This is a genomic window from Rhodococcus sp. 06-221-2 (genome assembly GCF_002258365.1).
In the GTDB taxonomy this organism is placed as follows: Bacteria; Actinomycetota; Actinomycetes; order Mycobacteriales; family Mycobacteriaceae; genus Rhodococcoides; species Rhodococcoides fascians.
On sequence record NZ_NOYJ01000030.1, the window covers coordinates 519,045 to 620,993 of the forward strand.

Below are 101,949 nucleotides of genomic sequence, written 5' to 3' on the forward strand. Positions count from 1 at the left end.
ATAGGCAGTGCGCACGAAAGCGCGAGATGGCCCGCACCGGGCGACGGTCAACAGCTCGTTCGTCAGACCGTTGTTGTGATCCACGTCGCACCTTCGGGGCTTTCAATCTGGCACAACCCCGAACCCTGCGTCTATTGCGCAATTCCACATTTCATCGTTGCACTTTGGGCAATGCTCGACGCCGATCGAGAGCGCGGTCGCCTCAGAGGGATTCGGGTCCGTTGCGCCAGCGCTCACGGGCCATGTCCACGAGGCTGAGCAGGACGCGATCGGTTGCTATTGCAGCCGTTCGCCATACGAGGCCGACCGCGAAATGAATTGAGGGCTCGTGAAGTGGCCGAAGCGTGAACGCCACATCGTCGAAAACGCGGCTGGTGCCGCCCATTGCAAGATCGAGACTGAGAGTGACGTCGTCGGAGTGTCTGATGTGGTTGGCGATGCTCATCATGTCGGTGTCCTCGAGGTGTCGAATAGAGCCAACCTCGCGACGTAAACGCTCGGACAGGCCATTGACGGCCGCGGGCTGAGAGCGCGGCGACGCGATCGCGACGGTCCTGTCACGGAGATGTTCGAGCATGAGGTGTTCATTGGCTGCCAACGGGTCGTCCGACTTCATGGCCACAGAGAACGACAACCTCGCCGTCTCGAGCACAGATACCTCCGGGATGACTACCGGGAGATAGACCATTGCGAGGTCGAGCTCACCTTGCTCGACCGACGAAACCAGCTTGGCCGAGGGGTGCGAGACCACGTCGACTGCGCGCGGCGCGGCCACACGCTTTACCAACTCGAGAAACTCGTCGAAGTAGGCGGGCGGCAGATGGAAGGAGCCTCCGACTCGAACGACCCGAGCACGGTCGGTCGCCGTCGACTGACCGATCAGCGTGATGTCCGCAATGTCGGCGAGGACTGCTCGCGCTCTCGGAGCAAGTGCGACGCCTGCTGGGGTCAGCACGACTTCGTGGTGTTTGCGCACGAAAAGGTCGACTCCCAGCTCCCGTTCCAGCTCCTTCACCGCCCGGCTGACGGGCGAGGGCGTGAGGTGAAGTCGTGCTGCCGCGTGGCCGAAGTGCAGCTCCCGCGCCACTGCATCGAAGCAGCGCAGATGATGGATGTCCATGCGGCAAGTGTGCACCCACGTTGCGCAGCGGAGCATGTTGACGTGCGAAAGATGGCTCTGGCCATCGCCATCGAGACACTCCAGAGTGAAGGGCGTCACATTCTTTTCGAGCGCCTGGAGCATGTATGCCGAGATCGTCGACCGCCAGCGAACTACCTCTGGATGGGGTTCGAGTTCTCGATATGTGCTCGGGTGTGGGTGCCTCTGTCTCGCGGTTCCTCGGCGAGTTGGGGGCAGACGTGATCAAAGTGCATGACCTTTCGACGGTGAACAACCGGAAGACCACCGAGGAGCCTGCTGGCTTGTTCGCTCGCGACAGCGGTAAGCGGTCCGTCGCGCTCGATCTCACGGTCGAGCCCGACCAGAAAGCGTTCTGGAACCTCGCAGGGACCTGCCAGATCATCATCGAGGACTCCTGCCCTACCGACCATCACCGGCAATCCGTCCCCCCTTCACAGCTTCATGATCGCCTCCCACAAGCAGTAGTTGCTTCGGTGACGGGATTCGGCCAAACCGGTCCGTATCGCGATTGGATCCCCTCGGACGCGGTACTGACCGCCATGTCCAGCGAGTTGTCCAGGTCGGGCCTCCCGGGGAGGCAGCCGCTCCTGCCGCCTTCGCATATTGCCGTGGAGTCAGCAGCGTCTCAGGCTGCGTGGGCGGTCCTCGTCGCCTACCTGAGCCGTGTTGAGACAGGTGCCGGGGGCCGTGTGGATGTCTCGCTGTTCGAGACCCTGGTTCAGACATTGGACCCGGGTTGGGGGATGGGTGGGTCGGCAACCGGGGGGATCCCCGCCGCAGACGGCCCCCGCGATCGCCCCGATGCCCGACATCTGTACCCGGTATTTGCGTGCGCCGACGGTTTTGTACGCATCTGCATGCTTGCTCCACGCCAATGGATGGGCATGTTCGAGTGGCTTGGCCGGCCCGACGAGCTGAGTGCCCCGGAGCTGAAGTCCATGCCGCGGCGCTTCGCGGCGGCCCCGATCATCTACCCCGTGATTCAACAACTGTTCGCCACTCTCCAACGTTCGGAGATCGTGACCGCTGCACAGACCTACGGCGTCCCAGCAGCCGCAATTCTCGATGCAAGCGAAGTCCTGTCATGCGACCAATTTATAGAGCGTGATGCTTTCGTGCGCACCACAACCCCCAACGGTGAGGCTGTAATCCCTAACGGGATGGTCGTCATCGACGGACATCGTGCTGGAGTCCGACGCCCTGCACCCGGCCTGGACGAGCATCACGACGAGATCTTGGCGGAGGCCGACGCGCTCAGCGAGCTAGCCGATATCGAAGCCACTCGGATCCCGCTTTCCACCGCGAGACAGTCCAAGCATCGTCCCCTCTCGGGTCTTCGTGTGCTCGATCTGGGTGTAATCGTCATGGGTGCCGAATTGGGCCGGCTGTTCGCCGATCTGGGAGCCGACGTCATCAAAGTGGAGAACAGCGCTTTCCCGGACGGGGCGCGCCAGAGCCAAGGGGCGGGCCCGATCACGGCTGGATTTGCGTGGGGGCATCGCAACAAGCGAAGCCTCGGCTTGAATCTGCGCTCCCCCGAGGGAATCCAGCTCTTCAAGCAGCTCGCGCGGAAGTCCGACGTGATTTTCTCGAACTTCAAGCCCGGAACGATGGAGTCTCTAGGACTTGGATGGGACGTACTCAGCGCTGTCAACCCACGATTGATCGTCGCCGACAGTTCCGCATACGGCCCGACGGGGCCGTGGAGCAGACGAATGGGATACGGCCCACTTGTCCGGTCCGAGACCGGACTCACGTCTTTGTGGCGCTACCCCGAATCCGCAGACGACTTCAGCGACGCCGCTACGATCTATCCCGACCACGCCGCAGCTCGCGTTGCTGCAAGTGCCGTGCTGGCGCTTCTGCTACGCCGGAAGCGCTCAGGGCGAGGAGGAACCGTCAGCGTTGCGCAGGCGGAAGTGATCTTGAATCACCTGGGTCCGGAGTACGCGCTGGAATCGATGCGTCCGGGCTCTCTCACCGCAACGGCTGGTCAGCTCCGGGGTGACGCGCCGCGCGGGGTCTTCCCCTCCCTGGGCGATGACGACTGGATCGTGATCGACGTCACCGGAACCGACGCGTTCCGTCGGTTGACCCGGGTCATCGGGCGTGCTCAGTGGGCAAGCGACCCCCGGTTCGAAACCGCGGCCGGCCGCGACGCGAACCGTGATCACATCACCGAGGTCGTTGCCGCCTGGACTCGGACCTTAACGCCCGGAGCGGCGGCCGATCTTCTTCAGTCCGCGGGCGTTGCTGCCGGAATGATGCTCAGAGTCCCTGAACTGCTCGACGACCCCCATCTTATCGACCGGGCCTTCTTTCGGTCGATGCATCACCCGTTGCTGTCGCAGGCGTTGCCCACTGAGAACCTGCCTGCGATCTTCACCGCCGTGGCCGACGCCCCGCAACGACCAGCGCCCCTCGCCGGCGAACATACGTACGAGGTGCTCGGTTCCGTGCTCGAGCTCGACCGCTCGTCGATCGACGACCTCGTATCCCGAGGAGTGGTCGAGACGACGCCGCTGCACCCAGCTCCTCCGCAAGACCAACTCATCGCCAGTTCTCACCCGCACGACGAGAGGCTCGACCCTTCATGACCATGACAACTTCACCCCGTGAACAGACCGTTGTCGATCTGCGACCTCTGTTCGACGCGCAGCGCTCCGCGCACCTTCGCGAGGGACCGCCACCTGTCGAGGTGCGGATCGATCGGCTCAACCGGTTACTAGCCGCAGTGCTCGGTTCCTCCGACGAGCTCGCAGAGGCAATGTCGTCCGACTTCGGTCACCGCCCTGAAGCGTTCAGCCTCAGCGCCGACATTGTTGGCGCTATCGATCACATCACCCACCTGAAGGAAAACGTCGAGACCTGGATGAAACCGGTCTCGATTGCGGGATCGACCGAAGCAGGGATCCCCACCGAGATCGATACGGTGCCGCTGGGCGTCGTGGGTGTTGTCGGCCCATGGAACTTTCCTGTCAGCCTCGTGGTGCATCCCGCGGCTGAAGCCATCGCTGCCGGAAACCGCGTAATGATCAAGTTCTCCGATGTCGGCCCTCGGGCGGGTGCCGTGCTGTCCGAGGCTGTCGCGAAATACTTCGATTCCTCCGAGCTCGTCGTCGTCAACGGGGGCTTGGAAGTCGCAGCAGCCTTCTCGTCCCTTCCCTTCAATCATCTATTTTTCACCGGCTCGCCCGCAGTCGGCCGGATCTTGCAGCGCGCCGCGGCCGAGAACCTCACACCGGTCACCCTCGAACTGGGGGGCAAAAATCCTGCCGTCATCGCTGAGGATGCGAACATCGAAGAAGCCGCCCGACGCATCGCTGGATCTCGAATGTCCAACGGCGGTCAAGTCTGCCTGTGCCCCGACTACGTCTTTGTCCAGGAGAGTCAGGTGGATGAGCTCGTTACTGCGCTGACGTCCAATTTCGTCTCGGCGTACCCGGATTACTCCACCAACGCCAGCGTCACCTCGATCGTCAACGACCGCAACTTTCGACGGGTGAACGGTCTCGTCGCCGACGCCGTCGCGAAGGGTGCCCGGGCGATCGAGGCCGTACCGGAGGACCAGCGCGCGCTGCTCCCGGACCCTGGTGCTCGTCGAATTGCACCGACCATCTTGCTCGACGTGACCGACGAGATGGATGTGGCGCGCGAGGAAGTTTTCGGACCAGTCTTGACCGTGTTGACGTACTCGTCCATCGAAGACGTCATCGACTACATCGCATCGCGGCCGTCTCCGCTCGTCGCATATTGGTACGGCGACCGTACTCAGTCCTTCGGAGAATTTCGAAGAAGGACCATTTCTGGTGGCATCAGTCTCAACGACTTCGCCGTACACGCAATGCTGCCGGACGTTCCGTTCGGCGGGGTAGGACAAAGCGGCATGGGGAGCTACCACGGAAAGGCCGGCTTCGACACGTTCAGCCACCACCGGGCTGTTGCCTCGTCAGAGATTCCCGGCGGTGTCGTCGGAATGATCGGACCGTCCTCCATGACGGAGGAATCGGCAGCGAACATCCGAAGTCGCATTGCCCAAGCTCATTCCGATGTCCTGCGAGAGATCGGCCGATGAACTGTCTGAAGACCGAGGCCGCACTGAGTTTCGACACCGAGTCGGCTTTTCGGATCGATGAAGTTGAACTCAGCCTCCCGCAAGACGACGAGATTCTCGTCGAGATGAAAGCTGTGGGCATATGTCACACCGACCTCGTGGCGCGCGCCATGAGCCCAGTTGGCACCCCGGCCGTCCTCGGTCACGAAGGAGCGGGCGTGGTAAAGGCGGTGGGAGCGGATGTACACGACGTACACGTCGGTGACTCCGTACTGATCAGTTTCGCGTCATGCGGGCACTGCGAACCGTGCGCGACGGGGAGCCCCGCCTATTGCATGAAATTTGCCGAGGGCAATGTCTCCGGACGGCGCCTGAACGGATCCGCAACCCTACGACATGGCACAGAAATCGTGTTCGGCTCGTTCTTCGGACAGTCGAGTTTCGCCCGTCATGCCGTCACCGCACGCCGTAACGCGGTCGTCGTCGCGCCGGGATCGAACTTGGTGGAGATGGCGTCGTTCGGGTGCGGCGTCCAGACGGGTGCCGGTGCGATGCTCGACATTCTCAGGCCCGGTCCGACGTCACGCGTGATCGTGTACGGCCTGGGAGGCGTTGGTATGGCGGCCGTCATGGCCGCCTCCTATCTCGGTGCCCGACAAATCGTGGGCGTCGACATGTCGCCTTCACGACTGGATACCGCGCTCGAGGTCGGTGCGACCCACGTGCTCGACGGCGGTGATTCCGAGATCGCGAAGGCTGTTGACGAGCTGACAGACGGCGGACCGACCCACGCCTTCGACACGACTGGAAACCCCGCGGTCATCCGCGGCGCAGCCCGGTCGTTACGCCGAGGAGGCACACTCGTCGTCGTCGGGACCGGGCCGGCCGATGCCAGCGTAGACGTGCAGGATCTCATCGCCGGTGGCAAGACTGTGCGTGGCTGCATCGAAGGCGATGCCAACCCCCAAGTGATGATTCCCAGGCTGGTTCGCCTTCATCAGGAAGGCCACTTACCGATGCATCACATCGTGGATACCTTCGACTTCGAGAACATCAACGACGCGGTTTCGAGCGCCAGAAGTGGAGCTTCGATCAAGCCGGTGCTGACGTTTTGAAGAGCCAGTGACGAAGCGTGCAGTCGTCGACGACTTATTTTCACATTCCAGGAAAACTTTCGATCACCAACGTGAAGGACAAGTCTGATGAACCGAGAGCAAACTCTCGACGTTGCTATCGTAGGTGCAGGATTCGCCGGCCTGTACATGCTTTACAAAGCACGTGAACAGGGAATGAACGCCAAAGTCTTCGAACGCGGCGACGGAGTCGGTGGCACGTGGTATTGGAACCGGTATCCCGGCGCGAGGTGCGATGTCGAAAGTTTCTACTACTCCTACTCTTTCTCTCCCGAGTTGGATCAGGAATGGAACTGGACCGAGCGCTACCCTACTCAACCCGAGATCCTTGCCTACCTGAACCATGTTGCAGATCGATTCGATTTGCGCGAAGACATCTGCCTCGAAACCGAGATCGTCTCCGCACATTACGACGACAGTTCGACGTTGTGGAATCTGACATCGGCCCGGGGCCACGAATTCACAACCAAATTCTTCGTGATGGCGTCGGGCAACCTGTCGACCGCCCAGATCCCCAGTTTTCCCGGACTGAACGACTTCACAGGCGAGACATACCACACGGGGAACTGGCCGGAAAACGATGTCGACTTCCGAGGAAAATCTGTCGCAATAATCGGAACCGGCTCATCCGGAATACAGGTCATACCCGAGATCGCACAACAAGCCGAGCACGTCACAGTTCTCCAGCGGACTCCGTCGTTCAGCATGCCCGCTCGCAACACTCCCTTGACCGACGGCGAGATATCCGAAGTCAAAAAAAATTACGCCTCGCTTCGCTTGACCAGCAGGAATTCGGCAGCCGGAGCACCCTATCCTCCGAGCACGGACAGCGCGTTCGACGTGAGCGACGAGGAGAGGACTGCTCGATTCGAGCAGTACTGGTCGATGGGAGGTGCACGAATAATGAACGCATTCGCGGACCTGATGACGTCACAGAAAGCCAATGACACGGTAGCGGAATTCGTTCGCAGCAAGATATCGGAGTCGGTGGCGGACAAGGATCGAGCAAAGATTCTCACACCGGAAGGATTTGCGCTGGGCTCGAAGAGAGTGTGCGTCGACACCAACTATTACGAGACCTTCAACCGGGACAACGTCGACATCATCGACGTTTCTGCCTCACCGATCGAAAGAATCACCGCTGACGGTATCGCGACGGCAAGAGCCCGAGTCGAGGTCGACGCCATCGTTTTTGCCACTGGGTACGACGCAATGACCGGTGCCCTTCTTGCCGTCGACATCCGCGGGAAGGGCGGCACGTCCCTCCGGGATCAATGGAGCGAAGGCCCCAAGACGTATCTGGGAGTAGCAGTCAGCGGATTCCCGAACATGTTCATCGTCACCGGCCCGCAGAGCCCGTCGGTGCTCGGCAACGTGGTTGTCTCGATCGAGCAGCACGTGGAATTCATTGCGGACCACATCAAGTTCATGGACGACAAGGGATACATTACGTCGCAGCCGGAATTCGACGCCCAAGAAGAATGGGTACGTCACGTGGCAGAAGTCGGCGAGACGACACTTTTCTCGACTGGGGCATCGTGGTACGTAGGCGCGAACATACCGGGAAAGCCCCGTGTTTTCATGCCCTATATCGGTGGCGTCGGAAATTTCAGGGCCATGTGCGATGAGATTGCCGCAGAGGGCTACCGAGGATTTTCCTTCTCCTAGCGCACAGCGCTGGGCACCGTGCCTGCATTCTTTCTACCGGCCTACTACTTCCGGCTAATGTTGGAGGGAAGTCGACGATGGCGTGTTGCTTGTTCGTCAAGACCCTTTTCACCTTACTGAACACGCGAATGAACCGTAAGGGACAACCGTCGTTCAACGACATCGTGATCGGCGCCGAGCGTCGTCGCGCACGGAAAGCGTCCGAAGCCTGAGAAGAACCACCCAGCCGGACAACTCGGTCCGAGCTGATTCGAGCCGACGAGGAGTCGAAGCCCGTGAACAGAAAACACGACGGCGAACGCATGGGCCGCTGAGACTTGCAGTCGGCGCTCTGGGCGGTGTGGCCACCATCGCTGCGACAAACTCCGACGCGGTCGCATCGGACGGCGGTATGAGTGGTCACCACCACCCCAGCAGATCGTCGATGGACGTGGCGGCCCATACCTCCAGCGCCGGTCCATCGGCGGGCACGTGGGCGCTGCTGGCGATAGCATGCGTGGCCGGTGCGGCGTTGTGGATGGCGCGAAAGCGCCTGTCCACGCGATTCTCTCAGGTCTCGGTCGACGCAGCACTGGTGGTCGCAGCGGTGTCGGCGGTTGTCGTTGCGCTCCTGCCGTCGGTTCGCAGCGCTGCCGAGATATCGCACCTTGCCATGATGACGCAATTGATGATCCTCGTCATGATCGCTCCGGCACTGGCATCCGGCTTTCTCCGGCGATGGATCAAATTGTCCACGAGGGTTGTTCGACTCGCGGCTGTACCTGCCGCCCTCGGCTACGTGTTCGTCATGTACCTCTGGCACCTGCCGATCGTCACCGTTGCCGGAACGTCGGCCGCCGTGTTGTCCGCGGCAGCGCTGCTGGTCGGTCTGTGTCTGGGTGCTCGATTCTGTCCGACGAACGCCCCGATATCGAGAAAACCCGGCGGCTGACTATCTATGTCGCCGGCATCCCGGCCGGCCTTCTCGGACTTGCCCTCATCATCGCCACGGAGCCCATCATGGCGGGGCACATGCACGGAACCAGCGGTCTGGGGGCGATCGTCGACCAACGAGCCGGCGGAGTTGTCATGATGCTGGTCGAGGCAGTGTTCTTGATTCCAGTCCTGTTGTCTGAGAACACAACTCGAATATCTGCGAGCGATCGCGTCGCGTGATCACTCAGCGTCGGGAACGGTGGGTCCGCCGACGAAACCATCTTTCAGCGTGACCGCATGCCGCCGCTGTATCCGCCAGTAACCAGCAGTGAACACGAACTCGTCCTCGTAACGACCTACCGCGGCGACCCGGTTCTGCCCTCCATCCACGCGGAAGACGAACCAGTCGGAGGACGCTGTCGCCGTTCCCTCGTCGAGGTCGACATCGATGAGGGAATTGGTGGTGATCTGCTTCATCACCCATCCGGCGTGCGAGGCACGGATGTACTTCTCCAGGCCTTCGGTTCCCTCTGCACGCAGCCCCTCGGGACCGGTGAACTGCCCGTCTGTGGCGAAGACACCCGCCCATTCGCTGTAACGTCGCGCCGAGACGAACTGACTGTAGCGCGCCATGACTCGTTGTATTTCCTGCACCGCCACGAGCGTCTGGAGCTGCGAAGGCAGGGTCTGTGCATCCGTGGAATGAGAGTCGGTGCCCGTCACGATTTCACCCCTCCGGCAGTTCCCGCAGATCGCGGAGCGAAGGCAGCGATGAGTTGACGCTCGTCCGGGCTGGACGTCGGCTCGCCGAACTCGGTGCGATCCCGGATCGCCTTCAGGTTGTCGATGACGTCCTGAGCTCCGTAGGAAGATGGATCGCTGGGGTACCACCCGCGCGTCACGGCGGTGAACACCTCCGCGATCCGTCCGTAGCCGATCGAATAGACGGAGCCGGTCCCCGTCCATTTGTCACTGCTCAACGCGACTACGAGCGGTGCCACCTCGTCTGTCGTCAGTGGCGGAGGTCCCTCCACCGAATCGGTGGTCGCATTCTGACCCGTCGTCGATCCGGAAAGGCCGACGATTGCCCCGTGTGCGGCTTGCGACCTTGGTGTACGCGCCATCGGCATGACCGTGTTGGCGATGACGCCGAATTCGTGGCCTTCCAATGCCACGGCGCGAGCCAGCCCCAAGACCCCAGCTTTTGCGGTCGCGTAGTTACTCAGACCGGTGCCGCCGAAGGCTGCGGTATTCGAGCTCACGAAGATCACCCGGCCGAAGTTTCGTTCCTTCATATGACCGAATGCGGCTTGAGTGACAAAGTAAGAACCGACCAGGTGGGTGTCGAGGACTGCGCGTAGGTCGTCCTCGGACATAACTGCGAACGGCGATGGCCGACGATTACCTGCGTTGTTGACCAGAATGTCGACCGATCCGAACGTGTCCAGAGCTTGCTGAACCACGGCGCGCGCACCGTCGACCGTGGCAACCGACTCGTAGGAGGCCACGGCGCGGCCGCCCGATCTCCGAATCTCCTCCACGACCTCGTCTGCCGGCGCGCGGTCAGCGCCCTCATCGGTCGTGCTCGCCCCCAGGTCGTTGACGACCACGGCCGCGCCGCGCTCAGCGAGGGCAAGTGCATATGCTCTGCCGAGGCCGTTACCGGCACCAGTCACCACTGCTGTCCGATGGTTCATCACGATGTCGGTCACTGACCCGCCTTTCATCGTTGCTCGTCTCTCAGAGGTGGGGCCGTGAACGCGACGCGCAACCTCCAGGGCACCGCAGAGCAACAGTCAAATTATAATTAAGTATGCTTAACTGTTTAAATCTTGACAGAGGTCGCCGCCTGAGTCAACAGTCGGCGGCGGCAGGACCACCCACGTCCACTGCATAATTTTGAGAGTCGGCCACCCGGCCAATGGCGAATTCCATGGTACGCGGTTCTACCTGGTTCCAGTAAATCAGTGTACTGTTTACAGTAACTTCTACCGCTTGCCAGCCTCCGTCGTAGTACAAGCCAGGAAGAAACCCGATGACTACAGACAAGAGGAATCGTATGCGGAGAATCGTGACGGCGTCCGACACCGAGGGCAAGTCCTACGTCGTGAGTGACGGAATGCCCCCTCGTGCGTTTCATTTCACAACAGCGGATGGACAGCATTCGCGTGAACGCGTTGACAATGTTCCAGATCTTGGACCATCCTCAGGCTTGGTGGCAGAGCTTTGGAGCAACACACCCGGAGCTACAGTCGACGGTTCGATCGATCCGGTTTCGGGCGACGAGCCGTTCAAGCCAAACGTGAAACCTGGTCAGGTCGTGTTGAGACAGGTCAGCTACGGCCCCGGGTATCGAAGCCCGATGCACCGCACGAGTTCTCTGGATTTCAACGTCGTGGTTGCGGGGAGTGTGACGTTGATCCTCAGCTCCGGACCGGGAATTGCCATGGAGCCGGGCGATTCTGTCGTGATTCCAGCGACCGAACATGCGTGGCTCGCCGGGCCGGACGGATGCACGGTCAGTGTGGTGAATGTCGGAATGGTGTCGGAATTCGCCAGCAATTGGGACTGACGAGAACGAAAAAGACCACCGGGGCCCGTCGTGAACCGACACGACGGGCCCCGACGCATCGATCAGCGAGGATCGACGAAGATGTCGAGGGAGATGGGCTCGACCCCGCCGTAGATACTCAGGTCCGAGACCCCCGCTTCCGTGAGAACGTCCACGTCGATCAGCGTCTGTCCCGACAGTTCGCCCTTCTTGCGTCCGAGAACGGCGACGGCAGCGTCGGCCATGATCTGGGGTGAGCGTGAGTGCGCGACGCCTTCCTTTCCTCCCAGCAGGTTCTCGACAGCTGCGGTGGCGATGGTGCTTTCGGGCCACAGGCAATTGCAGGAGATCTGCTCGTCGGCGTACTCGGCCGCGACGCCCAATGCCGCCAGGGTCATGCCGTACTTCGCCAACATGTACCCCGGGTGCTTACCGAGCCATTCTGTCGACATATTGAGGGGCGGAGACAACGTCAGCACGTGTGGATTCTCAGACTCGAGCAACTGAGGCAGACATGCTCGGGTGAGAGCGAACGTGCCTCTGACGTTCACCTGCTGCATGAGATCGAACCGCTTCAACGGTAGCTCGGTCGTCCTCGACAGGTTCAGAACACTGGCGTTGTTCACGACCATGTCGATGCCGCCGAACGTCTGCGCTGCGGTTGCCGCGGCACGCTCGATGTCCTCCTCGTTACGAACATCGCCCACAACCGCAACGGCATGTCCGCCGGCCGCGACGATCTCGTCGACCGCGGTGTGAACAGTGCCGGGAAGCCTGGGGTCGGGAGTGTCGGTCTTGGCGAGCAAAACCAGGTTTCCGCCTCGTTTGCCGATTTCGAGTGCGATCGCGAGGCCGATTCCGCGACTGCCGCCCGACATCACTGCCGTTCTCCCTGCAAAGCTATTTGTCGTCATACTGGCTGCTTTCGGTCCGTTGACTCATCGGTCGTCGTCGAGAACTGTGCCGGTCGACGTTCCAAGAATGCGGCTACGCCTTCTCGTCCGTCGTACCCACCTGCTGCCTTACGAATTGCGCGCGCCTCCGCGCCGAGGTGGTCCACGAACGACGAAGTGAGACCTTCGTGGACGAGAGCTCGGGTGGCGCGAACAGCAGATGCGGAACTCGCTGCGATCAGTGCCGCCAACTCCGCGACCACGTCCGCACTGGCGCCGTCGTCGACGACTCGGCTCACCGCGCCGAGCGTATGAGCCTCGTCCGCACCCAGTGCACGTCGAGTCAAGAACAGATCCAGGGCAACCGATCGACCTACTGCGCGAGGGAGGGACCACGACATTCCGCCGTCGGGGGTCAGGCCGACTGCCCCGTATGCCGTGCGGAACTTCGCGGATCTTTCCGCGATCAAGATGTCGCCGAACAATGCAAGGCTCATTCCGGCACCCGCGGACCACCCCTGCACCCCGACGATGATCGGTACACCCAATGAAGCCAGTGCCTCGAGGCACTCGTGGAGCCGAATCGCCAGAGTCCCGACGTGGTCGTCGGGTGACGTCGCCGAGGCAAATCCCGCCAGATCTCCGCCGAGGCAGAAGTTCTTCCCCCGGGCGGTAATCGTGATGCAGGACGTCGAAGGACCGATGTCCCGAACAGCATCCGCCAACTCGTCGACGAAGTCGAAGTCGATGGTGTTGCCACCGTTCGGGTCGACGAGTTCGATGGTAGAGATGCTGCCTGTCGGCCCGTCGGTCACATCGAGTCGAACCTTGGTGGTCATCTATTTCGGTCCCATCCGAATAGCTCCGTCGAGGCGGATGGTTTCGCCGTTCAGCATGGGGTTGTCGATGATGTGCGAGACCAGCGCCGCGTACTCGGCCGCTTTTCCGAGCCGCGACGGGTGTGGCACCTGCTGCCCGAGCGACTTCTGTGCTTCCTCGGGAAGTGTTGCCATCATGGGAGTTTCGAAGATTCCCGGTGCGATGGTCACGACCCGGATCTGGTGGCGTGCGAGCTCGCGAGCGACCGGGAGCGTTAGCGCGGCAACGGCGCCCTTGGACGCGGCGTACGCGGGCTGCCCGATCTGCCCGTCGAATGCTGCGACGGAGGCGGTGTCGACGATGACGCCGCGCTCCTCGCCGATGGGGTCTGCTTCGAGCATCTTCTGTGCGCCGAGGCGGATGAGATTGAACGTTCCGAAGAGGTTGATGCGCACCACACGTTCGAAGTCTTCGAGCGGCAGCGGCCCGCTTCGGCCCAGCACTTTGCCGGGGGTTGCGACGCCGGCGCAGTTGACGACCACCCGCACCGGTCCCAGCAAACCAGCCACCTCGAGGGCTTCGGCGACCTCGTCGCCGGAGGTGACGTCGGTCGGCACGAAACGAGCCGTGTCGCCGATGCGCAGAGCCGCGGCGGCGCCGTCGGAGCTGGGGAGGTCGAGGAGCACAACTCGCGCCCCGCGCTGCGCCAGTGCGATGGCGGTGGCGTTACCCAGTCCGGATGCACCGCCCGTGATCACTGCTACTGCACCGTTGATTTCCATGTCGGGTCCTTACGTCGCGTGTGGGAGCATGTCGCGTGTGGGAGCGCTCAGTTCGGCTGTGATGTCCAGCGCGCTGGAGCGGCCTTATTTGCGACGTTCGGCAACGAGCTCCAGGTGACGCGCGTACATCTCGGCCGCCTTGCGCTGTTCGCTGATCTCGGGCTGCGGAAGCACCACCGCACCACCGATGCGACTCGGTAGCGCAACCGTGGCGGTGCCGAAGGTGGTCTTCTCGCCACGCTGGTTCGTCATCTGCATCTCGATGTCGACCACACCACCTTCGAGGGTCTGACGTTTCTGGGTGATCGCACCCGAGATGAACTGGGTGTCGCCCTGATAGTTGAACTTGCGCATCGAGTCCTCCTGCCGGAGCACGAAAGCATCATCGCCGGCCCAGTCGGTCAGGTAGTGGTGCAGCCATGTCTGTCTCATGACTCCGTAGTCGTAGGCGCGTGGATTGCCGATCGCCTTGGCCCACTCCGAGTCCCAATGCAGACGCTGAGCGACGTCCGGGACACCTTGGTCGTTCTTGACGAAGAAGGCCGGGATCCGTTGCCGGTTCTCGTACGCCAAGCGACTCGACTTCAAGCCGTAGGGTGCGAAGCCGTAGCCACCCGCATGAAAGGCGACGATCTCGGTGGTCGTGAGAGGTCCCTTGACCATCGGGGGCAGATCATCGCCCACGGAGACGTCCTCCCAGTACCGCGGATCGGCACCGCGCGGACCTTCTTGGGCGTAGATCTCCTCGATGCGCCGCATGTCCTCGTCGGTGTACGAAGCGGGCTCGATCGTGGAGTTCTTGCCACGCTCCCGAGCCTTCTTTCGTTCGCTGAGGACCCGCACGACTCGCTGGATCGCGACGATCTCGCCACGCTGGTTGAGGCGAACGCTACGACGAACCTGGATAACCGACGTTCCGGAGAATTCGGAGTTCTTGACCTCGATCGATTCCTCGCCCGCATAGGCCACGATTCGGTCGCCAGGAAGAATCGGCCGGAACCAATCGTTGCTCCCGCCCGACACGAAGACGTGAATACCGGTGAACAGGCCCTTCGCGGCGCGCTTGATCTCGTCCGGCATCGGATCACCCAGCATCGGCGCCCCCATGATCTGGGACATGATGTTCGGTGCCACCTGCGAGCCCCAGCGTGTCGACTCCCCGTAGTGCTCGTCGGTGTAGAGCGGGTTGCTGTCCCCCACGCCCCACGCGAAGTTGCGAATGCTGTCGTAGGACGCCGTCGTGACGTGCTCTTGGTTCTTGATCGGCGTGTCGACCCCCAGGAGGAGCCGGGCGCGCTCCACGTCCCCCTCTGTGAATACCGCCTCGGTGGCCTTCTCGAACTCGGTGGTGACGTCTGTCATGGTGAGGCCTTCCTCAGTTGAACGGCCGGCGGCGTCCGCGCCGCCGGTACATGGTGATCTCGGTAGGTCAGCCCGGAGCCACGGCACTGGCGGCGCGAACCGGCACCGCGCTTGCGGCGTCGTACTCGACGCGCAGTCGGTCGACGAGGACCGAGACGGGGGCGACGTCCTCGATCAGATCGACGCCCTGGCCTGCGGACCAGACGTCCTTCCAGGGACGTACGCCGTCCTTGCTGCGCGCTGCGAGTTCTCCGTCCAGGTCCACTCCCAGAGCGGCGGCCGACGGGCGAAGCCATCGGGCAGGCCCACCACCACCGAACGGGGTGAAGACGAGATCGTCGGACGTGGCCTCGACCAGCATGCGCTTGTATTCCGGCGGCGCCATCGACTCGTCGGACGCGATGAAGCGCGTGCCCACATAGGAAAGGTCGGCCCCGAGCACCTCCGCGGCGCGGATCGCAGCTCCGTGTGCCACTGCGCCGGCCATGACGATGGTGCCGTCGAAGATCGCGCGCAGGCGCGGCACCAAGATCAGGTGGCTGACCGTGCCGGCGTGCCCACCACCCCCGGAACCGATACACACCAGCCCGTCGACGCCGGCGGCGATCGCCTTCTCGGCGTGACGCCAGGTTGTGACGTCATGAAACACCTGCCCGCCCCACTCGTGGACGCGCTTGGTCAACTCGGTCGGATCGCCGGCCGCAGAGACGACGATCTCGACGCCGTGACGGGCACAGATCTCGAGATTGGCGGGGATGTCGTCTGGAGACACCCGTCCGGTCAGGTTCACTGCCAGCGGTCCGTGAACCACTCCCGGACGCGCAGCCTCATCGGCTGCGAGTCCTGCGCGGATGTCGCCGAGCCACTGGTCGAATCTTTCCGACGAGCGAGCATTCTGGCGAGGCAGCACTCCCATGAGCCCTGCCTTGCACGCCTCCCGCACCAGGTCCGGACCGGACACGAGAAACATCGGCGCGCACACGGCAGGTACGGCCAATCGGTCACGCCACGCGTTTGTCACCGGCTGCCCTTCGAGTCATCTGACGACGCCTGATCGCCACTTTGGTCTATACAGTACCCTCTTTAGGAGAGAGACGCACCCGCGTCCAGGAAAGACGGGGCCTGGGATGAAGGTCGGCATACATATAGATGTACGCAATCCCGCGGGTTGGCGAGCACCGTGGGACCGCGTCTACGGGTTCAACCTCGAGCTGTGCCAAGAGGCGGAGCGTCTAGGCCTGGAATCGGTCTGGCTCTCCGAGCACCACCTGTTCGACGACGGCCACCTCCCCCAGCCGTTGACGTTCGCCGCCGCGGTCGCGGCCCGGACATCGTCGATCCGCATCGGGACGGCGATCATGCTCGCCCCGCTGCGGGTCGCTGGTCATCTGGCAGAAGAGGCGGCGGTGGTCGACCAGCTGAGCAGCGGCCGTCTCGAGCTCGGCCTCGGCGCGGGCTACCGCGCCCCGGAGTTCGACCTCTACGGCGTCGACATCGACCAGCGTTTCACCGACACCAATGCGCGGGTCACCGAACTACGCGCCATCTGGGCCGAGGGTGCGGTCACGCCGCCGGCAGCTCAGGAGAGGCTGCCGATCTGGCTGGGCTACAGGGGCCCCAAAGGAGCGCGTCGCGCCGGTCTGCTCAACGAGGGCCTGCTGTCGCTCGATCCTGGTCTGTTGCCCATCTACCGAGCCGGGCTGCGCGAGGGCGGGCACACCGAAGAGGATGCACGCATGGCAGGTCCCATGAACCTATTCGTCAGCGACGACCCCGAACGTGACTGGGCGATCGTGCGAAAGCACCACCATCACCAGTGGGACTCTTATCGCCGTATGTCTGCCCAGGAGACCGGCGTTCCGGTGCGACCTTTCGACGGCGAGAGGGCCCGCGCTCGGGGGCTGACGCCTGGACTGGGCAACATTCTGGTGGCCACTCCGGAGGATGCTGCGGCCCAGATTCTCGAACGGCTCGCAGGGTGCCCTGTCGTGCGAATATTCCCGTGGGCATCGCCCGGGGCCCTCCCCGAGCAGCTGGCCATGCAGCATGTGCGCACACTGGCACAGAGTCTTGCGCCCCTGCTGGCGGACGCCTGACCCAGTGAAAGTCAGCGGTAGTAAGCAGACATCGCTTCGAGGTGCTTGGCCAGGCGGTGTTGCGCCACCGCCAGGTCGCCGTCGATGAGCGCCTCGACGATCCGGCTGTGCGTGTGGTGCAGGACGCCCGCGGTCTCCGGATCGTTGGGAATGTTCTGCTTGGCTCGCTGCTGGGTGAGCCTGACCAACACGTCGACGAACAACCGCAGCGCGGAATTGCCTGAGAGCTCGGCGAGCAGAACGTGCAGATCACTGTTGTGAGCGCCGACGCCTTCCGTCTTCATGACGCGTCCTTCGTCGGCGATGGCCTCTCTCAGACGAGCGATCTTCGCCTCGTCGAGATTCTCGCTGAGCTGGCGCAGGCACGTGAATTCCAGCGCCGTCCGCACTGCGAACAGATCCTGCTGTCGGACCGAGGCGAAGTCGAGGTACAGCGCAGCCGATGCCAACACCGACTCGATGTTCGGCTCAGTGACGATCAGACCGCCGCTGGGCCCACGACGCATCCGAGCGACGTTGTGGCTCTCGACAATGCGGATACCCTCGCGAAGCACAGCCCGGCTCACCCCGTGCTGAGCGATGAGGTCGGATTCCGACCCGAGGTTCGCGCCGACGGGCCACTTCTTGGCCATGACCTCGGCCTCGATCCTGGTAGCCACACGATCGGCCAGCTTCGTCGAGCCACCGGTCTTGGCGACAGCGGCCTCCGGCATCCGCTCATCGATTCCCGATCCAGGGCGGGAGTCGTTCGGAACATCTGACTCGACCTCCTCGGAGCTTGAGGCCACGAACTCTCGTTGAGTACTCATAATGCTATGCATCATATCCGAGTAATGCCGCGATTCACGCAGCGAACGATGTAGGTTCTCTAATACGGTATACTTTATCAGCTCGCCTCACACGTCCGCAGCCGGCCTCCGGGAGGTTTTCATGATCCTGCAGCGCTCTGTCCGAGACCTCACCCTCACCACCCCTCTCTCCGCGGTCGACGATCTGCGCCGACGGCTGGAGGGCACCCGCTGGCCCGACGACGTCGCGGAGTCGGGCTGGGCGGCGGGCATGCCGATCAGCGCCCAGCGTGAGCTGGTAGATCGTTGGATGAACTTCGACTGGTCGGCGAGGGAGACAGAGCTGAACCGGGACGATCACCATCTCGTGACGGTCGGTGGAAATCAGATCCACGCCGTGAGGCACCGGGGCACGGGACCGGCCCCTCTGCCACTGGTGATCACCCATGGGTGGCCGAGCACGTTCCACGAGTGGCACAGGGTCATCGGCCCGCTGACAGACCCGGAAGCCCATGGCGGCGACCCTGCCGATGCGTTCGACGTCGTCACGCCGTCCCTGCCGGGCTACGGGTACTCGCCGGCTCCTTCGAAGCCCGGGACGACCCCGCGCGACATCGCCGCACTGTGGGTCGAGGTCATGGCCGCTTTCGGCTACGACCGATTCGGAGCCCAGGGCTGCGACTGGGGGTCCTTCGTGACCTCCTTCCTGGGACTGGATTATCCCGACCGCCTGATCGGGGTGCACATGGGAATGGTCAGCCTCGGCGCCCCCCGAGACCCCGGAGTCTCGCCGAGCGCCGAAGAGAAGGAATACGCCGCGCGCTTTCGCGCGTGGCGGGCGGTGGAGCACGGGTACGTGGCCATCCAGTCGTCCAAACCGCAGACGTTGGCGACGGCGCTCACCGACTCACCTGCCGGAATGGCGGCCTGGATCGTCGAGAAGTGGTCCACATGGTCGGATCGCCACGCAGACGGCAGTTCGATGGTGCCGTGGGACGACATCCTGACGACACTGTCGATCTACTGGCACACCCGCACCATCGGCAGCGCGAACCGCCTCTACTACGAAGCCGCCGTGAAGCCGCAGGGTCTTACGGCCGGCGAGCGCGTCGAGGTGCCGTCCGGATTCTTGCTCGAGACGGGTTCGCACCAGCGTGTGACGGGGCGGCAGCGCGGCACGGCCGCCGCGGATAGGTTCGGTGCACCTCCCCGTTCACGCGTCGAGCAGGCATTCAACGTCGCGCGGTGGACGGAAGCGCCGACCGGGGGACACTTCCCCGCCCTCGAGACGCCCGACCTATACGTCGACGAGGTTCGCGAATTCTTTCGACCCCTCAGATGACTATGCCCATCATCCAGTCAACAGCACGAAGGAACCACCGTGACCAGTGAAACAGGGGTCGACATCACGCGAGACGGCGTCGTCCTGCGTGTGCACCTCAACCATCCCGCCTCCGGCAACGCGCTGAGTCAGGCCGGCATCGACGCCTTCGTGGCGGCGCTCGACGAGGCGACCCGGTCCAACACCGTCAGGGTCATCGCGTTGACCGCCGAGGGGCGACACTTCTGCACGGGAATGAACCTCGTGGAGGCCAACACCACCAACCAGGAGCGGCCACGAACCGGGCACCTGCGCCGGCGCACGAACCTCGGCGCCAACCGTCTGGTGAAGACGTTGATCGAGGTGCCCCTCCCCGTCGTGACGGGAGTGCGCGGGTGGGCCGCGGGCATCGGCAACATGCTCGCGCTCTCATCGGACTACGTGGTGGCGTCGGAGACGGCCAAGCTGTGGGCACCCTTCGTGGGGCGTGGCTTCACCCCCGACAGCGGCACGTCCTACCTGTTGCCCCGCCTGGTCGGCACGCAACGGGCCAAAGAGATGGTGCTGCTCTCGCGCCCACTCCCGGCCGAACGAGCCGAGCGTTGGGGACTGGTCAACGACATCGTGGCGGACGACGCTGTCGAGGAGAGAGTCGAAGAAGTGGTGCAGGAGTTCGCCCGCGCTGCGACCGTGTCCGTCGGACTGGCCAAGCAGATGCTCAACCGCAGTCACGAGATGACCCTCGAACAAGCTCTCGACCGCGAGGCCACGGCGCTGGAGATCTCGCTGCGTACCGCTGATTTCAAGGAGGGCATGTCTTCGCTGCGCGAAAAGCGGGACCCCGAGTACCGCGGTACGTGAACGGCCTCGAGGCGCTGAAGTCCAAAAAAAGGGGGCGATGTCGATGACGTCGCCCCCTTTTGACGGACTGGCCGCCGGTCCTTGTATCGGGGTCAGCGCCTCGAGTACCAATACCGCTCGACGGCCCGCTGGAATGGCGTTCCGGGCCGAAGGCTGATGAGGTGCAGAAGGCGGTACCAGTTCTCGATGCTGATCCAGTTCTCAGCCGTGTGGCCACTCTTGGTGGCAGCTTGCCGAGCAGCCGACGCAAACGCCATCGATCGCATGTTTTTGCTCATGTAAGTGCTCCTTCGAAGTCGCGAGCTCATCGCGCGTTCGTCTTTGTATCGGTCGGGCGTACGTTGATCGCGGTGCGGCCCGCGAGATGTGCGGGAATAACGGCTTCGCCGTTCTCGTCGGCGACGACAGATGCCGTCACGTCACCCGTGACTTCGTAGGGAATCCCGGGCGTGAGGCGAGCAAGAGTCAGCCGGGTGTGGGCCTCGTCGTCGACCGGATGCAGGACGAGATCCAGCGCCTGGCCGTCAGTCTCGGCCCGGGCCACCATCGCGTCAGCGAACGGGACATCTTTCAGGATGGGGCCCGTCGCCCACGTCTCGGGGAGACCACGATCTATGAGATCCAGCCACCCACCCTTGCGCCCGAATACTCCCATAGCGACGTTGGCCTTCGACATGACGGAGGCTCCAGTGAATTCGAGGCTTTCACGCGTCCGCACGGGGTTGGCGACTTCGAGCAGCTCGTTCCAGGCCACCGAAGCGCGCTCCTCGTCACCGGCCTCGCGCGCAGCATGCATCACTGAGCCGTACATGCCTACCTTGCTGGCTCCGGCATTGCCGTAGTCGAGTCCTTTCGGCATGTCCCGGAAGACCGTGCCGCTCACTTTGCCGTCGTCGTCGGTCAGCCAGACCCCTGCCTTCAACAAAGCCCAGCCGCGGTCGGCCAGGTCGGGGATGAGCGGACGAAACTCGACACTTGTCGTGGGTAGGGCCCCATTCCCGTAGCCGGTCCGACTCGACTTGAAGTGCATCACGAGTCCGTCCGGGCGGTGCAGCTCCTCATCAGCAGTGCGGGTGAATCTGCCCTGCAGTGAGGGCCAGTAGTCGCTGCCCGTCATTCGGTCTTGGATCTTGAACGCATTGGCACCCACGCTGTTGCAGTAGGGGTAGAGCCAGTTCGGCTCACAGACGATCATGCCCCACTCGGAGGCGTCGATATCGCGCGCCATAGCGTCGCAGATGGACGGCAGACTGTACTCATAAGTCCTCTTGCGATCCCAGTGGAACTTGACCGAACCGGGCTCGGCGTAGCGCATGTCACCCGTGGCTGACTGGTAGGTGCTGAGCTGCAGTCCGAAGAACCCGGACAACATGACGTTCTGCTTGCGCACCGGGTCGGGATTGGACTCGAGGTTGCCCCAGAGATTCTCCAGCCACCAATAGCTCCAGACCTTGCGCTGCTGAAATTTCTCGATCAGGCGACGTTGCGCTTCACTGAGGTAGCCGTGAAAGGCTGGCATCCGCGAGTACTGCAGCGCCGACAGTGCCCAGCCGAGCCAGTTGAGCTGATACCTGATGGCCGTCGGCTGGAACTGCTCCATGATGTCGTAGTTGTCCCAGTTGTCGGCGTCCTGCAATGCGATCCCGAGCAAGTGTCGAGCGAAGAGCAACTCGTCCTTGGACAGTTCTTGGCCCACGAAGGGTTCTGGACGGTCGTCCCCCCGCAGCGGCGGCTCGAAGTGCTCCAAGTACTGATTGGTCTCCAGCGCCGTGGCCTTCTGCTTCTCGAAATCCTTCTTCAGACGGATCGCCATTCCAGCAACCGCTCCGCCCACCGCGAGGGGAACGGCATAGCGAACGAAACCGGCCTGTCCGCGCCCTTCAGCGCGACGGGCAGAGAGTGCGGCAGACCCCAGCCAAGCCAGCGGGGTCACCAGATGATTGCCCGAGCCGATCCACAGCACGAGCCCAAGTGCCGAGCTGCCTGCAGCGGCCGCTCCGCGAACGGGCTCCTTGTTCAACAAGTCACCACCGCCGGGAACCATGAGTCCAAGTCCGGCGGCGCGCATCCTGGGCGACTTTCCGGCCGCCGCCAGCACAAGCCCTACGGCCTCCATCGCACCGAGAATGGCAAATGCGCGGGCCTGGCGCTTGCGAGTCAGCGGCCCACTGCGGAAATCGCGGGGCGGGATGGTGATGCTGGTGGAATGAACGACGTCTCGGTGGGTACCCCCGTCGAAGGGCGGCACGCTCTCCTCGCCGATAGCCTTCGGACGGTCGATCAGCCTGGCCGCCAGCGGCACGATGGCAAGTCCGGCAACGACTGCACGACTCGCGCCGCCCCTCTGCTTATTGCGCTTCTTCTTCATGGCATGCTCCTACATCGAGATTCTGTGGTTCGGAAGAGTAAAGAGATTCAGCTTCGAGTCGCGCTCGTGTGCGCGCGACGCTTGCGTTCGTTCTGGCTTGCGAGCTCGCTCACTGACACCTTGCGGTTGCCGGCGAGCCTCGAGAACGCCATTCGGATCAAGGTCCCGATGAAGATGCAGCACGCCATCTCGTCACCCCCTTTCTATGTCGAACTCGGAGCGACTGAAAGCAGTCGCGAAGTGAAGCGGCACCAAGAAGAGGAAGCCCACAGTCATCATCAGCACCCCGGCTCCTGGTCGGCCATGGCGCGCTGAGGCCACCGGACGTCACGTGACCTAGGGGGGCCGGAGAGCGGTCGGTCCGGCCAACGCCGCACCAGCACGGACACAAGGACCGTTAACGACAAGAGTCGAAGGCTGATCTCGGGACCGCGAGCCATGCCTTGGTCCATCGCCACCGTGTCGTGATGCATGCTCATCGGATCGTGACCGCCAGCCGAAGACTTCGCCAGCTTCCAGAGGATCCACCCAGCCCCCGCAGCTGCAAGGAACTCGGCCGCGCCCAGGGCTGCAAGCACCACAAGCCGACGTTGTTTGTCACACCGGATTTTGCGTCGGTGAGCGAGGTGGTCATGATCTCCTCCTCGAGGATTCGGGTTTACGGTGTCCAGTTGTCACCGCAGGCGAAAACTCGATGCGACCAACCGACGTGATCACGATCACCTTTTTCGCCCAGGTTGTAAATCGCGTAAGCAAGCATCTCAACGTGCTCGAAAGGGCATTGCGCGGTGCGAAGCAATCTCGTGCGCGTCAATGACCGCGAAGCGACGCGTGATCCGTCCAGATGTTTCTGGAGGGACCAACGCGTGAGCGCCTCCTCCGGATTGAGAGTGCGCGTGCGCTTGTAGTTGAGTTGCTCCTGGTGGAGTTGCTCGCGTGGTCGGGTGTGAGGTCATCTGCAGTAGCTGTGGGTGGCGTTTGCGGTTGTAGAACGCGACCCACTGTGCGGTGGCCAACGACAGTTCTGCTGCGCCGAGGTAGCGAGGGCCGTTGTCGGCGAAATCGTTCTAGTAGTCAGAGTTCACCGATTCGGCGGGGGCATTGTCGTAACTATCGCCCACCGTTCCAATCGACGCTGCGATGTGCCCTGCGCCGAACGTTGCCCGAACGCGATTGCCGTATACAACGATTGGACGTGGATTATCGTCGGATGGGAGGCCGCATCGCAGATGACCACGGGACTCGCCGATACAGCCATCACTAACGCTATCGATTCCCGAAAACGTTATGCACCAATTAATTTAAAGGATCCGATCCACCACAGTGACGCCGAGCGAACACATCGACGACGAACGCCGTGAACGTCCACCCCCACATGTCGCGGCGATAAGTGGGGGTGGGCAACTCACAGCCGGTTCGCTGCAACCGCGGTGAACCGGCGCTTCAAAGATCCCCCGCCCGTGCGTGGGCCGCGCCGGCAACGTGGTGCGGAGCCACATTCTTTTGTGTACCGTGCCACTCCATTTCCGCATCAGGCGTTCGACGATACATCGACCTACATCAATACATCTGCGGCGCAGCATAATTTAGGCCTTCCGCGAACCGAGCACCCGTGCGAGCGGTTGCCGTGCCCGGAGCATGCACGTGGCATCGATGACAAGTGCATCGGACATCGGGCATCGGAATGCATTCGAGCGCACGACACCCATGCGACATGGTCGTACGACGTGGACGGGGCGATGCTCATGTAGTGCTCGGAAAGCACCGTGTACATCGAGTCGATACCCCAGACAAGAGCGATCGGCACCCACCCGGTTTCCCCGGTGAGTGCCGATGAAATCCACAATTGTCGGTGGTGCCGGTCGATTTCGGCCGCGAAAAAGTTGACGCCGACTTCAGGATCCCGTTGGCCCGTTCGAACTCTGGGTCACCCTGACGCAACTTCCTGATAACCTCGGGGTCGGTGTCTCGACAATGCCGCCCGGCCCGTCGATGGGCACCTTCCGAAACCACTGGCGAACGGTCTCAGCGGCACCCCCACCGAGCGCATCTGCCGTCTTGCGCATCGCCGCCAACTCCGTGTAGAGCTCCGCGCCACCACATCGACGGCATCCTTCTCGAACTCCGCCGAGCACCGCTTCGATCCTGCTCCATGAGGTTTCACTGTTCCCTGAGACAAACCCTCCGAAAACACTGGGACGGATCAGCGAGGGAGCATCATCACAACTCACAACGGGCCGTCTAGCTCCAGCGTCCGCTCCTGCCACCGCCAGGTCTCACCGTGCCGCACCAGCCGGTCCCGATAGCAGCCGGTGGCACGAATTGCCGGCGGCTGCGCACGCCCCGACGCCAAGGTGAGGTAGTAGACCGCGACCGCCGAGACGTCGTCGACCTCCTCCACCCACAGGTTGGTGACGATGTGACGGGAGGTGCCGATCGGCTTCGCCCACCCGGCGGATAGCCTCCCGACGATCGTCTCGCGGCCTTCGGCCCGGCGCAGCTCGGCACCGTCCAGGTTGAACGTGAAGTGTCCGTCCTCGGCCCAGGCCTCCAACACGATGTCAGCGCGTTGGTGATCCATACCGTAAACTGCGCGGGAGATGAACTGACTGATGGATGCGTACTCGTCCATGGGGACTCTTGTTCTGTCGTGGGATGAACGGGATGGTCAGCGGGGCGGGGGTCGGCTCAGACTTTGGTCGCGCCGTGATCGATAGGGATCTGGGCGGCCGTGATGGTTCGCGACTCGTCGGAAGCCAGGAAGACGACCAGGTTGGCGATGTCCTCGGGCGACGACTGCCGCGGCTCCTTCAATATCTGCTGCATCAACGGTCCGTAGTCGGGATGCGCCCCGAAGACGGCCTGACCGTCCGGACCGATGACTCCCATTTCGGTCGTGACACCCCATGGATGAATCGTGTTGACGCGGATGTTGTACTCGGCGAGCTCGATCGCGGCCGTCTTGGCAAGGCCGACGACACCGGACTTCGCCGCGCTGTAGGGCGCCTGCGCAGGCAGGGACTTCAGGCCTGCGACCGAGCTCGTGATGATGATCGAACCGCCGCGGCCGCCTTCGATCATCGCGGGGACCGCTGCTCGCATCGTCTTGAAAACCCCGGTCAGGTTGACCGCGACGACGTCGTCCCAGGTTTGCGGATCGATCTCCCAGAAGCGACCCCAGGTCACGAAGCCCGCATTCGCGACGACCGCATCGATCCCGCCCAGCTTCTCGACCCCCTCGCTGACGACACTTTCCAGTCCCGCCAGGTCTCGCACATCCACGACGCGGTGAACGACCCGACGACCCAGCGCCTCGACCGCGGCCACCGTCTCCTGGAGATCCTCAGGCGTTGCGGCGTTGTAGTCCATCGCGGCCGGCGCTGCGCACACGTCGACTGCGATGATGTCTGCACCCTCCGATGCCAGCTTGACGGCGTGGGCTCGGCCTTGGCCTCGTGCCGCTCCGGTGATGAAGACGACCTTGTCCTTCATGCGATCTGTCATGCGATTCCCTTCGTTCTTTTGCGGTTGATGCTGATGCCCAACGCCGGGATCCGGCGCCGGCCAGGGCGGTCTTTCGCGCCGAGACGGCGTGGCCGACACAGCACGAGTACGGCCAGGACGAGACCGCCGCTGACCAGATAGGCGGCCTCGAGCGACACGACGTCCGCCAGGAAGCCGTTGAGCGCTGCGGCGAGTGGGCGCAGACCGAGGAACGACATCAGCCACAAGGCCATGACGCGTCCGCGCAGCTCTGCGGGACACCGCTGCTGGACGATGCTGGTGAGGCTCGCGATCGCGGCACTCATGCCGATTCCGGCGAGCGTGAACAGTGCCATGGTCACGACCAGTGGGTTATCGATCGCCGACAACGCAGTGACGACGCCTATGAGGGCCAGGCCGGCCGAGGCGACGAGCGGCTCGCCCCATCGCCGTTGGGCCCGGCCTACGAGCGCGAAGGCCAGGGCTGCACCGATCCCGAAGGCCGATACGATCCACCCGGCACCCTCCGGCCCCATGCCTCGTGCGGTTGCCGTCACCGGCCCGAGCGTCAACGGGGGGTCGGCGGCGACTCCGACGGCCGCCACACCGATCAGCGCAGCCACCATGGGTCCGTCTGCGCGCACGGCACGTACCGCGGCCCGCACCGAGTAGTCCGTGCCGCGCTGTTTGGTGGGTGTCAGCCGGCCGAGCCGAGCAGCCGCGACGAAGGCAGCGAACCCGAGACCGGCTGCCGCTGCCCCGGCCAGTGCCCAGGCCGCACCCAGGCTGGTGAGCGCGACGGCTCCGAGAGCCGGGCCGGCTGCCCGGGCCGCAGTCATGGGAAAGGTGTTGAGCGTGACCGCAAGACCGATCTCGTCGTCCCGGACCATCAGCGGAACCAACGACTGCAGGGCAGGGCTGCCGAGGACCGTGCCGACACCGGCGATCGCCGAGCAGATCACGACGGGTGCGGCGCTGGACATCGACGACACCCCTCCCTGCAACCAGATGACCAGCGCCAGCGCGGCGGAGCCGCTCGCCTGCACGAGCCGTCCGATGATGATCTGCCGGGCCGGGTTGCCCCTGTCTGCCAGCGCGCCCGCCCACGGCGACAGCACCAACTGAGGTCCGAACTGCACGGCCGTCACGATTCCGACGACGAGGGCCGATCCGCTGATCTGGAACACGACGACGGCGGCCACCAGGTTGTGCACCCAGACACCGCAGGTCGCGACGATCTTGCCCACGAAGAAGCCACCGAACACCGGGTCGAGAAGCAGTGCGCGCGCTGTTCGCGGCGGTGACTTCCCAGCAAGTTGTGCGAATGCCTCTGAGGGCACTGATCTTTCCTCTCCGGGCGAGAAATCGCCCGATGGCGAATCGCTGATTAGGCCGAATTGATTTACCGGCGAGTGTGCCAACGAGTACAGTATCCTTTATACACACGCGGCGGTGACACTGTCATCGCGGTCAGAACGCGACGTTCCTAGGTTTCAGGGGTGCAACAGGTGTCCATGGTGTTCGAGTCGGAGCAGGAACAGCTGCGTGACGTCGTGAAGGATCTCGTCCGAGTCACGAGCCCCACGTCGCGCGTCCGAGAGGTTGCCGAATTCGAGACGGGTCACGACGCCGAGCTGTGGCGTCGACTCGCCCGCGACGTCGGGATCGCTGGACTCGTCATCCCCGAGCATCTCGGCGGAAGTGGCGTCTCGTTCGCCGAGCAGGCCGTGGTCCTGGAGTCACTGGGGGCAGGGCTTGCCGGATCCGCCTTCCTCTCCAGTGCGGTCATTGCCACCCATGCCCTGCTCGCGGCCGACGACGAAGCCACCTCCGGCCCGCTGCTGGAAGCATTGGCGGGCGGCGAGCGGCTCGCCACTCTGGCCTACGTCGAGCCCACCTGTTCCTGGCACCTCGACGACGTATCCATGTCGGCCCACGCCGACGGCCCCACCACCTACCGCCTCACGGGCACCAAGGCGTTCGTCCTGAACGGGGCCTCAGCCGACTCCCTGCTCGTGGTCGCGCGCACCGAGGAAGGTCCTACCCTGTTCCACCTCGACGAGACCGACGGCGTAGGGCGTGCCCCGATGATGGTGCTGGACGCGACGTGGCCGATGGATACGGTCACGTTCGACGGTGCAGCAGCAACTCGCGTCGGTGCTGCCGGTGCTGCGGCCGACTTCCTGGCACCAGTCCTGGACATCGCTCGCACCGCTGTGGCCCTCGATGCCGTGGGCGGCTTGCAGCAGTGCTTGGACATGAGCGTGGAGCATGCCCGCACCCGCGAGCAGTTCGGTAGACCTATCGGCACCTTCCAGGCCGTCAAGCATGCCTGCGCCGACATGCTGATTCATACCGAGACGGCGCGGTCGACGGCGTACGACGCAACCGCGGCCGCCGTGCGCGACCTCGCCGCTCTGCCTGTCGCAGCCGCGACTGCGAAGGCCGCATCGGCCGACTCGTACCGCGACGTCGCCGCCGAAACCGTGCAGGTGCACGGCGGTATCGGGTTCACCTGGGAGCACGACGCACACCTCTACTTCCGTCGCGCCCAGTCATCGGCACTGTTCCTCGGCACGGCCGATGCGCATCGTGCCTTGCTGGCCGACCGACTCGCCTTCTGACCTACCCACCCCGAGGACGCCATCATGACCAGTACCACTTCTCTGGACGATTTCACCGCGACGGCGCGGAGCTGGTTGGACGCGCGACTGCCGAAGCGCGATCGGTCGCGCCGCGCGTGGGGCGAGGGAGACGACGACGTCTCTGTCTTCCACGATCTCAACCGTGAAGAGGAGAGTCAGCTCATCACCGAGGCCTCGACGTACGAGCAGGAGAAGTTCGACGCCGGCTTCGGCGGCATCACGCTTCCGGCAGAGTTCGGCGGCCGAGGCTTGTCGCACGAGCACGAACGCGCCTTCCGCTCCGTCGAGTCCGCCTACCGGACTCCGCCCACGCACGAGCTGCTCACAGTCACGATGGTGCTGGTCGGCAACACGATCGAACGTCTGGGGACGTCGGAGCAGAAGCAACGGTTCCTCTCCTCGCTGATGAGCGCCCGCGAGCTGTGCTGCCAGCTGTTCTCGGAGCCGGGCGCCGGCTCCGACTTGGCCTCGGTCTCCACCCGGGCTGTCCGCGACGGTGACGAGTGGGTCATCGACGGGCAGAAGGTCTGGAGCTCCGGAGCCCAGTACGCGCAGTGGGGCATCTGCCTCGCCCGCACGAACACGGACGCACCCAAGCACCACGGCATGACGATGTTCCTCGTTCCGCTCGATGCGGAGGGGATCGACGTGCGACAGATCCGTCAGATGAGTGGCGGCTCGACGTTCAACGAGGTGTTCCTCGACGGGGTCCGGATCAACGACTCGTTGCGCATCGGCGATGTGGACGGCGGGTGGAAGGTCGCGCTGACAGTCCTCGGATTCGAGCGCGGCGGTGGGGAGAACCGCGGCGGCACCTACTTCGAGGTGTTGGCCCTGGCGCGCTGGCTCGAGAGGACGAAGGACCCGATCGTCCGTCAGCGACTGGCCACGCTGTACATCCAGCGCCGCCAATTGGCCGTGACCGCCCGACGCGCGCGGAAAGGGGGTTCCCGCGCGCCACACGGGTCCCTCATCAAACTGCTGTACACACAGCACCAGCGGACGATCTCGGAGACTGCTGCAGACCTGCTGGGTCCACGACTGATGGCGGACACAGGTGAGTGGGGCACGTTCGCCTGGACGACGTTCGTGACGGGCGCACCGGGCAACCGCATCGCCGGGGGGACCGACGAGACCCAGCGCAACATCCTGGGCGAACGCGTCCTGGGTCTTCCCAGAGAGCCCAGCTGACCGACGGAGCACCACCGGGCGCTCCGCACACCCCCTGAACAAACCACCTAGATGGGTATACTCAATAACATGACCGAGCCGACTGACCTGCCCCGACGCATGCGCGACGTGACGGCGATCGATCCGAGCGCCCGCGCTCTGCAGATAGCCGACCGGTGGCACTCGTGGGGTGACATCGCTGCCGGAGGTGAGGTCCTTCAGACCGTGCTCGGCTCGATGGGTGCCTCGGTACCCGGAGCGGGCGTCGCGGTCGTCATGCGCAACGGTGCCTCGACCGTCGCGGCCACGGTCTCGATCGTCGCATCGAACCAGGCGATCCTCACCCTGAGCGATCTGGTCCCGAACGAGCGCCTCGCAGACACGATTCGCGCCGTGCGCGCGGTCGCGATCGTTGCCAACCCACAGGACTGGACCGAGGCCACGTTGGCGTCCGCGCGCGACATCGGGGCCGCCGCCATCAGTGTGGAGGGAGACGACCCGTCGACCTTCGCGGTGATTCAGGAAGCCGGGTACGCCGCCGGAGACCTGGTCGGCCGTCTGCACCCCGGCGTGGCACTGGAGATGATGACCAGTGGCACCACCGGCCCGCCCAAGCGGATCCCCCTGACCTACGCGTCGCTGTCGGCGGCGCTGGACGCCAGCCGTCACTACGCCTCGTCAGCCGAGGAACCGTTGAGCCTGCGCAAGAGCGTTGCGGTCGTGGCTCTGCCCATGGTGCACATGGGCGGGGTCTGGACGACGCTTCTGAACTTCGCGGAGGGCCGTGCCGTCGCGATGCTGCCCAAGTTCCAGATCGACGGATGGATCGAGCTGATTCGCGAGCATCGGCCCATCGTGGCCAACGTGCCGCCGGCCGCGCTCACGATGCTGCTCGACCGCGAGACGGAGAAAGCCGATCTGGCGAGCCTCAAGGCTCTGACCGTCGGCACGGCTCCGGTCAGCCCCGAGCTGGCCGAACGATTCGAGGCCACCTACGAAATCTCCGTCCTGACCGTGTACGGAGCGACGGAGTTCGCCGGGGGTGTCGCGGGCTGGAGCCTGGCCGATCGTCGCAAGCATGCCCAGACCAAGCGAGGCAGCGTGGGTCGGTCCCACTCCAACGTCGAGATGCGCGTCGTCGATCGCGACTCGTTCGCCCCACTCCCGTTCGGAGACGTGGGCCTCCTGGAGCTGCGCTCCGAGCAGCTCGCGATCGACTCGGCGGATCCCGACGGCTGGGTCCGCACGGACGACCTCGCGACTGTCGACGCCGACGGCTTCCTGTGGATCAAGGGCCGCGCGGACGACGCCATCATCCGGGGCGGCTTCAAGGTCTCGGCCGGGCAGGTCGCCGAGACTCTACGGACCCACCCGCAGATTCGTGACGCTGCCGTGGTCGGCATGCCCGACGATCGGCTCGGAGAGATCCCGCACGCGGCCGTCGAGCTGGAGAACGATGCCGATATCGACGGCAACGCGATCCGGGGGTGGTTGCGTGACCACCTCAGCGCCTATCAGATTCCGGCTCAGGTGTTGGTCGTGGAGAGTCTGCCCCGCAGCGCATCGCTGAAAGTCGACTCCGTCGGTGTCCGCGCGCTGTTGGCGGAGGCGACCGGCTGATCCGGAACCTCGCCGGCCACGCGGGTCGGACCTTCACGCAGCGGTGTCCTGGATGTGACACCGCTGCGGCCAGGCGCTCACGCGAGTGGCTGGGGCACCGAACCGTTTGACCCGTTGGCGGTGGCCTGGCCGGCGGAGCGTGAGTCACCACGAGGGGTGGTCAGCGAGGCACCGCCGTCCGACTGCACGACTTGACCTGTGATCCAGCCGGCCCGCATCAGGTTGACGATCGAGTCGGCGATGTCGTGCGAGGTACCGATGCGGCCCAGCGGAGTGACCTGTTCGATCTTCTCGACGTACCCCGGGATCTGCAGGTTCTTGGCCAGCATCTGCGTTTCGGTCGGGCCGGGCCCGATCGCGTTGACCCGGATGTCGTGCTCGCCCAGCTCACGAGCGGCCACGCGGGCCAGGTGGTTCACGCCTGCCTTGACGGACGAGTAGGCCGACAGGTACCGATCGGCAAGGATGCCGTTGTTGCTGGAGATCAGTACGAACGAGCCACCTGTCCCCTCCTCGATGGCTGTCCGTGCCACGGCCTGGATCGAGAGCATGACTCCACGCATACCGACGGCGAAGACCCTGTCCCAGGCCTCGACGTCGTGGTCGATGATCAACGACCGGTGCGGCACGGCCGCGGCTGCCACGAGCAGGGTGGGTCGACCGAATCGCTCGACGGTCTCGGCGATCGCGGCGCCGACCGCAGTGGCGTCGCTGACGTCGACCTTGATATCGGGAGAACCTCCGAGGTCCCACGAGACGGGGACGGCCCCGCTCTCCCGAAGAAGCTCCACGGAAGCGGCTCCGATTCCGGAGGCACCACCGGTCACGACGGCGACTCGACCTTGCAGATCCATGACACTCCTGGCGTTCGATCCGAATAAGTATACTGTTATGAGTATCAGCAAAAGATGCCCGTGACAAGGCATCCGCGGTGCGCAGCGCTCGGAAGGAGCCGAACCATGCAGATCGGGTCGATCAGGATCGATGGAGTTCGAGACGGTGAGATCCGCATGGATCCGACCTTCGTCTACCCGACTCGCACGATGGACGACTGGCAGCCGTACCTCCATCACCTCGACGGTGGGGAGTACGTCAACAGCATCGGTGGCTACCTGGTCCGGACGGGCTCGGCGGTGATTCTGGCCGACGTCGGCGTGGGTGTCGACCCGCCTGCCCCCTTCACCGGCGGCGACTTCCTCGACGAGCTCGCTGCACTCGGAGTCGCCCCTGCGGACGTCACGCATGTCGTCTTCACGCACCTGCACTTCGACCACATCGGCTGGGCGGTGAAGGACGATCGGCGCGTCTTCGAGCAGGCGAAGTACTTCTCCCACGAAGCCGACTGGAGCTACTTCTTCTCCGATCACTACCGAGGGGTCCGTATCGAGCGTGAGCAGGACAGGCCCAGCACCCAGCTGGCCCCGCTGGCCGACTCGGTGAATCGCTGGGACGGTAACCAACTCGAGCTCGTACCGGGAGTCGTCCTGCGTCACGCCCCGGGTCACACTCCCGGATCGACCATCGTCGAGCTCGTCTCCGACGGTGAGCGCGGGCTGCTGCTGGGCGACCTCGCACACAACCCGGTCGAGCTGATCGACTCCAGCTGGCCTGGTGTCGCCGACTGCGGACACGACGAAGCACGCAGCTCGGCCGCTCGCGTGGCCGACGATCTGATCGCCACAGGCACACCTTTCGCCCTGGCCCACTCCCCCGGGTTTCGCTGGGCACGTCTGGTCGAAGGCCACGACGGCCGTCGCGACGTTGTGCCGGTGCAGTGACACCGGCAAAACGCCCGATCCGGTCGATCAGCGATCGTTGGGGGGCGGCCACGGCGACTCCGCCGAGGCGGTGTCCGCCAGGAGACCGGGGACACTGGCGCTCAGAGCCTCCAGGGTCCACTGCTGATCGGCGACGATCGAGGCGCCGTAGGTCGCCGGAAGCACGGTCGTCACCTGGTGGCCCACCACGGCGAATGCAGCGCCGGTGATCGTGGCTGCCTCGTCCCGAAGGAGGTGGATCACGAACGGCGCGACATTGGCCGGGTCGCGCCACGTGCCGACACTGTCCTCGCTGCGCAGCGACAACCCGGCGACGTCGACCCGGCCGGGTTGGTCGGCCCACACCTTGTCGGTCATCCGCGTGGACGCTCCCGGCAGGATGCAGTTGACCGTGATGGCGTGCTCCGCCAGCGCCTTCGCACTGCTCGATGTCAAAGCCATGATGCCGGCCTTCGCTGCAGCGTAGGCAGGCTGAATCTTAGGAGCCTTGAGTGCGGCGGCCGACGAGAAATGCACGATGCGACCACTGGTGCCCGACGCGATCATGGCTCGGGAAGCCTCACTCGTACAGGCGAAGTGGCCCCCGAGGTGCACGTTGATCACGTCGGTCCATTGCTGCTCGGTGATCTCGTGCACCTGCCCGTGATCGAGGATACCGGCGCAGCAGACCATGGCGTCGAGGCGACCATAGGTTGTCAGTGCGGTCGCGACCACCCGTGCCGCACCGGCCGAGGTGGAGACGTCCTCGACGCTGGCTGCCGCGATGCCGCCGTCCGTCTCGATCTGCTCGACGACCTCGGTCGCGGGACCCGCCGTGGCCTCCACCTGGTCGACGGGACCGCCGACGTCGGCCACCACGACGCTGGCTCCCTCTCTGGCAGCGAGGAGCGCGATCGCCCGGCCGATACCGCGACCGGCCCCGGTGACCACCACGACCTTGCCCGCCAAAACCGGTACTGCGGCTGCCATTGGTTGCTCCCTTCGGGGTTTCGGCGGGCATGCGGTCATCGCCGCGCGCCTCTGCTCTGTGCAACCATGACGAACATCACAGTCAACGATTGGAGTGTACTCATTTATGAAGTCCGGGCAACTGCCCTCAGCCGCGCCGAGGCGACAGCAAGCGACGACCGACCAACATCTTCTGGATCTCGAGCGCGCCGGCCGCCACGGTGGCGGCCTGCGCATACCTCCAGTGGTGCTCGAGGTGGCCCAGAGCCGGATGCGTGCCGGGAGCATCCGGCGTCAGCGCCAAAACCCCTGCCATATCCATCGCCACGTCGGCGACCTCCTGCTCCACGAGCGTCGAAGCGATCCGGGCGATCGGGCCCCCTGCAGGCGTCTCCTCGCCACTGACCCGTCCGTCGTAGTTGCGGTAGTTGAGCAGCCGGGCGACGAGCACGTGGACCATGGCCGCTGCAAGATCGGGCGACGCCGCCGGGGTGCCGCCTCGTGTGACCTCTCGCGCTTCCGCCAATATCCGATCGGCTCGCGCATACCGGGGAATCCCGACCCTCTCGAACGCGAGACCGGCCGTCATGATCTCCCAGCCGTGGTCGAGCGTGCCGAGCACTTCAGCGTCATCGACGAACACGTCATCGAAGAACACCTCATGAAAGTGGTTGGGCCCGAGCATGGTCGGGATGCGTCGAACGGTGATGCCCTCCCTGTCCATCGGGACCAGGAACACCGTGAGACCGTCTTGTTTGCGTTCCCGCACCGAAGTGCGAGCGGCCAGAACGCAGTACTGAGCGTGGCTGGCGTAGGACGTCCAGACCTTCTGACCGTCGACCCTGAACCCGCCGTCCACCATGGTCGCTCGTGTTGTGAGGGACGCCAGGTCCGAGCCGGCGTCGGGCTCGGAGAACCCTTGGCACCACTGGACGTCACCGCTGGCGATGCCGGGCAGGTGCTGCTCGCGCTGGGCCTTGTTGCCGAAGGTGATCAGCGCGGGCCCGATCCACGTCACGCCCATGTATTGGCCACCGCGAGGCTCGTTGTGAGCCCACATCTCCTCGTTGAAGACCACCTGCGACCATACGGAAGCGTCATCGCCTCCGTACTGCCGCGGCCAGGCGCGGGTCAGCAGGTTCTGTGCTCCGAGCTTGCGGCAGAAGGCCCAACTGGCGGCCAGTGGTTCCTCGAAATCCTCGACGAAAATGCCGGGATAATCGGGCGGCATCGACTCGCCGATGAGCTCCCTCAGTTCGGACCGCAACTCGGTCTCGGAGGAGGAGAAGGCGTAGTCCATCGTCAGGAACTCCTTAAGACGCCACGAGCACCGACCCCTTGGCCGATCCAATATAAGTATACTCATTATTATGTGCTCGACCGCCACCGTATGCAGCAGGAGAGACTGTCCATGGACCTGACCATGCCCCAGGTCGCGCTCGACGTCGCGCAATCGGCGCGTGCATCCTTCGGTGCAGACGACCTCATGCTTGCGCGTTCGAGCTGGACAGACGCGGCCGGTGCACTCTCGACCGCGGTAGAACGATTGAAAAACTTGGGTCTGGACGATTTCGACGGACTCGACTCCGATCCGGAGCTGGCGATGGTTGCATGCCTGGTAGCCGAGGAGGCCGGGCGTGCCGCACTCCCCGCGCCGGTCGCCGCCCTCATCACCGGTGCGAGCACCGGCCGATCCGTGCCGTTGCACGCCGTCGACCGCGGGGTCGACCAGGTGCTGCTCGATTACGCGGCCCTTCTGGACCAGAGCCGCACCATCGATCCGTCCGGTCACATCGTTCCGGTAAGGGCTACTCCCCTCACCGGGGAGCCCAAGATGCTGGCACCGCATGCCGCGTTGTGTTGCCCGGTCGGTGACGGCGAGGTGGGCTCACCCCGCACCTGGGCCTGGCACGAGACGTTCTCCGCCTTCAGCAGCTCCGGCGCGCTCAATCACGTTCTCGACCTGGGAGCACGACACCTCAACGAGCGCATCCAGTTCGGCAAGCCGCTCAAGACACGCCAGGCACTGGAGTACCGGTTCGTGGACGCGGCCGTCGCGGCCCGCGGTCTCCGCGAGCTTGCGCTGTTCACGGCGTGGCGCCTCAACACGGACCCCACGGCCGGGGAGGGCGCGGCGCTCACCCTGCGCCTGGTCCACCTCGAGACCGTCCGAGACGTCATGCGCCACATCCACCAGATCCACGGCGCGATCGGCTTCTGCTTCGAGCACGATCTCGCCCTCATCAGCCAGTACCTGCAGTTCAGGCGGTACCAACCCGTCCCGTTGAGCCAGACCCGCGCGAGGCTGGCCGATCACATCGACGACATCCCGACTCTGCACCGGGCCGGATCGCTGGGCTGACCTCGCCGTCGCTGAGGTCGGTCGCTGTTCGACCTCGCGCCGCTGCCGGCAGCAGATCCCCTCCCGTATGCAAGTACGAAAAAAGTGTACTTAGTTGGAGACACGGGCTGATCTTCTTGTTACTGTGGGCACACTCGACGTTCCGAGTGATATGGGTCACTCCACTGTAAGTGCCGGTAGATGTGGTTTTTCAGATCAGCAACCGGCGGTAGAGGTCAGCCTCGAGACGAACGCGTACGCGAGCCCCAGTATCCACCCACGCAATACACAGTCCTGAATAGCTCGGTATCAACCACGAGAGGCGCCACCATGCGACCCACCAACACCCGGAAAGCCGGGCTGATCGCCGCGATGACCGTATGCTCGCTCGCGATCGCCGCTTGCGGAAACAGCAGCAGCGGTTCTCGCGGCTCAGATGAGCCGCAGGCCGCCGTTGATGTCTCGGCCGCAACCGCCAAGGTCCAGGAGTTGACGGCGTCACCGACCCCGCTCGGAATCACGGTGCCCATCGACAAGGCGATCCCCAGCGGCCTCAAGGTCATCCTGGTCAACTGCGTGACATCGTTCTGCAAGCCGATCGGTGACCAAGTCGAGACGGCCGGCGAAGCGCTCGGCTGGGACGTATCGATCATCACACCGTCGAGCGGCAACGCGGCCGCACAGCAGAACGCGTTCAAGTCGGCTCTGAGCCAAGACCCCGACATGATCATGAACTACACCTACGAAAGCACCGTCCTGGGCGACGGCTACCGAGAGGCTTTCGACCGAGGCATCCCGGTCGTCTCCGGCGGCGTCCTCGACGAGCCGGCCGCGCCGGGCCAGCCCGGGCCGTTGGTCAACTTCTCCGGGCCTCCCGGTGTTCAAGCTCAGGGCGCGGCCGTGGCCGCGCTCGTCGCGGAGCGCACCGAGGGTCGGGCCGACATGCTGTTCGTCGGTCTCCCCGCATTCCCGATCATCGACTCCCTCGAGAAGGGCATGAAGAGCGGGCTCGAGGAGTACTGCCCGGACACGTGCCAGGTCCGAGAACGGTACGACCTACCTGTGGAGTCCATTGGTAAGAACGCCGCCGAGCTGATCGTCAACAGATTGCGCGCGAGCAAAGACGTCGACAGCGTCTTCCTCTCCGCCAGCGTCATGTCCCTCGGCATGGTGAACGCACTGAAGTCCGCGGGCCTGCAAGACATCAAGATCTTCACCGCATATGCCGAAGAGACGGTCCTGCCCGACATCAAGACCGGTGCAATCGAGGGCGCGGCCAAGAGCCCCGGCCTGGAGAACGGCTGGTACTTCGTGGACGGCGCAGTCCGGGTTGCAGCCGGAGTCGATCCGGCTCCCTCGAACAGTGCAGTTCCCAACGTATTGGTGACCGCGGACAACCTCGGAAATCCTCCCGTGACAACTCCGATCACGGACGACTTCGAGGCCAAGTTCCTGGAGCTGTGGGGCAAGTGATCACCCAGGAACACATCGCTGATGGACAGCGCCGATCAGCTCTGTCCATCAGCAAGATGTCCAAGCGCTTCGGCGGCACACGGGCCCTTCATGAGGTCTCCTTGGAAGTCCACGACGGCGAGGTGCTTGCCTTGCTCGGCCACAACGGCTCCGGCAAGTCGACGGTCATCAAGATCCTGGCCGGCTTCCACCAGCCCGATGCCGGAACCGCGGAACTCTGCGGCTCCGAGTTGATCCTCGGTGACGCCCACAGCGCGAACAGCCTCGGCCTGCGTTTCGTGCACCAAGACCTCGGAATCGTGGAAGAGCTCAACACAGTCGACAACGTCGCCCTCACCAGCGGTTATCTGCGTGGCAAGTTCGGCACAGTGGACCAGGGCAGGCAGGCGAAGCGCACCAGAGAGCTGCTCGACCGCTTCGATATCGAGATCGACGTGTCGGCTCCACTCAGCGAAGCCGACCCCGTCCAACGCACTGGGGTCGCGATCGCGCGGGCGCTGTGGGACTGGGAAGAGGGAGAGTCGCGGGTCTTGGTCCTCGACGAACCTACTGCCGCTCTGCCTTCGCGCGAGGTTTCGCAGTTGTTCGATCTGATCAATCGCGTGCGCGATGCCGGGCACGCCGTGGTGTATGTGTCACACCGCATGGACGAGATCCAGCAGATCGCAGACCGGGTCATCGTGCTCCGCGCCGGAGAGGTCGTCGCCGATACTCCGGTCCGCGATGCGAAAGCGGTCGATCTGGCTCGCCTGATCACCGACAACGCGCAGCACACCGTGACTGCGGAACGAGATGCCCGCCCGGCCGCGGGCGAGCCGGTCCTGTCCGTGCGCGGCCTGTCGGGCCACCACACCAGAGATGTGGACATCACCCTGCACGCCGGCGAGATCGTCGGCGTCGCCGGGCTGCAGGGCTCCGGTCGCGAAGAGATCGCCTACCTGCTCGGGGGTGCCCGTCGATCGAAGGCTTCTGGCGGCTGGCAGGTGGCGGGGCAGACGATCGACCCGCCTACCTCGGCCAGTGCCCATAGTTCGGGCATCGCACTCGTACCCGGCCAGAGGCTGCGCGAGGGTCTCATCGCGAACTTCACTGTCCGCGAGAACCTGACCCTTGCACGGCTCGGGAGCCTGTCGAAGCCCGGCCGATTGGCGTCCAAGCGAGCCGAATCCGAGTTCGCGCGAAAGTGGATGCGTGCACTGGCGATCGCTGAGCACGTCGCCGACGACCCGATACTGACCCTGAGCGGTGGCAACCAGCAGAAGGTACTTCTGGCCAGGTGGTTGTCCACCGAGCCGCGGATACTGCTGCTGACCGAGCCGACGGCCGGCGTCGACATCGGCGCGAGACGCGCTCTGTACGAGCTACTGCGGGAGCAAGCCGCGGCCGGCCTGACGATTCTCGTCTGCTCGTCCGACGTCGAGGACCTCGTCGAACTGTGCGACCGGGTCTTGGTAATGCGCGAGGGAGTCATCGCCTCCACAGCCGAGGGCGAACAGATTAACGTACCCCACCTACTGACCGAGATGGAAAGCAGTTATGTCTGAACTGAAGGCGTCCGACACCGACAACACCACTCGCATACCGTCGACGGAGATATCGTCACGGCACGCGACCACCTCCGCAGGTGGTCGCTCATTGAGTCGCACCTTGAAGCCGCTGAGATTCGGCAACATCGGGGCGGTGTACGTCGGCCTCATCATTGCCGTCTACTTCTCCGTCACCCAGCCGGACCTGTTCCCGCGCTTGACGACCCTGCAGCTCATCCTGAACCAGAACTCGGTCGCGGCCCTGGTCGCATTCAGCCTGATCGTCCCCATGTGCACCAGGGTCTTCGACCTGTCGATCGGTTATGTCATGGGAATGACGAGCGTCACGGCGGCCTACCTGGTCGTCGAACGGCAACTGAGTTTCACAGTCACGATCGTGTTGTGTTTGCTGCTGGCCCTGGCTGCGGGATTACTCAACGTCGTCCTCGTCGTGATGCTGGGCATCGACTCCTTCATCGCCACACTCGCCAGTGGCGCATTCTTCCAGGCCATCATCCTGCTGATCAGCGGCAACGTGCCGGTGACCGACGTGCGGTTGAACCAGGACTTCGGCAAGATCTCCAACACGGAGATCATCTTCGGGCTGACGCCCCCGGTATTCGTCGCGATCGTGATCGGGCTGCTCATCTGGTGGCTGCTCGAACGCACCGTGACCGGGCGTCGGCTCTATGCGACCGGGTTCAACGAGGAGGCTGCCCGCCTCGTTGGCGTGCAGACCCGCCGGTTGCGGGTCGGCGGCTTGCTGGTCTCAGCGCTGGTCGCTGGTCTCGCCGGAATTCTGGTCACCGCCCAAGTCGGGGCGGGATCGCCGGAAATCGGTCCGGGCTACCTACTGACGTCGTTCGCGGCGGTCTTCCTCGGTGCCACCCAGTTCCGCGGTGGACGGTTCAATGTCCAGGGCGCGGCGGTCGCCGTGCTCGTCATCGCGGTCGGGTCGGCCGGTCTGGCCATCTCCGGTGCCCCGGTGTGGGGCTCGTCGATGTTCCTCGGCATCATCCTGCTGTCGTCCCTCGCGCTGCGTCGGTACGAAGAGGTGCGGTCGAGGACGCGAAACGCCTGACACGAACGAACCAGCTACAAGAACAGACACGGGTACCCATGGTCGTGATCGACCATGGGTACCTGTTTGTCGATGTGGGTTCAGCAGCCTGAAATGACGAGACCGCCCGACCCGCGGATGTACAGGTCCTCAGGGGTCCAGCCGATCTTCGTGCCCGCTGTGCAGCCGGGTCGCCCTTATCTTTCAGTTGGTCCTTGAAACCGAGGGCTACGGTCGCCAGACCCGGTATGACTTCTCGCCCCTGTCATCAATGATCCGGGGGGGGTGGTGTCGCCGGGTGTGGTGGCGTCGACGGACCGCTGACAGGGATAGAGCCGCTGATCGTGAGCAGGTCTCTTCATAACGTGAGTGTCGGGTGTTGACATCGGACCGGCGACCGGTGGTAACCGGACGAAGGACTGCTTCACGGACACGAGTTACGCCGTGTTTTGCGGCATCGACGTGGGAAATCCGAACATCACGCCGTGGGTCTCGCTGTCGACGGTACCCGTCTCTACGACAAAGCCCTACCCAATGACGAGGCCCGCCTACGCGCAGTGTTCGACCGCCGCGCAACACACGGGCCGCTGCTGATCGTCGTCGATCAGCCCAACCCGATCGGCACCCTGCCGGTCACCGTCGCCCGCTCCTGCGGTCACCAGGTCGCGTACCTTCCAGGTCTGTCGATGCGCCGCATCTCATCTGTATCCCGGGCAAGCCAAAACTGATGCGCGGGATGCGTTCATCATCGCCGACGCAGCCCGGACCATGCCCCACACGCTACGGCGAGTCGATCCCAGCGGAAACACACTCGCCGAGCTCGATGTGCTGGTCGGTTTCGATATGACCTCGCCGGCGAAGCAACCCGCATCGCATCAGTAACCGAATCCGCGGACTGCTGACCGGCATTCACCCCGCGCTCGAACGAGTCCTCGGACCGCGTGTGACACACCCGGCAGTGCTCGAAAGCCTGTCTCGATGCGGTGGCCCCGCCGGCATCCGCGCCGCCGGTAAACGGAAACTGACCGCTATCGCCGCCAAAAACGCACCCAGAATGGGGGCAAGACTGATTGCGGAAATCTACACCGCACTCGAATCTCAGACGGTAGTGGTGCCCGGGTCCGCGGCGGCCGAGTCTATTCTACCGAAACTGGCGGACTCGCTCAAAGAGACACTGCAGCAACGGAAACAATCGGCGCGGACGACGAGAGGATGCTCGATGCCCACCCTCTTTCCTCGATCCTGATCTCGATGCCAGGCACCGGAACCACCGGCAGCAGCACGCATCCTTCTCGAAGTCGGTGACGGTTCGGCATTCAAGTCAGCAGGACACCTCGCCGCCTACGCCGGCATCGCACCCGTGACCCACCGATCCGGCACCTCGATCCGCGGAGAACACCCCGCGAGGTCAGGAAACCGCAAACTCAAACGAGCGTTGTTCCTTTCGGCCTTCGCCGCACTGCACGACCCCACCAGCTCAGGACCAAATCGCTGTCCAAATCGCTGTATCGACCGCCCACGACTCAGGCCGTTCGACGGAAACCATAGGGACACCCCCTGCTGGGGCTACTTGATCGCCGCGCCGCCGTCGATGGGGAGGCTCGTACCGGTGATGTACCGCGACTCGTCGGAAGCCAAGAACAGCACGGCATTACTGACGTCCAGGTCCTCGACCCAAGGAATAGGCATGAGAATGGTGGTGCTGGAAGCGGCGGCGAAGTCGTCACGAGTGGGATGAGCGAGGTGAGGAGAGAACGCATCGTACATCTTCTGATTCTGGGCCATGGGTGTGTCCACTTGGGTCGGATGCACCGTGTTGACCCGAATTGCGTGCTCGGCCAGCTCGTGCGCGAGCGTTTTCATCAGACCGACGACGCCGTGCTTTGCCGCCACGTAGTGCCCGGCCCGACCGAAACCTCTCAATCCCGCTACGGACGAGGTCAAGACGATCGATCCCCCGGTGCCCTGCGCAACCATCGTTGGAATCGCAGCCTTGACGGTGCGCCACACGCCGCTCAAATTGATGTCGATCATCTGATGCCAGGTCGCCTCGTCGAGCTCGGTGGCCGAGCCGAAGGAAAAAATGCCCGCGTTCGCTGAGACGATGTCGAGCCGACCCAACTCGGCCACGCCCGCAGCAACGGCTTGCTCTAGCGAGTTGTAGTCACGCACATCGGCGCGAATACTGACGATCTTTCGACCTCTGGCCTCGACACCGCGAACCGTGTCGGCCATCTCAGCAGCTGTCGCCATCGGATAGGAGACCGTGTCGACATCTTCCATGACATCGACGGCGATGATGTCGGCCCCCTCCTCGGCAAGGCGAAACGCGTGACTGCGACCTTGACCGCGTGCGGCACCGGTGATGAAGGCGACTTTGCCTTCGACTCGTCCTGCCATGATCGAATTTCCTCCAATAGCTTATGAGACCGTTCGTCGAGATGATCGTGGGCTGTCCACGACCGGTACCTCGCTACGTCGACGGTCGATCCACGGCCAGCTCAGGGCGAGCGCGCGATGCGTCCCCGACGAGACCTTCCTCGATCGCCTTGATCTGGAGCGCGAGAAATTTGCCGTAGAACCGAGCCATCGCGAGATTGCCGCCCATGAACCACAGGCCGTCGTGCCCTGACTGGCGCCAGACGCCGCGTAGCTCACCCTCGTCGTCGAGCCCCCATACCGGTCCGCATCTGTCAGCGACGTCCGGGCCGAGGAGCCGCCGGGCCGTGTCGAGCATTCCGCGATAACCGGTGGCAAGCACTACGACATCCGCGGCGAGCGCGCTCCCGTCGGACAACTCCAACCCTGACTCCGTGAACGTGTCGATCTCGGTGCCGGCCTTGATCTTGATCTCGCCCGCAGCGATCAGTTCGGAGGCACCGACATTGATGTAGTAACCGCCGCCCTTGTGGAGGAAGAGTCCCATAGCACCCGTTCCGTCGATCCCGGACGACACCAAGAAACCAGACGCCTCCAGTGCTGCAATCATGTCCGAATCCAACTCCGCCATTGCAGCCGTGGTGGCGCGGTGCATCTCAGGCGCAGCCGTGAAGGGGAATGACGCTCCGAGGAGGTCGGCGACGTCCGTCGGCGGACCGGATTCGTCGTAGAGACCGGTCATGGGGACGGCCGCGCTCGCGACGCTCACCACGTAGGTGGGCGAGCGCTGCAACATCGTGACGTCGGCACCACGTTCGTAGAGCTCCTGAGCGATGTCGTGGCCGCTGTTGCAACTGCCGACCACCACAGCTTTGCGCCCGGAGAAGTCTTCGCCATGGGGGAAGCCGTGCGAATGGCACAGCATTCCCGAATACGTGTCGGCGCCGGCGATCTCAGGAACGTTCGGCTCGGTCCCACTGACGCCTGTGGCCAGGACGAGGTGAGAGGGACGAACCACCCGGGTAGTGCCGTCGGCCTTCTCGAGCGTCACGCTCCACTGGCCGGAGGCAGCGTCGTAGTCGCTCGCGCGCAGCTCCGTACCCGTCCAGACATTGAGCTCCATCGTGGCGGCATAGGACTCCAGCCAGTCGGCCAACTTGTCCTTCGGTGAATAGACCGGCCAGCTGGACGGGAACGGCAAGTACGGCAAGTGGTCGTACCAGACCGGATCATGGAGGACGAGGGAGTCATATCGGTTTCGCCAGCTGTCGCCGATCCGTGGATTGCGATCGATAACGAGGGTGTCGATCCCCAAACAGCCGAGTCGTGCAGCAAGGCCGAGACCACCGTGTCCTGCGCCCACGATCAGGACCGCAGGCTCGGACACGGTGAACTCGCGCTTCTGCTTGCGAGATTCGGCCCAGTTGTGTTGAGAGCGATCAGAGCCGTGCGCTCCACCGTGGGGACGGTTGGCCCCCGTGAGCTCTTCGTGGCCGACAAGCCCGTCCATGGCAGTCATCACTGTCCAGGCTTTCCAGACTTCGTCACGGCGCACCAGCCTCACCACTCCACGCCCGTGCGCGAGGTCTGTGGTGAACGTGAACATTGCCTGGATCCAGGGCTCGGTACCTGTTTCGACAAACGAGGCGTTCCCGATCATCGCCATCGACAGTCCCGATTGGCCGGCCCGTTCCGATACTGCACTGTCGAGTTGCTTCAGACCGTGTGCAGTGCGCAGATCCCACGTGAACCCCAGTAGATCCCGCCACCAGGCATCGTCGTGGAACAGGCTGCGCACCGCGCCGTCCTCAGCGCGGCTCATTGCGAACTCGAAACCGCTCACCCACCGTGCTGTCACCGCATCGAGCTCGGCACCGGACAGGGAGGTCGGGTCGGACACAGAGGACACTTCAATTGACACGCGCTCACCGTCCGTTGGGGTACGTGGAAAGGACACAATCTCTCGCGGACCTGCCCGGCCGTGGCCGGATGCTTCGATCACAACTTCCGACTCGCCGGACTGCGGCGACATCGGGCGACCTGGTCTGCAGGAGGAACTGGCGAAGTAACTCCCCGTCGACGCGAGGCGGAGGTGTGACTCAAATCATTCCTGGAGAATATCAGTAACCTTTTTTAAAGTAAACACAGAAAGAAGTCGGGGTTTCATCCCCAAACCTCCCTACACAGTGCCCTTAAACGGATATCTATCTGCGGCTGCCGGGTTCTCGAGTCGCGCGAAATCGAGAACGAGAACGACCTCAATACAGGCCCACCGGCTTGACGTCGGCCGAAAGGCGGGTCTCGAAGGCGCGGCAGATGCCCTCGGCCGTGTCTATATCGTCGGTAATCCGCTCGGTGCGGTAGTTCGGCAACTCCATCAACGACAACGAATGAGCGTCGAATCTGACCACCTGCCCATTCAGGTGACGGCCCCGCTCACTGATCAGGTATACGACGGCCGGCGCGATCTGTGCAGGCTGCGGACGCTGCACGCCGTCCGCCCGCGCGCCGACGCCGACGCCCATGCCGGTCTGCGCGACCGGTGACAGCGCCATGACGCTCACCCCCGTACCCGCCGCGTCCACAGCCAGGTTGTAGGTCAGCGAGGCGACCGCGCCCTTGGTCAGTCCGTAGGCCGTCATGCCGGGAATGCCCACATGTGCCCCGGACACCACGTTGAGGATCGATCCGCGACCCTGCTCCCGCATGACCCGGTACGCGTGGAGCGCCACGAAGCTGCTCCCGAGCACGTTGACGTCCACGATCGTGCGCAGCGCCTTCTCGGTCAGTTCGCGCGGATCGCCGAGCTGGAAGACGGCGGCGTTGTTGACCACGCCGTCGACCGAGCCGTACACATCGACAGCCGTCGTGATCAGGCGTGCCGCGACATCCCAGTCGCTGACCGAGCCGGCCACGACCTCCACTGCGTGTCCAGCGGCTTCCAGGCTCTTCGCGACGTCGGCCAACGCGTCGTGATCGACGTCGTTGATGACCAGCCGCGCACCCGCGGCGGCGATGGCTTCTGCATAAGCCCGCCCCAGACCTGCTCCGGCTCCGGTGACGACGATGGCCGCACCGTCGAGCATCCCCATGTCTTCTCCTGAACATCTGCGTGGCGGCACTGGGCAACGGGCACCCTCGGACAGGAATCGACACCACGACGTGTACCTGACGATCTCGGATTATTAGCATACTCTATTGGTGAAACGGCTCGACCCTACAAGGAGAACCCATGGTGAAGTGGCACCAGCTCGACGTCGCCCGAGATCTCGACGGACTGCTCTACGAGAAGGACGGACCAGTAGCAACGATCACCCTCAACCGTCCCGAACGTGGCAACTCCATGCACAAAGGCATGTTCGGGCCCATCCGGGCGGTCTGGGAGGACGTCCGTGACGACGACTCGATTCGCGTCGTCATCATCACCGGGGCGGGGGACCGGCATTTCTCCACCGGGGCCGACGTCGGCATTGCCGCATCGGACAGCTCGGTTGCCGCGAACGCACCGCTCGACCAGACCGTGTTCTGGTCGGCACGACACAACAAGGTGTGGAAGCCCGTCATCGCGGCTGTGAACGGCACTGTTGCCGGTGGGGGCCTTCACCACGTCGTCGACGCCGACATCGTCGTGGCCAGTGACCACGTCCAGTTCCTAGATACCCACGTCAACATCGGTATGGTCGGCGGCCTCGAGAACATCGGTTTGGCCAAGAGGCTTCCGCTCGGGACAGCGCTGCGCATGAGCCTGCAAGGCCGTGACTACCGACTGAGCGCCGAGCGCGCCTATCAACTCGGTCTGGTCGACGAGCTCGTTCCGCGGGGCCAGGCACTCGTGAAGGCTCGGGAGATCGCGCTCTCGATCGCGAAGAACTCCCCGCAGGCAATGGCGCTCACACAGGAAGCCATCTGGGGCTCACTGGAGGCGAGCTACGAACAGTCGCTGCAGCACGCGTGGGCGCTGATCAGATTGCAGTGGTCCCACCCCGACTTCATCGAAGGTCCTCGCGCCTTCGTCGAGAAGCGCGAACCGCAGTGGAATCCCGATCCCGACGCGACCCACGCGACGGGAGCCTGACACTCGCGGGAGCCATTCTGGGACGAAATCCGGAACGACGAGAGTGCACGGGTCACCCAGCACCCCGTGCCACGCTCCGATCGAGACTCACCGTCCTGGTGGGTCGTCGGTCACGAGGCTCTATCAGTCGGGAGTGTTCGCATTCTCACGAGGCCGTCGATCACCACTCGCAGGGTCGAGGTCGAGGCAGGGCTGTCGGCGAACGCCGTCAAGAAGCCGTGGATCTGACCCGGCACCTGCGAGTGCGCCAGCAATCGGCCGACCGATCGCATCCGCTCGGCGAAGGCGTCGGCCTCGTCCCGCAGCGGATCGTGCTCGGCCGAGACCACGACCGCCGGCGGGAGCTGTGAGACATCCGGGGCGAGCCCCGGGGAGATCTGCGGATGCGCGCGATCGACGTCGGACTGGACGTACGCGTCCCAAAAGAATCGCAAGTGGTCAGCCGTGAGGAAGTAGCTGTCCGCCTTCTCGCGGTGCGAGGCGGTCTGCATCGCCGCGTCGAGGACGGGATAGATCAGCACCTGGCCGAGCAGAGCTGGTTCGACGACGGCCTCGGCACGCCGAACGGCGACCGCTGCCGCGAGATTGGCCCCCGCGCTCGTGCCCGCGACAACCGTGCGCGCGGGATCGGCACCCCATGACTCGGCGTGCGCGATCGCCCATGCCACAGCTTCGGCGGCGTCGTCCAGAGGAGCCGGATACGGATGCTCGGGGGCCAGCCGGTAGTCGACATTGACGACGACAGCGTCGGCACCGATCGCAAGGGAACGGCAAGTCGGGTCGTGCATATCGAGGTCTCCGCTCACCCACCCTCCGCCGTGCAGATACACCAGGAGCACGCGCCCCGAATCCTCCGATGCCGGCACGTACACCCGTACTGCGGTGCCTGCAGACGTCCGAAGCTCCAGCACGCGATCGATAGGGTCGGAGACCCGCGGTGGCCGTACCCGACTGCGCATGCGTTGCAAGTGGTCGGCTGCCTCGCTCGAGCCGAACCTCGCGCCTGACGGAAAGGGATCGGTGGCGGCGGCCCTCTGGATGAAACGGCGGACGTGCTCCTCGAGCGGGACCGACATAGCACTCCTTCTCCTGGCGGACATCACGGGATCGGCGCGACGGAACCGACGATCGAACAAAGGCTGGGTGGCCGCTGGACCTGCATCGATATTCGGACACCCGGTCGCGAATTGAGTATACTGTTGACGTGCCCCAGCTGTCGCCGCCCTCCTCGTTCTGCGCCTTCGGGCACACTCCCGCCCATGCCGAGACGCCGGGAGAAGCGCTCGTCGTTCTGCCGGCGCAGGAGTCGTCATCCCTGTCGGTCGACGGTCGGCATGTGCACTACGAAGTGCGTGGCGACCCCGAGAGTCCCGCTGTGGTGCTCGTCCACGGCGCTCGTGCACACCGGGGCTGGTGGCACGCCGTCCTCGCTGCCGGACTCGCGGACTCGCTTCGAGTAGTGACGTTCGACCTCGCAGGACACGGTCTCAGCGAGCCCCACGACGATTACAGCCCGGCCGGCTGGGCCCGCCAAGTCGCGGAGGTCATCCGTCAGGTCGCTGGTGGACGCTGCGTCGTCGTAGGTCACAGCATGGGCGGTCTGGTCGCCTACGCGTCGGCCGCCCTTCACCAAGACCGGGTCAGCAGGGTCGTCACCTTCGACAGCAAAGTGCGCATCCCCACCCCCCACGGTGGTGCCAAGGTACGCGGGATCCCGGGGAAGCCCCTGCGTCCCTACGCGACCAGGGACGACATCCTCGACGCGTTCCGGTTGCTTCCGCCTCAGCCTTGGATCAACCCTGCCGCCGTACGCCACGTCGCAGAGCTGGGCATCGTCGAGCGCAATGGGGCGTGGCGCTGGCGGTTCGACCCTGCCATCGCCCAGCGCTTCTGCGACGACGAGGTCGCTCGTCACCTGCGCGACCTCGCCTGCCCCGTGGACTTCTTCTACGGTGCCGAGAGCACGCTCGTCTCGCACGAGACCGTCCGCGACGCGGACGTGATGGTCGGCGGATTGTCCATCAGCGCAGCCATTCCGGGCGGTCACCACCACCTCGTCCTGGATCAGCCCGAACTCGTACGCGACGCCATCATCGGCGCGGTCGAACGAGATCGAGCGTCGCAGAGACGAGCGGGCGCCTGAAGGCCGCGCTGGACCTCACCCACAGGTGAGCCGCGCGGCGCGGCGACTGTCAGCGCGCCAGGATCGCCTGCGCGGTCTTGGCGAACGACTCGGATGTCAGCCGTTCTCCCTGGATGCGGGCGCACTCCTGCAGGTAGGTGTCATCCGGTAGATGATTCCTCGACAGCGCGGCGTAACCCTCCAGAGCGGGACGTCCCACCGGACCCCACCCCTCGATGAGGTCGACCGCAGCTGCGAGCGCGTCGTCGGAACGCACTCCCACTCCCAGCGTGGCTGCCTGGTCCGCATTGATCGGTCGCTGCCCGAGCAGGTGCCACAGCGCACCCGGCAGCAATTCCTGTAGCACCTTCGCGCCACCAGTGCCCGGGATCAGCCCCAGCGTGGCCCATCCTTGTGCGAGCTTGGCCTTCGGTCCCAGGAACCGCGCGTCGCACCACAGCGCGAGATCGAGTCCCAGCCCGATTGCTGCACCGTCCACCGCAGCCACGGTCGGAATCGGGCACTCACGCAGAGCGCGCACCATCGACTGGAAGTCGCGATAGACGAACTCCGAGACGCCTGCGGCGTCGCGGCCTTCGGTCGCCTCGACGATGGCCGGCAAATCTCCACCCGCGCAGAAAGCTCCTTGGCCCGTCAACACAACCCCCAAGGCATCCGGGTGAGCCGCGGCCGCCGAGATCGTCCGGCCGAGAAGAGCCGCCTCGCGGGGACCGAGAGCGTTACGGACCTGCGGCAGGCGGATGGTCACCACCGCTGCTCGGCCTTGCAGCTCCCATGTGACGTTTTCCGTCATTGCGATTCCTCTCGGACGGAACTGGATCCGCCCTGGTCGTGTTGTATGGACTGATGCGGGATGGAAGGACGGAGAACTACTTGAGCACGAAGCCCTCGTAGCCGTTTTCGGCGATCTCATTGCACCTGGCGACGTAGTTGCCGAACCCGCCCACGTATGGGATGAAGACGCGCGATTGGTCGTCGGCGTTGACGTGAACCATGTAGTTCTTGGTGCGCAGACGCAGTAGCGAACCCGCCGCCTCTGCGACGCGTGCGGTCCACTCGTCCTGCGCTTCCTCGCTCGCTTCGATCGTGGCGTAGCCGGACTTGTCGAGGTAGGCGATGCAGTCGCCGATCCAGTCCATGCACTGCTCGTTGTGAACGGTCAGGTTCGCGAGCACAGCGGGGCTGCCGGGCCCGGTCGAGACGAACAGGTTTGGGAATCCCGTCGTCGTCATGCCGAGCAGAGTACGAGGACCACGATCCCAGTGGTCGGTAGGCGAGGCACCCTCGGCGTTGCGGATGTTGGCGTTGTCGATGGCACCGGTGAAGGCGTTGAATCCGAGCGCGAAAATGACCAGGTCCAGCTCGTGATGGGTCCCGTCGGCCGTGATGATCCCAGTCTCGTCGAAGCGCTCGATCGCGTGCTCGGACACGTCGACCAGTGTCACGTTGTCGCGGTTGTACGTCGCGTAGTAATCGGTGTCCACGCACAGTCGGCGGGATCCGACGGGATGATCCTTGGGACAAAGCTTCTCGGCCAGTTCGGGATCGTCGACGATAGAGCGGATCTTGTTCCTCACGAACTCGGCTGCGACGCTGTTGGAAAAATCGTCCGTGCCCTGGTCGGCGAAGGTTCGCTGGAACACGTGCCCGCCGTAACTCCACGACTTCTCGAGGAGCTCTTCGCGCTGCTCGGGCGTGAGATCTGCGGCGTTCGACGTTCCTGGGCTGACGTGCCGCGCTCCCGCGCTCGCCATCAGAGCTGCACGTTCACCGGGTATGTCCTGCCGGATGCGGTCCCACGTGTCCTTGGACATCGGCCCGTTGTGGGCAGGCACCGAAAAGTTGGGAGAGCGCTGGAACACCGTGACGTGCTCGGCCACCTTCGCCACCACCGGGACTGTCTGTACGCCGGACGAGCCGGTGCCGATGACGCCGATCCGGCGACCGGCCAACTCGACCTTTCGGTCCGGCCAGTGCGATGCCTGAACCCATTCGCCCTGGAATTTTTCCAGACCGGGGAATTGCGGATCGCGCGCCGCGGAGAGGTTTCCGGTCGCCATGACCAGAAATCGGCAGGTGAAGGTGTCACCCGAGCTGACCGTTACGCGGTAGCGCGAGGCTTCCTTGTCCCACTGCGCGCCGGTGACCCAGGTCTCGAACAAGAAGTGACGACGGATGTCGAACCGGTCTGCGACGTGGTTGAGGTAGCGCAAGAGCTCGGACTGGGTCGCGTAGCGCTCGCTCCACTCCCACTCGTTGTACAGCTCGGAAGAGAAGTAGTAGCAATAGTCGAAGCTCTCGATATCGACCCGTGCCCCGGGATAGCGGTTGTGGAACCAGACCCCGCCCACGCCGGACGCCCCTTCCAGCCCGAGGACGCTCAGTCCCTGACTCGTGAATCGGTGCACACCGTAGAGGCCTCCGATGCCTGCACCCACCACGACCACGTCGTAATCCCGAGCGGTCTCGGGCACGTCCACGACCTTTTCGAACATCTGATGCTCTTCTCTAAAGTATTCTCTATTGACGGAAGTTGCAGCGGAGAACATACCCGTTCGCTGCTGAACACTGTACCGCGCGATCGGTATGAGTGCACTTAATTGCCTAAAATGTTTGATCCGCTACCCCCCGAAAGGGCACCGACACCATGAGAAGTCTCCGCTGTCCCTGTGGCACCACGATCGACGCGACGGACGACGACCAGCTGGTCGATCGCACAGAGAAACATCTCGCCGAAGCCCATCCCGGCCGCGCCTATTCGAGGCTCGAGATCCTGTTCCTGGCTCAATCGTCCTGATCCGCTGTGGCGGCCTCCTGTGCGAGCCGCACGGAATCGAGTATCGCGAGGCCTTCGACGGCCAGACCGTTACTGAGACTTTCGTCGATGAGCCGCTTCAGTCGGCCGGTGAGCACTACTCGGGTGTAGCGCATCTGGAGGACGGGTCGTGCAGCCAATTCGCGCGCGAGTTCGCGCGCCCTCGGCATCAGCTCCCCCGCGGGCATGACCTCGTTGACGACACCGAGGTCGAGCGCTTCCGCCGCTGACAACACCTGACCGGTGAGCAGAAAGTATCGTCCACGGTTCGGGCCGAGCAGCTCCTGCCACACCACCTGGACGCCGTCTCCGGGGACCGAGCCGGCCAGAACGTGCGCCTTGTCCTGCAGGATCGCGCTCTCGGATGCGAGCGTGACATCCGACAGGAGCGCGAGCTCGGCATGGATCGTCGCGGCCCCGTTCACCACCCCGATGACGGGGATCTCGATGTCGAGCAGCCGCCGGAGCAGATGTTTGCCCTCGTAATAGATGACGTCCCACATCTGGGCGTCCGCCGTGCGCTCGTCCCAGGCGAAGACGTCGATAAAGCTGTCCCCCGTGCCCGTCAGAATCATCACGCGGTTGTCGCGGTCGTCCGCGATGTCCACGAACGCCCGCACCCAGTCGTGGTGGTGCTGCGGCGAGTACCTGACCGGGCCGTCGTCACTGTGCAGCCTGACCGTCAGGACGCCCAGATCGTCGCGATCGAAGGCGATCGTGGGGTAGGCGTCGAAGTAGGCAGGCCGGTCGTGGTCCGCGTGGGTCACCGGTCGGTGTCCGATGCGGACGTCGGCTCGAGGGCCTTCTGCTTCTCGGCGACCGTCGAACCCAGGTGGGTCCGGAAGAACGTCGTCGCCACGGCCAACGACGCCACGAGCCCCGGCCCACCGTAGAACGCCATGCCCTCGAACGGCAGCACCGTCAGCTCTTTCGGCTCCTCGAGGGCAGCGTGCACGTCCAGCGCCATCGAGAACGGATGGATCACGTCGTAGCCACTTCCTGCGATGACGAGGGCCGGACGCGGAGCGATCTCCCGGGCGAATGCGAGCGGCCGCCATTCGGCCACCTTCTCGAGCGACTCGAGCGCCATCGGCACCGAGGTGGTCATCGACGTGTCACGGGGCCCCTTCCACGGCAGAACTGCTCGTTCGCCCGACAGACCGATCGACGGAATCGTGCCGGAGGGACGACCGGCGAACCTGCCGCGGCGGTCGGCCTCGAGCTCGTCGAGCAGTTCCTCCCATTGGCTCGGGTTCCGTAACACCTGCAGCCACCCACGGCCGTCGGAGACCGGCACCTGGGCCACGACGGCCTTGACCCGGCGATCGACACCCGCGACGTGGATGACGGTGCCGCCGGAGAAGCTCGTCCCCCAGATCCCGATTCGGTCCGCGTCGACCTCGGGTCGTGACTGGAGGTAGCTGATCGCGTTGCGGTAGTCCTCGACCTTGTCGAGTGGAAAGTTCTTCTCGCGCGGTTCGCCCTCCGACTCTCCGAAGTAGCGGTAGTCGATCGACAGCGCGGCGAATCCCGCCGCGGCGAAGTGCCGGCCCTGCTGCACCAGCGATGTCTTACCCAAACCGAAGCCGTGTCCGAGCACGATGCCGGGCAGCTCTGCGTCGGGGTCGGCGCCCTCCGGCAGGTAGAGATCTGCCGCGCACTCCAGGCCGAGACTGTCGAAGGTCACCTTCATGCGGATGCTCCCGGATCGACGGCTCTGGGCGTCACGACCAGTGGCAGGTGGATGATGCCCGACGAGCCGGCCGGTCGGTACACGATCTCCGCACCCTCGGCGAGCTCGAAGTCCTCCGTCTCGGCGAACCACTCGCGCATCACGATCTGCAGCTGCATCCTCGCCAGGTGGGATCCGACGCACCGGTGGGGACCGATCCCGAATGCGAGGTGCTTGATACCTTCACGGGTGAAGTCGACGGTGTCCGCGTGCTCGACGAGTGACTCGTCACGCGATCCGGACGCGAGGGCGTAGAGAACGGTCTCTCCCTTCTTGATGAGCACGCCGCCGACCTCGACGTCGGCCTGCGCCACTCGGTTGCCCGAGATGAAGCTGTGCGTACGCATCAGCTCCTCGATCGCGTTGGGGACGAGCGACGGATCCTCGTACAACTGCCGACGATGCTCGGGGTGCGTCGCGAGGAACGAGAAGCAAAAGGACAGCGCACTCGTGACGGTGTCCAGACCGGCGATGAACAGCTGGTAGCACATGTCCAGCGTCTCGTCGGGGGTCATGCGGCGACCGTGCACCTCGGACTGGGTGAACATCGAGATCAGGTCATCGACAGGATTCTCGAGCCGGTCGGCGATCAGCCCTTCGAGGTAGGCCTGAATCTTGAGCCCCGCCTCCAACCGGAGCGTGGCGCTGTCGCCGTGCTGGCTCCCGTGGATCAGGTCGGTCTCCCACTGCAAAAAGGTGGTTGCCTGCTCGATGGGCAGACCGAACAATCGGCAGAACACCGTCGTGGGCATCGGCTGGGCGAAGTCACGGAAGAACTCGCACGAACCGTTGTCGAGGATCGGCTGGAGCAGCTCCTTGACGTCGGTCGTGATGGCCGGTGCCAGGTCGCGGACCTTGACCGGCGACAACGCCTTGGCCTCGACGGTCTTGTACGGCATGTGCAGCGGCGGGTCGAGCTCGACCGGGATGAGCTTGCGGGGCCACACACTTTTGCCCGGGAAGCTCATGTGCTCGTTCTTGAAGCCTTCGGCGTCCTGGAGCACGGTCTTGATGTCGTCGAAACGGGTCAGGACCCAGAACCCTCCGAAGACAGGACTCCAGAAGGTGGGGTGGTCGCTACGACGGATCTCGTCGTAGAACGTCACCGGATTCGCCTTCAGACCGGGCTCGTTGAAATGGTCGAACACCCTGACCAGCTCCGCTGGTACGTGATCGGGCACGTCGAAGTCAGGACTTTCTGTGACAGTCGCGTCGGTCATGACGTCTCCTTCATATGTCGAAGTGATTAGAGGATGCCTTTTTGCGATAGAAGCGGGTATCCAGCCGACCCTGGGTGGATTTGGAGCAACATCAGCGTAATGTATCCCGCATCACAGTATCCTCAATTGTCTGGTCGACTTCGCCCGGACTGAACGCCACCCAGGAGGAACAGTGAAGATCGTCGTCGAGAACGCCAAGTGCCAAGGGCACGGACGCTGCTACACCGAAGCCCCGGCCGTGTACTCCTCGGACGAAATCGGCTACATCGCCCAGGAAGGCTCGAACGAGGTCGCCCCGGGACACGAGCCGCAGGCACGAATCGGTGCCGGCGCATGCCCCGAGGCCGCCATCCGCGTGGTCGAGTAGCGCCAACGACACCCGGCGTCGGTCTGGCGCCGATCCACCAACACGAAAGACACCATGAACCGACTTCGAAACAAGGTCATGCTCATCACGGGTGCCGGATCGGGCCTCGGGCGAGAAACGGCCCTCCTCGCAGCTCAGGAAGGAGCCAAGGTCGTCGTGACCGACAAAATCGAGGCGCGGATCGCGCCGGTCGTCGAGGCGATCGAAGCCGCAGGCGGCACCGCATCGGGCATTCGAGTCGATGTCACCAGTGAGTCCGACATCGAAGCCGGCGTGGCCCACGCGGTCGAGACCTACGGGCGGCTCGACGTCGCGCACGCCAACGCCGGTGTGACTGTTCCCGGCTTCGGTTCCGTCGCGTTCGAGGACGTCACCGTCGAGGACTGGAACACCGTCAACGATGTGAACTTCCTCGGCGTCTTCCTCACGATCAAGCACGCGGTCCGCGCCATGAAGACCACCGGCGGAGGAAGCATCGTCGTCACCACCTCGGCCTCCGCCCTCGTGGCCTACCCGGGTTTCGGCGCGTACGTCGCCGGCAAGACGGGTGCGATCGGAATCGTGCGTGCCGCCGCGTACGACTTCGGCAAGTACGGCATTCGCGTCAACGCGACCTGCCCCACCCACGGCATGTCGGCAAACTTCGGGCAGGACCCCGAGGCACCGGTGCTCGGTCGGTCGTACGAGCAGATGGCCGGCCCCTGGGACCCCACCCACGCGGTCATGCCGCTCCGGATCCCGGAACCGCCCAGCATCGCCCACAACGCCTGGCCCGTCATCTTTCTGGCTAGCGACGAGTCCCAGTACATGTCCGGGACTGCAATACCGACCGGTGACGGCGGCCAGCACGCGCGCGTATCCATCCCGTTCCCCGACCGGTGGACCCTGAGCGACGAGACTCCGACCGCCGATGTTTGACCTCAGCGCCCAGTCGGTCGTCGTCACCGGTGGAGGGACCGGTCTGGGCCGGGCCATCACACTCGCGATGGCGCGCTCGGGTGCCACCGTGTTCATCGCCGGTCGCCGTCCTGACGCCCTTTACTCCGTCGCCGCACTGGCGTCGGCCGAAGGTCTGGTCGTCGTCCCCGTCCCTACAGACATCTCCGAGCGATCGGAGGTCGAGGCGCTGGTCCAGACCGTCCTGGACCGCACGGGACGGCTCGACACCTTTGTCAACAACGCGGGCGGTGCCGACCGGGACGACACGGGACCACTCATCGATCTCGACGTCGACCAGTTCGAGCGAGTCATCTCGCTGAACCTGACATGGACGTTCTTCGCTGCCCAGAGCGCGGCAAGAGCCATGACGCGCGGCGGTTCGATCATCAACATCACCTCTCGCAGCGCCACGGGTGCCAATCCCATGACGGGCCAGTACGGCGCCGCCAAGGCCGCAATCGAGAATCTCACGCGCACGATGGCCGTGGAATGGGGCCACCGGGGGATCCGCGTCAACGCCGTTGCCCCGGGTCTGGTGATCACGGAGAACAATTCGCAGGTCTACCTCACCGTGTCCCGTTTACGGCGCCAATTGGCCACCGTTCCACTGCAGCGTCTGGGCCGTCCCGACGACGTCGGTCCTGCGTGCGTCTACCTGGCATCCGACGAGGCCCAGTGGGTCTCAGGCGTCGTCGTTCCGGTCAATGGCGGCAGCACGATCCCGGTGGGTCTGCTGACGTACCTCCATCACCGCAACTCCGAGGTGATGGATGCAGCGGCGTTTCAGGAAAACTTCGACCTTTCGAGAAAAGAGGGTGAGGATTAGCAGAACTGCACCTACACTCGACACACGACGCGTGACCGTGGTCACGCGGGCCACACCTCGGAGAGGTCGGCCTTGTCCCGGATCCTGGTGACGGCCACAACAGGCCCCGACCCATCGACATGTACTTGTTCCCTGCACCTTTCGATCTCGAGGAGACCTCCATGCCCCGTGTGACCTTCATCCAGGCAAATGGACGCGAAGACGTCGTCGACGTCGTCGACGACACCTCCGTCATGCAGTCAGCAATGGACAACCTGGTCTCCGGCATCATCGCTGACTGTGGGGGCGAGCTGACGTGTGCGACGTGCCACGTCTACGTCGACGACCAGTCGTCCTTCGAGCCGCCCACCGCCGAGGAGGCCGACATGTTGGAGTGTGCCGTCGACCCTGAGCCGGAGAGCCGGTTGAGTTGCCAGCTGATCCTGCGGGGCGAGACCTCCACGTTCGTCCGCGTGCCCGCCTCGCAGCTCTGACGTCTCCGGCCGTCACGGCCTTGAACCCACCCACCCATCTCGACCAGCTGGACGGATCAATCGTGAGCAACATGCACAAAAGGGACGTACTCGTCATAGGAGGCGGGCAGGGCGGCGGCGAGGCCGCGGTGTCGCTGCGACGTCTCGGCTACACCGGCACGATTCTCGTAGCCGGCGACGAGCCCCTTCTTCCCTATCGCCGCCCCCCGCTCTCGAAGGGACTGCTGACCGGCGAGGTGGAGCTGGACGATCTTTTCGATCGTCACGCCGCAGCCTACGAATCGGCCGGCATCGACACCCTGCTGGGAGCGCGTGCCGTCGAGATCGACACGACCGATCGGGTCGTCACGTTCGCCGATGGTAGAACTGTGACCTACGAGACCCTGGTCCTCGCCACGGGTGCGCGAGCGCGGACCCTGGCGTCGATCGGTATCGCTGTGCCTGACGACGCACCGAACCTGCACTACCTGCGCTCGGTGGCCGATGCCGAGAAGCTGCGTCCGCAGCTGCACGCGGGGGCTCGCCTCGTCGTGGTCGGCGGAGGTTATGTCGGCTTGGAGGTCGCCGCGTCCTCGCGCAGCCGTGGCTTGGCCGTCACGGTGATAGAGGGACAGGACCGTCTGCTGGCACGCGTGACGGCGCCGGTGGTATCCGAGTTCTATCGCCGAGTACATCACGACGAAGGCGTCGACATCCTGCTCGACACCTCGGTCGCCGGGTTCACGTTCGCGCCGGACGGTCGTATCACCGAGGTGCTGTGCGACGACGGAACGTTGCTGCCGTGCGATCTTGTTGTGGCCGGTATCGGCGGAGTCGCCAACGTCGAGCTGGCTGCTGCGGCCGGGCTGCTCGTGGAGAACGGCATCGTTGTCGACGAACACTGCCGGACGAGTGATCCGCACGTCTTGGCGATCGGCGACTGCGCCGCCTTTCCCTCCGTGCACGCCGGGACCACTATTCGTCTGGAGTCGGTGCCGAACGCGCTCGAGCACGCTCGGGTGGCGGCAGCTACCGTGATGAAGGCCGCAGCGCCGACCCAGTCGCCTCCGTGGTTCTGGTCGGACCAGTACGACCTGAAGCTCCAGATGGTGGGGCTCTCGGCCGGCCACGATCAGGTCGCCGTGCGGGGTGACATGAGCACCCGGAGCTTCATCGCCTTCTATCTGCGTGGGGGCATCGTGGTCGCGGCGGACGCCGTCAACTGTTCACGTGACTTCGGATGGTGCAAGAAGATCGTAGCGCTGCAGCACGGGTTCTCTGTGGATCAGCTGCAAGACACCGACGCCGCACTCAAAGATATTGCACGCGGAGTCTCGGCCGTCTGACCGGTCGAGTCCGCCACGTCTTCCCGCCAACTTCAGGTGGACGAGCTCTCGATCGACGCAGCTCGCGCGGCGCGGCGATCGGGTTTTTGGACGGTCGTCAGCGGAACCTCACGAATGCGGACGAGCGACTTCGGTAGCTTGTAGCCGGCGAGGTAAGGCCGCGCGAACTCACGCAACGCCTCGAGTTCGACGTCCCCGCCCTCGGCGCAGACGACTCCGACCTCGACCCGTTCGCCCCAGTACTCGTCGGGCACGCCGTAGACGATGACGTCATGGACCGCCTGGTGGCGGCGTAGAACGTCCTCGACCTCGGTGGGGAACACGTTCTCCCCGCCGGTGATGACCATCTCCTTCAGACGACCGCTGATGGAGAACCAGCCGTCATCGTCGACCGCACCGAGATCTCCGGTATGAATCCCTTCAGCGGTGTAAGTCGCCTCCGTTTCGTCGGGTCTACCCCAGTACCCGCGGCTCTGCCAGGGGGCGCTGACCACGATCTCGCCCACCTCCCCGGAGTCGGCCTCGGTGCCGTCCGCGCGTAGGATTCGCGCCTCGGCTCCTGGGTGAGGTCGACCGATGCCGGTCAGCCGCCCGGCGACCAGGTCTTCGTGCTCCACGCCGATGAGCGGTCCGAACTCGGTGGCTCCGTACCCCGTGCGGATCTCTGCGGTGGGGTAGTCGAGCATGACCTGCGCGATGAAATCGGCGTTTGCTGCCATCGAGCCCAGTCGGATTGCTCGCATACTGGCGCGAGGAGTCGACTCGAATAACTCGTGGGACTTGATGGCCGCGAACATCGTCGGTGCGCCGGTGATCCGAGTGGCACCTCGGGCGATGGCCTCGAGCGCGAGAGTCACGTCGAACTTGCGTAGAATGTGCACTGTTCCGCCTGCGAACAGCCGTGACAGCAGGTTTGTGCCCAGGGCAATATGAAAGAACGGCGCGAAGTACAGCTCGACGTCGAACCTCGTTCCCGGGTTCGATGCGGCCGACGTGTTCAACCATAGCCACAGGCCACGCTGGTCATACCAGACTCCCTTGGGAATTCCGGTCGTCCCCCCTGTTGCGAAGATGATTGCGGGTGAGTCCTCGGAGACAGGCGCGAACACAGCCGGCTCGCCGGCCAAGGGTGCCAACCGTGCCGGCAGGTCCGCCGTCGAGTGCGACGCCGCCAGCACGACGACGTCGTAGCCGGTGGCCCGTGCCGTCTCGATATGTGTGTGGTCGGTGATGACCAGAGAAGGCTGGATGGGTTCGAGGAAGGCCGCGATTTCGTACGGAGTCAGACGGGTGTTGAGCGGCACCGGCACCAGGCCGGCTCCGAGCGCACCCAGGACCACAGTCACGTAGGTCGTCGACGGCTCCATGGCGATTGCGATGCGGTCGCCCGCCGCCAGCCCCATGCTGCGCAGCGCCGCGGCAACACCGTCCATGCCGTCGATCATCTCGGTCCATGTCGTGCGCCCCCACGGATCGATCAGTGAGATCTGGTGACCTCGCCGCTTGGCGATCGCTCGCAGCCTCGCCGGGACGTTCAGCGGGCCTGACATCAGTACTCTCCGCGCAGGCTCAGGCCCTGCTGGCTGCCGATTCCGAGGATGCCCGGGTAGCCGTCGTTGACCTGAGTGGCCTGGTGGCGGGAATCCCCCCACACCGTGTCGATGATCCGAACGCGCTTGAAGAACAGGTGCGCGTCGTGCTCGCCTGTGAAACCGATGCCGCCGAGATTCTGGATGTTGTCCTTCGCGCTGGCTGCCGCACCGGTGCCGGCGACCGTCTTGGCGGTTGCAGCAACATAGGGGCCGTCGACCCGACCTGCATCGATGCACAAACCCGCCATGCGGGCCAGCGAAGTCGACGACCACGCACGGACTGCCATGTCGGCACATCGCCGAGACACGGCCTGGAAACTGCCGATGGGTTTCCCGAACTGTGTCCGGTTCTTGCAGTACTCGACCGACATGTCACGCATGGCTTGAAGCATGCCGGCGAGCTGCGCCGCAGTCAGCACGGCCGCTCGGGAGTGCAGAGCCTTCACGGTCGCGTCGTCACCGGTGATCAGCGCATCGGACTCGGGACGCCGTACGCGCCCGAGGGTCGTCCCGGGATCCAACGACGCGATTTCCTCCAGGTCGTCGGGCGTACGGATCAGCGAGACGGCGTCCGCAGACCACAGCAGCAGATAGTCGGTGTCGATGCCATCGACCACCACGAGCGGCTCGTCGTCGCCACGAGCGATTGCCAGCCCGGCGCGATGCCCGCCGGAGATCAGCTGCTCGACGAGATCGGCCGCTTCGTTCGCGACGGCCAGCTGTGTCGCGAGCATCGTCGGCAGGTACGGCCCACTCACGAGACCGCGACCAAGTTCCTCGAAGAGGAAGGTCTCGTCCGCCAGACCGAGTCCTACCCCGCCCAAGCTCTCCGGGACACCGAGCGCAAGCCATCCCATGTCAGCCGTCCGCGCCCAGGTTCTTGTGTGACCGTCGGCGTTTGCCGTTCGGTGCAGCATCGACAGAGGCAACTCGGCCTCGATGAACTTGCGGACTGTCGCGGCGAGATCGATCTGATCTTGCGTGGGTTCGAGGTTCACAGTTTCTCCGTTAGCGGGGCAGTCCGAGGACGCGGTTGGCAATGATGTTGCGCTGGATGTCCGATGTGCCGGCTCCGATCGTTGCGGATGGCGAGTACAGCCACTCCCCCGACCACGCCTGCGGCGTAAACGGAATTTTGTAATCGAGCGCTTCGAGCCCCACGACATCCATAGCCAATGCTCGTACGTTCTGCTCGAGTTCGGCAAACAGCAAACGCGACATCGATCCCTCTGGTCCCGGCTTGCCGGTCACCCGATTACGCGAAACTGCCGCGTACGTCACGGCTCGTAGAGCCGCGAGTTCGGACCGGGCCGACGCGATACGACGGTAGATCTCGTCGTCCTCGATCGCAGCGCGCTTACCGTCGGGTCCCGTGTGGTTCGCGGCGTGGTCGACGACTTCGTCGAGGTATCGGGAGAGCCGGATCTGCTCGACCACGAAACCGGCACCGCGCTCGAACGAGAGCGTCGACATGGCCGTGGCCCAGCCGTTGCCGATGCCACCCACGACGTTCGCGAGGGGAATGCGGACATCGTCGTAGAAGACTTCGCAGAAGTGCGGGATACCAGCCATCGTCATGATGGGGCGCACCTCGATACCGGGTGTGTTCATGTCACAGATGACCCAGGTGAGGCCTCTGTGGCGGCTGCTCGGGTCGCTGTCGGTTCGGACCAATAGCTCCTGGAAGTCGCCGTGTTGCCCGTGGGTCGTCCAGATCTTCTGGCCGTTGACGACGAGGTCGTCGCCGTCGACACGTCCCGTGGTCCGGACACCGGCGAGGTCGGAACCCGCCGACGGCTCGGAGAAACCCTGGCACCAAATCGACTCGCCCCGCAGGATCTTGGGCAAGTGCGTCTGCTGCTGCTCAGGCGTGCCGTTCATGATCAGTGTGGGTCCGGCGTGACTCGTCGCGACCCAGAACACGCCGATGTGCGGGGCTCCTGACAGGGCGTATTGCTCCCACCAGATCAGCTGCTGGAGGAGGGAGAGTCCGCGGCCTCCGTGGTCGACGGGCCACGACACGCCCGCCCAGCCTCCGTCGAACGTGCAACGCTGCCATGCACGGTCGAAGTCGACCATGGACTCGCCGGTCGGTGGGCGCTCATCGGTAGGCACGTGGGCGCGCAGCCAGGAGGCCGCGTCATCCCGGAAGTCGGCATCAGCCTGGTCCAAGTCGATCTGCATTAATTGAGCATACTCTTCTCGCGTCAGGTCGTCTCACGAAGGACCGACCGAACTCAGCGCATCTCAGCTCGGCCGGCCCGCGGACCCGAACGGATTGACACTGACGTCGTCGGGCTCTGCGCCATTCATAGTCGTGCTGACCACCTGATACGCCAAAGGATCTCCCACTTCACGATTGAGCCGTTCCTGGATTTTCCAGCTGCCGTCGATGCGACGCAGCGTCCAATGGTTGAAGTTCGCGCCGCTTATGTTGATGGCCGGCTTGACCGGTCGGGCGCTACGCGTGCGCCGGCTGTCCTCGTCACTCTTGACGATGACGAGCGAGTAGCCCTCGGCGATTGCGTCGTCGCCGTTGATGTGCAGGATCAGCGGTCCGGTCAGCGCATGATGCTGGCAGTTGCCTTGCTGCTCGACGTGCGGGGTGTCGGTGATGAACTCCCAGATCTCCTCGTGCCCGACGTATGCGGTTCGCCCGTCGCGCGGCGCACCGAAACGCCCCTCACCGAGGTTGACGCGCCCGTCTTCGGCGTAAAGGTCGACATAGGAGGCGGCGTACCCCAGGTCGGCCGCGAACGCGTACCGCGACAGAAGCCGGCGGATCTCCGCCTCGTCCTCTAGTCGCCTCACACGCCGCAGCAGGTCGTCCAGGCCGTCGGTCATCTCGTACCCCATATTCGTCAGGGCCGGACCCGGAGCGTCGTCCGTCGTCCGGCAGTTTCGCGTGATGGTAGACACACGCGGGAAAAAAGTGCACCTAATAAGTGTTCCGACCTGCTGTTGCGGTCAGTCACCACGGTTCGAAGCGAGGACCTTGCTACCCAAGGAAGTGAGCAGCAAAGACCCACTTCCGGGGACCATTGCGTCCGTGAGTTCTATGCGACCGCCTACCACCGCAGCGCGCAGCCGGTCGATGGCTGCCACCGGATCTCCACTCACTTCGTAGAGCACCGAGTACTCGTACGGCGGCGTCGGGACGTCGGGTTGATCCAGTGCAGTCGACCGCTTGAACCGCTGCGCGGACTCGAAGCCGTCGATCGACAGCACGTCCGGGACATGCGTCGAGTCGTACCACTCGTTGAACTCGTCGTCGCGTCCTTCGACGGCATTGGTCTGGACGATGTAGAGGGACATGCCATCCATGGTGCTCCTTCGTTACTGTCCGTACGATCTAGGTATTCAGTACACTCTACGCGTCCGCGTGGCACAAAACGAGGAGCACATCATGGGCCGACTCGAGCGCAAGATTGCATTGATCACCGGGAGCGGGCGCGGCCAAGGCCGCTCCCACGCACTGAAGCTGGCCGCCGAAGGGGCCGACATCATCGGCATCGACATCTGTGAGCAGATCGACGGGGTGCCATACCCGTTGTCGACGCCGGACGATCTGGCAGAAACGGTGCGCGGTGTCGAGGCGCTCGGTCGACGTATGGTCGCTCGACGAGCTGATGTCCGTGACTTCACCCAGCTGAAGAAGGCTGTCGACGAAGGGGTGGCCGAGCTGGGGAGGCTCGACATCGTCTGCGCCAACGCCGGCATCACCGGCTCGATGTCGCCGGACGCCGACGCCGAGACGCGCGTACGGATATTCCGTCAGGTGGTCGACGTCAACCTGACCGGCGTCTTCTGCACGGTCGAGGCGACCAAGCAGCACGTGATCGATTCGGGCGACGGCGGTTCCATCATCATCACCAGCTCGATGGCCGGACTGCGTGCGCTCGGTGCCGGAGGGGGCTACGGGGAGTCCAAGCACGGGCTCGTGGGCATGATGCGCTCGTACGCCCACGAGCTCGCCCCGCACATGATTCGGGTCAACACCGTCCACCCCGGCAACGTCAGGACTCCGATGATTATGCACGACGCGCTGTACCGTGCGTTCCGGCCCGACCTGGCCCATCCGACGGCCGCGGATGCCGAGGTCGCGATGGCCACGATGCACCTGCTGCCGGTCCCCTACACCGAGCCCGAGGACATCAGCAACGCCGTCCTGTTCCTCGCCTCCGACGAGGCGAAGTTCATCACCGGGGTGACCCTGCCGGTCGACGCGGGCGGCACCATCAAGTAGCGCCGCCCGCCCTGACAGGCCCCTCGCCAGGGGCCCGTCAGGCCAGTTGCGCCCCGGCCGGGAGCGCGATCTGCTTGATCTCGAGGAAGCTGTCGAGGCCTGCCGCGCCGCCCTCACGCCCCATCCCCGACTGCTTGTAGCCGCCGAAGGGGAACGACATGTGCGCTCCGAACCCGTTGACGCTGAACGTTCCCGTACGGATTCGACGACCGATCTCGACCCCGGCGGCGATGTCGTGGGTCATCACCGCTCCCGAGAGGCCGAACTGAGAGTCGTTGGCGATCCGGATCGCATCCTCGACGTCCTCGTAGACCATGAGGGCGAACACCGGCCCGAAGACTTCCTCCTGGGCCACCCGCATGTTTGTCGTGACACCGTCCACCAGCGTCGGCGCGATGAAGTAGCCGGGACGATCGAGGGCCTCACCACCGGTGACGATGACTCCCCCGTCGTCCTCGGCGTCCTGGATGCGAGCGAGCACCCGGGTCATCTGGGCCTGCGACGCCAGCGGGCCGTACGTGGTCGCCTCGTCGTCGGGGTCACCGATGACCTGGCTCTCGAACAAATCCTTGAGCGCGTCGCGCCACACGTCGTGACGCTCCTTGCTCACCAGGACGCGGGTGAGGGCGGTGCACACCTGTCCGCTTCCCCCGAGCATCCCGGCCGCGAGGGCCGGCATGACGTCGACCGGCTCGACGTCGTCGAGCACGATCGCCGCCGACTTGCCGCCGAGTTCGAGCGTCATCCTCTGGAGGTTCTTGGCGGCCACACCCATGACAGCCTTGCCGGCCTCGGTGCCGCCGGTGAAGCTCACCATGTCGAGGCCGGGCTGGGCCTGCAGCGCCTCACCGAGCTCGCGGCCGCCCGGCAGGATGCTGACGACGCCCTCCGGCACACCGGCCTCGGCGAGGATGTCCGCGAGCAGGAGCGGCGCGAGCGGCGTCTCCGGCGCGGGCTTCATGACGACCGAGCACCCAGCCAGGAGCGCCGGCGCCAGCTTGAGGGACGCGAGGACGATGGGACCGTTCCACGGCACGACGGCCAGCACGGTGCCCACGGGCTCCTTGCGCAGAAGCACGGTCCGCCCGTCCGGCCCCGTCTCGACCGTCTCCAGCGCTACTTCGTCGCCGCGGCGGGCGTAGTCGCGCCAGATGTCGATGGAGATGTCGTGCACGAACGCCGCGAAGGCTCGGGCGGAGCCGAGGTCGCGCACGACGTACTCGATGAACTGGTCACGGTGCTCGTCCAGCAGATCGGCGACGCGTGTGAGGACCTTGCCTCGCTCTGTGACGTCGAGTCCTGACCACACCCCCTTGTCGAACGCCTCGGCCGCCAGGGCGACGCTGGTCGCCGCGTCCTCGGGGCCGGCCTCGGGGATGTCGGCCACGATCTCGCCGGTCGCCGGGTTCTCCACCTCGATGCGCCGGTCGCCGGTCGGTGCGCGCCACGTGCCGCCGACGAAGATCTGGCTCGTGTGGTGGTGGGGGATGGTGCTGTCGGTCATGAGGTGCTCCTTCATTCTGGGTTGATCTCGACGACGCCGCGCAGGATGGTTCCATCGGCCATGTCCTGGTAACCCTGTGCGATCTGGTCCAACGTGTATCGGCGCGTGATCAGCTCGTCGAGTTTGAGCTGACCGTTGCGGTAAAGGTCGAGCAGTTTGGGAATGTCGACGTGCGCGTTGCATCCTCCGTAGAGCGTGCCGAGAACCTGCTTGGCGTACAGGCTCAGAAACTGGCCCGGCAGTTGGACGTTGAGGTCGCTGAAGCTGTCGGCCATGCCGGCGAGCACCAGTCGGCCCGCCTTGCGGGTCGACTCGAAGCACTGCGCTGTGATCTCGGCGGTCAGAACCCCGACCGTCTCGATCACGGCATCGGCACCCTGCCCGTTCGTCAGCTCGGCAACTCGGGCGAGAGCCTCCTCGTGCGTGGCGTAGGCCTCGGCACCGAGCGACTCGGCGAACTCACGTCGGAACGGTTTCGGCTCCACTGCGATCACATGGCTGGCTCCGCAGTGGAACGCGCCCTGTACCGCATTGGCACCGATTCCCCCGATGCCGTAGACCATGACGACCTCACCGGGGCGCACTTGTGCGACGTTGACGGCCGACCCCCATCCCGTGGGCACGCCGCAACCCACGAGGGCGGCGACGTCCAGCGGGATGGTGGGGTCGATCTTCACACAGGAGTTCTTGGACACGACCGTACGTTCGGCAAAAGTACCGAGCATCGCCAGACCGCCGATGTCCTCGCCCCGCCCGTGGAACCGGAACGTACCGTCGGGCATGACCCCGGTTGCGATGGTGGCACCCAGGTCGCATAGGTACGACTGACCGGACACGCACCATCGGCACTTGCGACACGTCGGGATGAACGAGAACACGACGTGGTCGCCGACCTCGATGTCCTCGACCCCCGACCCGACCTGTTCGACGATCCCGGACGCCTCGTGTCCGCCGATCATCGGCTTGCGGGCGTCCGGGTCGCGACGGGTGTGCTCGTCGGAATGGCAGAGACCCGCGTACGCCACCCGCACCAGCACCTCCTCGGGTCCCGGATCATCGAGGTCGATCGTCGACGGGTGCCAGTTGTCGCCGAACTGCCACAGGACGGACGCTTGCACTTTCATGAAATCTTCTTTCTCGGTCGGGCTGTCTACATCGGCTGGTTCTGCGGTCGATGGCGGCCGGCGGTTGGTGCCTGGGTTGTCACCCGGCTTCGACAGTGGCGACCTGACATCGTTGCCGATCTCCAGAGGAGGTGACAGATTCTGACACCAGATACAGCATGACACAGGTCACACAGATTATGACACTCTTTTACTGCATGTCGGTTGAGTTGAGCTCAGCCGAATCGTCGGAGCAGTTCTGCTCGGACCCGAGACCACTGCCTGCGCGGGCATGTCCGCACGCTTGATCAGCCCGCACCGATCGAGCTGGATCGGTCGTCGGGGAGAAGCGACCGAGAATGCGGGCATCACGCAAGTTGGCTGGTAATCGACAAAAGTCTCGACCCCGCAACGGCCGATCAGCCGGAAGTTCACGGCGGCACTGGCCGGTGCCCGAGCCCCCTCGCGCTGACGCCCTCGAGCCCGAACGACTCCGAATCGCGTCCGACTCTCGGTGGGCCTTCGACCTCGGGGGACGCCTGACGCAGCGGAGTCCAGTGCCGCACCGGATTGCTTCGGAGAAGTCGCGAGAGCACCGAAACCTGGGGAGTCTCAAAGATCCGGCACAGCGGGCTCATCCGGGAAAATACAAGAGGCCCCTTTCGAGATCCTGCACCAGAGCGAGCGGTGCAGGCTCGACCGGCGAACCGCAGCGCGGTTCAGCGCGGATACTCGGAACGCCGCATGCTGCGATCGGGCTACGTAGCGAACCATTCCCGTTTGAGTAAGGCCATGCTGCGCTCTACGTGGTCGCGAATATCGCCACCTTCGAGAGCCCAATACTCCGAAGCAATCCGGTCGGCAGTCACAATCGTCGAGCACCAAAAACGAACCGCGAACTCGTCTCCACCGAACATCGACCGCATCGACATCGACGGCTCGAGAGCACGAGCGCACTCCTCGTTCACACGCAACCAGACCGACCACAACTCCGGAGTCGTCAGAACAAGTTCCAACAGAGCACGAGTCGGCATATCGGTGAAATCTGCCGTCGACGCCACCAGGCTCGCCGCCAAGGCATCGACCAACGCCTCACTCGATGTGATCGCCGGATCGATGGACTCGACAGCACTGATGTAGCGCTGCATACCCGCACGCAGCACCGGCTCGACCGAGTCGTATTTCGCCGGAAAGAACCTGTGAAACGTTCGAGCACTCACACCCGCTGCCCTGGAAATCTCCAGAACAGTCGTCGAATCGACACCCCGCGCAAGAAACAAACGGCACGCCACCACCGAAACCTGCAACGACGTGACCCGAGAGGTCGATCGACTGGACGACGGCAAGCTGGGGTCGAGGTCGCGCTGCATACGCACACGATAGTCCGAAACGGCCCGCGTTCCTCCGGATTCTGTCACAATCTGACAGACCCCTGGCAGATGCTGCCAGTGATGGCCAACTCTCCACATTCTTGACACGCGTCAACCACACCGTCTGATGAAGGACACGAATCGATGATCGACAAGCTCGAAAACAAAGTTGCCTTTATTACGGGAGCGGCACGCGGTCAAGGCCGCGCCCATGCAATCAAGTTCGCCGAGGCCGGTGCCGACGTAATACTCGTCGACGTATCCGCGCGCGCAACAGATACCGACTACCCCGCAGCAACGGTCGAAGAGTTGAACGAAACAGTCGCCGCCGTCGAGAGCTTGGGCCGACGGGCGGTCTACAGTGTTGCAGACGTGCGGGATCTCGAAGCACTTGAAGCACTGGTGAGCGATGGAGTTTCGGAATTCGGCCGCCTCGACGTGGTCGTCGCGAACGCAGGAGTCGTTTCGTGGGGCCGGTTCTGGGAAATGTCTCCCCAACGTTGGCGAGACATGATCGACATCAACCTCACCGGCGTCTTCAACACGATGAGAGCGGCAGTTCCCGCCATGATCGAGGCAGACAACGGCGGATCCATCATCGCCACGAGTTCTACCGCCGGCATAAAATCGCTTCCGGGCCAAAGCCACTACAGCGCGGCAAAAGCTGGCGTCGTTGGACTGGTCAAGAGCGCTGCGATCGAGCTTGCGCCCTATCGCATCAGGGTCAACTCGATACACCCGTGGGGGGTGCGTACAGCCATGGGATCAATGGGCCAGGATGCACAGAAGACCTTCGAGGACAACCCGTCGTACCAAGCAGCCATGGGACAGTACTGGTTTCACCCGCCGATCTCCGAACCAGAAGACATCGCCAACGCAGCCCTGTTCCTCGCATGCGACGACTCGCGAACCATCACCGGCATTCAGCTCCCCATCGATCACGGAGCAAGCAAAATCTAGAGGCGAACATCGCGGCAAGCCAACCGCACATGAATTGAGGACCGTGGCACCGATCAGCTTGTGCTGCGCTCGAACGCAACCGCCGCTGTGCACAAATTCACGCACCCCACCAATGATGCGCACCGCTGTTGCGCAACATTGGCGGCGGGTCCGCCCCCTCCAATGACGTGCGCGAACTTCGGCCCCGCAAGTTTCGATGCACGGGCAAGACGCTCGAGCACGCGCAATTTTCGCCCTCCAGTTTTGATTCATGAGCGAAGCACAATCAATGACTCAGATGCGGTTCACCAGCGACTCGGTGCGAGAACTATTCGTTGAGGAAACGTTGAGTAGAAGAACCACCCTCACAGACGCAAACACCGGTCACAATTGTTTCGAGTGGCACCGCTCACATTCAGAACTGCAGGTGCCCCAGCCGAGGAGGAAAATATTCGATGTCCGACACATTTTCTGTGAGTTCCCGCGTAGGCCGAAGGATCCGACGTGTGGTGGGTACGGCACTCGGCGCGCCGGCGCTCGAGGATAAGCACAGTAGACTCAACCGCATCGAAGAGCTGGACCCCATCGAAGACTGCGTCGAAGTCTACCGATTGTTCGTCGACGACTTCAAGGCATCGAGCGCATTTGCAGTCACAGGTGGGTTGTTCGTGACCTTCGCCGTTCCGCGAATCAGTCGCATCTTGACACAGTCTCGCCAATTCGAAGACGAGATCCAGAAGCGGCTCGTGGACACAGTTCTGCTGGATCACCACTATCACGACTCGGGGTTCGTCCCCGGTATCGGTAGGGATTCGATTCGTCGAGTCAACGAGATGCATCGTCAGTACGACATTCATCCCGAGGACTATGTATTCATCGGATGCTGGGAAGCCGTGTCCTATATCTGGTACGCCGAAACGTACGGATGGCGACCAGTCACCGAAAAGGAGAAGCTTGCGGCAGTCGCGTTCGCGAGGCTTCGTGGTCGTCATATGTACGGCGGTGAGAAGAAGATGCCATATCCAGAAACGCTCGAAGCGATGGAAACCTTCTGCACGGACTACTTGAACGCACAAATTGCGTACGAGCCGCAAAACAAACGCCTCGCAGACAGCTTGGTCGATTATGTACTGAAGGAATACCCGCGGATCCTGCACCGACCGCTCCTAGCGTTTTTCCTTTCCGTCGGGCCCGACGATCGATTGATCACCAATTGTGGATACGACCTGCCAAGCCCCCGCGCCAAAAAGCTCAGTCGGAAATTGATGGGTCTCTACGCAAAATTGGATCCCCTGACAGACGGGCTCACCTCACTCGCACAGACCTTGGTCGAAAAGGAATATCCCGATGGGTACAAGGTCGACTTACTCGGCACCTATGTGAACTCCTGCCCTCGCGCACGAACCAGCGCGGGTGATCAGAGCGACGTCAAGATGGCACACGCAGAGTAGGAGCTCGCAGCAACTGGTTCGGGCGCTGACCTCGATCGACCGGTCGTGTTGTCAGCTCGTGCGGGAGTATTCGCGGAAGGGGAATTGTGCGCGGATACTCCCGCCGGAAGTCGATGTCGCGATCCGATCGGTGACTTCCTCGACAAGGCAACATTGCCAACACATTTCGCCATGTGCTCAGAGGGGTTAGCAGTCAACTCGATGGGTTGCCGCGAGGACCTTCGAGACCGTCAGATCAGGCCGGCGACCGACACTGCCGGTGCCGGGCCGTACGTGGTGGTGCGCTGACGAACCGGTCGTCCGATGCCGTCGGCGATCTCGTGCAGCTCCGCGACGGTCTTCTCCGAACCGTTCTGCGAACCCGCCATACGCGAGATCGTCTCTTCCATCAGGGTCCCGCCCAGATCGTTCGCGCCCCCGTTCAGCATCGCCTGTGTACCCGTGATTCCCAATTTCACCCATGAGGTCTGAATGTTGTCGATACGGCCGTGCAGCATGATCCGCCCCAGCGCATGCACCGCGCGGTTGTCCCGATTGGTCGGACCCGGCCGAGAGGCACCCGCCAGATACAGCGGCGACGACTGGTGCACGAACGGCAACGGCACGAACTCGGTGAACCCGCCCGTCTTATCCTGGATCTTCTTGAGCACGTTCAAATGCCCGACCCAGTGCGACGGATTGTCGACGTGGCCGTACATCATCGTCGAGCTCGACCGCAGCCCCACCTCGTGTGCGGTGGTGATCACCTCGATCCACTCCGCCGCAGGCAACTTGCCCTTGGTGAGCACCCACCGCACCTCGTCGTCGAGAATCTCCGCAGCGGTACCCGGAATCGAATCCAAGCCCGCGGCCCGCAATTCGGTGAGCCACTCACGAATCGACTGACCACCGCGCGACGCCCCGTTGACGATCTCCATCGGCGAGAACGCGTGCACGTGCATCGACGGCACCTTCGCCTTGACCGCACGGACCAGATCGGCGTATCCCGTCACCGGCAGTTCGGGGTCGATGCCGCCCTGCATGCACACCTCGGTGGCCCCGACGACGTGCGCTTCCCACGCACGGTCGGCGACTTCGGCGGTGGACAGCGTGAACGCGTCGGCGTCACCCTTGCGCTGCGCGAACGCACAGAAACGGCATCCGGTGTAGCAGATGTTGGTGAAGTTGATGTTCCGGTTCACCACGTAGGTGACGGTGTCCCCGTTGACCTGCTTACGCAGATCGTCGGCGAGCGCCGCGACCGCGTCCATGCCCGGGCCCTCGGCCGTCGCCAACGCCAGATACTGCTCATCGGACAATCCGGCCGGGTCCTTCTCCGCGGCCGTCAATGCCGACACCAGGTCGCGGTCGACTCGTTCCAGACCGGCGAGATCGCGCACCTGCTCACGAATGGAATCCCAGTCGCCGAACGCATTCGCCAGATCCGAGCGCGTCTCGGTGTTGCGGCCCTCGGTGTCGATCTCGGTGTTCAGATCCACCCGTCCCGAGGACTCCCATTCCTCGTCCGGCTCCTGCCACGGCAGACCCGTCGGGTTCACGCCCTCGCGCGCCATCCCGGTCTCGGGATCCGCCACTGCCCGCACATGCGCCGAGATCCGCGGATCGATCCACGGCGCGCCGGCCAGAACGTACTGCGGCTGCGCGGCAGTACGTTCCACGAGCGTGTAACCGGCCGCCGCCGACAATTCCGCGAGCGAATCCAGATTCGGCCACGGACGCTCCGGATTGACGTGATCGGGCGTCAACGGAGACACCCCACCCCAATCGTCGACGCCCGCGCCGAGCAACGCTGCCGTCTCCTCCGGCTCGACCAGATTCGGCGGAGCCTGAATCCGCATCGACGGGCCGACGAGAACTCGCGTCACCGCGATCGTCGCCAGGAACTCTTCCATCCCCGCGTCGGGCACCGACCGCATCGCGGTATCGGACTTGGCCAGAAAGTTCTGCACGATGATCTCTTGCACATGACCGAAAGACTTGTGCACCTTACGAATTGCCATGATGGACTCGGCCCTGTCCCGCAACGTCTCACCGATACCGACCAGGATGCCGGTGGTGAACGGAATATTGAGCCGACCCGCGTCGGTCAGCGTCCGCAGCCGCACCTCGGGATCCTTGTCGGGACTGCCGTAATGCGCCTGCCCCTTCTCCTCGAACAACCTCCGCGAGGTGGTCTCGAGCATCATGCCCATCGAGGGGGCCACCGGCTTGAGGCGCGAAAGTTCCTGCCATGACATCACACCCGGATTCAGATGCGGCAGCAGACCGGTCTCCTCGAGCACCCGAATGGACATGGCCCTCACGTAGTCCAGAGTCGAGTCGTAGCCGCGTGAGTCCAGCCACGCCTTGGCCTCGGGCCACCGCTCCTCCGGCCGATCCCCGAGAGTGAACAACGCCTCCTTGCAACCCAACTCGGCACCCTTGCGGGCGACGTCGATGATCTCGTCGGGATCCATGAACATCCCGTGCCCGGCCGCGTTGAGCTTGCCCGGCACCGTGACGAACGTGCAGTAATGGCACTTGTCGCGGCACAACCGCGTGATCGGCACGAACACCTTGCGCGAATACGACACCGTCTTCGGCCGGCCCGCCGACTCCAACCCGGCATCGCGAACCCGGGACGCCGACGCCATCAGATCGACCAGGTCGTCACCGCGAGCATGCAACAACACCGTGGCTTCGTCGACGTTGAGAGACACTCCATCACGGGCACGACGCAACACTCGTCGCATCGCAGAGGGGGCAGGAGATTTGGGACATTCAGATGAAGCTGAGATGTCAGACAAAGTGTACGCACTCCGTCTCCGGTGCTACTGCTGATGTCAGGTACATCGACCAGTCAGCTCGCGTCGACTTTGGGCATGATTTCCTCGACCAAACGCTTGAGATCGTCGATCGTCTTGGATGTCGGTACGTCCCGGAACGGTGGCCACAGAATGGGCATTGTCATTCCGGCCTCCTTGTAACGCTTGAGGCGGTCTTCGATCTGCTGCGCGGTTCCGGTCAACAAGTTGGTTGCCTTACCTGCCGGCGTCTGATCTGTCTCTTCATCAGTAATTGTGAACCAGATCATGCTGCACATGTCGAACCCGGTTGGGAAGTCTCGGCCCAGCTCGTTCAGCTCCCGCTTCATCTCCCCGCGCCAACGGGCGATGTCTTCAGGCGAATCTTGAATACCGATCCACCCTTGCAGACCGTATTTGGCGATTCGTCTAGCCGAGCGCTTGGGATCCTTCAGCCCTGAAAAGTAGATCGGCGGTCCCGGCTTCTGGATTGGCTTGTGCCCGAACCCGGACAACGGAAAGTCGGCAAATTCTCCGTGGTACTCGAACAATTCGTTCGACCAAATACCTTGCATGATTTCAATTGTTTCGCGAACGTGTCCGTGCCGCCGCGGGAAGAGATGCGAGACGCTCGCCGCAGCGAACTCCTCCGGCATCCACCCAGCCCCCACCCCGACATTGAGCCGTCCGTTGGCGAGATGGTCTTGTGTTGCCAGCTCCGCGGCCAGGACGCCCGGCGAGCGATACGGAGTGTCGATGATACTCATACCGATTCTTAGCTTCTCGGTCTTCGCAGCGAGCCACGGTATCAGGGTCATGCCTTGAAACCACTTACCGCGCGAAATTACCGGCAGCCCGTTTGGGAGATCAGTCATCATGCCGAATGGGTATTCCAATTGGACACGATCCGAAGCCTCGGGCACCACGATACGATCGAGAGTCCACACCGAATCGAAATCCAGTGCTTCAGCGAGAGCCGTGAGGTCCTCTAGCTCTTTCAAAGTCACGTGATCTCGAAAATTCGGTAGATAGAGAGCCAGCTTCATCGGTGGTACTCCTCGCAGGGAAAGTAAATGCGGAAACGAAGTTTCGTTTCTCCTACCTGACGGTACTTCGCTCGAGTCAATGCACTCTCATGTGAAACTCAACAAATCAACAACTACGGAGCCTGTGTTTGTCCTTTCAGCGAACGCAGCCCTAGATTCGACCGTATGAAGCATCGTCAAGGCACCGGTAACACCCAGGCCGGAGCCGTCTCACCGGACGTCGTGTGGAGCCCGACCGCCGAGAGTATCGCCGAGTCACCCCTGCGTGAGTATCTGAACTGGCTGGAATCCACTACCGGGCACCACTTTCAGGACCACGAATCCTTCTGGTCGTGGTCGGTCGAGAACCTGGACGAGTTCTGGGTGTCCATAGCCGACTACTACGGTGTCGCATTCTCGCAGCGTTGGACTCAGGTGCGCACCGGCCGTCCGATGCCTGACACACGGTGGTTCGTCGGAGCCCACCTGAACTGGGCTGAAAACATGCTCCTACGCGGGCGAAACAGCGATACCGCACTCATTTGCGCCTCCGAAGGAACAGTACTGGATCGGACCATCACATTCGCCGAATTGAAACGTTCCGTGGCCGCACTGGCAGGGTGGTTTCGACGTGAGGGAATCCGCCCAGGGGACCGCGTCGCCGCATATCTACCAAACACCGAACACGCAGTCATCGGCCTTCTCGCAGCAGCGGCAGTGGGCGCTGTATGGGTGTGTTGCTCCCCCGATTTCGGCCCGGACGGCACGATAAGTCGCCTATCGCAGCTCGAACCTACTGTTCTGATCGCAGCAGATGGGTACCACTGGAACGGCAAGGACATCGACCGAAGTGATGTAGTCGCGCAATTGCGCGACAATCTTCCCTCCCTGCGCCGTGTGGTGCATGTTCCCTATCTGTACGACCGATGGCCGCCTGCCGGCTCGACCCCGTGGGCAGATGCGGTCGGTCGCGATGCGCCCCTCGAGTTCGAGCAGGTCGAATTCTCGCATCCACTCTGGGTGCTGTTCAGTTCGGGAACCACTGGACTGCCCAAAGGCCTGGTCCACGGTCACGGAGGGATCGTCCTGGAGAGTCTGAAGTGGTCAGGGCTCTATTGCGCACTCCGCGACGGTGACCGTCTGTTCACCTACACATCAACTGGCTGGGCTCTGTGGAACATGCAACTCGGCGCACTGTCTCAGGGCGCAAGCATCGTCTTGTACGAAGGAAGCCCCGGGTATCCCGCCGGCGCGGTATGGGATATCGCAGCCCGTACACGCACACACGTGATGCTGCTCGGTGCCGCCGTAGTATCCGCGTCTGCTCGTTCGACTACTAGTGAGTCGCCCAGGGACTTCGGTGACCTGACATCGCTACGCCATCTGATGGTGAGCGGCTCATCGCTGCCGGTCGCCGACTACCAGTGGGTAATCGAGCACCTTGGCCCAACGATCCAGATCGATTCCACCAGCGGCGGCACCGACATAGCAGGATCTTTCGTCGGTTCGAACGCGTACACCCCAGTTCGGCCTGGCCGAATCGGGGGCCGAATTGCTGGCGTGGCTGCCGCCGCATGGAGCGACGACGGGACATCCGTAATCGACGGGGTCGGAGATCTCGTTATAACCGAATCAATGCCATCGATGCCACTGTGGCTGTGGAATGACCCGGACGGTTCGAGGTATCGGGAGTCCTATTTCGACACATGGCCGGCCGTATGGAGGCACGGCGACTGGGTAACGGTCCACGGAGACGGAAGCATCAGTGTTCATGGTCGCTCCGACTCGACCCTCAACCGGCAGGGCGTCCGTTTGGGAAGTTCGGACTTCTATAACGTGATCGACGGCATGCCCGAGATAGCAGATTCAGTGGTGGTCGGTCTCGACCTGCCCGACGACGAGTACTGGCTCGGGCTGTTCGTAGTTCCCGCCGAAGGTCAGCACGTCGATGACAAGCTTCGACGTCACATCACAGACGCATTGAGGAACCGGCTGTCGCCCCGGCACGTTCCGGACGAAATAATCGAAGCACCTGCGATTCCACGAACACTGAACGGCAAAAAGCTCGAGATGCCGATAAAGAAGATTTTGGTTGGCCGGTCTATAAGCAGTGCCGTCAACATTGCGTCGGTGGACAACCCGACAGCTGTGGCTTGGTACGTGAACTTCGCGGCATCCAGATTTCCCAGAACACAGTGAACCTGGTCGATGAACAACCTGTACCGGTTGTCGGCCCAACCAACTGGACGTATCGAGGAGTTAGCATGGCGCAGGGTCTCAAGCTCGGGTACAAGGCATCGGCGGAGCAGTTCGGGCCGCGTGAGTTGGTCGAGCTCGGTGTGCTCGCAGAGCAGCACGGCATGGATTCCGCGACTGTCAGTGACCACTTCCAGCCGTGGCGACACGAGGGTGGGCATGCGCCGTTTTCCCTTGCCTGGATGACGGCTGTCGGCGAGCGCACGAAGACGATCCAGCTCGGGACGTCCGTTCTGACGCCGACGTTCCGCTACAACCCGTCGGTCATCGCGCAGGCGTTCGCCACGATGGGCTGCCTGTATCCCGGGCGCATCATGCTCGGAGTGGGAACCGGTGAGGCGCTCAACGAGATCGCCACCGGGTTCACCGGCGAATGGCCGGAGTTCAAGGAGCGTTTCGCACGACTGCGGGAGTCGGTTCGCTTGATGCGCGAGCTGTGGCTCGGCGATCGCGTGGACTTCAAGGGCGAGTACTACACGACCAAGGGCGCGTCGATCTACGACGTTCCCGAGGGCGGTATCCCCATCTACATCGCGGCCGGCGGCCCCGTCGTCGCGCGGTATGCAGGGCGCGCGGGCGACGGCTTCATCTGCACGTCGGGCAAGGGCATGGAGCTCTACACCGACAAGCTTCTCCCCGCCGTCGAAGAGGGTGCAGGCAAGGCAGAGCGTGACGCCGGCGAGATCGACAAGATGATCGAGATCAAGATCAGCTACGACACCGATCCCGAACTGGCACTGGAGAATTGCCGTTTCTGGGCTCCGCTGTCTCTGACGCCGGAGCAGAAGCACTCCATCGACGACCCGATGGAGATGGAGAAGGCCGCCGACGAGCTGCCGATCGAGCAGGTCGCCAAGCGCTGGATCGTGGCATCGGACCCGGACGAGGCCGTCGAGAAGATCAAGCAGTACACCGACGCCGGCCTGAACCACCTGGTATTCCACGCGCCCGGACACGATCAGAAGCGGTTCCTCGAACTGTTCGAGAAGGATCTCGCACCGCGCCTGCGAACCGTCGAATTTCCCAGTACATGCTTCCGGAGTCACCCGTCATGACCGCTCCGAGCTGGATGGCGATCGTTCCTATTCGTCGATTGTCTGAAGCCAAATCTCGGTTGGCCGTGCCCAACCGTGAGGGATACGCAATCGCCTTCCTCAAGGATGTCTTGGAAGTGCTCATGTCCTCGAACGAGATACGTAGCGTTGTGGTGACTACGCCGGATCTCGCTGTACAGCGACATGCTTTCGGGTGCGCTGTGGTGCTGGAACCGGGAACTGGGATCGACTCGGCCATCGAATGCGCTCGTAATTGGGGTAGGGACGTCGGCCACCACGGCCATGTATTGGCAGTATTGCCTGATCTTCCGGCGCTGCAGGTCAGCGAACTCGACCGGATGCTGCAGGAGGCGCGTAAACACGACCGTTCATTTCACCCGGACTCGCAGGGCGACGGAACCACATGCGTCACCGCCCGCAGGGCGATAGACCTGCGGACGAAGTTCGGACCGGGATCGGCCAACCGTCATCGTAATTCGAGTATCACCGAACTCGGCGGCTTCGGTCGCGGTTTGAGCTGCGACGTCGACACGATCGAAGACCTGTGCAAGGCTGCGAGTCTCGGGGTTGGGCATCACACGATGTCTTTGTTGTCCGGCGTCCACGGTTTCGATCCGGCGTCGCCGCGCTAGAAGTCGACGCCGATCTCGGATATCGGCGTTCCGGCCGGGGAGTTCCTGCGATGAGCGGACCGCAGTGCAATATCAAATGCGGCGCCCCCTCCGCTGCAATTCCGCGCGGTCAAATTCCCTCCCATTGCTGTGATCAGGCCGTGCGACAGCATCAACCCGAGACCGTAGCCGTCGACGGCCGCCCCGGCACCCCGGTCATGACCTCCACGCGAGAACGGCGTAAACAAATGCGGAAGATAGTCCTGCGGTATGCCCTCACCATCATCCAAGACGGTAATCGCCGTCATCGACGTGCCGGAAACTGCTGATATCTCTATCGTTCCCCCAGCCTGTCCGTAGCGAAGAGCATTTCCGATCACGTTCAAAAGAACCTGGCGCAAGCGGCCAAGGTCTGCCCACACTTCGATCGACGCCTCGATCGAGACATTTACCGTGATGCTACGCGTGTCCGCCAACGCAGAGAGCAGCCTGGCGATGTCATAAACCGTTTCGGCGACGAGAATGCGCTCGATTTTCAGTGGCAGTACACCGGCTTCGATCCGGCTGATGTCGAGGACGTCGGTGACCAAACCTAGGACGTGGTCGGCGGCGAAATCGATGCGGGCCAGGGCTTCTTCCCGGCGTTCCCCGTCCAAGGTCAGCGTACGCAAGAGTTCGGTGAAGCCTTTTATCGCCTGCAATGGTGTTCGGACTTCGTGGCTGACCGAGGTGAGAAGATCCGATTTTGCCGAGCTGTGGGACTCGGCGACCTGGCGCGCAACTTCAGCACGCTCTCGCTCCGTTCTCGCTTCGTCGGCCGACAGTCTTTCGGTGAGGTCGACCAGGTTCAATGCAAATCGTACTGGGGAGTTATCGCGGCCACGCACCAACGAGAAGGTCGCCTCAACGGGTACTTCCCCACCATCTTTCCGAATCACCGCCATCTGTTCCGTCACGCAAAATACATCGCCGTCAGCGAGTAAGGCATGAATCCGCTTCTCAGAAGAGCTGTTGAATTGCAACGCCGATTCGAGTCGTCGATCAACCAGTTCCTGAGTGCGGTAGCCACCGAGCTTTGCGAACGATGTGTTTACGCGCTCGAATACCCAATCAAGATCCAACAGAGCCGCACCCGCTGGGTTATCCTCGAATGATCGTCGGAACAATTCCTCGCTCTCGATCAGGTCCCCGAGTAAGCGGCCATGTTCGAGTGCGACCGCTGCAAGGTAGGTGAATCTGTCTACCAATTGTCGCTCTCTGGCAGTCGGCCGGTGCGGAGCGCTGTGGTAGACGGCAAAAGTGCCGACAGTACGCCCGGAGGGATCTGCAATCGGCGTGGACCAGCATGCAATCAGACCGGAGGCGACGGCGATGTCTCGAAAATCCACCCACCGATAGTCAGTTCGAACGTCCTGTGCGACAACGGTTTTACCGTAATGCGCAGCCACTCCACAGGATCCCGAACGCGGGCCGGGCCTGAGGCCCTCGATAGCTTGTAGATACTCCGAAGGCAGGTTTGGAGCAGCACCGTGGTGAAGCGAAAGACCTGACGGCGCGACCAACAATATCGAACATCGAGCACCCGTCATCAAGCATTCGAGTGCGGTGAGGACCGCATCCAGTGTTTGCTGCACCGGCATCGCTGCGGCGACCATCTCGAGAATTTTCATTTGCTGGTCCATCAGATAGGACATGTCGAACGAACTCAGAATGCTGCTCTCGTCCACGTGCGAGGGCCCAATCCCGTTCATCGTGGGACCGAGGGGCCGTCGAAGTGATAACCCACGCCACGCACAGTGCGTATCGGTGGAACACCCGGGTCTCGACCCAGCTTGTTCCGCAGACGATGAACGTGCTCGGTTACGGTGGCCTCGCCCAAGAAGTCACCTGAATGCCACACACCCTCGATCAGTTGACGACGCGTAAGAACCTGACGTGGGTGTGTTGCCAAGAACAACAGCAGGTCGAATTCTTTGACTGTCAATTCCACCCGTTTGCGGGCAACACTGACTTCACGACTCGGGACTTCGATTCGTAGCGACCCGATCGACATCACTTGCGGGGCGGTGAACGGCGCGGCCCGGCGAAGGAGCGACCGTATCCGCGCGGCGAGCTCCCCCGGCGAAAACGGTTTGACCAGATAATCGTCCGCTCCGAGGTCGAGTCCGACTATTCGGTCCGTTTCCCCACTACGCCCCGACAATATGATCACGGGCAAGTCGCGTGGCACCCCCGCACGTCCGGAGCGAATTTCACGAAGGACGTCGAGACCACCTACTGCGCGCAACGACAAATCCAGCACAATGAGCAAAGGTTGATCGTGTGCCATAAGCCGTAAAGCCATAGCACCGTCGTCCGCCTCGATGACCCCGAATCCCGAATCGTTCAGCTGCCATCTGACAACTGTACGAATGCTCTCGTCATCATCTACAACCAGCACACAGCGACCCGCTTCTGCCCCCGCGCCTACCTTGGAACGTTCCGAGGGGAGATCGGAGGGCGGTGTCTTCATCTACGTGAGATACCACACGTATGGCTCCCTCCGCCAGGAGGTAGAAGTCGCCAGGCTGGTCATGAGACGCCATGTTGAGGAGACGTTGATACAGTCTCAGTCCAGGCGCAAGCGAACAGAGCTGGCATGGCAGGGGGACCGCCCCGAGTTCAGTTGACTGTCGGGGTTGAGTGCTGCAGGCCGAGTGTGCGGTCCGGTTGACTGTCTCGAACTCGATCGGGATGAGCTCACCGAGGCGTCGCGATCAACGTTTGCGGTGATAGGCCTTCTCGATCCATGTCACGATCGCCAGCCGTAGTTGCTCGCGGGTCGAACACCGCTGGCGGTCGAGGACGTTCTTGTAGGCGAGTGCGAAGAACGACTCCATTGCGGGGTTGTCACCGCATGCCCCGCCCCGATGGAACCTCATAACCCGTTGTACGACAGCGTATATGCAAAATTTGCGGATTGGAACTAGCTAGCGCGATCCGAATGTACGATCCGTTCGCACCGAGCCTCCTTGCGCCCTTTCGGCATGGTGAACAGCCTTCCACCGTGAGAAGCGAACCTCACAGGTTAGATGTCAACCAAAGCCCGGGCACTCCCCTTTGGTAGCACTGGCGGGCCTCGTCGTCGGGATCAAGGAGTTGGTGAAAGTCGAAGGCTCGGGCTGGACAGTTTTGCTGTCTGCCGCGGCAGTCGGGCTGAGTGCGACCTTGTTCGTGCGACGACAGGCACGTCTTTCATATCCACTCCTGGTCCTCGGCGTCTTCCGGAACCCCGCCTTCCTCTCGGGCGTCCTGGCTGCCGGCTTCGCCATGTTCACTATGGCGGAATACAACTGGTAACGACCCAACGATTCTAGCTGGTCGCCTAATCCTCGCCACTCGAAGCAGACATTCTCGTCTCGATGATCGCTGGGATCCTTGCCGATAGCGATGCTTGGAGGTCTCTTTTGTGTTCACCTCCCGCATCGGGCTACCGAACGGCACTGATCAGGGCGCGCGCGACAGCATAGACAGCGCACTCTCGATTGCCGCGCAAGACCCTGCCATCGCAGACCAGCTCTCTCGTGCAGCCGGCCAGGCCTACGACTCCGGTTACACCGCAGTCATGGTCGTGGTCGCGGCAAGTCTTGCGCTCGCTGCGGCTGCCACTGGTGTGTTGTTGCGACGGCATTGACTGGGCAGCGAAGTTACTGGCACGGAGCGAATCGCAGTGGTAGACGCAGCCGAGTAGGAGTTCCTCAATTCTTGACGCAGCCGCGCGCGTCGTGTCGGCGTGACCCAAGACAGCAATCCATGCATCCGACGAATTCGTCGGATGCATGGGTTTCGGCAGAATTGGCACCCGTTCTGGTCAAGTCGCGTGACCACGTAGAGCCTCCGACCCGAATCGGAGGCCGGAGGCTCTATGCAGATAGGCTGTGTCAAACTAGTTCCGCTTCGTAATTGACACTGGGACGGATTGTCGCCCAAAGGAATCCGGCGATCGCAAAGACCGGGATGAGCAGAAGTAGCCATTGCGCGATGCCGCCTTGGCCGCCGAGCAGCACGTCGTAGTTACTCACCGCAAGGTAGGCGACGTAGGCGAAGCCGATGACCGCCAGGACCGGGCTGATCTTGGTGGTCCACGGGTTGGTTTCGAGCTTGGTGCGGGCGAAGAAGGCGAAGATCGAGATCGAGGTCATGATCAGGATGACGATCAGGGCGGTGGTGCCAAGAGCGAGCAACCAACTGTAGGTGACAGTGTACGCGTCTGCGCCCGCGAGCTCGAATCCGATCAAGACGATGCCGACGACGATCCCGACCACGGCTGCGGCGGTGCGCGGGGTGCCGGACGTCGAGGTCGCCGTACCGAGTCGGTGCGGGAGGACTCCTGCACGCCCGAGGGCGTAGAGGTAGCGGGCGAACATGTTCTGGAAGCCGATGAGCATGGCGATGAAGCTGGTGACGACGAGGATTTCGAGTGTCGTGGCGAGCCAGGTGCCGACTTCTTGCTGGGCTATGGCGAAGACGAAACCTGCGGGGTCTTCGGTTGCTGCGGCCTGGACGGTCTCGTTACCGACCGCATTGCCCAGGGCCCACGTGGTGACCGCGTAGAACAACCCGATGAAGGCGATGGATCCGTAGATCGCGCGCGGGATGGTCCGGCGCGGGTTTTTGGCCTCTTCCGAGAACACCACTGTCGCCTCGAATCCGGTGAAGCACGCGAACGCGAACAGGAATGCCACTCCCAATCCGGGGCCAGCGAGTGCGGACGGATCGAAGGCGGTAACAGAATTTCCTGCTGCACCGCCGCCGGCGATGATGGTGACATCGAGGATGACGAAGACGACGATTTCGAGCGCGACCAGGACGCCGAGCACCTTCAAGCTCAGATCGATGCCGAGCATGGTCAGTCCGGTCACGGCCACCAGGACAACGAACATGATCAACGCACGAGGAATGTCGATGCCGAGTTTGCTGGCGATGGTGTCGTGGGCGAAAACGGAGAACAGTGCCCACAATGCTGCCTGCAGGGTGCCGTAGAACAAGATCGCCAGGCCTGCACCGGCGGTGGCGACCCGGGCTCCGAGCCCGCGGGCGATGTAGGCGACGAATCCACCGGCGTTGGTGATGTGTCGGCTCATGGCCACGTAACCCGACGCGAACAGAACGAACAGCAGTGCGGCCAGCAGGTACACCGTCGGTGCGCTGGAGCCGCTTGCAGAGAAGACAACGGGGGATGCGCCGACGATGGCGGCCATGGGGGCGACAGCTGCGACGACGAAGAAGATGATCGCGGTGACGCCGAGGCGACCGGGCCGCAATCCCCCGCGCTCGGCGGTACCGGCGGCAGTGGGATCGGGAGAGTTGCTGGAGGTGGACGGCTGGGTGGTGGACATTGGGACTCCGAGGTTGAGTGAAGTCGAGCGTGAACGTGCGACGGCGGGTACAGGCACCGGCAGGGGTGGGCCGTGCGGGCGGCTACCACCGTCGGACGAGAAGAGTGATTCAGATCACTGAACGCATCGCTATCTTCATGCGTTAGTAGGTCATTGTCAATAGCTGTCGGTCATATCGTGAACGACTCGTTCAGGAATGTGCGGCGCTGGTAGCGCTGCTGTGGGCGTGCGCCGGGTGTGACCGTTGTGCGGTCTCGTCGGCAGGGGTGAGGTGGGTGGTGTCGTTGAATGTGCGCAGGCGATATGCGCCATCGGCGTGGTGGACGATGCGGGTGAAGGAGCCGTTTTCGACGTCGACGAACGCGAAGGGACGGCTGCCGGTGGTGGATCGGCAGATCTCGGCGACGACTCCGCCGTGGACGAAGGCCACGGCGGTCGATCCCGCAGGTGTCGTGTGAACGATCGTGTCGAGGCCGCGGTGTACGCGGGCGCGGAAGGTCTCGGCGTTTTCGGCACCGGGGATCAGGTCCCATCGCTCGTCGGCGAAGACTCGCTCGAGCAGTGGGTCCGCGGCGCGGCGGCGGTGTTCGTACTCGCTTCCCTCGTAGTCGCCGAGGCAGACTTCGCGCAGGTCCGCGATCACCGTGGGGGCGATTCCGAGGGCGGCGGCGGTGGGTTCGGCGGTCTGCGCCGTGCGGCGCAGCGTGGTGACGAACAGGGCCGTGCGGGCGGGGTCGAGGGCGCGTAGTCGGTGTGCAACAGCGGCGGCCTGAGTGACGCCGCCGGACGAGAGGGGCGGATCTGCATGCCCGTCGAGGAAGACGCCATCGGTTGTGGCACTGGAGGATCCGTGCCGAACAAGGATGATTTCGATGGCTCCTGCGGGCACGGTGAACGGGGCCTGGAGGTCGCGGTCGATCACAGGCTCGCCGCGTCTCGGGTCAGTATGGCGTCGGACCAGTCGCAGGTGCGCTGAGCCAGGCCGGGGAGCATCTCGCGGCTGACCGCGATGTCGGGGTTGTTGCCCAGGAATGCGATGGTGAGCATGCGCCGCATCAGTAGGAAGGTGTCTATTTCGCGTTCGTGCTCGAGGGGTAGTTCGCGCACCGACCGGTAGCCCTGCAGCCAAGCGTCGATGAAATCCGGCGCCTGGGGGTGGTCTTCGGCGAAGGTCAGTGCCGTTGCCAGGTCGTACATGAACCAGCCGGGTCCGCAGTCGTCGAAGTCGATCAAGCGACAGCGATCGCCGTCGACCAGCAGGTTCGCTGCACGCAGGTCCGCGTGAATGAGTCCGTATCGGTCGGATCCGGACCCGTAGGAGTGCAGCCGGTCGCGAACGAACGATCGCACCCGGGTGAGCTGTTCGATCTGGTCGGTCTCGACGACCCCTGCGCGCCAGTCTCCCCAGCGGGCTGCGGGACCGAACGCGGCGTCGAAATCCCAGTCTGGGCGGCTGAACCATTGCGGACGCGTCCACTGCGTCGAGTGCTCGTGCAGGTGTGCGGTGATGGTCCCGAGTTTGGGCATCACCGCGGCGAAGTCGTCCTCGTCGGGGTGCTCACCGCTCACGCACTCGAAGAAGCTGACGTGGTAGTCCAGGTCCGATCCGGGCGGACGGACGGTGATGACCATCTTGCTGTCCGTGGACAGATGCACTGCAGGTACCAACGATTCGGAGGATTGCCCCAGGCTGGCGAGCCAAGCGAGTTCGGATTCGCGGACACGCAGATCGTGCCCACCGGGACGACTGATACGGGCTACCACCGGAGGCGCTCCGTCGGGCCGAATCCGGTACGACACATTTTCCGATACCGGGAGCTGTTCGGGGATCAGGTCCGCCGGAAGCCCGAAGCGTGGAAGCGCCAGCGCGAGAACGGCTTCTGCATGCTTGAGAGTGTCGGATGCGCTGACGGGTGAGGCTTCGGGCATGGCCGGGATTCCTGTTCGGTGTGTTCGGAAAGAGCGCTGACTGCTCGCGTCGAGATATCGGTGCCGAGCTGGAGAGCAGGTCGGGCATCCGGACCGGGTCGACGTCGCGCTGGACCGTGGCGGGTTGTTCGATGAGCTGGATCGAACGGGCCGGAGTGGAGGACTTCTCCGAACATATGTCGCACATCTCACAGAAGCAAGACGGTGCGGAATATTTTTGCATGGGTCGTTCAATCTTTACATCGATGAAACAACGCGGATGGTTCCAGCCGGCGTCTGTTCGTGTGCTGAGCTGCACTCGATAAGGTCGGCGGCAGGTCATCGGCTCTACTGGTCGCGAAACGCCAGTGTCGAAACATCGAGCAGAGTGTATCCGCCGTCCATTCACCCAGATCGCAGTCCTCGATCGATCCGAAGGGGCCGATGCCCGCTTGTTGACCACGATGTCGAGCCGCCCGCCGCGGCGGCCCACCAGGCAGACTGCGGCACCATCGTCGGCCAACCGCTGGGCTATTGCCGCACCGATGCCGGTTCCTTCACCGGTGACCAGGGCCGTCTTTCCGTCGAGCTTCATTCGTTGCTCCCACTTTCGGTTGCGCACAGAGATGGGCGGCGTGGACGAGCGCGCTGCACACCTCGCTGGAGTCGGCGTCGATTCCTCGGTGCGGCGCGCAGTCGCACCACTATGCGGCCGGAGTGTGACCTGCGCCATGGACATCCGCGCACAGAACTCGTATTTCTGCGCATACAGTTCTCTTTACGAACGGATACTGTGAAACCTGTAACACCCGGACGCAAACTGAACGGGTGATACGTTTTCGGTCATTCGATCGGCGCGACCAGCGACACGGACCCAGGAGTGCGGATGGCGAAAGGTTCAGCGGCAGGCACACTCTCGCTCCGCGAGCGAAACAAGATCCGCACGCGGCAAGAGCTGCTGCAGTCAGCACTGGAGGTCTTTGCCGAGGTCGGGTATGGCGGCGCCACTGTCGAAGCCATCGCAGCCTTGGCGGGAGCGTCGAAGGTGACGGTCTACACCTACTTCCCCCAGGGGCGAGAAGAACTCTTCCGCGAGCTCTACGAGCAGATCAACACCGAGCTCCTCGAACGTGCCGCCGTCGTCTACAGCGAGCCCGGCGACTTCGCAGACCACATCCAGGCCCTGGCCCGAGCCCTGTTCGACGTCGCCGAGCGCCCACTGCAGGGCAGGTTCTATTCGATCGACGACCCGGCACTCGATCAGGCTGTGAACCCGGTCCGTGGGCATGCCTCGAGCGTGTGGATCGGCCTGATCTCCGAGGATCTCGCACATGCGGCCGCTCGCGGAGAGATCGGTACCGACAACCCGGATGCCCTGGCCACCCTCATCGTCGGTGCCATGCGGTGGGCTCTGACCGATATCGCGCGTAGGCGTGCAACCGCTCACGATCTGCTGGCCGGGCTCGACGCACTGGTCCGCGGACTGTCGCATCGACACACCGTCGCCTGAACGGCACCTCCGAGAGCAATAATTTGTACGGTTAGTTCAAAAATAGATCTCTCCGTCTTGACAATTGTCGACGTGGACCTAAACTGAGCGCTACGGAGTGAGCGAGCTCACTCGATGTCCTCGGTGGTCCTGCTTTCGCATCGCGCGCATCCCAACGCACGCAGAGCAGACCGCGAACACTGCTCGTCGGCTCGTCCGAGCCAACTCCACAGCAACACCTCGACAGAAGGAGAGTGGCGGCGATGTCGCGCTTTGACGTAATCATCATCGGAGCAGGAACGTGGGGCAGCTCCACCGCCTGGCAGCTCGCCGAGCGCGGACACAAGGTCCTCGCGATCGATGCCTTCACTCCCCCGCACGCACACGGATCTCACGCGGGCGCAACCAGACTCGCGCGCCAGTCCAACAGCACCGGACCCGAATACGTCGAGCTGACCCAGAAGGCGTTCGCTGCCTGGAAGACGATCGCCGACCGTACGGGCATCGAAGTGATGAAGACGACCGGCAACGTCTTCGTGGGCACCCCCGGTTCGAAGTGGTTCGACAACACACTGAGAAACCTCGAGGCCTCCCCCTTCGAACACGAGATCTTCACCGGTGACGATGCTCGTGCCCGCTTCCCGCGCGTTCGGATCGCCGACGGCGAGTTGGCGGTCTGGGAGCCCAACGCAGCAGTCTCGCAGGTACAGCCCTCGATCCACGCGATGCAGCAACTCGGCCGCGAGGCCGGCGTACAGGTCAAGTACGGCGAGAAGGTGCTGGACTGGACCGCCGACGATCACGGTGTCGTCGTGACGACCGCAGCAGGCCGATACGAGGCGGACCGCCTCGTCGTCACCGTCGGTGCCTTCTCCAATTCCGTACTGGGACTGGACTTCCCCACCCGTGTCGAGCGCCAGGTTCTGGCGAATTTCGCGATCGATCCCGCCGCACCCCGATTGCCGTCGCTGTACGTGGCTGCACCGGCCGGCGACGATTCGGCACCGTCGTACGGGTGCCCCGAACCCGACGGCACATTCAAGGTCAGCGTCCCCGGCAAGGGCAACGTCATCGACCCCGACTCCCTCTCGCAGGATGTCACCCAGGCCGACCTCGACACAGTGCTGTCCTTCGTGCGCTCCCGTCTCCCCGAGATCACCGGCGACCCGGTGGCAACGACAGTGTGCATGTGGACCGAATCCGAAGACGGCCACTGGCTGATCGGTCGTCACCCCGCCCACGAACGCGTCGTTCTCGGTGCCGGCTGCAACGGCCGAGGATTCCGCTACGCCCCGGTCATCGGCAGCATCCTCGCCGACATGACCGAAGGCACTGATCACGCCGAACTCTCCCGATTCGACCTCGGACGGTACGAGATTGCGTCGACTCTGACCTAGGGGCTCAGAAAGGCCACAACGACGATTACGACCATCGCGGTGAGCTCGACGACAGCCTGCGTCGACTGCACCAGACCTTGAATGCTCCGGACTTCGGTGCGTTGATGCGCGCCGCAACACGGTGACGGCCTTACCGCCGCAACGGAATTCCGCCCGAGAATGCTCGGCTCCTACTGCAGAAAGAAGCCCATGCCTGAAAATGTCCGCGGCGTTATTGCCCGATCCAAGGACGCCGAAGTCGAGCTCGTCGACATCGTCATCCCCGACCCCGGCCCCCACGACGTCGTCGTGAAGATTCAGGCCTGCGGGGTCTGCCACACCGACCTGACCTACCGCGACGGCGGCATCAACGACGAATTTCCATTCCTGCTAGGCCACGAAGCCGCCGGCATCGTCGACACCATCGGCGACGCAGTCACCCACGTGTCCGTCGGCGACTTCGTAGTCCTCAACTGGCGCGCGGTCTGCGGAGAATGCCGCGCCTGCAAACGCGGCCGCCCCTGGTACTGCTTCGACACCCACAACGCCTCACAGAAGATGACCCTCACCGACGGCACCGAACTCACCCCCGCCCTCGGCATCGGCTCGTTCGCCGACAAAACACTCGTCCACGAAGGACAGTGCACCAAAGTCGACCCGACCGCCGACCCCGCCGTCGTCGGACTCCTCGGCTGCGGCGTCATGGCCGGCCTCGGAGCAGCGGTCAACACCGGCAACATCACCCGCGGAGACTCCGTCGCCGTCATCGGCTGCGGCGGCGTCGGAGATGCCGCCATCGCAGGAGCAGCCCTCGCCGGAGCGTCGATCATCATCGCCATCGACCGCGACGACACCAAACTCGCCTGGGCACAAGAACTCGGTGCCACCCACACCGTCAACGCCTCCCACACCGCCCCGATCGACGCCGTCAAAGATCTCACCGGCGGCCACGGAGCCGATGTCGTCATCGACGCCGTCGGACGCCCCGAAACCTGGAAGCAAGCCTTCTACAGTCGCGATCTCGCCGGCACCGTCGTCCTCGTCGGCGTCCCCACCCCGAACATGCGCGTCGAGATGCCACTGCTCGACTTCTTCTCCCACGGAGGACAACTCAAGTCCTCCTGGTACGGCGACTGCCTACCCGAACGCGACTTCCCCACCCTCGTCGACCTACACATGCAAGGCCGTCTCCCGCTGGAAAAATTCGTCACCGAACGCATCGACCTCGGCGACGTCGAAAAAGCCTTCGACCGCATGCACGCCGGCGAGGTCCTTCGATCGGTCGTCGTCCCGTGAACGTCGAAACACTCGTCAACGCAGGCGGTATGCGGATCGAACGAGTGGTCACCACAGGGGTATTCGAACTCGACGGCGGATCATGGGAAGTCGAGAACAACATCTACCTCATCGGTGACGACGCCGACGTCGTGGTCATCGACGCCGCCCACACCGCACAGCCCATCATCGATGCCGTCGCCGGCCGCCACGTCAACGCTGTCCTGTGCACCCACGGACACAACGACCACATCACCGTAGCCCCCGAACTCGGCCACAAGCTTCACGCGCCGATCCTGCTGCACCCCGGTGACGACGTCCTGTGGAAGCAGACGCACCCCGATACCGCCCATTGGACCCTCGACGACGGTCAGCGGATCGCTGTGGCAAGCACCGACATCGAGGTCATCCACACACCCGGGCATTCCCCAGGCTCGGTGTGCCTCTACCTGCCCGAGGTCGGTGTCCTGTTCTCCGGAGACACCCTCTTCTCCGGCGGCCCCGGTGCCACCGGGCGCTCGTACTCCGACTTCCCCACCATCATCGGATCGATCCGCGACCGGCTCTTCGCCCTCCCCGAGGAGACCACCGTTCTGACCGGGCATGGTAATGGCACCACCATCGGCACCGAATCACCCCACCTCGCCGAGTGGATCGCTCGCGGTAACTGACACACATCCGTACGCATTCGATACACCACTATGGCGGCGGGCCGCCCCTGAGGGGAGGCCCGCCATAGTCGTGTCCATACATTCGACAAGTGTTGTCATGCAGCCCTGTTCGGCGCTTTCACTGCAGAGCGATGCCCGGCACGTTCGGTAAAGAAAACGTGCTGGGCATCGCCGGTTCGGGGGCTGATCAGTAACTGATGATCTGCGGTGCGCCCAACTGCTTGAGTCCTTCGACACCGAACTCGAGGCCGTAGCCGGACTGCTTCGCGCCTCCGAACGGCACTCGGGGATCGACGGCACCGTGCTTGTTGATCCACACTGTCCCGGCCTCGATCCGCGCCGCCACCTCGCGGGCCTGATCGATGTTCGACGACCATACCGATGCGCCGAGACCGACATCGAGCGCATTGGCCATCTCGACGGCCTCGCCGACCGTAGAGTAGCGGATGATCGGCAGAGCGGGCCCGAACTGCTCCTGGGTGACCAGGTCGTTGTCGTTGCCGATATCGGCGACGAGCGTGGTGGGGTAGAAGTAGCCGACCTGGCCTGCCTCAGGATTGCCGCCGGTGAGAACGCGAGCTCCGGACGCCTTCGCAGCGTCGACCAAAGTGGCCACGATGTCGAACTGGGCCTTGTTCTGCAGCGGTCCGAGGACGTTGTTCTCGTCCATTCCGACGCCCATCGGCATTGCCGCCGCTACCTCGACCAAGGCATCGCACACGTCGGTGTAGACGTCGTCGTGGACGTACAAGCGCTTGAGTGCTGCGCAGGTCTGTCCGGTGTTGATGAATGCACCCCAGAAAAGATCCTGCGCAACAGCTTTCGCGTCGACGTCGGGAAGCACGATGCCGGCATCGTTGCCGCCGAGCTCGAGGGTCAGACGCTTGACGGTGTCGGCCGACGATCGGATGATCGCCTTGCCGGTCGCCGTGGAGCCGGTGAACATGAGCTTGTCGATGTCGGTGTGAGAGGACAGCGCCTCGCCGATGTCGCGTCCACCCGCCACCACGTGCAACACCTCTGCGGGCAGCTGGCTATTGATGACATGGACCAGGGCGAGCACCGACAGTGGGGTGTATTCCGACGGCTTCATCACCACGGTGTTGCCCATGCGCAATGCGGGGGCCAACTGCCAGACGCTGATCATCATCGGCCAGTTCCACGGGCCGATCGCACCGACGACGCCGAGTGGGCGGTAGCGCAGCTCTGCGTGTCCCTCGCCGTCGTCGACGACCTTCTCGGGCTGCAGATCGAAGCTTGCTGTGGCGCGCAGCCACGAGGCGCATGCACCGACCTCGAACCGCGCGTTCGGCCCGTTGAGGGGTTTGCCTTGCTCGCGTGAGAGCAGTTCGGCGAGGGCTTCGGTGCTGGCTTCGACGGCGTCGGCGGCACGCAGCAGGTATGCACTTCGGTCACTGTGACTCGTTGCAGCCCAGTCGGTCTGGGCAGCACGCGCCCGTGCGATGGCATCCTCGAGGTCGGCGGTCGACCGTTCGGGAGCACGACCCACGACGGCACCGGTGGCGGGGTCGAGAATCTCTCGTCCTCCGGCGGAGGGCTGGATGGCGTCGAGCAACTGCTGCACCGAGAGTGTGTCGATGTCTGTGGTGATCGTCATGGAGGTTCCCTTTCGAATGTGACTCACGTCATCAAAACACACGGATAGGTCAATATCTAGACGTACCGTTCAAATTTCGCGAGAAATATTCTGCAGTAACGCTTTCCCTGTGCGTGGACGGTCCGAAACCGGGCGAACCAACATCGGTGGCCCACGACGGATCACCCGCACCGAAATCGATCGGCGTCGACGGATTCGTCGGCGACAGCGTGCGTCACCAGACGAGAAGACGCCTCGACTGTCGAGTCACCGAGGAGCGCATATAGCATCGCGGCGTATCCGAATGCTGGATGAACGGGCTGCGCGGCGGGTCAGCACCGCGCGATTTCCCAACGTCGTCCAGCGCCGGACGGGAGAGTCACGCAACAGGAGGAGCGGCACATGCGAGTGGACACTGAGGAGCAGGCTCCGCGGCTGACTCTGCGTGAGCGCAACCGCCTCCGGACGCGGCGGGAATTGCTCGATGCCGCCTTGGAAGTGTTCGCCGAGGCCGGTTACGGGTCGGCGTCGGTCGAGAACATCGCCGAACGTGCCGGCGCAGCCAAAGGGACGTTGTACACCTACTTCCCCCAGGGGCGCGAGCAGCTGTTCTGTGAGCTCTACGAGGAAATCAACAATGAGTTGATCGATAAAGCGAACGCGATCTACTCCTCCGAGGGCGACTTCACCGGTCGAATCGTCGCCACAACCCAGGCGATCGCCGACATCGCGGCGCAACCGCGACTGGGCCGCTTCTACGCCATCGACGACCCCTCACTGGACCAAGCTCTCACCCTCGTCCGCGGTCACGCATCCAGTGTGATCGCTCAGCACATCGCACAGGACTACGCAGCAAGCGTGTCGGGCTCACAGCTCGACGCCGTCCCGGCCGAGCACTTTCATGTCGTCGCAGAACTTCTCACCGGGGCGATGCGGTCGGCACTGACCAGTGTCGCGCACGGCACTCGCACGGGCGACGACGTGGCCAAGGCGATGCGCACCCTCGCCGAGGGCGTGGTGGCGGTCACCAAGTCGGAAAAAACCTGACCTGACCGTTCAATAAATGCACGTTCCGTCTTGACTATGACGCTCGATGCAGCGATGCTAGTTGTACGCCCACCTACGTGAGCGTCGTCACCAGCAGTCACCGGCGGCCTTTTCTCCGGTGCGGTACTCGCGCTGCGTGGTGTGTACACGCCAGACGGAGGAGCCGCCGTGACCGACCGCTCGACGAGTTCCACAGACAATTCCGCGCGCTCGAACTCCTCGGTGCACGCGCACGCCATCGTCGAACGCGCACTCGCCGTATACGGGTTCGCCGGTCATGACCTCACTTTGGTCAAGTACCGGGAGAATCACGTATTCCGACTGCGCCGCGCGGCCGGGGATCTCGCTGTTCGCTTGCACCGCGCCTCGTACAACACCAACGATGCGATCGCCGCTGAGCTCGACCTTCTGCTGGCGTTGGCCGGGGCCGGGTTCGATGTGCCCGCCGTGGTGCCCACGGTGGACGGTGACCTCTACACCACTGTGGTCGACGATGGGGTCGAACGAACGGTCAGTGTGCTGCGCTGGGTGAACGATGCAGCAGCGATGGGCTACATCGAATCGGCGTTCGCGGGAACCTCCACGATGACCTCGGAGCAGTTCCATCGAGTCGGTGCACTGGCAGGCGAGCTGCACAATCATCTGAGCACCCGCGATGCGTCCGGCGGTGCATCTCGCCCGAGCTGGGATTTCGAGGGGTTGGTCGGCCGAGACGCCGTCTGGGGTGACCCTCTCGCCCTCGCCGAGCTCGACCCGGTCCGGCCCCTGATCGCCGATGCGCTGAACACTCTGTCCAGGCACCCTGTCGGCGGTCGCAAAGACATGCGAGAACTACTCGCTCATTCACGCCGAATTTATACCAGAAAACGTGCTGGTGGCCGGCGAGCGAGCAGTGTTGATCGACTTCGACGATGCCGGACACGGATGGCATGCGTTCGAGATCGCGACACTATGGTTCTGGTTTCAACCGCCCCCTCTGTTCGAGCAGTACGCCGCGGCCGCACTCGCCAGCTACGCCTCGACCCGAGGCCACGTCGACCACACGCTCCTCTCGGGCATGACCCTCGCTCGAGGATTGACCTACCTCGGTTGGGCCGCCGCCAGGCGTGGTGACCCCACAGCGGACTTCATCGCCGGCTCCTTGGTCGACCTGGTCGCTCGCAACGCCGCACAGTACTTGGCTCTACACCCCCTCGCGCCCGAGCCCGCGAACACCCTCGCCCACCCCACCCTGTCCTGCCTACTCTGAGGTTTCCGATGACTGCACTGCACTCCGGCACCACCGCCCTCCCGGCATCCGACGCTTCCGACTTGCTCCGGCGGCGCTCCGCCGTGCTGGGCCCGCACACCCCGATGTTCTACGTCGACGACCCCCTGCAGATCGTCTCGGCCACCGGAGTACGGGTCACCGGGTCGGACGGGCGGGTATACCTCGACGCCTACAACAACGTCCCCCACGTCGGGCACTGCCACCCCGCCGTCGTGGAGGCAATCACCCGCGCGCTCTCGACGGTCAACGTCCACAGCCGGTACCTCACCGACACCCCCATCGCGTACGCCGAGGCATTGCTCTCCCGGTTCCCGCGCTCGCTGGACCGAATGTTCTTCACCAACAGCGGGTCCGAGGCCAACGACCTCGCTCTGAGAATGGCGCACTTTCACACCGGCCACTCCGGGATCCTGATCAGCGATCACAGCTATCACGGCAACACCCAGGCCATGGCTGCCGTCACCACCGGCCTGCCCAAGTCGGGTCCGCTCGGCGACCACGTACGCACGTTCACTGCACCCGACACCCGCGGATCGACGCTCTCGCTCGCCGACGCTCTTGCCCAGATCGACGCTGCCATCGCCGATCTCGAACGGTCCGGGCACGGCCTGTCGGCTCTGTTGTTCGATCCACTCTTCTCCACCGAGGGACTGCCCGACCTTCCCGAGGGATACATCGACGGGCTGTGCGCACGCGTCCACAAAGCCGGCGGAGTCGTCATCTGCGACGAGGTCCAAAGCGGCTTCGGGCGAACCGCCGACCACATGTGGGGTTTCCAGTGCGCCGGCTTCCTCCCCAGCATGGTCGTCCTCGGCAAGCCGATGGGTAATGGCTTCCCGCTCGGTGGAGTCATCGCACCCGCCGAGATCGTCGAGCCCTTCTCCGCCGGAAACACCTACTTCAACACCTTCGCCACCACACCGGCCGCTGCAGCCGCCGGACACGCGGTGCTGACCGTCATGGACCGCGAAGGCCTGCTCGAGCGGGCGCAAGCAGCATCGGCGCTGTTCGAGAAGGGCTTCCACGATCTGGTCGACGGCGACGACCGGCTCACGGGGGTACGCGGAACCGGAATGTTCATGGGCATGCAGTTCGTCGACGCGGCGACCGGTGAACCAGACGGCCCCACCGCCAAAGCCGTCGTCGATGCCATGCGCGTCAACGGCGTGCTCATCGGACGAATCGGACGACACGACGAGGTCCTGAAAATTCGCCCGCCGCTGGCGTTCGGTGTCGAGGACGTATCGATCGCCCTCGACGCATTCGCCACCTCCCTCCAACAAATCCGCCGCTGATCGTCCGCGATCCGACGCAGCGACGTCATCGCCTTTGCGTGCGATGGCGATGACGTCGCGGCGGAACTCTTCGGGAAATGCTTTCGGCATGGTGAAGATCCTTCGACCGTGAGGCGCGATCCCCACAAATCAGATGTCAACCAAAGCCGGAGCAGTCCCAACCGTTTCGCGTTTAGTGCCGCTTCGTTTTTTGCGAAGGACAAAGCACCTGTCTAAGCATTACCCGGCCGAGCAGATCCTTTCGGCCCAATCCTCACCGCGAATCAATTTATCCGGTGCATCGCCTCGCCGACGTCGCTCTTGCGAGCCTACGAGCGGCTTGATCCTGCGGGATTTGAACAGCCATTGCCCGTCACGGTCTGCGCCCTCTAGGTCGCGGAACCCGCGCTTCTCCTCGTCACCGCCAGGCTCACTCTCCACCTGATCAATGCCGCCAGGTCGATCACGTCGAATGCTTCGGGCACGAACTCAACCCCAGGCATCAGCGACTGTATAGCCCCTGAACGGCGCGCTGAACTGCCCAAAGAACCCAACGGCACCCTTCTCTTTTCGGCCAAAAAGATGAGTAAGTGATGAGTTACGGGTCCGCAACCGTCCGATGACAGCGCGGGGATACCTTCACAGTGTCCGTCTGCACAGGTCAGAGCGGTAAAAGCCGCGAACTTGACTCTTAAGATTTGCGATTAAGAGTCAAGTCTCCGAAACGCCCTCCGCCGCTTGAAAACCCGCAGGTCACAGAATGTCGATCTTCGCGACGCTTGCGGTCGCCTACACGTACCAAGACAACAAAAAGTACCCCTGACCAGCAATTATGCTGTTCAGGGGCACTCGTTGTGCGCCATCAGGGATTCGAACCCCGGACCCGCTGATTAAGAGTCAGCTGCTCTAACCAACTGAGCTAATGGCGCCGATCCGCACCGCGTGTTCTCTGCGGTGCGGGAGAAACATTAACAGCAGATGCGGCCAGATGTGAAATCGGCTGGTCAAGGCACCTGTTGCGTCAGTTGAAGATCCTGCGAACCACGAGAACTGCTACCACTGCGCCGACTCCGAGCAGAGTGAACTTCACGGCCGGCTCGTTGAGCTTGGCCACCACCGTCTGCTTGGTGTTGGCGACGATGTTCTTGGGGCTGGCACGGACGCTCAGCTCGTCCAGCGTGCTGGCCAGCTGATTGCGAGCGGCCTCGATCTCGCGCTCGATTCGGTCGGTGTCCTTGGCCACGTGTCCTCCAACTTGTCTGCAAATAGTCTTGGTCGTACTCGAGCCTAGAGCACGGCGGTATTTCGATACTCTCGTGCGGTGACCGAATACAGCAAGCTCGAGCCGGGCGACACCGCTCCGGCGTTCACCCTGCCCGATGCCGACGGCAACGACGTCTCCCTCGCCGACTACGCCGGCAAGAAGGTGATCGTGTACTTCTACCCCGCCGCGAGCACCCCTGGCTGCACCAAGCAGGCCTGCGACTTCCGCGACAGCCTCGCCGAGCTCAACGGCGAAGGCCTCGAGGTCATCGGCATCTCCCCCGACAAGCCGGCCAAGCTCGCCAAGTTCCGCGACAAGGAGGAGCTGACATTCCCCCTGCTCTCCGACGAGGAGAAGACGACGTTGCAGGCCTGGGGTGCGTTCGGTGAGAAGAAGAACTACGGCAAGGTCTACGAGGGCGTCATTCGCTCCACGTTCCTCGTAGACGAGGCCGGCAAGATCGAGGTGGCGCAGTACAACGTGCGCGCCACCGGCCATGTCGCCAAGCTCCGCCGCGACCTAGCGGTGTGATCTGGCCAGTCGCTGCAGGAACAGCGCCTCGGCGACGGCCATCTTCTCGATTTCCGTCGGGTCCACGCTCTCGTTGGGGGCGTGGATCCGGCATCGGGGTTCTTCGACGCCCATCAGCACGATCTCGGCGTCCAGCAATGCCTCCGCCAACGCGTTGCACAACGGAATGGACCCGCCCTGCCCCGCCGTCCCCATGGGGCGTCCGAATGCCTCTTCCAAGGCACCTGACAACGCCGCGTAGCCCGGGCCGTCGGTTCTGGCCCGGAACGGCGAACCGATCGCTTCTCGCTCGACGGTGACGCGCGCATTCCACGGCGTGCGTGCCTCCAGATGCGCCACCAACGCGTCCTGCGCCTGCTGCGGATCCATCCCTGGCGGAACTCGCAAATTGAGCCGTGCCGAGGCTCGAGGGGAGATTGCAGCGGCCGAGCCCACGACGGGCGGGCAGTCGATTCCGAGAACGGTCAGAGCCGGGCGCGCCCATACCGCGTCGGCCACGGTGCCCGAACCCGCCAGAGCGACTCCGTCGAGCACCCCGGCATCGGATCTGAACTGCTTGGCGTCGTACGACACCCCATCCCAGGTCTGCGCGCCATCGAGACCGTCGACGGTGGTGTCACCGTGCTCGTTGCGCAGAGTCGCCAGCACCTGGATCAGTGCGCCGAGCGCATCGGGTGCCGGTCCCCCGTACATTCCGGAATGCACCTCTCCAGCAAGCGTTTCCACGTGTACGACGACGTTGGCTATCCCACGCAAGGTGGTGGTGACCGTCGGCAGACCCACCGCAGTGTTGCCGGTGTCCCCGATCACCACGACATCGGCAGCGAACAACTCGGGCCGCTCGTCGACGAGTGCTTCGAGACCGCCCGTGCCCATCTCTTCAGAACCCTCGCAGACGATGCGCACGCCGACGTCGAGCGACTCCCCCACCGCGCGCAGCGCCAGCAGATGCATCAAGATGTTGCCCTTGCAGTCGGCCGCGCCTCGGCCGTACCACCGACCGTCACGCTCGGTCAGCTCGAAAGGCTCACTGTCCCAATAGCTTCTGTCGCCGGGAGGCTGGACGTCGTAGTGCGAATACAACAGAACGGTCGGTGCTCCCGCCGGTGCCGGCCGAGAACCGACGACAGCCAGTGAGCCGTCGTTGGTCTCGATCAACTGCACGTCGGGAATTCCGGCGTCGACGAACGCCCGCTGCACCCACTGCGCTGCACCGACGCATTCCTCCACCGGGAACTGCCGAGGATCGTGCACAGATCGGAACCGGACCAGTTCTGCCAGCTCCGATTTCGCACTAGGCATCGACTTCGAGATCGCGGATCGAATGTCGGCGGGGCATACATCGGTCGGCATGGTTCCTCCAGACGAGAAATGACAGACGGGCTCTCGCCAGTCTGTCATTTGCTCGCACCTACCGAAGCGACACGTCAGCCTCCAGCCAATTCCTGCGCGATCCACTCACCTGTGTGCTGCCAGTGCCGAGCCCAAGCTTCCTGCTCGAGTTGCTCCTGGGACTTGTCCGGCTCGGGAACGACGGTGGGCACAGTCAATTGCGGCGGATCCACAGTCGCCGCAGCGGGCTGCGGGGTACCTGCAGGCGCAGCGCCCTGCGACACCCAGGACGGCGGAGTCCCTTGCTGTGGAGTCCACTGCTGCGTCGTCCCGGTCGGCGGTGTGGTCGTCGGCGCGAGGGCTGAATCCGCCGTGGGCGGGAGCGTCTTCGGCAGGGCGTCGACCGGAAGCCCAGGCACGAGCGGCGCAACGGTCGTCGGATCGACGTAGCGTGTCGCGCCGGCCAAATCGGCACCGCTGTCGCGTCGGTCGGCGCTCTGCCCGGCGGTCGCATCTCCATTACTCGGCAGCGTGGCTGCAACGGCGACACCGGCCGAGGCCACCCCGGCGAGCAGCACGGCAGCGAAGATCAGTTTGCGGCCGCCGGTCGCTGAACTCGACCTGCCCGTCGCTGTCACCGGGGACGCCGGCACCACCGTAGGGACCGTCTCCGGCACTGCGGCTTCTTCCGCGTCGTCGGCCCTCTCCGTTTCCACGAGAGCGGCCTGATCCTCGACCGGAACCGACGCGAGCCAGGCTGCCCCGCAGGCGGCGACCCGATCAGCGGCACCCACTCGCACGACGGGCACACCGAGACCGAGGGAGAGAATGTCGATCAAGTCCCGGTTGCTCGATCTGTCTCCGAACAGCGCCACGGCCTGCGGTTTCTTGCCGGATTCGTCGACCACTTCCCATGCCAGGGGAATCGTGCTGCCGATTCGTTCGGGGGACATCGAGTCCAGGGCAGCATTTTTGGCGGGCGTGAGTGTGGCATCGGCTGCGTCGGCGAGAGAGATGGATACGCCGTGTTCGCCCATGTAATAGAGCAGCACCGTGCTCGCGTCGGCGAGGTCCTTCGTACGGGCCAACCAGGACAGGAACGACTGGGATGCCGAGACGAACACCGTCGACTCGTCGGTCACTGCCGTGGCGAGTTCGGCGCGCTCGGACTCGGACCGATGCACGACGGCGACGGCGTCGACCGACACGTTCAGCGTTGCTGCCTCGGCACGCATATCCGAGATCGCGCGCGGTAGAACGGCGGTCATGTCGGGGTCGAGCGAGGTGGTGGAGTGCGCGAGCACCTCCCCCGAGGTCGGCTCGAGCAGGACCGTCTGCATCGAGCCGGATTCGATCGCTGTACCGATTGTTGCCACTGCAGTCTCCCTGTGCTCGGGGTGAGGCTCCCGACCATGAACGTCGTCCCACGGACACGAACGACGGCCACCCTGCACGGAAATTGATTCGATACCTATAACCATACCTGTTGCCCGTTTGGCTGGCCCATATTGAACTTGGGGATTGTCACAGCGAGACGGCCCGACAGCTGTCGACGCACACAGCGGTCCCCCACACGAACGACCGAATCCGGAGTGGGCGATGCGACCCGCACGACAGAAGTGGATACCGTGCACCCGCGACGGATAGCCTGACCGGGTGGAATCCTCTGCTCGTGCCCAGTCCTCGCGCCGTCTCGACGCCGCGCTCGAGTCGACGGCGCAGACTCAGGAGCTGATGCCGAGGCGCCGTCCCACGCAGGAGCGCAGCCAACGCAAATTCGACGCGTTGCTCCAGGCGTCGCGTGAACTGCTCAGCGACGTGGGCTTCGAGTCGTTCACCTGTGAAGAAGTCGCGTCACGGGCAGAGCTGCCGATCGGCACGCTGTACCAGTTCTTCGCCAACAAATACGTCATCGTCTGCGAACTCAATCGTCAGGACCTCGTGGGCGTCCAACAGGAATTGGCAGAGTTCGACGGCGAGGTCCCGTCCCTGGACTGGGTGCGGTTCCTGAACAATTTCGTCGACCACATGGCCGGCATGTGGATGACGGACCCGTCGCGCCGCGAGGTGTGGCTCGCGATGCAGTCGACACCGTCCACTCGCGCTACCGGGGTCATTCACGAGCGCGAGTTCGCCGATCAGGTCTCACGCATGCTCGGACCGTTGACGCCGCGCACACCGCGGCATCGTCGCAATCTGATGGCCCAGGTGTTGGTACACATCGTCTACTCGATGCTGAACTTCTCGGTGCAGGACGGCCAGAGCCACGAAGATGCCGTGGCCGAACTCAAGCGAATCATGATGGCGTATCTGCTCGTCGCAGAGAAGGAGAGCAGGCGTTCCGGCGGGTCGGTCAACACCGACGAAGCCTGACCCGCCCGCTTCACCCACACGAAGGCCCGCCCGATCTCGTGGCGGGTTCTAACGATCCCCGCAACACCCTCGATTTGAGGGAGTTGCGGGGATCGTGGCATGTGCTGGGTTGAAGGTGCGGTTTTTCGAGGCGTTGGAC

Annotated in this window: 87 protein-coding genes, 1 tRNA gene and 4 pseudogenes; 43 read left to right on the top strand and 49 right to left on the bottom strand. The window is 63.7% G+C overall.

Annotated elements, in window-relative coordinates; translation table 11 throughout:
* Positions 1-202: 202 nt before the first annotated feature.
* Positions 203-1,120 carry a LysR family transcriptional regulator gene (locus CH281_RS18580; RefSeq protein WP_179274231.1) on the bottom strand — a complete coding sequence of 306 codons (918 nt, stop codon included), beginning with the start codon at positions 1,118-1,120 and terminating at the stop codon, positions 203-205.
* Between the two features lie 125 nt (positions 1,121-1,245).
* On the opposite strand from CH281_RS18580, the gene CH281_RS18585 reads away from it, so the two are divergent.
* The 3 genes and pseudogenes from CH281_RS18585 to CH281_RS27555 form a co-directional block, all read left to right on the top strand.
* Positions 1,246-3,738, top strand: a complete 2,493-nt coding sequence (locus CH281_RS18585) for a CaiB/BaiF CoA transferase family protein (protein ID WP_094695171.1) — start codon at positions 1,246-1,248, stop codon at positions 3,736-3,738.
* A 2-nt stretch (positions 3,739-3,740) separates the two neighbouring features.
* Positions 3,741-5,216 (top strand): aldehyde dehydrogenase family protein, encoded by a 1,476-nt coding sequence (locus CH281_RS18590; RefSeq protein WP_256983751.1) that lies wholly within the window; start codon positions 3,741-3,743, stop codon positions 5,214-5,216.
* Positions 5,213-5,563, top strand: a pseudogene (locus tag CH281_RS27555) (alcohol dehydrogenase catalytic domain-containing protein); the annotation flags it as partial. The gene CH281_RS18590 and the pseudogene CH281_RS27555, both read left to right, overlap by 4 nt.
* Positions 5,564-5,643: 80 nt before the next feature.
* Here the strand turns inward: CH281_RS27555 and CH281_RS27385 are convergent.
* Positions 5,644-5,826 (bottom strand): hypothetical protein, encoded by a 183-nt coding sequence (locus tag CH281_RS27385; protein ID WP_256983753.1) that lies wholly within the window; start codon positions 5,824-5,826, stop codon positions 5,644-5,646.
* Between the two features lie 31 nt (positions 5,827-5,857).
* Between CH281_RS27385 and CH281_RS27390 the strand changes: the two genes are divergently transcribed.
* The 4 genes from CH281_RS27390 (at position 5,858) to CH281_RS26960 (ending at position 9,151) form a co-directional block, all read left to right on the top strand.
* Positions 5,858-6,310 (top strand): zinc-binding dehydrogenase, encoded by a 453-nt coding sequence (locus CH281_RS27390; protein ID WP_256983754.1) that lies wholly within the window; start codon positions 5,858-5,860, stop codon positions 6,308-6,310.
* Between the two features lie 87 nt (positions 6,311-6,397).
* On the top strand, positions 6,398-7,996 hold the full coding sequence (locus tag CH281_RS18600) for a flavin-containing monooxygenase (RefSeq protein WP_094695173.1): 1,599 nt from the start codon (positions 6,398-6,400) through the stop codon (positions 7,994-7,996).
* A 340-nt stretch (positions 7,997-8,336) separates the two neighbouring features.
* Positions 8,337-8,927: a hypothetical protein gene (locus CH281_RS18605; RefSeq protein ID WP_094695175.1), complete on the top strand. Its 591-nt coding sequence runs from the start codon at positions 8,337-8,339 to the stop codon at positions 8,925-8,927.
* A gap of 68 nt (positions 8,928-8,995) precedes the next feature.
* Positions 8,996-9,151, top strand: a complete 156-nt coding sequence (locus tag CH281_RS26960) for a hypothetical protein (RefSeq protein WP_179274232.1) — start codon at positions 8,996-8,998, stop codon at positions 9,149-9,151.
* Here CH281_RS26960 and CH281_RS18610 read toward each other — a convergent pair whose 3' ends face one another.
* Positions 9,152-9,634, bottom strand: a complete 483-nt coding sequence (locus CH281_RS18610; RefSeq protein ID WP_167326815.1) for a nuclear transport factor 2 family protein — start codon at positions 9,632-9,634, stop codon at positions 9,152-9,154.
* A complete protein-coding gene (locus CH281_RS18615; protein ID WP_167329529.1) occupies positions 9,631-10,623 on the bottom strand; it encodes an SDR family NAD(P)-dependent oxidoreductase in 993 nt (330 codons plus the stop codon). Before CH281_RS18615 ends, CH281_RS18610 begins: the two co-directional genes overlap by 4 nt.
* 359 nt (positions 10,624-10,982) lie before the next feature.
* Between CH281_RS18615 and CH281_RS18620 the strand changes: the two genes are divergently transcribed.
* A complete protein-coding gene (locus tag CH281_RS18620; RefSeq protein WP_143544834.1) occupies positions 10,983-11,483 on the top strand; it encodes a hypothetical protein in 501 nt (166 codons plus the stop codon).
* Positions 11,484-11,545: 62 nt separating this feature from the next.
* Here CH281_RS18620 and CH281_RS18625 read toward each other — a convergent pair whose 3' ends face one another.
* From CH281_RS18625 to CH281_RS18645, 5 genes are all read right to left on the bottom strand, one after another.
* Positions 11,546-12,376, bottom strand: a complete 831-nt coding sequence (locus tag CH281_RS18625; RefSeq protein ID WP_094695183.1) for an SDR family oxidoreductase — start codon at positions 12,374-12,376, stop codon at positions 11,546-11,548.
* A complete protein-coding gene (locus CH281_RS18630) occupies positions 12,373-13,194 on the bottom strand; it encodes an enoyl-CoA hydratase/isomerase family protein (protein ID WP_094695185.1) in 822 nt (273 codons plus the stop codon). The genes CH281_RS18625 and CH281_RS18630 overlap by 4 nt, the downstream gene beginning before the upstream one ends.
* The gene (locus CH281_RS18635) at positions 13,195-13,956 is read right to left on the bottom strand and encodes an SDR family NAD(P)-dependent oxidoreductase (RefSeq protein ID WP_094695187.1); all 762 of its coding nucleotides are present in this window, start codon (positions 13,954-13,956) and stop codon (positions 13,195-13,197) included.
* Between the two features lie 84 nt (positions 13,957-14,040).
* Positions 14,041-15,318 carry an FAS1-like dehydratase domain-containing protein gene (locus tag CH281_RS18640; protein WP_094695189.1) on the bottom strand — a complete coding sequence of 426 codons (1,278 nt, stop codon included), beginning with the start codon at positions 15,316-15,318 and terminating at the stop codon, positions 14,041-14,043.
* Between the two features lie 67 nt (positions 15,319-15,385).
* Positions 15,386-16,339, bottom strand: a complete 954-nt coding sequence (locus CH281_RS18645) for an NAD(P)H-dependent flavin oxidoreductase (protein ID WP_256983756.1) — start codon at positions 16,337-16,339, stop codon at positions 15,386-15,388.
* Between the two features lie 106 nt (positions 16,340-16,445).
* Here CH281_RS18645 and CH281_RS18650 point away from each other — a divergent pair, with 106 nt between their 5' ends.
* Complete coding sequence (locus tag CH281_RS18650) at positions 16,446-17,414, top strand: LLM class flavin-dependent oxidoreductase (protein WP_094695193.1); 969 nt, start codon at positions 16,446-16,448, stop codon at positions 17,412-17,414.
* Positions 17,415-17,425: 11 nt separating this feature from the next.
* Here the strand turns inward: CH281_RS18650 and CH281_RS18655 are convergent, their stop codons facing one another.
* Entirely contained in the window at positions 17,426-18,202 is a 777-nt protein-coding gene (locus CH281_RS18655; protein WP_167329530.1) for a FadR/GntR family transcriptional regulator, read from the bottom strand.
* 142 nt (positions 18,203-18,344) lie between these two features.
* On the opposite strand from CH281_RS18655, the gene CH281_RS18660 reads away from it, so the two are divergent.
* The gene (locus CH281_RS18660; RefSeq protein WP_094695197.1) at positions 18,345-19,544 is read left to right on the top strand and encodes an epoxide hydrolase family protein; all 1,200 of its coding nucleotides are present in this window, start codon (positions 18,345-18,347) and stop codon (positions 19,542-19,544) included.
* 39 nt (positions 19,545-19,583) lie between these two features.
* Positions 19,584-20,384 (top strand): enoyl-CoA hydratase/isomerase family protein, encoded by an 801-nt coding sequence (locus CH281_RS18665; protein ID WP_094695199.1) that lies wholly within the window; start codon positions 19,584-19,586, stop codon positions 20,382-20,384.
* Between the two features lie 92 nt (positions 20,385-20,476).
* On the opposite strand, the gene CH281_RS18670 is transcribed toward CH281_RS18665, so the two are convergent.
* The 5 genes from CH281_RS18670 to CH281_RS18695 all read right to left on the bottom strand — a co-directional run bounded on the left by CH281_RS18670 (position 20,477) and on the right by CH281_RS18695 (position 27,575).
* Complete coding sequence (locus tag CH281_RS18670) at positions 20,477-20,662, bottom strand: hypothetical protein (protein ID WP_094695201.1); 186 nt, start codon at positions 20,660-20,662, stop codon at positions 20,477-20,479.
* A gap of 26 nt (positions 20,663-20,688) precedes the next feature.
* Positions 20,689-22,752, bottom strand: coding sequence for a linalool dehydratase/isomerase domain-containing protein (locus CH281_RS18675; protein ID WP_094695203.1), 2,064 nt, complete (start codon positions 22,750-22,752; stop codon positions 20,689-20,691).
* Positions 22,753-24,979: 2,227 nt separating this feature from the next.
* Positions 24,980-25,384, bottom strand: a complete 405-nt coding sequence (locus CH281_RS18685; protein WP_094695207.1) for a nuclear transport factor 2 family protein — start codon at positions 25,382-25,384, stop codon at positions 24,980-24,982.
* A gap of 56 nt (positions 25,385-25,440) precedes the next feature.
* Positions 25,441-26,256, bottom strand: a complete 816-nt coding sequence (locus tag CH281_RS18690) for a mycofactocin-coupled SDR family oxidoreductase (RefSeq protein WP_094695210.1) — start codon at positions 26,254-26,256, stop codon at positions 25,441-25,443.
* Complete coding sequence (locus CH281_RS18695) at positions 26,253-27,575, bottom strand: MFS transporter (RefSeq protein WP_179274233.1); 1,323 nt, start codon at positions 27,573-27,575, stop codon at positions 26,253-26,255. Before CH281_RS18695 ends, CH281_RS18690 begins: the two co-directional genes overlap by 4 nt.
* Before the next feature lie 159 nt (positions 27,576-27,734).
* Between CH281_RS18695 and CH281_RS18700 the strand changes: the two genes are divergently transcribed.
* From CH281_RS18700 to CH281_RS18710, 3 genes are all read left to right on the top strand, one after another.
* Entirely contained in the window at positions 27,735-28,859 is a 1,125-nt protein-coding gene (locus CH281_RS18700; protein ID WP_094695214.1) for an acyl-CoA dehydrogenase family protein, read from the top strand.
* A gap of 24 nt (positions 28,860-28,883) precedes the next feature.
* Complete coding sequence (locus CH281_RS18705; RefSeq protein ID WP_094695216.1) at positions 28,884-30,071, top strand: acyl-CoA dehydrogenase family protein; 1,188 nt, start codon at positions 28,884-28,886, stop codon at positions 30,069-30,071.
* Between the two features lie 69 nt (positions 30,072-30,140).
* Entirely contained in the window at positions 30,141-31,670 is a 1,530-nt protein-coding gene (locus tag CH281_RS18710) for a class I adenylate-forming enzyme family protein (protein WP_167326805.1), read from the top strand.
* 77 nt (positions 31,671-31,747) lie between these two features.
* Here the strand turns inward: CH281_RS18710 and CH281_RS26635 are convergent, their stop codons facing one another.
* Positions 31,748-32,524, bottom strand: coding sequence for an SDR family NAD(P)-dependent oxidoreductase (locus CH281_RS26635; RefSeq protein ID WP_167326804.1), 777 nt, complete (start codon positions 32,522-32,524; stop codon positions 31,748-31,750).
* 105 nt (positions 32,525-32,629) lie between these two features.
* Between CH281_RS26635 and CH281_RS26640 the strand changes: the two genes are divergently transcribed.
* Positions 32,630-33,448 (top strand): MBL fold metallo-hydrolase, encoded by an 819-nt coding sequence (locus CH281_RS26640; RefSeq protein ID WP_167326803.1) that lies wholly within the window; start codon positions 32,630-32,632, stop codon positions 33,446-33,448.
* Between the two features lie 27 nt (positions 33,449-33,475).
* Here the strand turns inward: CH281_RS26640 and CH281_RS18720 are convergent, their stop codons facing one another.
* Positions 33,476-34,417 (bottom strand): SDR family NAD(P)-dependent oxidoreductase, encoded by a 942-nt coding sequence (locus CH281_RS18720; protein WP_167326802.1) that lies wholly within the window; start codon positions 34,415-34,417, stop codon positions 33,476-33,478.
* 127 nt (positions 34,418-34,544) lie between these two features.
* The gene (locus CH281_RS18725; RefSeq protein ID WP_094695224.1) at positions 34,545-35,696 is read right to left on the bottom strand and encodes an acyl-CoA dehydrogenase family protein; all 1,152 of its coding nucleotides are present in this window, start codon (positions 35,694-35,696) and stop codon (positions 34,545-34,547) included.
* Between the two features lie 111 nt (positions 35,697-35,807).
* Here CH281_RS18725 and CH281_RS18730 point away from each other — a divergent pair, with 111 nt between their 5' ends.
* From CH281_RS18730 to CH281_RS18750, 5 genes and pseudogenes are all read left to right on the top strand, one after another.
* Positions 35,808-36,758 (top strand): acyl-CoA dehydrogenase family protein, encoded by a 951-nt coding sequence (locus tag CH281_RS18730; protein ID WP_167326801.1) that lies wholly within the window; start codon positions 35,808-35,810, stop codon positions 36,756-36,758.
* Positions 36,759-37,067: 309 nt separating this feature from the next.
* Positions 37,068-38,210, top strand: coding sequence for a sugar ABC transporter substrate-binding protein (locus tag CH281_RS18735; RefSeq protein ID WP_167329536.1), 1,143 nt, complete (start codon positions 37,068-37,070; stop codon positions 38,208-38,210).
* On the top strand, positions 38,207-39,754 hold the full coding sequence (locus CH281_RS18740; protein WP_094695232.1) for a sugar ABC transporter ATP-binding protein: 1,548 nt from the start codon (positions 38,207-38,209) through the stop codon (positions 39,752-39,754). The genes CH281_RS18735 and CH281_RS18740 overlap by 4 nt, the downstream gene beginning before the upstream one ends.
* Positions 39,747-40,817, top strand: coding sequence for an ABC transporter permease (locus CH281_RS18745; protein ID WP_094695234.1), 1,071 nt, complete (start codon positions 39,747-39,749; stop codon positions 40,815-40,817). The genes CH281_RS18740 and CH281_RS18745 overlap by 8 nt, the downstream gene beginning before the upstream one ends.
* Before the next feature lie 423 nt (positions 40,818-41,240).
* Positions 41,241-42,273 (top strand): annotated as a pseudogene (locus tag CH281_RS18750) (IS110 family transposase); the annotation flags it as partial.
* 89 nt (positions 42,274-42,362) lie between these two features.
* Here the strand turns inward: CH281_RS18750 and CH281_RS18755 are convergent.
* From CH281_RS18755 to CH281_RS18765, 3 genes are all read right to left on the bottom strand, one after another.
* The gene (locus tag CH281_RS18755) at positions 42,363-43,196 is read right to left on the bottom strand and encodes a mycofactocin-coupled SDR family oxidoreductase (RefSeq protein WP_094695236.1); all 834 of its coding nucleotides are present in this window, start codon (positions 43,194-43,196) and stop codon (positions 42,363-42,365) included.
* Positions 43,197-43,269: 73 nt separating this feature from the next.
* Complete coding sequence (locus tag CH281_RS18760) at positions 43,270-45,075, bottom strand: flavin-containing monooxygenase (protein ID WP_167326798.1); 1,806 nt, start codon at positions 45,073-45,075, stop codon at positions 43,270-43,272.
* Between the two features lie 358 nt (positions 45,076-45,433).
* On the bottom strand, positions 45,434-46,267 hold the full coding sequence (locus tag CH281_RS18765; protein ID WP_094695240.1) for an SDR family NAD(P)-dependent oxidoreductase: 834 nt from the start codon (positions 46,265-46,267) through the stop codon (positions 45,434-45,436).
* Positions 46,268-46,407: 140 nt separating this feature from the next.
* Here CH281_RS18765 and CH281_RS18770 point away from each other — a divergent pair, with 140 nt between their 5' ends.
* On the top strand, positions 46,408-47,250 hold the full coding sequence (locus CH281_RS18770) for an enoyl-CoA hydratase/isomerase family protein (RefSeq protein ID WP_094695242.1): 843 nt from the start codon (positions 46,408-46,410) through the stop codon (positions 47,248-47,250).
* 110 nt (positions 47,251-47,360) lie between these two features.
* Here CH281_RS18770 and CH281_RS18775 read toward each other — a convergent pair whose 3' ends face one another.
* Positions 47,361-48,326 carry an alpha/beta hydrolase gene (locus CH281_RS18775; protein WP_167326797.1) on the bottom strand — a complete coding sequence of 322 codons (966 nt, stop codon included), beginning with the start codon at positions 48,324-48,326 and terminating at the stop codon, positions 47,361-47,363.
* A 128-nt stretch (positions 48,327-48,454) separates the two neighbouring features.
* On the opposite strand from CH281_RS18775, the gene CH281_RS18780 reads away from it, so the two are divergent.
* A complete protein-coding gene (locus tag CH281_RS18780; RefSeq protein WP_167326796.1) occupies positions 48,455-49,393 on the top strand; it encodes an alpha/beta fold hydrolase in 939 nt (312 codons plus the stop codon).
* 49 nt (positions 49,394-49,442) lie between these two features.
* Here the strand turns inward: CH281_RS18780 and CH281_RS18785 are convergent, their stop codons facing one another.
* From CH281_RS18785 to CH281_RS18810, 5 genes are all read right to left on the bottom strand, one after another.
* Entirely contained in the window at positions 49,443-50,186 is a 744-nt protein-coding gene (locus CH281_RS18785) for an enoyl-CoA hydratase/isomerase family protein (RefSeq protein ID WP_167326795.1), read from the bottom strand.
* 76 nt (positions 50,187-50,262) lie between these two features.
* Complete coding sequence (locus CH281_RS18790) at positions 50,263-51,888, bottom strand: flavin-containing monooxygenase (protein ID WP_167329542.1); 1,626 nt, start codon at positions 51,886-51,888, stop codon at positions 50,263-50,265.
* A 289-nt stretch (positions 51,889-52,177) separates the two neighbouring features.
* The gene (locus tag CH281_RS18800) at positions 52,178-52,975 is read right to left on the bottom strand and encodes an enoyl-CoA hydratase/isomerase family protein (protein WP_256983765.1); all 798 of its coding nucleotides are present in this window, start codon (positions 52,973-52,975) and stop codon (positions 52,178-52,180) included.
* Entirely contained in the window at positions 52,972-53,901 is a 930-nt protein-coding gene (locus CH281_RS27405) for an alpha/beta hydrolase (RefSeq protein ID WP_094695254.1), read from the bottom strand. The genes CH281_RS18800 and CH281_RS27405 overlap by 4 nt, the downstream gene beginning before the upstream one ends.
* A complete protein-coding gene (locus CH281_RS18810; protein ID WP_094695256.1) occupies positions 53,898-55,160 on the bottom strand; it encodes a cytochrome P450 in 1,263 nt (420 codons plus the stop codon). Before CH281_RS18810 ends, CH281_RS27405 begins: the two co-directional genes overlap by 4 nt.
* 172 nt (positions 55,161-55,332) lie before the next feature.
* Between CH281_RS18810 and CH281_RS18815 the strand changes: the two genes are divergently transcribed.
* From CH281_RS18815 to CH281_RS18835, 5 genes are all read left to right on the top strand, one after another.
* The gene (locus CH281_RS18815; RefSeq protein ID WP_094695258.1) at positions 55,333-55,527 is read left to right on the top strand and encodes a ferredoxin; all 195 of its coding nucleotides are present in this window, start codon (positions 55,333-55,335) and stop codon (positions 55,525-55,527) included.
* A gap of 54 nt (positions 55,528-55,581) precedes the next feature.
* Positions 55,582-56,445 (top strand): SDR family NAD(P)-dependent oxidoreductase, encoded by an 864-nt coding sequence (locus tag CH281_RS18820; RefSeq protein ID WP_094695260.1) that lies wholly within the window; start codon positions 55,582-55,584, stop codon positions 56,443-56,445.
* Positions 56,438-57,292 carry an SDR family NAD(P)-dependent oxidoreductase gene (locus CH281_RS18825; RefSeq protein WP_094695262.1) on the top strand — a complete coding sequence of 285 codons (855 nt, stop codon included), beginning with the start codon at positions 56,438-56,440 and terminating at the stop codon, positions 57,290-57,292. The genes CH281_RS18820 and CH281_RS18825 overlap by 8 nt, the downstream gene beginning before the upstream one ends.
* A gap of 161 nt (positions 57,293-57,453) precedes the next feature.
* A complete protein-coding gene (locus tag CH281_RS18830) occupies positions 57,454-57,765 on the top strand; it encodes a 2Fe-2S iron-sulfur cluster-binding protein (RefSeq protein ID WP_094695368.1) in 312 nt (103 codons plus the stop codon).
* A gap of 71 nt (positions 57,766-57,836) precedes the next feature.
* The gene (locus CH281_RS18835; protein ID WP_094695369.1) at positions 57,837-59,090 is read left to right on the top strand and encodes an NAD(P)/FAD-dependent oxidoreductase; all 1,254 of its coding nucleotides are present in this window, start codon (positions 57,837-57,839) and stop codon (positions 59,088-59,090) included.
* A 32-nt stretch (positions 59,091-59,122) separates the two neighbouring features.
* On the opposite strand, the gene CH281_RS18840 is transcribed toward CH281_RS18835, so the two are convergent.
* The 5 genes from CH281_RS18840 to CH281_RS18860 all read right to left on the bottom strand — a co-directional run bounded on the left by CH281_RS18840 (position 59,123) and on the right by CH281_RS18860 (position 64,006).
* The gene (locus CH281_RS18840; protein ID WP_094695264.1) at positions 59,123-60,640 is read right to left on the bottom strand and encodes a class I adenylate-forming enzyme family protein; all 1,518 of its coding nucleotides are present in this window, start codon (positions 60,638-60,640) and stop codon (positions 59,123-59,125) included.
* Positions 60,640-61,680, bottom strand: coding sequence for an acyl-CoA dehydrogenase family protein (locus CH281_RS18845; RefSeq protein WP_167326789.1), 1,041 nt, complete (start codon positions 61,678-61,680; stop codon positions 60,640-60,642). The genes CH281_RS18840 and CH281_RS18845 overlap by 1 nt, the downstream gene beginning before the upstream one ends.
* Positions 61,681-61,690: 10 nt before the next feature.
* Positions 61,691-62,866, bottom strand: a complete 1,176-nt coding sequence (locus CH281_RS18850) for an acyl-CoA dehydrogenase family protein (protein WP_094695268.1) — start codon at positions 62,864-62,866, stop codon at positions 61,691-61,693.
* Positions 62,867-62,929: 63 nt separating this feature from the next.
* Positions 62,930-63,526 carry a nuclear transport factor 2 family protein gene (locus tag CH281_RS18855; protein ID WP_167326788.1) on the bottom strand — a complete coding sequence of 199 codons (597 nt, stop codon included), beginning with the start codon at positions 63,524-63,526 and terminating at the stop codon, positions 62,930-62,932.
* A 123-nt stretch (positions 63,527-63,649) separates the two neighbouring features.
* Complete coding sequence (locus CH281_RS18860) at positions 63,650-64,006, bottom strand: DUF4286 family protein (protein WP_094695272.1); 357 nt, start codon at positions 64,004-64,006, stop codon at positions 63,650-63,652.
* Positions 64,007-64,088: 82 nt separating this feature from the next.
* Between CH281_RS18860 and CH281_RS18865 the strand changes: the two genes are divergently transcribed.
* The gene (locus tag CH281_RS18865) at positions 64,089-64,928 is read left to right on the top strand and encodes a mycofactocin-coupled SDR family oxidoreductase (protein WP_167326819.1); all 840 of its coding nucleotides are present in this window, start codon (positions 64,089-64,091) and stop codon (positions 64,926-64,928) included.
* Positions 64,929-64,965: 37 nt separating this feature from the next.
* On the opposite strand, the gene CH281_RS18870 is transcribed toward CH281_RS18865, so the two are convergent.
* The 3 genes from CH281_RS18870 to CH281_RS18880 form a co-directional block, all read right to left on the bottom strand.
* Complete coding sequence (locus CH281_RS18870) at positions 64,966-66,432, bottom strand: aldehyde dehydrogenase family protein (RefSeq protein WP_167326787.1); 1,467 nt, start codon at positions 66,430-66,432, stop codon at positions 64,966-64,968.
* An 11-nt stretch (positions 66,433-66,443) separates the two neighbouring features.
* On the bottom strand, positions 66,444-67,556 hold the full coding sequence (locus CH281_RS18875; protein WP_094695276.1) for an NDMA-dependent alcohol dehydrogenase: 1,113 nt from the start codon (positions 67,554-67,556) through the stop codon (positions 66,444-66,446).
* 737 nt (positions 67,557-68,293) lie between these two features.
* Positions 68,294-69,004, bottom strand: coding sequence for a TetR/AcrR family transcriptional regulator (locus CH281_RS18880; protein WP_306427557.1), 711 nt, complete (start codon positions 69,002-69,004; stop codon positions 68,294-68,296).
* 48 nt (positions 69,005-69,052) lie between these two features.
* Here CH281_RS18880 and CH281_RS18885 point away from each other — a divergent pair, with 48 nt between their 5' ends.
* Both CH281_RS18885 and CH281_RS18890 read left to right on the top strand, forming a co-directional pair.
* Positions 69,053-69,865: a mycofactocin-coupled SDR family oxidoreductase gene (locus tag CH281_RS18885; RefSeq protein ID WP_094695371.1), complete on the top strand. Its 813-nt coding sequence runs from the start codon at positions 69,053-69,055 to the stop codon at positions 69,863-69,865.
* 488 nt (positions 69,866-70,353) lie between these two features.
* A complete protein-coding gene (locus tag CH281_RS18890; RefSeq protein WP_167326785.1) occupies positions 70,354-71,295 on the top strand; it encodes an oxygenase MpaB family protein in 942 nt (313 codons plus the stop codon).
* Positions 71,296-71,525: 230 nt separating this feature from the next.
* Here CH281_RS18890 and CH281_RS18895 read toward each other — a convergent pair whose 3' ends face one another.
* Positions 71,526-74,081, bottom strand: coding sequence for a bifunctional FO biosynthesis protein CofGH (locus CH281_RS18895; protein ID WP_094695282.1), 2,556 nt, complete (start codon positions 74,079-74,081; stop codon positions 71,526-71,528).
* 53 nt (positions 74,082-74,134) lie between these two features.
* Positions 74,135-75,124: an LLM class flavin-dependent oxidoreductase gene (locus tag CH281_RS18900; RefSeq protein WP_094695284.1), complete on the bottom strand. Its 990-nt coding sequence runs from the start codon at positions 75,122-75,124 to the stop codon at positions 74,135-74,137.
* 165 nt (positions 75,125-75,289) lie between these two features.
* On the opposite strand from CH281_RS18900, the gene CH281_RS18905 reads away from it, so the two are divergent.
* The 3 genes from CH281_RS18905 to cofC all read left to right on the top strand — a co-directional run bounded on the left by CH281_RS18905 (position 75,290) and on the right by cofC (position 79,046).
* The gene (locus CH281_RS18905; RefSeq protein ID WP_094695286.1) at positions 75,290-77,302 is read left to right on the top strand and encodes an acetoacetate--CoA ligase; all 2,013 of its coding nucleotides are present in this window, start codon (positions 75,290-75,292) and stop codon (positions 77,300-77,302) included.
* Positions 77,303-77,367: 65 nt separating this feature from the next.
* Positions 77,368-78,414 (top strand): glucose-6-phosphate dehydrogenase (coenzyme-F420), encoded by a 1,047-nt coding sequence (gene fgd, locus CH281_RS18910; protein ID WP_094695288.1) that lies wholly within the window; start codon positions 77,368-77,370, stop codon positions 78,412-78,414.
* On the top strand, positions 78,411-79,046 hold the full coding sequence (gene cofC / locus CH281_RS18915) for a 2-phospho-L-lactate guanylyltransferase (RefSeq protein ID WP_167326782.1): 636 nt from the start codon (positions 78,411-78,413) through the stop codon (positions 79,044-79,046). The genes fgd and cofC overlap by 4 nt, the downstream gene beginning before the upstream one ends.
* Here cofC and CH281_RS18920 read toward each other — a convergent pair.
* The 3 genes and pseudogenes from CH281_RS18920 to CH281_RS27560 all read right to left on the bottom strand — a co-directional run.
* Positions 79,043-80,752, bottom strand: coding sequence for a GAF domain-containing sensor histidine kinase (locus tag CH281_RS18920; protein WP_179274234.1), 1,710 nt, complete (start codon positions 80,750-80,752; stop codon positions 79,043-79,045). The two genes, cofC and CH281_RS18920, sit on opposite strands and share 4 nt — an antisense overlap.
* Before the next feature lie 20 nt (positions 80,753-80,772).
* The gene (locus CH281_RS18925; protein ID WP_094695294.1) at positions 80,773-81,537 is read right to left on the bottom strand and encodes a response regulator transcription factor; all 765 of its coding nucleotides are present in this window, start codon (positions 81,535-81,537) and stop codon (positions 80,773-80,775) included.
* Positions 81,538-81,715: 178 nt separating this feature from the next.
* Positions 81,716-81,934 (bottom strand): annotated as a pseudogene (locus CH281_RS27560) (IS3 family transposase); the annotation flags it as partial.
* 539 nt (positions 81,935-82,473) lie between these two features.
* On the opposite strand from CH281_RS27560, the gene CH281_RS18935 reads away from it, so the two are divergent.
* On the top strand, positions 82,474-82,698 hold the full coding sequence (locus tag CH281_RS18935) for a hypothetical protein (protein ID WP_094695298.1): 225 nt from the start codon (positions 82,474-82,476) through the stop codon (positions 82,696-82,698).
* A gap of 247 nt (positions 82,699-82,945) precedes the next feature.
* On the opposite strand, the gene CH281_RS18940 is transcribed toward CH281_RS18935, so the two are convergent.
* From CH281_RS18940 to CH281_RS27490, 4 genes and pseudogenes are all read right to left on the bottom strand, one after another.
* Positions 82,946-84,403: an APC family permease gene (locus tag CH281_RS18940; RefSeq protein ID WP_094695300.1), complete on the bottom strand. Its 1,458-nt coding sequence runs from the start codon at positions 84,401-84,403 to the stop codon at positions 82,946-82,948.
* Between the two features lie 190 nt (positions 84,404-84,593).
* On the bottom strand, positions 84,594-85,325 hold the full coding sequence (locus CH281_RS18945) for a histidine phosphatase family protein (RefSeq protein WP_167330070.1): 732 nt from the start codon (positions 85,323-85,325) through the stop codon (positions 84,594-84,596).
* A complete protein-coding gene (locus tag CH281_RS18950; RefSeq protein WP_094695302.1) occupies positions 85,322-86,332 on the bottom strand; it encodes a phosphotransferase enzyme family protein in 1,011 nt (336 codons plus the stop codon). Before CH281_RS18950 ends, CH281_RS18945 begins: the two co-directional genes overlap by 4 nt.
* 439 nt (positions 86,333-86,771) lie before the next feature.
* A pseudogene (locus tag CH281_RS27490) lies at positions 86,772-87,050 on the bottom strand (SDR family NAD(P)-dependent oxidoreductase); the annotation flags it as partial.
* A gap of 147 nt (positions 87,051-87,197) precedes the next feature.
* On the opposite strand from CH281_RS27490, the gene CH281_RS18955 reads away from it, so the two are divergent.
* The 4 genes from CH281_RS18955 to CH281_RS18970 all read left to right on the top strand — a co-directional run bounded on the left by CH281_RS18955 (position 87,198) and on the right by CH281_RS18970 (position 91,122).
* Positions 87,198-87,821, top strand: a complete 624-nt coding sequence (locus tag CH281_RS18955) for a TetR/AcrR family transcriptional regulator (protein WP_094695304.1) — start codon at positions 87,198-87,200, stop codon at positions 87,819-87,821.
* 242 nt (positions 87,822-88,063) lie between these two features.
* Entirely contained in the window at positions 88,064-89,197 is a 1,134-nt protein-coding gene (gene solA, locus CH281_RS18960; RefSeq protein ID WP_094695306.1) for an N-methyl-L-tryptophan oxidase, read from the top strand.
* Positions 89,198-89,386: 189 nt separating this feature from the next.
* Positions 89,387-90,472 (top strand): S-(hydroxymethyl)mycothiol dehydrogenase, encoded by a 1,086-nt coding sequence (locus tag CH281_RS18965; protein ID WP_094695308.1) that lies wholly within the window; start codon positions 89,387-89,389, stop codon positions 90,470-90,472.
* Positions 90,473-90,501: 29 nt separating this feature from the next.
* Positions 90,502-91,122 carry an MBL fold metallo-hydrolase gene (locus CH281_RS18970; RefSeq protein ID WP_094695373.1) on the top strand — a complete coding sequence of 207 codons (621 nt, stop codon included), beginning with the start codon at positions 90,502-90,504 and terminating at the stop codon, positions 91,120-91,122.
* Positions 91,123-91,309: 187 nt separating this feature from the next.
* On the opposite strand, the gene CH281_RS18975 is transcribed toward CH281_RS18970, so the two are convergent.
* A complete protein-coding gene (locus CH281_RS18975; protein ID WP_094695310.1) occupies positions 91,310-92,740 on the bottom strand; it encodes an aldehyde dehydrogenase family protein in 1,431 nt (476 codons plus the stop codon).
* Between the two features lie 381 nt (positions 92,741-93,121).
* Between CH281_RS18975 and CH281_RS18980 the strand changes: the two genes are divergently transcribed.
* From CH281_RS18980 to CH281_RS18990, 3 genes are all read left to right on the top strand, one after another.
* Positions 93,122-93,766, top strand: coding sequence for a TetR/AcrR family transcriptional regulator (locus CH281_RS18980; RefSeq protein ID WP_094695312.1), 645 nt, complete (start codon positions 93,122-93,124; stop codon positions 93,764-93,766).
* Between the two features lie 892 nt (positions 93,767-94,658).
* Positions 94,659-95,015 (top strand): phosphotransferase, encoded by a 357-nt coding sequence (locus tag CH281_RS27565; RefSeq protein ID WP_373453887.1) that lies wholly within the window; start codon positions 94,659-94,661, stop codon positions 95,013-95,015.
* An 8-nt stretch (positions 95,016-95,023) separates the two neighbouring features.
* A complete protein-coding gene (locus CH281_RS18990) occupies positions 95,024-96,331 on the top strand; it encodes an aspartate aminotransferase family protein (RefSeq protein WP_094695316.1) in 1,308 nt (435 codons plus the stop codon).
* An 834-nt stretch (positions 96,332-97,165) separates the two neighbouring features.
* Here the strand turns inward: CH281_RS18990 and CH281_RS19000 are convergent.
* Together CH281_RS19000 and CH281_RS19005 are read right to left on the bottom strand one after the other, a co-directional pair.
* Positions 97,166-97,239 (bottom strand) — tRNA-Lys (locus tag CH281_RS19000).
* A gap of 92 nt (positions 97,240-97,331) precedes the next feature.
* Entirely contained in the window at positions 97,332-97,553 is a 222-nt protein-coding gene (locus CH281_RS19005; protein ID WP_027497653.1) for a DUF3618 domain-containing protein, read from the bottom strand.
* Positions 97,554-97,631: 78 nt separating this feature from the next.
* Between CH281_RS19005 and bcp the strand changes: the two genes are divergently transcribed.
* Positions 97,632-98,105 (top strand): thioredoxin-dependent thiol peroxidase, encoded by a 474-nt coding sequence (gene bcp, locus CH281_RS19010; RefSeq protein WP_032375973.1) that lies wholly within the window; start codon positions 97,632-97,634, stop codon positions 98,103-98,105.
* On the opposite strand, the gene CH281_RS19015 is transcribed toward bcp, so the two are convergent.
* Together CH281_RS19015 and CH281_RS19020 are read right to left on the bottom strand one after the other, a co-directional pair.
* Complete coding sequence (locus CH281_RS19015) at positions 98,094-99,458, bottom strand: dipeptidase (protein ID WP_094695320.1); 1,365 nt, start codon at positions 99,456-99,458, stop codon at positions 98,094-98,096. The genes bcp and CH281_RS19015 overlap by 12 nt on opposite strands.
* A 74-nt stretch (positions 99,459-99,532) precedes the next feature.
* On the bottom strand, positions 99,533-100,813 hold the full coding sequence (locus tag CH281_RS19020; RefSeq protein WP_094695322.1) for a hypothetical protein: 1,281 nt from the start codon (positions 100,811-100,813) through the stop codon (positions 99,533-99,535).
* A 358-nt stretch (positions 100,814-101,171) separates the two neighbouring features.
* On the opposite strand from CH281_RS19020, the gene CH281_RS19025 reads away from it, so the two are divergent.
* The gene (locus CH281_RS19025) at positions 101,172-101,810 is read left to right on the top strand and encodes a TetR/AcrR family transcriptional regulator (RefSeq protein WP_080736329.1); all 639 of its coding nucleotides are present in this window, start codon (positions 101,172-101,174) and stop codon (positions 101,808-101,810) included.
* Positions 101,811-101,949 lie beyond the last annotated feature (139 nt).

Excerpts from the sequence above, each read along its gene's own strand:
- CH281_RS18580 (WP_179274231.1), bottom strand. The coding sequence starts at position 1,120 with ATGGACATCCATCATCTGCGCTGCTTCGATGCAGTGGCGCGGGAGCTG.
- CH281_RS18585 (WP_094695171.1), top strand. The coding sequence starts at position 1,246 with ATGCCGAGATCGTCGACCGCCAGCGAACTACCTCTGGATGGGGTTCGA.
- CH281_RS18590 (WP_256983751.1), top strand. The coding sequence starts at position 3,741 with ATGACAACTTCACCCCGTGAACAGACCGTTGTCGATCTGCGACCTCTG.
- CH281_RS27385 (WP_256983753.1), bottom strand. The coding sequence starts at position 5,826 with ATGACGGCCGCCATACCAACGCCTCCCAGGCCGTACACGATCACGCGT.
- CH281_RS18600 (WP_094695173.1), top strand. The coding sequence starts at position 6,398 with ATGAACCGAGAGCAAACTCTCGACGTTGCTATCGTAGGTGCAGGATTC.
- CH281_RS26960 (WP_179274232.1), top strand. The coding sequence starts at position 8,996 with ATGGCGGGGCACATGCACGGAACCAGCGGTCTGGGGGCGATCGTCGAC.
- CH281_RS18625 (WP_094695183.1), bottom strand. The coding sequence starts at position 12,376 with ATGACGACAAATAGCTTTGCAGGGAGAACGGCAGTGATGTCGGGCGGC.
- CH281_RS18630 (WP_094695185.1), bottom strand. The coding sequence starts at position 13,194 with ATGACCACCAAGGTTCGACTCGATGTGACCGACGGGCCGACAGGCAGC.
- CH281_RS18635 (WP_094695187.1), bottom strand. The coding sequence starts at position 13,956 with ATGGAAATCAACGGTGCAGTAGCAGTGATCACGGGCGGTGCATCCGGA.
- CH281_RS18640 (WP_094695189.1), bottom strand. The coding sequence starts at position 15,318 with ATGACAGACGTCACCACCGAGTTCGAGAAGGCCACCGAGGCGGTATTC.
- CH281_RS18650 (WP_094695193.1), top strand. The coding sequence starts at position 16,446 with ATGAAGGTCGGCATACATATAGATGTACGCAATCCCGCGGGTTGGCGA.
- CH281_RS18660 (WP_094695197.1), top strand. The coding sequence starts at position 18,345 with ATGATCCTGCAGCGCTCTGTCCGAGACCTCACCCTCACCACCCCTCTC.
- CH281_RS18670 (WP_094695201.1), bottom strand. The coding sequence starts at position 20,662 with ATGAGCAAAAACATGCGATCGATGGCGTTTGCGTCGGCTGCTCGGCAA.
- CH281_RS18675 (WP_094695203.1), bottom strand. The coding sequence starts at position 22,752 with ATGAAGAAGAAGCGCAATAAGCAGAGGGGCGGCGCGAGTCGTGCAGTC.
- CH281_RS18685 (WP_094695207.1), bottom strand. The coding sequence starts at position 25,384 with ATGGACGAGTACGCATCCATCAGTCAGTTCATCTCCCGCGCAGTTTAC.
- CH281_RS18690 (WP_094695210.1), bottom strand. The coding sequence starts at position 26,256 with ATGACAGATCGCATGAAGGACAAGGTCGTCTTCATCACCGGAGCGGCA.
- CH281_RS18705 (WP_094695216.1), top strand. The coding sequence starts at position 28,884 with ATGACCAGTACCACTTCTCTGGACGATTTCACCGCGACGGCGCGGAGC.
- CH281_RS18710 (WP_167326805.1), top strand. The coding sequence starts at position 30,141 with ATGACCGAGCCGACTGACCTGCCCCGACGCATGCGCGACGTGACGGCG.
- CH281_RS26635 (WP_167326804.1), bottom strand. The coding sequence starts at position 32,524 with ATGGATCTGCAAGGTCGAGTCGCCGTCGTGACCGGTGGTGCCTCCGGA.
- CH281_RS26640 (WP_167326803.1), top strand. The coding sequence starts at position 32,630 with ATGCAGATCGGGTCGATCAGGATCGATGGAGTTCGAGACGGTGAGATC.
- CH281_RS18720 (WP_167326802.1), bottom strand. The coding sequence starts at position 34,417 with ATGGCAGCCGCAGTACCGGTTTTGGCGGGCAAGGTCGTGGTGGTCACC.
- CH281_RS18725 (WP_094695224.1), bottom strand. The coding sequence starts at position 35,696 with ATGGACTACGCCTTCTCCTCCTCCGAGACCGAGTTGCGGTCCGAACTG.
- CH281_RS18730 (WP_167326801.1), top strand. The coding sequence starts at position 35,808 with ATGGACCTGACCATGCCCCAGGTCGCGCTCGACGTCGCGCAATCGGCG.
- CH281_RS18735 (WP_167329536.1), top strand. The coding sequence starts at position 37,068 with ATGCGACCCACCAACACCCGGAAAGCCGGGCTGATCGCCGCGATGACC.
- CH281_RS18745 (WP_094695234.1), top strand. The coding sequence starts at position 39,747 with ATGTCTGAACTGAAGGCGTCCGACACCGACAACACCACTCGCATACCG.
- CH281_RS18755 (WP_094695236.1), bottom strand. The coding sequence starts at position 43,196 with ATGGCAGGACGAGTCGAAGGCAAAGTCGCCTTCATCACCGGTGCCGCA.
- CH281_RS18765 (WP_094695240.1), bottom strand. The coding sequence starts at position 46,267 with ATGGGGATGCTCGACGGTGCGGCCATCGTCGTCACCGGAGCCGGAGCA.
- CH281_RS18770 (WP_094695242.1), top strand. The coding sequence starts at position 46,408 with ATGGTGAAGTGGCACCAGCTCGACGTCGCCCGAGATCTCGACGGACTG.
- CH281_RS18775 (WP_167326797.1), bottom strand. The coding sequence starts at position 48,326 with ATGTCGGTCCCGCTCGAGGAGCACGTCCGCCGTTTCATCCAGAGGGCC.
- CH281_RS18785 (WP_167326795.1), bottom strand. The coding sequence starts at position 50,186 with ATGACGGAAAACGTCACATGGGAGCTGCAAGGCCGAGCAGCGGTGGTG.
- CH281_RS18790 (WP_167329542.1), bottom strand. The coding sequence starts at position 51,888 with ATGTTCGAAAAGGTCGTGGACGTGCCCGAGACCGCTCGGGATTACGAC.
- CH281_RS27405 (WP_094695254.1), bottom strand. The coding sequence starts at position 53,901 with ATGAAGGTGACCTTCGACAGTCTCGGCCTGGAGTGCGCGGCAGATCTC.
- CH281_RS18810 (WP_094695256.1), bottom strand. The coding sequence starts at position 55,160 with ATGACCGACGCGACTGTCACAGAAAGTCCTGACTTCGACGTGCCCGAT.
- CH281_RS18820 (WP_094695260.1), top strand. The coding sequence starts at position 55,582 with ATGAACCGACTTCGAAACAAGGTCATGCTCATCACGGGTGCCGGATCG.
- CH281_RS18825 (WP_094695262.1), top strand. The coding sequence starts at position 56,438 with ATGTTTGACCTCAGCGCCCAGTCGGTCGTCGTCACCGGTGGAGGGACC.
- CH281_RS18830 (WP_094695368.1), top strand. The coding sequence starts at position 57,454 with ATGCCCCGTGTGACCTTCATCCAGGCAAATGGACGCGAAGACGTCGTC.
- CH281_RS18835 (WP_094695369.1), top strand. The coding sequence starts at position 57,837 with ATGCACAAAAGGGACGTACTCGTCATAGGAGGCGGGCAGGGCGGCGGC.
- CH281_RS18840 (WP_094695264.1), bottom strand. The coding sequence starts at position 60,640 with ATGTCAGGCCCGCTGAACGTCCCGGCGAGGCTGCGAGCGATCGCCAAG.
- CH281_RS18850 (WP_094695268.1), bottom strand. The coding sequence starts at position 62,866 with ATGCAGATCGACTTGGACCAGGCTGATGCCGACTTCCGGGATGACGCG.
- CH281_RS18855 (WP_167326788.1), bottom strand. The coding sequence starts at position 63,526 with ATGACCGACGGCCTGGACGACCTGCTGCGGCGTGTGAGGCGACTAGAG.
- CH281_RS18860 (WP_094695272.1), bottom strand. The coding sequence starts at position 64,006 with ATGGATGGCATGTCCCTCTACATCGTCCAGACCAATGCCGTCGAAGGA.
- CH281_RS18865 (WP_167326819.1), top strand. The coding sequence starts at position 64,089 with ATGGGCCGACTCGAGCGCAAGATTGCATTGATCACCGGGAGCGGGCGC.
- CH281_RS18870 (WP_167326787.1), bottom strand. The coding sequence starts at position 66,432 with ATGACCGACAGCACCATCCCCCACCACCACACGAGCCAGATCTTCGTC.
- CH281_RS18875 (WP_094695276.1), bottom strand. The coding sequence starts at position 67,556 with ATGAAAGTGCAAGCGTCCGTCCTGTGGCAGTTCGGCGACAACTGGCAC.
- CH281_RS18880 (WP_306427557.1), bottom strand. The coding sequence starts at position 69,004 with ATGTGGAGAGTTGGCCATCACTGGCAGCATCTGCCAGGGGTCTGTCAG.
- CH281_RS18900 (WP_094695284.1), bottom strand. The coding sequence starts at position 75,124 with ATGAAGCTGGCTCTCTATCTACCGAATTTTCGAGATCACGTGACTTTG.
- CH281_RS18905 (WP_094695286.1), top strand. The coding sequence starts at position 75,290 with ATGAAGCATCGTCAAGGCACCGGTAACACCCAGGCCGGAGCCGTCTCA.
- fgd (WP_094695288.1), top strand. The coding sequence starts at position 77,368 with ATGGCGCAGGGTCTCAAGCTCGGGTACAAGGCATCGGCGGAGCAGTTC.
- cofC (WP_167326782.1), top strand. The coding sequence starts at position 78,411 with ATGACCGCTCCGAGCTGGATGGCGATCGTTCCTATTCGTCGATTGTCT.
- CH281_RS18925 (WP_094695294.1), bottom strand. The coding sequence starts at position 81,537 with ATGAAGACACCGCCCTCCGATCTCCCCTCGGAACGTTCCAAGGTAGGC.
- CH281_RS18940 (WP_094695300.1), bottom strand. The coding sequence starts at position 84,403 with ATGTCCACCACCCAGCCGTCCACCTCCAGCAACTCTCCCGATCCCACT.
- CH281_RS18950 (WP_094695302.1), bottom strand. The coding sequence starts at position 86,332 with ATGCCCGAAGCCTCACCCGTCAGCGCATCCGACACTCTCAAGCATGCA.
- CH281_RS18955 (WP_094695304.1), top strand. The coding sequence starts at position 87,198 with ATGGCGAAAGGTTCAGCGGCAGGCACACTCTCGCTCCGCGAGCGAAAC.
- solA (WP_094695306.1), top strand. The coding sequence starts at position 88,064 with ATGTCGCGCTTTGACGTAATCATCATCGGAGCAGGAACGTGGGGCAGC.
- CH281_RS18965 (WP_094695308.1), top strand. The coding sequence starts at position 89,387 with ATGCCTGAAAATGTCCGCGGCGTTATTGCCCGATCCAAGGACGCCGAA.
- CH281_RS18970 (WP_094695373.1), top strand. The coding sequence starts at position 90,502 with ATGCGGATCGAACGAGTGGTCACCACAGGGGTATTCGAACTCGACGGC.
- CH281_RS18975 (WP_094695310.1), bottom strand. The coding sequence starts at position 92,740 with ATGACGATCACCACAGACATCGACACACTCTCGGTGCAGCAGTTGCTC.
- CH281_RS18980 (WP_094695312.1), top strand. The coding sequence starts at position 93,122 with ATGCGAGTGGACACTGAGGAGCAGGCTCCGCGGCTGACTCTGCGTGAG.
- CH281_RS18990 (WP_094695316.1), top strand. The coding sequence starts at position 95,024 with ATGACTGCACTGCACTCCGGCACCACCGCCCTCCCGGCATCCGACGCT.
- CH281_RS19015 (WP_094695320.1), bottom strand. The coding sequence starts at position 99,458 with ATGCCGACCGATGTATGCCCCGCCGACATTCGATCCGCGATCTCGAAG.
- CH281_RS19025 (WP_080736329.1), top strand. The coding sequence starts at position 101,172 with ATGCCGAGGCGCCGTCCCACGCAGGAGCGCAGCCAACGCAAATTCGAC.